115 protein-coding genes and 2 tRNA genes (2 of these 117 only partly in view) are annotated in these 112,151 nt (G+C 61.3%); 59 read left to right on the top strand and 58 right to left on the bottom strand.

What is annotated here, in order from left to right:
* From ABH15_RS03535 to ABH15_RS03490, 10 genes are all read left to right on the top strand, one after another.
* Positions 1-569: the 3' end of a DNA primase small subunit domain-containing protein gene (locus ABH15_RS03535; RefSeq protein ID WP_128692973.1), read on the top strand. It extends 580 nt beyond the left edge of the window; 569 of the gene's 1,149 nt are visible here — the last part of the coding sequence; the start codon falls outside the window, past its left edge; its stop codon occupies positions 567-569.
* Positions 559-1,206: a DNA replication complex GINS family protein gene (locus tag ABH15_RS03530; protein ID WP_128692972.1), complete on the top strand. Its 648-nt coding sequence runs from the start codon at positions 559-561 to the stop codon at positions 1,204-1,206. Before ABH15_RS03535 ends, ABH15_RS03530 begins: the two co-directional genes overlap by 11 nt.
* A 38-nt stretch (positions 1,207-1,244) precedes the next feature.
* The gene (locus ABH15_RS03525; protein ID WP_128692971.1) at positions 1,245-1,523 is read left to right on the top strand and encodes a 50S ribosomal protein L44e; all 279 of its coding nucleotides are present in this window, start codon (positions 1,245-1,247) and stop codon (positions 1,521-1,523) included.
* Positions 1,524-1,530: 7 nt separating this feature from the next.
* Positions 1,531-1,719, top strand: a complete 189-nt coding sequence (locus tag ABH15_RS03520) for a 30S ribosomal protein S27e (RefSeq protein ID WP_128692970.1) — start codon at positions 1,531-1,533, stop codon at positions 1,717-1,719.
* A gap of 8 nt (positions 1,720-1,727) precedes the next feature.
* Positions 1,728-2,507, top strand: coding sequence for a translation initiation factor IF-2 subunit alpha (locus ABH15_RS03515; RefSeq protein ID WP_128692969.1), 780 nt, complete (start codon positions 1,728-1,730; stop codon positions 2,505-2,507).
* Between the two features lie 6 nt (positions 2,508-2,513).
* A complete protein-coding gene (locus tag ABH15_RS03510; protein ID WP_128692968.1) occupies positions 2,514-2,666 on the top strand; it encodes an RNA-protein complex protein Nop10 in 153 nt (50 codons plus the stop codon).
* Positions 2,663-3,409, top strand: a complete 747-nt coding sequence (locus ABH15_RS03505) for a proteasome assembly chaperone family protein (RefSeq protein WP_128692967.1) — start codon at positions 2,663-2,665, stop codon at positions 3,407-3,409. The genes ABH15_RS03510 and ABH15_RS03505 overlap by 4 nt, the downstream gene beginning before the upstream one ends.
* Positions 3,410-3,451: 42 nt before the next feature.
* Positions 3,452-4,570, top strand: coding sequence for an endonuclease Q family protein (locus tag ABH15_RS03500; protein WP_128692966.1), 1,119 nt, complete (start codon positions 3,452-3,454; stop codon positions 4,568-4,570).
* Positions 4,571-4,698: 128 nt separating this feature from the next.
* On the top strand, positions 4,699-5,223 hold the full coding sequence (locus ABH15_RS03495; protein ID WP_128692965.1) for a hypothetical protein: 525 nt from the start codon (positions 4,699-4,701) through the stop codon (positions 5,221-5,223).
* Between the two features lie 149 nt (positions 5,224-5,372).
* Positions 5,373-7,106 (top strand): CHASE4 domain-containing protein, encoded by a 1,734-nt coding sequence (locus tag ABH15_RS03490; RefSeq protein ID WP_128692964.1) that lies wholly within the window; start codon positions 5,373-5,375, stop codon positions 7,104-7,106.
* Positions 7,107-7,116: 10 nt separating this feature from the next.
* Here the strand turns inward: ABH15_RS03490 and ABH15_RS03485 are convergent, their stop codons facing one another.
* Positions 7,117-8,454: a cobyrinate a,c-diamide synthase gene (locus ABH15_RS03485; RefSeq protein WP_128692963.1), complete on the bottom strand. Its 1,338-nt coding sequence runs from the start codon at positions 8,452-8,454 to the stop codon at positions 7,117-7,119.
* Positions 8,455-8,591: 137 nt separating this feature from the next.
* Between ABH15_RS03485 and ABH15_RS03480 the strand changes: the two genes are divergently transcribed.
* The 6 genes from ABH15_RS03480 (at position 8,592) to ABH15_RS03455 (ending at position 14,260) form a co-directional block, all read left to right on the top strand.
* On the top strand, positions 8,592-9,284 hold the full coding sequence (locus tag ABH15_RS03480; RefSeq protein ID WP_128692962.1) for an energy-coupling factor ABC transporter permease: 693 nt from the start codon (positions 8,592-8,594) through the stop codon (positions 9,282-9,284).
* Positions 9,281-9,580, top strand: coding sequence for an energy-coupling factor ABC transporter substrate-binding protein (locus tag ABH15_RS03475; protein ID WP_128692961.1), 300 nt, complete (start codon positions 9,281-9,283; stop codon positions 9,578-9,580). Before ABH15_RS03480 ends, ABH15_RS03475 begins: the two co-directional genes overlap by 4 nt.
* Positions 9,581-9,640: 60 nt before the next feature.
* The gene (cbiQ, locus tag ABH15_RS03470; RefSeq protein ID WP_128692960.1) at positions 9,641-10,423 is read left to right on the top strand and encodes a cobalt ECF transporter T component CbiQ; all 783 of its coding nucleotides are present in this window, start codon (positions 9,641-9,643) and stop codon (positions 10,421-10,423) included.
* Between the two features lie 13 nt (positions 10,424-10,436).
* Complete coding sequence (locus ABH15_RS03465; RefSeq protein WP_128692959.1) at positions 10,437-11,651, top strand: energy-coupling factor ABC transporter ATP-binding protein; 1,215 nt, start codon at positions 10,437-10,439, stop codon at positions 11,649-11,651.
* Between the two features lie 146 nt (positions 11,652-11,797).
* Positions 11,798-13,243, top strand: coding sequence for a pyruvate kinase (gene pyk, locus ABH15_RS03460; RefSeq protein ID WP_128692958.1), 1,446 nt, complete (start codon positions 11,798-11,800; stop codon positions 13,241-13,243).
* 45 nt (positions 13,244-13,288) lie between these two features.
* Positions 13,289-14,260 carry a cation diffusion facilitator family transporter gene (locus ABH15_RS03455; RefSeq protein WP_128692957.1) on the top strand — a complete coding sequence of 324 codons (972 nt, stop codon included), beginning with the start codon at positions 13,289-13,291 and terminating at the stop codon, positions 14,258-14,260.
* A 145-nt stretch (positions 14,261-14,405) separates the two neighbouring features.
* On the opposite strand, the gene ABH15_RS03450 is transcribed toward ABH15_RS03455, so the two are convergent.
* Together ABH15_RS03450 and ABH15_RS03445 are read right to left on the bottom strand one after the other, a co-directional pair.
* Complete coding sequence (locus ABH15_RS03450; RefSeq protein ID WP_128692956.1) at positions 14,406-15,122, bottom strand: hypothetical protein; 717 nt, start codon at positions 15,120-15,122, stop codon at positions 14,406-14,408.
* 103 nt (positions 15,123-15,225) lie between these two features.
* Positions 15,226-15,774: a diacylglycerol/polyprenol kinase family protein gene (locus ABH15_RS03445; RefSeq protein ID WP_128692955.1), complete on the bottom strand. Its 549-nt coding sequence runs from the start codon at positions 15,772-15,774 to the stop codon at positions 15,226-15,228.
* A 197-nt stretch (positions 15,775-15,971) separates the two neighbouring features.
* Between ABH15_RS03445 and ABH15_RS03440 the strand changes: the two genes are divergently transcribed.
* On the top strand, positions 15,972-17,654 hold the full coding sequence (locus tag ABH15_RS03440; protein WP_128692954.1) for a cache domain-containing protein: 1,683 nt from the start codon (positions 15,972-15,974) through the stop codon (positions 17,652-17,654).
* Positions 17,655-17,683: 29 nt separating this feature from the next.
* On the opposite strand, the gene ABH15_RS03435 is transcribed toward ABH15_RS03440, so the two are convergent.
* Positions 17,684-17,953, bottom strand: coding sequence for a hypothetical protein (locus ABH15_RS03435; protein WP_128692953.1), 270 nt, complete (start codon positions 17,951-17,953; stop codon positions 17,684-17,686).
* A 149-nt stretch (positions 17,954-18,102) separates the two neighbouring features.
* Here ABH15_RS03435 and ABH15_RS03430 point away from each other — a divergent pair, with 149 nt between their 5' ends.
* Positions 18,103-18,801, top strand: a complete 699-nt coding sequence (locus tag ABH15_RS03430) for a small multi-drug export protein (protein ID WP_128692952.1) — start codon at positions 18,103-18,105, stop codon at positions 18,799-18,801.
* Positions 18,802-18,808: 7 nt separating this feature from the next.
* Here ABH15_RS03430 and ABH15_RS03425 read toward each other — a convergent pair whose 3' ends face one another.
* On the bottom strand, positions 18,809-20,392 hold the full coding sequence (locus ABH15_RS03425; protein ID WP_128692951.1) for a transporter substrate-binding domain-containing protein: 1,584 nt from the start codon (positions 20,390-20,392) through the stop codon (positions 18,809-18,811).
* A 484-nt stretch (positions 20,393-20,876) separates the two neighbouring features.
* On the opposite strand from ABH15_RS03425, the gene ABH15_RS03420 reads away from it, so the two are divergent.
* Positions 20,877-23,051 carry a CHASE4 domain-containing protein gene (locus tag ABH15_RS03420; protein WP_164913621.1) on the top strand — a complete coding sequence of 725 codons (2,175 nt, stop codon included), beginning with the start codon at positions 20,877-20,879 and terminating at the stop codon, positions 23,049-23,051.
* Between the two features lie 322 nt (positions 23,052-23,373).
* Positions 23,374-23,886, top strand: a complete 513-nt coding sequence (locus ABH15_RS03415; protein ID WP_128692949.1) for a hypothetical protein — start codon at positions 23,374-23,376, stop codon at positions 23,884-23,886.
* Here the strand turns inward: ABH15_RS03415 and ABH15_RS03410 are convergent.
* The 8 genes from ABH15_RS03410 to cbiT are packed head-to-tail and all read right to left on the bottom strand — an operon-like array spanning position 23,883 to position 29,553.
* Positions 23,883-24,455: a cobalt-precorrin-7 (C(5))-methyltransferase gene (locus tag ABH15_RS03410; RefSeq protein WP_128692948.1), complete on the bottom strand. Its 573-nt coding sequence runs from the start codon at positions 24,453-24,455 to the stop codon at positions 23,883-23,885. The two genes, ABH15_RS03415 and ABH15_RS03410, sit on opposite strands and share 4 nt — an antisense overlap.
* Positions 24,452-25,459, bottom strand: coding sequence for a cobalt-precorrin-5B (C(1))-methyltransferase (locus ABH15_RS03405; protein ID WP_128692947.1), 1,008 nt, complete (start codon positions 25,457-25,459; stop codon positions 24,452-24,454). The genes ABH15_RS03410 and ABH15_RS03405 overlap by 4 nt, the downstream gene beginning before the upstream one ends.
* Positions 25,440-26,120, bottom strand: a complete 681-nt coding sequence (locus ABH15_RS03400) for a precorrin-8X methylmutase (RefSeq protein WP_128692946.1) — start codon at positions 26,118-26,120, stop codon at positions 25,440-25,442. The genes ABH15_RS03405 and ABH15_RS03400 overlap by 20 nt, the downstream gene beginning before the upstream one ends.
* Positions 26,068-26,865, bottom strand: coding sequence for a precorrin-3B C(17)-methyltransferase (gene cobJ, locus ABH15_RS03395; RefSeq protein ID WP_128692945.1), 798 nt, complete (start codon positions 26,863-26,865; stop codon positions 26,068-26,070). Before cobJ ends, ABH15_RS03400 begins: the two co-directional genes overlap by 53 nt.
* The gene (gene cbiG / locus ABH15_RS03390) at positions 26,834-27,706 is read right to left on the bottom strand and encodes a cobalt-precorrin 5A hydrolase (protein WP_128692944.1); all 873 of its coding nucleotides are present in this window, start codon (positions 27,704-27,706) and stop codon (positions 26,834-26,836) included. The genes cobJ and cbiG overlap by 32 nt, the downstream gene beginning before the upstream one ends.
* A complete protein-coding gene (gene cobM / locus ABH15_RS03385) occupies positions 27,703-28,419 on the bottom strand; it encodes a precorrin-4 C(11)-methyltransferase (protein ID WP_128692943.1) in 717 nt (238 codons plus the stop codon). Before cobM ends, cbiG begins: the two co-directional genes overlap by 4 nt.
* Positions 28,412-29,029: a cobalt-factor II C(20)-methyltransferase gene (locus ABH15_RS03380; RefSeq protein WP_128692942.1), complete on the bottom strand. Its 618-nt coding sequence runs from the start codon at positions 29,027-29,029 to the stop codon at positions 28,412-28,414. The genes cobM and ABH15_RS03380 overlap by 8 nt, the downstream gene beginning before the upstream one ends.
* Positions 29,020-29,553, bottom strand: a complete 534-nt coding sequence (gene cbiT, locus ABH15_RS03375; RefSeq protein ID WP_128692941.1) for a precorrin-6Y C5,15-methyltransferase (decarboxylating) subunit CbiT — start codon at positions 29,551-29,553, stop codon at positions 29,020-29,022. The genes ABH15_RS03380 and cbiT overlap by 10 nt, the downstream gene beginning before the upstream one ends.
* Before the next feature lie 234 nt (positions 29,554-29,787).
* Here cbiT and ABH15_RS03370 point away from each other — a divergent pair, with 234 nt between their 5' ends.
* A complete protein-coding gene (locus ABH15_RS03370; RefSeq protein WP_128692940.1) occupies positions 29,788-29,964 on the top strand; it encodes a 4Fe-4S binding protein in 177 nt (58 codons plus the stop codon).
* Complete coding sequence (locus ABH15_RS03365) at positions 29,954-31,150, top strand: NAD(P)/FAD-dependent oxidoreductase (protein ID WP_128692939.1); 1,197 nt, start codon at positions 29,954-29,956, stop codon at positions 31,148-31,150. Before ABH15_RS03370 ends, ABH15_RS03365 begins: the two co-directional genes overlap by 11 nt.
* Here ABH15_RS03365 and ABH15_RS03360 read toward each other — a convergent pair.
* Complete coding sequence (locus tag ABH15_RS03360) at positions 31,139-31,807, bottom strand: potassium channel family protein (protein ID WP_128692938.1); 669 nt, start codon at positions 31,805-31,807, stop codon at positions 31,139-31,141. The genes ABH15_RS03365 and ABH15_RS03360 overlap by 12 nt on opposite strands.
* A 70-nt stretch (positions 31,808-31,877) precedes the next feature.
* On the opposite strand from ABH15_RS03360, the gene rnhB reads away from it, so the two are divergent.
* Together rnhB and ABH15_RS03350 are read left to right on the top strand one after the other, a co-directional pair.
* Entirely contained in the window at positions 31,878-32,492 is a 615-nt protein-coding gene (gene rnhB, locus ABH15_RS03355) for a ribonuclease HII (protein ID WP_277749818.1), read from the top strand.
* A 67-nt stretch (positions 32,493-32,559) separates the two neighbouring features.
* Positions 32,560-33,855: a site-2 protease family protein gene (locus tag ABH15_RS03350; protein WP_128692936.1), complete on the top strand. Its 1,296-nt coding sequence runs from the start codon at positions 32,560-32,562 to the stop codon at positions 33,853-33,855.
* Here the strand turns inward: ABH15_RS03350 and ABH15_RS03345 are convergent.
* From ABH15_RS03345 to ABH15_RS03295, 12 genes are all read right to left on the bottom strand, one after another.
* Complete coding sequence (locus tag ABH15_RS03345; RefSeq protein WP_128692935.1) at positions 33,852-34,949, bottom strand: SPFH domain-containing protein; 1,098 nt, start codon at positions 34,947-34,949, stop codon at positions 33,852-33,854. The genes ABH15_RS03350 and ABH15_RS03345 overlap by 4 nt on opposite strands.
* Positions 34,946-35,407 (bottom strand): NfeD family protein, encoded by a 462-nt coding sequence (locus tag ABH15_RS03340; protein ID WP_128692934.1) that lies wholly within the window; start codon positions 35,405-35,407, stop codon positions 34,946-34,948. Before ABH15_RS03340 ends, ABH15_RS03345 begins: the two co-directional genes overlap by 4 nt.
* 45 nt (positions 35,408-35,452) lie before the next feature.
* Positions 35,453-36,070 carry a hypothetical protein gene (locus ABH15_RS03335; protein ID WP_128692933.1) on the bottom strand — a complete coding sequence of 206 codons (618 nt, stop codon included), beginning with the start codon at positions 36,068-36,070 and terminating at the stop codon, positions 35,453-35,455.
* Entirely contained in the window at positions 36,057-37,043 is a 987-nt protein-coding gene (locus ABH15_RS03330) for a phosphatase PAP2 family protein (RefSeq protein WP_128692932.1), read from the bottom strand. Before ABH15_RS03330 ends, ABH15_RS03335 begins: the two co-directional genes overlap by 14 nt.
* Before the next feature lie 21 nt (positions 37,044-37,064).
* On the bottom strand, positions 37,065-37,427 hold the full coding sequence (locus ABH15_RS03325) for a MarC family protein (protein WP_128692931.1): 363 nt from the start codon (positions 37,425-37,427) through the stop codon (positions 37,065-37,067).
* Between the two features lie 125 nt (positions 37,428-37,552).
* A complete protein-coding gene (locus tag ABH15_RS03320; protein WP_128692930.1) occupies positions 37,553-38,713 on the bottom strand; it encodes a hypothetical protein in 1,161 nt (386 codons plus the stop codon).
* Positions 38,714-38,880: 167 nt separating this feature from the next.
* Positions 38,881-39,048: a hypothetical protein gene (locus ABH15_RS13585; RefSeq protein WP_164913620.1), complete on the bottom strand. Its 168-nt coding sequence runs from the start codon at positions 39,046-39,048 to the stop codon at positions 38,881-38,883.
* 67 nt (positions 39,049-39,115) lie between these two features.
* Positions 39,116-40,300, bottom strand: a complete 1,185-nt coding sequence (locus tag ABH15_RS03315) for an ABC transporter permease (protein WP_128692929.1) — start codon at positions 40,298-40,300, stop codon at positions 39,116-39,118.
* A gap of 54 nt (positions 40,301-40,354) precedes the next feature.
* Complete coding sequence (locus ABH15_RS03310; protein ID WP_128692928.1) at positions 40,355-41,566, bottom strand: ABC transporter permease; 1,212 nt, start codon at positions 41,564-41,566, stop codon at positions 40,355-40,357.
* The gene (locus ABH15_RS03305) at positions 41,559-42,761 is read right to left on the bottom strand and encodes an ABC transporter permease (protein ID WP_128692927.1); all 1,203 of its coding nucleotides are present in this window, start codon (positions 42,759-42,761) and stop codon (positions 41,559-41,561) included. The genes ABH15_RS03310 and ABH15_RS03305 overlap by 8 nt, the downstream gene beginning before the upstream one ends.
* Positions 42,758-43,432, bottom strand: a complete 675-nt coding sequence (locus ABH15_RS03300) for an ABC transporter ATP-binding protein (RefSeq protein ID WP_128692926.1) — start codon at positions 43,430-43,432, stop codon at positions 42,758-42,760. Before ABH15_RS03300 ends, ABH15_RS03305 begins: the two co-directional genes overlap by 4 nt.
* Positions 43,429-44,601: a COG1361 S-layer family protein gene (locus tag ABH15_RS03295; RefSeq protein ID WP_241647989.1), complete on the bottom strand. Its 1,173-nt coding sequence runs from the start codon at positions 44,599-44,601 to the stop codon at positions 43,429-43,431. The genes ABH15_RS03300 and ABH15_RS03295 overlap by 4 nt, the downstream gene beginning before the upstream one ends.
* A gap of 172 nt (positions 44,602-44,773) precedes the next feature.
* Here ABH15_RS03295 and ABH15_RS03290 point away from each other — a divergent pair, with 172 nt between their 5' ends.
* Both ABH15_RS03290 and ABH15_RS03285 read left to right on the top strand, forming a co-directional pair.
* Positions 44,774-45,457: a helix-turn-helix domain-containing protein gene (locus ABH15_RS03290; protein ID WP_128692925.1), complete on the top strand. Its 684-nt coding sequence runs from the start codon at positions 44,774-44,776 to the stop codon at positions 45,455-45,457.
* A 100-nt stretch (positions 45,458-45,557) separates the two neighbouring features.
* Complete coding sequence (locus ABH15_RS03285) at positions 45,558-47,177, top strand: putative manganese-dependent inorganic diphosphatase (RefSeq protein WP_394342488.1); 1,620 nt, start codon at positions 45,558-45,560, stop codon at positions 47,175-47,177.
* Positions 47,178-47,187: 10 nt separating this feature from the next.
* Here ABH15_RS03285 and ABH15_RS03280 read toward each other — a convergent pair whose 3' ends face one another.
* The 5 genes from ABH15_RS03280 to ABH15_RS03260 all read right to left on the bottom strand — a co-directional run bounded on the left by ABH15_RS03280 (position 47,188) and on the right by ABH15_RS03260 (position 53,873).
* The gene (locus tag ABH15_RS03280) at positions 47,188-48,528 is read right to left on the bottom strand and encodes an FAD-dependent oxidoreductase (protein ID WP_128692924.1); all 1,341 of its coding nucleotides are present in this window, start codon (positions 48,526-48,528) and stop codon (positions 47,188-47,190) included.
* 4 nt (positions 48,529-48,532) lie between these two features.
* A complete protein-coding gene (locus tag ABH15_RS03275) occupies positions 48,533-49,495 on the bottom strand; it encodes a hypothetical protein (RefSeq protein WP_128692923.1) in 963 nt (320 codons plus the stop codon).
* 69 nt (positions 49,496-49,564) lie between these two features.
* Complete coding sequence (locus tag ABH15_RS03270; protein ID WP_128692922.1) at positions 49,565-52,504, bottom strand: hypothetical protein; 2,940 nt, start codon at positions 52,502-52,504, stop codon at positions 49,565-49,567.
* Positions 52,501-52,881, bottom strand: coding sequence for a hypothetical protein (locus ABH15_RS03265; protein WP_128692921.1), 381 nt, complete (start codon positions 52,879-52,881; stop codon positions 52,501-52,503). Before ABH15_RS03265 ends, ABH15_RS03270 begins: the two co-directional genes overlap by 4 nt.
* Positions 52,882-53,411: 530 nt before the next feature.
* On the bottom strand, positions 53,412-53,873 hold the full coding sequence (locus ABH15_RS03260) for a hypothetical protein (RefSeq protein ID WP_206633411.1): 462 nt from the start codon (positions 53,871-53,873) through the stop codon (positions 53,412-53,414).
* Positions 53,874-54,360: 487 nt separating this feature from the next.
* On the opposite strand from ABH15_RS03260, the gene ABH15_RS03255 reads away from it, so the two are divergent.
* From ABH15_RS03255 to ABH15_RS03240, 4 genes are all read left to right on the top strand, one after another.
* Complete coding sequence (locus ABH15_RS03255; RefSeq protein ID WP_128692919.1) at positions 54,361-55,305, top strand: DNA adenine methylase; 945 nt, start codon at positions 54,361-54,363, stop codon at positions 55,303-55,305.
* A complete protein-coding gene (locus ABH15_RS03250) occupies positions 55,305-56,615 on the top strand; it encodes a type II restriction enzyme (RefSeq protein WP_128692918.1) in 1,311 nt (436 codons plus the stop codon). The genes ABH15_RS03255 and ABH15_RS03250 overlap by 1 nt, the downstream gene beginning before the upstream one ends.
* Positions 56,616-56,792: 177 nt before the next feature.
* Positions 56,793-59,297: a P-loop NTPase fold protein gene (locus tag ABH15_RS03245; RefSeq protein WP_164913619.1), complete on the top strand. Its 2,505-nt coding sequence runs from the start codon at positions 56,793-56,795 to the stop codon at positions 59,295-59,297.
* A 111-nt stretch (positions 59,298-59,408) separates the two neighbouring features.
* Entirely contained in the window at positions 59,409-59,603 is a 195-nt protein-coding gene (locus ABH15_RS03240; RefSeq protein WP_128692916.1) for a hypothetical protein, read from the top strand.
* 40 nt (positions 59,604-59,643) lie between these two features.
* Here ABH15_RS03240 and ABH15_RS03235 read toward each other — a convergent pair whose 3' ends face one another.
* A complete protein-coding gene (locus ABH15_RS03235; RefSeq protein WP_128692915.1) occupies positions 59,644-60,402 on the bottom strand; it encodes a hypothetical protein in 759 nt (252 codons plus the stop codon).
* Positions 60,403-60,511: 109 nt separating this feature from the next.
* On the opposite strand from ABH15_RS03235, the gene ABH15_RS03230 reads away from it, so the two are divergent.
* From ABH15_RS03230 to ABH15_RS03220, 3 genes are all read left to right on the top strand, one after another.
* Positions 60,512-60,871: a transposase gene (locus ABH15_RS03230; RefSeq protein WP_128692914.1), complete on the top strand. Its 360-nt coding sequence runs from the start codon at positions 60,512-60,514 to the stop codon at positions 60,869-60,871.
* Positions 60,799-61,305, top strand: a complete 507-nt coding sequence (locus ABH15_RS03225) for an IS5 family transposase (protein ID WP_128692913.1) — start codon at positions 60,799-60,801, stop codon at positions 61,303-61,305. Before ABH15_RS03230 ends, ABH15_RS03225 begins: the two co-directional genes overlap by 73 nt.
* A gap of 507 nt (positions 61,306-61,812) precedes the next feature.
* Positions 61,813-62,559, top strand: coding sequence for a DUF128 domain-containing protein (locus tag ABH15_RS03220; protein WP_128692912.1), 747 nt, complete (start codon positions 61,813-61,815; stop codon positions 62,557-62,559).
* Here ABH15_RS03220 and ABH15_RS03215 read toward each other — a convergent pair.
* Positions 62,553-63,344 (bottom strand): TrmB family transcriptional regulator, encoded by a 792-nt coding sequence (locus ABH15_RS03215; protein ID WP_128692911.1) that lies wholly within the window; start codon positions 63,342-63,344, stop codon positions 62,553-62,555. The two genes, ABH15_RS03220 and ABH15_RS03215, sit on opposite strands and share 7 nt — an antisense overlap.
* A gap of 64 nt (positions 63,345-63,408) precedes the next feature.
* Here ABH15_RS03215 and ABH15_RS03210 point away from each other — a divergent pair, with 64 nt between their 5' ends.
* The 3 genes from ABH15_RS03210 to ABH15_RS03200 all read left to right on the top strand — a co-directional run bounded on the left by ABH15_RS03210 (position 63,409) and on the right by ABH15_RS03200 (position 66,013).
* Positions 63,409-64,692, top strand: a complete 1,284-nt coding sequence (locus tag ABH15_RS03210) for a COG1361 S-layer family protein (protein ID WP_128692910.1) — start codon at positions 63,409-63,411, stop codon at positions 64,690-64,692.
* Positions 64,689-65,408, top strand: a complete 720-nt coding sequence (locus ABH15_RS03205; RefSeq protein ID WP_128692909.1) for a glucose-6-phosphate isomerase family protein — start codon at positions 64,689-64,691, stop codon at positions 65,406-65,408. Before ABH15_RS03210 ends, ABH15_RS03205 begins: the two co-directional genes overlap by 4 nt.
* Positions 65,409-65,470: 62 nt before the next feature.
* Positions 65,471-66,013 (top strand): hypothetical protein, encoded by a 543-nt coding sequence (locus ABH15_RS03200; protein ID WP_128692908.1) that lies wholly within the window; start codon positions 65,471-65,473, stop codon positions 66,011-66,013.
* An 8-nt stretch (positions 66,014-66,021) separates the two neighbouring features.
* On the opposite strand, the gene ABH15_RS03195 is transcribed toward ABH15_RS03200, so the two are convergent.
* From ABH15_RS03195 to ABH15_RS03185, 3 genes are read right to left on the bottom strand one after another with little or no spacing between them, the layout of a single operon-like run.
* Positions 66,022-66,690 carry a DUF3821 domain-containing protein gene (locus tag ABH15_RS03195; RefSeq protein WP_241648014.1) on the bottom strand — a complete coding sequence of 223 codons (669 nt, stop codon included), beginning with the start codon at positions 66,688-66,690 and terminating at the stop codon, positions 66,022-66,024.
* Positions 66,691-66,748: 58 nt separating this feature from the next.
* Positions 66,749-68,449 carry a potassium channel family protein gene (locus ABH15_RS03190; protein ID WP_128692906.1) on the bottom strand — a complete coding sequence of 567 codons (1,701 nt, stop codon included), beginning with the start codon at positions 68,447-68,449 and terminating at the stop codon, positions 66,749-66,751.
* On the bottom strand, positions 68,436-69,353 hold the full coding sequence (locus tag ABH15_RS03185; RefSeq protein ID WP_338323516.1) for a tRNA(Ile)-lysidine synthase: 918 nt from the start codon (positions 69,351-69,353) through the stop codon (positions 68,436-68,438). Before ABH15_RS03185 ends, ABH15_RS03190 begins: the two co-directional genes overlap by 14 nt.
* A 35-nt stretch (positions 69,354-69,388) precedes the next feature.
* Between ABH15_RS03185 and ABH15_RS03180 the strand changes: the two genes are divergently transcribed.
* From ABH15_RS03180 to thiL, 3 genes are read left to right on the top strand one after another with little or no spacing between them, the layout of a single operon-like run.
* Positions 69,389-70,246: an RIO1 family regulatory kinase/ATPase domain-containing protein gene (locus ABH15_RS03180; protein WP_128692905.1), complete on the top strand. Its 858-nt coding sequence runs from the start codon at positions 69,389-69,391 to the stop codon at positions 70,244-70,246.
* Complete coding sequence (locus ABH15_RS13950; RefSeq protein WP_128692904.1) at positions 70,243-72,198, top strand: DUF460 domain-containing protein; 1,956 nt, start codon at positions 70,243-70,245, stop codon at positions 72,196-72,198. The genes ABH15_RS03180 and ABH15_RS13950 overlap by 4 nt, the downstream gene beginning before the upstream one ends.
* Complete coding sequence (gene thiL / locus ABH15_RS03170) at positions 72,191-73,051, top strand: thiamine-phosphate kinase (RefSeq protein ID WP_241647988.1); 861 nt, start codon at positions 72,191-72,193, stop codon at positions 73,049-73,051. The genes ABH15_RS13950 and thiL overlap by 8 nt, the downstream gene beginning before the upstream one ends.
* Position 73,052: 1 nt before the next feature.
* Here the strand turns inward: thiL and ABH15_RS03165 are convergent, their stop codons facing one another.
* Positions 73,053-73,844 carry a YhfC family intramembrane metalloprotease gene (locus ABH15_RS03165; protein ID WP_128692902.1) on the bottom strand — a complete coding sequence of 264 codons (792 nt, stop codon included), beginning with the start codon at positions 73,842-73,844 and terminating at the stop codon, positions 73,053-73,055.
* Between the two features lie 120 nt (positions 73,845-73,964).
* On the opposite strand from ABH15_RS03165, the gene ABH15_RS03160 reads away from it, so the two are divergent.
* From ABH15_RS03160 to ABH15_RS03150, 3 genes are all read left to right on the top strand, one after another.
* On the top strand, positions 73,965-74,393 hold the full coding sequence (locus ABH15_RS03160; protein ID WP_128692901.1) for a nuclear transport factor 2 family protein: 429 nt from the start codon (positions 73,965-73,967) through the stop codon (positions 74,391-74,393).
* A gap of 82 nt (positions 74,394-74,475) precedes the next feature.
* Positions 74,476-75,555 carry an acyltransferase family protein gene (locus ABH15_RS03155; protein ID WP_241647987.1) on the top strand — a complete coding sequence of 360 codons (1,080 nt, stop codon included), beginning with the start codon at positions 74,476-74,478 and terminating at the stop codon, positions 75,553-75,555.
* 112 nt (positions 75,556-75,667) lie between these two features.
* Positions 75,668-76,849 carry an aminotransferase-like domain-containing protein gene (locus ABH15_RS03150; RefSeq protein WP_128692899.1) on the top strand — a complete coding sequence of 394 codons (1,182 nt, stop codon included), beginning with the start codon at positions 75,668-75,670 and terminating at the stop codon, positions 76,847-76,849.
* 7 nt (positions 76,850-76,856) lie between these two features.
* Here the strand turns inward: ABH15_RS03150 and ABH15_RS03145 are convergent, their stop codons facing one another.
* On the bottom strand, positions 76,857-77,291 hold the full coding sequence (locus ABH15_RS03145; protein WP_128692898.1) for a C-GCAxxG-C-C family protein: 435 nt from the start codon (positions 77,289-77,291) through the stop codon (positions 76,857-76,859).
* Between the two features lie 169 nt (positions 77,292-77,460).
* Between ABH15_RS03145 and ABH15_RS03140 the strand changes: the two genes are divergently transcribed.
* Positions 77,461-78,627: a WD40 repeat domain-containing protein gene (locus ABH15_RS03140; RefSeq protein WP_128692897.1), complete on the top strand. Its 1,167-nt coding sequence runs from the start codon at positions 77,461-77,463 to the stop codon at positions 78,625-78,627.
* 261 nt (positions 78,628-78,888) lie between these two features.
* Here ABH15_RS03140 and ABH15_RS03135 read toward each other — a convergent pair.
* From ABH15_RS03135 to ABH15_RS03115, 4 genes are all read right to left on the bottom strand, one after another.
* Positions 78,889-78,960 (bottom strand) — tRNA-Ala (locus ABH15_RS03135).
* Positions 78,961-78,971: 11 nt separating this feature from the next.
* The gene (locus ABH15_RS03130; RefSeq protein WP_128692896.1) at positions 78,972-79,985 is read right to left on the bottom strand and encodes a transcription initiation factor IIB; all 1,014 of its coding nucleotides are present in this window, start codon (positions 79,983-79,985) and stop codon (positions 78,972-78,974) included.
* A gap of 337 nt (positions 79,986-80,322) precedes the next feature.
* A complete protein-coding gene (locus ABH15_RS03120; protein ID WP_128692894.1) occupies positions 80,323-80,970 on the bottom strand; it encodes a histidinol phosphate phosphatase domain-containing protein in 648 nt (215 codons plus the stop codon).
* Between the two features lie 9 nt (positions 80,971-80,979).
* Complete coding sequence (locus tag ABH15_RS03115) at positions 80,980-81,252, bottom strand: signal recognition particle subunit SRP19/SEC65 family protein (protein WP_128692893.1); 273 nt, start codon at positions 81,250-81,252, stop codon at positions 80,980-80,982.
* A gap of 52 nt (positions 81,253-81,304) precedes the next feature.
* Here ABH15_RS03115 and hypB point away from each other — a divergent pair, with 52 nt between their 5' ends.
* Together hypB and ABH15_RS03105 are read left to right on the top strand one after the other, a co-directional pair.
* Complete coding sequence (gene hypB / locus ABH15_RS03110; protein WP_128692892.1) at positions 81,305-81,952, top strand: hydrogenase nickel incorporation protein HypB; 648 nt, start codon at positions 81,305-81,307, stop codon at positions 81,950-81,952.
* A 105-nt stretch (positions 81,953-82,057) separates the two neighbouring features.
* Positions 82,058-82,435 (top strand): 30S ribosomal protein S8e, encoded by a 378-nt coding sequence (locus tag ABH15_RS03105; RefSeq protein WP_128692891.1) that lies wholly within the window; start codon positions 82,058-82,060, stop codon positions 82,433-82,435.
* Positions 82,436-82,491: 56 nt separating this feature from the next.
* Here the strand turns inward: ABH15_RS03105 and ABH15_RS03100 are convergent, their stop codons facing one another.
* Together ABH15_RS03100 and ABH15_RS03095 are read right to left on the bottom strand one after the other, a co-directional pair.
* The gene (locus ABH15_RS03100) at positions 82,492-82,800 is read right to left on the bottom strand and encodes a DsrE family protein (protein WP_128692890.1); all 309 of its coding nucleotides are present in this window, start codon (positions 82,798-82,800) and stop codon (positions 82,492-82,494) included.
* 36 nt (positions 82,801-82,836) lie between these two features.
* Entirely contained in the window at positions 82,837-84,273 is a 1,437-nt protein-coding gene (locus ABH15_RS03095) for a bifunctional metallophosphatase/5'-nucleotidase (protein ID WP_206633410.1), read from the bottom strand.
* Positions 84,274-84,384: 111 nt separating this feature from the next.
* Between ABH15_RS03095 and ABH15_RS03090 the strand changes: the two genes are divergently transcribed.
* Both ABH15_RS03090 and ABH15_RS03085 read left to right on the top strand, forming a co-directional pair.
* Entirely contained in the window at positions 84,385-84,807 is a 423-nt protein-coding gene (locus tag ABH15_RS03090) for a hypothetical protein (RefSeq protein ID WP_128692889.1), read from the top strand.
* Positions 84,804-85,274, top strand: a complete 471-nt coding sequence (locus ABH15_RS03085) for a DUF2240 family protein (protein ID WP_241647986.1) — start codon at positions 84,804-84,806, stop codon at positions 85,272-85,274. Before ABH15_RS03090 ends, ABH15_RS03085 begins: the two co-directional genes overlap by 4 nt.
* A 1-nt stretch (position 85,275) precedes the next feature.
* Here the strand turns inward: ABH15_RS03085 and ABH15_RS03080 are convergent, their stop codons facing one another.
* Together ABH15_RS03080 and infB are read right to left on the bottom strand one after the other, a co-directional pair.
* Positions 85,276-85,671 carry a 30S ribosomal protein S6e gene (locus ABH15_RS03080; protein WP_128692887.1) on the bottom strand — a complete coding sequence of 132 codons (396 nt, stop codon included), beginning with the start codon at positions 85,669-85,671 and terminating at the stop codon, positions 85,276-85,278.
* A gap of 54 nt (positions 85,672-85,725) precedes the next feature.
* Positions 85,726-87,507 carry a translation initiation factor IF-2 gene (gene infB / locus ABH15_RS03075; RefSeq protein WP_128692886.1) on the bottom strand — a complete coding sequence of 594 codons (1,782 nt, stop codon included), beginning with the start codon at positions 87,505-87,507 and terminating at the stop codon, positions 85,726-85,728.
* A gap of 335 nt (positions 87,508-87,842) precedes the next feature.
* Here infB and ABH15_RS03070 point away from each other — a divergent pair.
* Positions 87,843-87,915, top strand: a tRNA-His gene (locus ABH15_RS03070).
* Between the two features lie 169 nt (positions 87,916-88,084).
* On the opposite strand, the gene ABH15_RS03065 is transcribed toward ABH15_RS03070, so the two are convergent.
* Entirely contained in the window at positions 88,085-89,956 is a 1,872-nt protein-coding gene (locus tag ABH15_RS03065) for a dockerin type I domain-containing protein (protein WP_128692885.1), read from the bottom strand.
* Between the two features lie 308 nt (positions 89,957-90,264).
* Between ABH15_RS03065 and ABH15_RS03060 the strand changes: the two genes are divergently transcribed.
* Entirely contained in the window at positions 90,265-90,786 is a 522-nt protein-coding gene (locus ABH15_RS03060) for an FUSC family protein (protein WP_128692884.1), read from the top strand.
* A gap of 14 nt (positions 90,787-90,800) precedes the next feature.
* Here the strand turns inward: ABH15_RS03060 and ABH15_RS03055 are convergent, their stop codons facing one another.
* The 4 genes from ABH15_RS03055 to ABH15_RS03045 all read right to left on the bottom strand — a co-directional run bounded on the left by ABH15_RS03055 (position 90,801) and on the right by ABH15_RS03045 (position 96,309).
* Positions 90,801-94,622 carry a PAS domain S-box protein gene (locus ABH15_RS03055; protein WP_128692883.1) on the bottom strand — a complete coding sequence of 1,274 codons (3,822 nt, stop codon included), beginning with the start codon at positions 94,620-94,622 and terminating at the stop codon, positions 90,801-90,803.
* A 46-nt stretch (positions 94,623-94,668) separates the two neighbouring features.
* Positions 94,669-94,911 carry a hypothetical protein gene (locus ABH15_RS03050; RefSeq protein WP_128692882.1) on the bottom strand — a complete coding sequence of 81 codons (243 nt, stop codon included), beginning with the start codon at positions 94,909-94,911 and terminating at the stop codon, positions 94,669-94,671.
* A 119-nt stretch (positions 94,912-95,030) separates the two neighbouring features.
* Complete coding sequence (locus ABH15_RS13580; RefSeq protein WP_164913618.1) at positions 95,031-95,207, bottom strand: hypothetical protein; 177 nt, start codon at positions 95,205-95,207, stop codon at positions 95,031-95,033.
* Positions 95,208-95,283: 76 nt separating this feature from the next.
* Positions 95,284-96,309: an Acg family FMN-binding oxidoreductase gene (locus ABH15_RS03045; RefSeq protein WP_128692881.1), complete on the bottom strand. Its 1,026-nt coding sequence runs from the start codon at positions 96,307-96,309 to the stop codon at positions 95,284-95,286.
* A 190-nt stretch (positions 96,310-96,499) separates the two neighbouring features.
* Between ABH15_RS03045 and ABH15_RS03040 the strand changes: the two genes are divergently transcribed.
* Genes ABH15_RS03040 through ABH15_RS03030 form a run of 3 tightly spaced genes read left to right on the top strand, consistent with a single transcriptional unit; the run spans position 96,500 to position 99,275 of the window.
* Entirely contained in the window at positions 96,500-97,420 is a 921-nt protein-coding gene (locus ABH15_RS03040; RefSeq protein ID WP_128692880.1) for a substrate-binding domain-containing protein, read from the top strand.
* 60 nt (positions 97,421-97,480) lie between these two features.
* Positions 97,481-98,182 carry an ABC transporter permease gene (locus ABH15_RS03035; protein ID WP_128692879.1) on the top strand — a complete coding sequence of 234 codons (702 nt, stop codon included), beginning with the start codon at positions 97,481-97,483 and terminating at the stop codon, positions 98,180-98,182.
* Between the two features lie 7 nt (positions 98,183-98,189).
* Positions 98,190-99,275, top strand: coding sequence for an ABC transporter ATP-binding protein (locus ABH15_RS03030; RefSeq protein ID WP_128692878.1), 1,086 nt, complete (start codon positions 98,190-98,192; stop codon positions 99,273-99,275).
* Between the two features lie 188 nt (positions 99,276-99,463).
* Here ABH15_RS03030 and ABH15_RS03025 read toward each other — a convergent pair whose 3' ends face one another.
* Positions 99,464-99,787, bottom strand: coding sequence for a transcriptional regulator (locus tag ABH15_RS03025; protein WP_128692877.1), 324 nt, complete (start codon positions 99,785-99,787; stop codon positions 99,464-99,466).
* A 113-nt stretch (positions 99,788-99,900) separates the two neighbouring features.
* Here ABH15_RS03025 and ABH15_RS03020 point away from each other — a divergent pair, with 113 nt between their 5' ends.
* From ABH15_RS03020 to ABH15_RS03005, 4 genes are read left to right on the top strand one after another with little or no spacing between them, the layout of a single operon-like run.
* Positions 99,901-100,179: a ubiquitin-like small modifier protein 1 gene (locus ABH15_RS03020; RefSeq protein WP_128692876.1), complete on the top strand. Its 279-nt coding sequence runs from the start codon at positions 99,901-99,903 to the stop codon at positions 100,177-100,179.
* A gap of 17 nt (positions 100,180-100,196) precedes the next feature.
* Positions 100,197-100,610: a molybdenum cofactor biosynthesis protein MoaE gene (locus tag ABH15_RS03015; protein ID WP_128692875.1), complete on the top strand. Its 414-nt coding sequence runs from the start codon at positions 100,197-100,199 to the stop codon at positions 100,608-100,610.
* Positions 100,607-101,824 (top strand): YcaO-related McrA-glycine thioamidation protein, encoded by a 1,218-nt coding sequence (locus ABH15_RS03010; RefSeq protein WP_128692874.1) that lies wholly within the window; start codon positions 100,607-100,609, stop codon positions 101,822-101,824. The genes ABH15_RS03015 and ABH15_RS03010 overlap by 4 nt, the downstream gene beginning before the upstream one ends.
* Positions 101,784-102,443 carry a TfuA-related McrA-glycine thioamidation protein gene (locus ABH15_RS03005; RefSeq protein WP_128692873.1) on the top strand — a complete coding sequence of 220 codons (660 nt, stop codon included), beginning with the start codon at positions 101,784-101,786 and terminating at the stop codon, positions 102,441-102,443. Before ABH15_RS03010 ends, ABH15_RS03005 begins: the two co-directional genes overlap by 41 nt.
* Before the next feature lie 9 nt (positions 102,444-102,452).
* On the opposite strand, the gene ablB is transcribed toward ABH15_RS03005, so the two are convergent.
* The gene (gene ablB, locus ABH15_RS03000) at positions 102,453-103,292 is read right to left on the bottom strand and encodes a putative beta-lysine N-acetyltransferase (protein WP_128692872.1); all 840 of its coding nucleotides are present in this window, start codon (positions 103,290-103,292) and stop codon (positions 102,453-102,455) included.
* Entirely contained in the window at positions 103,276-104,592 is a 1,317-nt protein-coding gene (gene kamA, locus ABH15_RS02995; protein WP_128692871.1) for a lysine 2,3-aminomutase, read from the bottom strand. The genes ablB and kamA overlap by 17 nt, the downstream gene beginning before the upstream one ends.
* 169 nt (positions 104,593-104,761) lie before the next feature.
* Between kamA and ABH15_RS02990 the strand changes: the two genes are divergently transcribed.
* Positions 104,762-105,844 (top strand): helix-hairpin-helix domain-containing protein, encoded by a 1,083-nt coding sequence (locus tag ABH15_RS02990; protein WP_128692870.1) that lies wholly within the window; start codon positions 104,762-104,764, stop codon positions 105,842-105,844.
* A gap of 56 nt (positions 105,845-105,900) precedes the next feature.
* The gene (locus ABH15_RS02985) at positions 105,901-106,509 is read left to right on the top strand and encodes a cyclase family protein (RefSeq protein ID WP_128692869.1); all 609 of its coding nucleotides are present in this window, start codon (positions 105,901-105,903) and stop codon (positions 106,507-106,509) included.
* Between the two features lie 5 nt (positions 106,510-106,514).
* On the opposite strand, the gene ABH15_RS02980 is transcribed toward ABH15_RS02985, so the two are convergent.
* From ABH15_RS02980 to ABH15_RS02965, 4 genes are all read right to left on the bottom strand, one after another.
* Positions 106,515-107,825, bottom strand: coding sequence for a methyl-coenzyme M reductase glutamine C-methyltransferase (locus ABH15_RS02980; protein ID WP_128692868.1), 1,311 nt, complete (start codon positions 107,823-107,825; stop codon positions 106,515-106,517).
* 51 nt (positions 107,826-107,876) lie between these two features.
* Positions 107,877-108,578 (bottom strand): DUF2225 domain-containing protein, encoded by a 702-nt coding sequence (locus ABH15_RS02975; RefSeq protein ID WP_241647985.1) that lies wholly within the window; start codon positions 108,576-108,578, stop codon positions 107,877-107,879.
* Positions 108,579-108,761: 183 nt separating this feature from the next.
* Positions 108,762-109,844: an ABC transporter permease gene (locus ABH15_RS02970; protein ID WP_128692867.1), complete on the bottom strand. Its 1,083-nt coding sequence runs from the start codon at positions 109,842-109,844 to the stop codon at positions 108,762-108,764.
* A complete protein-coding gene (locus tag ABH15_RS02965; protein ID WP_128692866.1) occupies positions 109,841-111,646 on the bottom strand; it encodes a PrsW family intramembrane metalloprotease in 1,806 nt (601 codons plus the stop codon). Before ABH15_RS02965 ends, ABH15_RS02970 begins: the two co-directional genes overlap by 4 nt.
* A gap of 80 nt (positions 111,647-111,726) precedes the next feature.
* Here ABH15_RS02965 and ABH15_RS02960 point away from each other — a divergent pair, with 80 nt between their 5' ends.
* On the top strand, positions 111,727-112,151 hold the start of the coding sequence (locus ABH15_RS02960; RefSeq protein WP_128692865.1) for an ABC transporter ATP-binding protein. Its footprint extends 463 nt past the window's final position; only the first 425 of its 888 coding nucleotides appear in the window; it begins with the start codon at positions 111,727-111,729; its stop codon lies off the right edge, out of view.

The following is a 112,151-nucleotide window of genomic DNA, read 5'->3' as shown; positions in this document are numbered from 1 at the left end:
AGAGGCGCTATCTCGACGCCCTCGGCGAGCACCTCCTCTGGCTCAAAGGTCTCCCCGAAGACGAAGCTATCGGCATCCTTTCCGATATCAAGGGAATCAAACAGAAACAGGCGGCCGAATTTCTCACGGAGATCGATGATCTCGTAGGCGACCTGCGGGAGCGCCGGACGGAGAGCCTGCTTGCAAGCCGCACGATACGGGCGCTCATCTCGGGAGAGGGGTCGGCGTTCGAGCAGCGTGTCCGGGCGAAGGGCGCGCACGCGGACGAGCCGGTGACGACCGATATCAAGCGGCTGATCCGGATGCCGGGGTCGCTCCACGGCGGGAGCGGCATGCGGGTCGTGCCGCTCGGCGCCAACGAACTCGCCGGGTTCGACCCTCTTGTGGACGCGGTCGTCTTCGGCGAGCGGGACGTAAAGGTCGAGATGAAGACCGCCATCGCCACGTCGCTGCTCGGAAACACCTATACGCTGCAGAAAGGCATCACGACCATCCCCGAAGCGCTTGCAGTCTTCGTCTGCTGCCGTGGGATGGCCGAGGTCGCCGGGGAGGGAAGCGATGGATCTTGAGAAACTCCGCCAGCTCCTGCTCGATATGCACCACTCCGGGAGACTCGCCGATATTTCGCCCCACCTCTACGACGAGACCAGAGAGTACCTCGAGAAACTGAAGAACGACTACTACGCTCTCGCAAACCCACTCGAGACGAGGGCAGGAAGCCTTATCATCGAGGAGATAGGCAGCATCCGGGATACCACCCAGGAGATATTCTCGATCAGGACGCGCCAGATCCTTGACCTCGCATTTCAGCAGTTCGAAGGCCAGTACACCGACCGGGACGAGTCGAGGAAGATGCTCCCGGCCGAACGGGTGATGTTCCGGCAGATCGTCGGCGCCATCGAGGAGTGCAGGCGCACGCTCATCTTCGGCGACGAGGCGCAGGGTCTCGGGGAGGCCGCAGGAGACGAACCCGTAGCAGGCTCCATGCCGGCCGCACCGAAGGAGAAGAGAAAGCGAGCCGCTTCGGCAGGAGGCGTGGCCGCCGAGTACGCCCTCGTGCATATCACGCAGGATATGGACTCGTTCATGGGTGTGGACGGCAGGGTTTATCACCTCCGGCAGGGAGACATCATAACGATCCCGGAGCGGAATGCAGATGTGCTCTGTGAGCGCAACATAGCCTTAAATATTAGACTTAACAAGTAATATTGGTACTTTGTATCAATTTCATCGAGGATATTTCCATGAAGATGCCAGTCAAATTTAAAACATACTGTCCGTTCTGCAGGAAACATGAGATCCACGAGATCGAGAGGGTGAAGAAGGGCAAGACCCGCCACTTCAACTGGATCGACCGCCAGAAGGCACGCAGAGGCACCGTCGGTAACATGGGTAAGTTCTCCAAGGTGCCCGGTGGCGACAAGCCGACCAAGAAGGTCAACGTCCGGTACCGGTGTGCGGTCTGCGGCAAGGCGCACCTGAGAGCAGGGTTCAGAATTAGCAAATTCGAGCTGACGGAGTGAGCAATACATGGTACAGTTAAACAGAGAGAACCGGAGCAAGTTCTACCGGGTCAAATGCCCCGACTGCGAGAACGAACAGATCGTCTTTGAGAAGGCAAGCACCGTTGTAGACTGTGCAGTCTGCGGACATATCCTTGCAGAGCCCACCGGCGGCAAGGCAAACATAAAAGCTGAAATACTGGCAGCACTTGAGTGAGTAGTTACATGCGTGAGAGAGAATGGCCCGAGGACGGCGAACTCGTCGTCTGCACGGTGCAGAACGTCAGGGATTTCGCGGCATTCGTGACCCTCGACGAGTACGACGGTCGGCAGGGCCTCATCCCCATATCCGAGATAGCGAGAGGCTGGATCAAGTATATACGGGACTTTGTGCGTGAAGGGCAGAAAGTCGTCTGCAAGGTGCTGAACGTCGACGCCGGACGCGGTCATATCGACCTTTCTCTCAAAGACGTCAACGAACACCAGCGGCGTGAGAAGATCCACGAGTGGAAGAGCGAGCAGAAGGCCGGAAAGTGGGTCGGATTCGTGACCGAGGCGACGGGGGTCGAGCGGAAAACCATCGAAGAAGCGTTTTACCGCGAATACGGCCTGCTATATCCGGGTTTCGAGGAGATCGTCGCCACCGGCGGAGAGTCGCTGGAGAAGTTTACCTTCGACCCGAAGGTCAAAGAGTCGCTCAACACCATCGCCCACGAGAACGTCAAGGTCTCGAAGGTGACGATCACCGGGCACCTGATTCTCACGTCGGCAAAGCCCGACGGGGTCAATGTGATCCGAAGAGCTCTTCGAAGTGCGCAGCCGAAGGTCGACGACGTCGAGATCGACTTAAACTACGTAGGTGCTCCCAAATATCGGATCAAAGTGACCGCACCGGACTACAAGACGGCTGAGAAGGCGATCGAGAAGGCCGCAGCCGCTGCAGTCGGTGTTATGGAGCGGGCTGAAGGCACCGGAAAGTTCGTTCGAAAACAGAAGTCCGGTTAAGGCGTTATGAGTGGCCGCATACGACGCTGCGCATACGACCGTACCTATACGCTGAGAGAGACCTGTCCGGCCTGCGGGTGCCGGACACGGGTCGCTCATCCTGCACGTTTTTCGCCACAGGACAGGTACGGACGATATAGAAGGATGGTACGGGAATGAACGAAGTAACCATACATTTTTTGCGGGATGACAATATCAAGGCGCCCATCCTCATCGAAGGGCTCCCGGGAGTCGGACAGGTAGGGAAGCTCACGGCGGAATATATTATGGAGAAGCTCGGGGCGGAGAAGATCGCCGAGATCCACTCGCTCCATTTCCCGCCGCAGGTCATCGTCGACGAAAACGGTGTCACCCACCTCGTCAACAACGAGATCTACCGTTACGAAAACGGCGATACGACGCTCCTCTTCCTCGTAGGCGATTTCCAGAGCACCTCTCCTGCAGGGCACTACGTCCTGACCGAGGCGTACCTCGATATCGCCGAAGAGCTCGGCGTCGAGCGGATCTACACCCTCGGCGGCTACGGGGTCGGTCACCTCGTCGACGAGAACCGGATCTTCGCAGCCGTGAATATGGAGCACCTCCGACCCGAAGTCGAGGAAGCCGGCGGGTCGTTCCAGACCGCCGAGATGGGCGGCATGATCGTCGGTGCCTCCGGCCTCCTCCTCGGCCTCGGTGCAGAGCGGAATATCGAGGGGATCTGCCTGATGGGAGAGACCTCCGGCTATATCGTCGACCCGAGGAGTGCCGAGAGCCTCCTTGCCGTCCTTACCCGCCTGCTCGGGATCGAGATCGATCCGGCCCTTCTGCGGCAGCGTGCAGAGGATATGGAGCAGATCATCGCCAAGATCAGGGAAGCCGAAGAGAGCAAAGCGGCAGAAGAGCTGACCTATATCGGCTGAACCGGCCACGCCACCTCTTCGCTCTTTTTTCCAGCAGCACAAATGCACCTCTACGCCGATCTCCATATCCATTCGCCCTACGCCATGGCGACGTCGCCGTCGATGACACCGGAGGCGCTCCTTCGTGCAGCGGGGCGAAAAGGGCTCGGAGCTCTTGGAACCGGGGATGCACTCCACCCGGGGTGGCGGCGAGCCTGGACAACGTTTCTTGAGAACGACGAAGGGATCGTCGTCGTGCCCACCGCCGAAGTCGAGGACTGCCACCGCATTCATCACCTGATCCTGATGGAGGATCTCGACCGGTGTGCAGATCTTGCTCTGGCACTCTCCGATCATAGCAGAAACATCGACACGGCAGGACGGCCGCATGTCGCGCTCACGGGCGGCGCGATAGCAGAGCGGGTGCATGACCTCGGGGGCATGATCGGCCCTGCGCATGCATTCACGCCGTGGACAGGGATATATGGCCATGCCGGGAGCGTCCACGACTGTTACGGGGCGGAATCGATAGACTTCCTCGAACTCGGCCTCTCCGCCGACACATCGTACGGCAGCGGTATCGCCGAACTCGCCGCGGTTCCCTTCATCTCAAACTCCGACGCCCACAGCCCGGCACCCCACCGGCTCGGCAGGGAGTTTACCGGTCTCGATCTTCGGGCACCGACGGCCCGGGAGGTACTCGGTGCCGTCGGAGAAGGGCGTATCACGATGAACGCCGGTTTCTTCCCGGAGGAGGGGAAGTACAACCGCACCGCCTGCAGTGTGTGTTATCGCCAGTACACCCGGGAAGAGGCCGGAATGCTCGGGTGGCGGTGTCCGGAGGACGGCAGACGGATCAAGAAGGGTGTCGCCGATCGGGCTGCCGAGCTTGGGGGCGGCGTCCCGGGGGAGCGGCCGCCGTACCTGCACACCATCCCCCTCACTGAGATTATCATGCAGGTACTCGGGGTCGCGTCACCCCTTACAAAGCGGTGCAGTTCTCTCTACGACGACTTTCTGGCAGTCTTTGGGAGCGAGATCACCGTCCTTGCAGCAGCATCGGCCGGGGAGATCCGGGAGGTTCACCCTGCCGTCGGAGACGCCGTCGATGCACTCCGGAACGGGCGGGTAACCCTGCACCCCGGAGGCGGAGGGCGTTACGGCAGCTTTTCGTTTCTTTAACTTACCTCCGGAACTCTTTTTTGTCCAGGCCGGTTCGATCCGGATGGTAAATGTGTCGGCACGGGGCTGCACCCTGCACCCACATTCAGGGATAATTATATAAACGACGAAATGTATCGATTGCCTTCATGAGACTATGGTATGGTATCCTCGGGCTCCTTGTACTCGGCATCTGCATTGCCGGATGTACACAGCCCCTGGAAAATGTAACCGGCAACGAGACCCTCCCCGGGCTGCTGCCCGGGAACGAGACGACGACTGAAACACCTATGGAGACTCCGGCCGAGAACATGACGGGGAACGAAACGCCGGCGATGAACGAAACCCCACCCGGAGTGCCGCCGGCTGAACCGCCCGCCACTCTGAACGAGTCCGCGTACTCGGTGAGCATCCAGGATAGCGGCTTTAACCCTGCAAGCCTTGAGGTTCCGACCGGCAGCATGGTTGTCTGGACAAACGAAGGGAGCGAAAATCAGACCGTCACCGGCATAGGGCTCGGGAACGCCTTCGACTCCGGCCTCATCGCTCCCGGAGAGAACTTCACCTGGGGCTTTATGACCCCCGGCATCTACAACTACACATCGCAAACGACCGGGGCCAGCGGCAACGTCGTCGTCGGAACGATGGGTGAGACAAATTCGACGGGGCAGTGAAGGCTTCCCCTCAAACTTTTCCTCTGAAAACAGAGGAGGCCTACCGCGGCAGGCCGTGATGATTGACAACATATTTCTCCCGAAAAAACGTTTTTAATTGTAACGCCGGATGCCGCTCGCTCCTCTCCGGCTTTAAGGGGCAGATCCCCGTGAAGATACGGGCAAAGACCATTCTCATCGTGACCATCACGCTCATCGGGCTGATCGCCGTCCTGTACGTCGCATCCGATGCCTTCGTACTGCAGGGGTTCGAGCAGGTGGAAGAGGAGGAGGCACGGCAGAACGTCGAACGCATGGTCTCCGCCCTCCTTAACGATATCAATACTCTCGACGCACTCACCTGTGAGATGGCGTCGTGGGATGAGACGGCCGGGCTCCTCGAGAGCGGGGCGCTCGACAATACCTGGCCGAAGATCAGCGATCCGACCTTCGAGCGGCTCGGGGTGAACCTCATCGTCATCCTGAACGGTTCGGGGGAGGTCGTCGCCGGCAGGGCGTACGACCAGATCGGAGGGGCGGCAATGCCGGTACCGGCCGATCTCCTCCCCCATCTCGCCGCAGAGATGCCGCTCGTCGATACGGCAAGGCATCCTGCCGGTGTGATGGGGCTTCTGCCGCTCATAGATCAGCCGTTCCTGATCGCGTCCCGCCCGGTGATCGGCCGGGGCGGCACCGGGGATCCGCTCGGGACGATCGTTATGGGGCGCTACCTCGACGAGGCCGAGGTGACCCGCATCGCGATGATCACCTCGCTCCCGGTCACCCTGCACCGGTACGACGACCCGCTCCTCCCCGAAGACGTGACGCGAGCCCGGGAAGCCCTCTCCGCAAGCCTGCCGACGTTCATCGAGCGGGGAACCGGCGACTTTGTCATCGGAAACGTCCTGACATCCATCGAACCGCTGAACGACGACACGCTCTGCGGGTATGCCGTCATCGGGGACATCTACGGCAACCCGGCATTCATGCTCCGCCTCGCGATCCCACGTGAGATCTACGCCCAGGGAACGCTCAGCACAACCTACTTCGTCCTCTCGCTCATTGCAGTCGGCCTCATCTTCGGCCTTATCTCGCTCCTGCTCCTCGACCGGACGGTTCTCTCCCGCCTCTCGTTTCTGAGCACGACCGTAAGCGGGATCGGATCGAGCAGAAATTTCTCGGCCAGAGTCACGGTTCCGGGGAGAGACGAGATAACCTCGCTCGCAACCGATATCAACGGGATGCTCGGCGCCCTTGAGACGGCGCAAAGAAGGCTCGAAGGTCGCCTCGTCGAGAGTGAGGAACGCTACCGCCTCTTCTTCAACAGCGGAAACGACGCCGTATACGTCTTCTCCGTGGACGAGACCGGGATGCCGGAACGGTTCGTCGAGGTGAACGACGAGGCGTGCAGGCGGCTTCAGTGCGAGCGTGAGATCCTCGAGAGCACCCATCCTGCCGCGATCGTCGGGGAGGGTGAGGAGACGACGGTGCGGGAAGTGATGCACCGGCTTCTCGCGGAGCGGCACGTCCTCTACGAGACACGGCATACTGCCACCGACGGGACGGAGATCCCCGTCGAGGTCAACGCCCACCTCGTCATGCACGAAGGCCTGCCCATTGTCATCGCCATCGCCCGTGACGTCACCGAGCGCAAGCAGATGGACGAGCTCAAGAGGCAGGCATTCGGCCAGATTCAGAAGAACTACGAGCAGTTCGCGATCTTAAACGACCAGATCCGGAACCCCCTCCAGGTCATCGTCGGCCTCGCCGGGATGGAAGAAGGTGTGATCGGCGAGAAGATCACAGAGAACGCGAAGATCATCGACGCGATCGTCGACGAACTCGATCGCGGGTGGATCGAGTCGGAGAAGGTGCGGGAGTTTCTGAAAAAGTATTACGGGTAGTCCGGGCCGATCACGTCCGGCGATATTCCACCGCTGCACCGACGAGGGCTTTTGCATACGTATCCGCGAAGTAGGCGTGGGTATACTGGCCGACGGCGTTCTGTTCGCAGAGGCCGTCACGGCCGTCCCCGATCCCTTTCCCCCGGGAGAGCGAAAGCAGAAATCGGGCGTCCGGGTCGCAGTCGAGGCGCGAGTAATGGAACTCGTGCCCCCGGAAGACCGTCCCGGCAGGAAAGAACGGTGTCCCGGCAGGTGCAACCCGCGCCTCCACGTACCCGAGCCCCTGGATCCGGCCGGTCATCTCCGCCCGGGCCGGGAGGACTCCCGCCATCGGGTACCTTCCCTCGCCCTCGATCCTTTCCGTCAGGTAGACAAGGCCGCCGCACTCGGCGTAGACCGGCATCCCGTCGTCCACGGCATGTTTCACATCCTCCCTGCACCGGGACGCCGAGAGAGCAGCGGCGTGGAGTTCGGGATAGCCGCCGCCGAGGTACAGGGCGTCGACCTCGGGGAGGCGATCCATCATCGGCGAGAAGAAGCGGAGAGTCGCTCCTGCGGCGGTAAGCCGTTCGAGGTTGTCCCGGTAATAGAAGCAGAATGCCTCATCACGGGCGACACCGATGGTCGCCTCCGGCTCCACCGCACCACCCGATTGCGTCTGCAGGGCGGGGAGGGGCGGTGCTCTTTTTGCAATCTCCTCAATCCGGTCGAGGTCGCAGGCCGACTCGACAACCTCACCGAACGCCGCCATCGATGCCGTCTCGATCGCCATGGCGAGGCCGAGGTGCCTGCTCGCAACGGCGAGGTCGTCGCGCTTCGGCAGCCACCCGAGACCGGGCAGGGGAAGGCCGTGCTCGATCAGGGTGCGGTGGCGCGGGCTTCCCACCCGGTTGAAGACGGCGCCGGCGAGATGCAGGGCAGGGTCGAATCCGGCGAACCCACCCACCAGTGCGTGGGCGCTCCTGCTCATCCCCTTCACATCCACGGTGAGGATGACCGGTGCGGCGAGAATCTTCGCGACGTCCGCCGTGCTCGCTTCGTCGGTACCGTCGAGCCCGTCGTAGAGCCCCATCACGCCTTCGATCACGGCGATATCTGCGCCCCGGCACGCAGCGGCGAACGTCGCACGGACACCCTCTCTCCCCATCATATAGGGGTCGAGGTTGCGCGAGGGTCTGCCGCAGATGGCGGTGTGGTGTGTCGGATCGATGAAGTCGGGTCCAACCTTGAACGGCTGCACCACGCGGCCTCGGGCCGTCAGCGCCGCCATAAGGCCGCTTGCGAGGGTCGTCTTCCCGCACCCGCTGTGGGTTCCTGCTATCACGATCCGGGGAATCTCGGTTGTCACGTGTCAATACTGTTGAATACCGGATAAAATAAATATGACTTAATACAACCGGCATATAGCAAATAGTATTGTGTTAATACAAGGAAATTTGTGTCTGCGTCGTCAGAGACCGGGCAGATCAGGATTATGGTGATAACATGCATATAATGGAAGGATTCTTGCCGAGCCCGTGGTGGGAGATATGGTTTGCCGTATCCATCCCGTTCATCCTCATCGGGCTCTACCAGATGAACAGACTCGTGAAAGAGAACCGTGAAACCCTGCCGCTTCTCGCGGTTGCCGGAGCATTCGTCTTCGTCCTCTCATCGCTCAAGCTGCCGTCGGTAACCGGGAGCTGCTCTCACCCCACCGGGACGGGCCTTGGCGCCATTCTCTTCGGCCCGTTCATCGCATCGGTTCTCGGGCTAATCGTCCTCATCTACCAGGCGCTCTTCCTCGCGCACGGTGGGCTTACGACCCTCGGGGCGAACGTCTTCTCGATGGGAATCGCGGGCCCGGTCGTCGCCTACCTCATCTATAAAGCCGGGACGAAAGCCGGGATCAACACCTACGTCACGGTATTCCTCGCCGCCGCGCTCGCCGACCTCTTCACCTACGTCGTCACCTCCGTCCAGCTCGCACTCGCCTTCCCCGGAGAGGCAGGATTCTTCACGGCATTCCAGGCGTTCGCCGCGATCTTCGCCGTCACCCAGGTGCCGCTCGCCATCGTCGAAGGCGCCGTCATCGCCCTCGTCTTCAAGTACATCGTCCAGCTCAAACCCGAGATACTCACAAAGCTCAACCTTCTCTCCGAGAAGACCATCCGGACACTGCAGGAGGCGGCAGCGTGAAGTACACGCTTGAGATCGCCGTAGCGGCAATCATCATCATCTTCGCCGCAGTCTTCCTGGTTCAGAATGCAGCCATCCAGGCAAACCTCGGCGAGGGAGAAGAGGCATGGGGAGGAGCAGACGGAGGCGCCGCCGAGCTCATCGAGTCTTCGGGCTACGAACCATGGACGAAACCCCTCTGGGAGCCCCCGAGCGGTGAGATAGAGTCGCTCTTCTTCTCTCTGCAGGCCGCCATCGGCGCGATCATCATCGGCTACTTCTTCGGCTACTGGCGCGGCAGCAGAAAAACCGCGTAATTTTTCCCTTCTTCCAGAGAAAGCTATTACGAATCAGAAGAGGGAGGTGACAAAACGACCATGCACCGACTGCTCGAAGACTTTGCCCAGGAGAACGGGCTGCGGGACGTCAACCCGTCCTTAAAGATACTCCTCGGCCTCGGCAGCATTCTCCTCTGCGTATCGTCCCCGGGGCCTGCGACCCCCCTGCTCATTGCAGCCTCCCTCTCGGCGGTGACGATCGGGCTCGCCCGCATACCGCTCCGATGCTACGCCCGTCTGCTCATGGTTCCGGCCTCGTTCGCGGTGATGAGCATCGCCGTCATCCTCTTTCTCACCGGCGGTGGAGCGGTGCTGGTCGAGATTCCCCTGCCAGGCTTCGCACTCACCGTCACCACCGGCGGAGCGAACTTATCGCTCCTCCTCGCGGCCCGGGTACTCGGCGGCATGTGCTCTCTCTTCTTCATATCGCTCACGACGCCGATGACGGATATCTTTACGGTCATGCAGCGGCTCCGGTTTCCGACCGTTTTCATCGACCTTGCCATGCTCACCTACCGGTTCATCTTCGTGCTGATCGATGAGGCCGGCCAGATCTATCGGTCGCAGCGGATGCGTCTCGGCTACGGAACCTTCGCCGAGTCTATCCGGTCGTTCGGGATGCTCGCGGGAGCGCTCTTCCTGCGGACATGGGAGAGCGGCGAAGACCTGATGCGGGCCATGGACGCCCGGTGCTACGACGGCAGGTTCGGGCTTCCCGATGAGGCGCCCCCCGTCTCCCCTGCCTCGGCTCTCGGGGTCGTTTTGTACCTGGCGTGCGTCGCAGGCGTCTCCTGGACGACCGCGACTATCACACTCTGCTAAAAGGACATTTATCATGGGAACAATTCTGGAGATACAGGACGCACGATACCGGTATCCGCACGGGCCGGAGGCGCTCAAGGGTGTCAGTATCCGCATCAGGCAGGGCTCGAAAGTCGCTCTCGTCGGCCCGAACGGGGCCGGCAAATCGACACTCTTCCAGCTCTTCAACGGGATGATCAGGCCGGACAGCGGGAGCGTCCTCTTTGCCGGGACACCGATCGAATATACGGCGAAAGCGCTCCGGGAACTCCGAAGAAGCGTCGGCCTCGTCTTCCAGAACCCCGACATCCAGATCATCGCCCCTACCGTATACCAGGACGTTGCCTTCGGCCCGGTAAATCTCGGCCTTGCCCGGGACGCCGTAGACCGTGCCGTCCGGAGTGCGCTCTCCGCCGTCGGGCTCGCCGGCTACGAGAGGAGGCCGCCCCACCACCTCTCCGGAGGCGAGAAGAAACGGGTCGCGATCGCAGGCATTCTCGCCATGGAGCCCGACGTGCTGGTCTTTGACGAACCGACGAGTTCCCTCGACCCTGCGAGTTCCGAGGAGATCATGGACCTCCTCGACGAACTTTCCACAGGCGGCAGGACGATCATCATCTCGACCCACGACGTCGAACTCGCCTACCGCTGGGCGGATCACGTCATCCTGATGGAGCAGGGCATGGTTCTTGCGCGGGGCTCGCCCGAAGAGGTCTTCTCCGATCATTCGCTCCTGCGGGCGGCACGCCTCAAACCCCCCTGGATCCTCGACCTCTACCACGAGCTCGTGGCGAGGAGCATCGTCGAGGGGCGTGCCCCGCCGAAGAGTGTCCTCGAGTTCACCGACCGTATCGAGCAGCACGTCCACGGCCATGCCCCTCGCCGGGGTGAGGCGGAGGCGATGGGGACGGTTTACATCTGCAACGCCGACACCGTCAGCGGCGACGAACTCCGCCTCCTCTTCGAGGAGGGACATGTCGACCACATCGGGGCGATGGGCAGCAGGGCGAAAGAGTTTGCAAACCGGGAACTCATCCTCCTTGATTTCACCTACGGCGTCATCGACAAGTGCATCTTAAAGAGTCTCATCGGCGAGAACTCCCTGATCATCACGTCCGGCGGCATGATCGAGCATGTACACCGGCGGATAAGCGAGTACAGTGCCGAGAGCGGAAGAGATCTCGCCGCCGTCACCGTTCCAGAGGCTGGAGCCCTCCGTCCCGCCGGCCGCATCGCAGACTGTGACTGACGGCCGGGATCACCCGGTTCTGCATCCATTCGCCATTCATCCGGAAGACCGATAGGTTCTTTGTCTGTCACCCGCACTCACCATGAACGACGGGAGCGGTTCGCAGGTGACTGCAGAGATACCTCCCGGGAAAGGACGGGATACGTATGCAACTTCCGGATCACAAAACCAAGATCGTATGCACGATAGGGCCGGCATCGGACTCGGTGCCGGTGCTGAAGGAGATGGTGGAAGCGGGGATGAACGTCGCCCGGCTCAACCTCTCCCACGGCACGTTCGATGAGCACCGGAAGACTATCCGGAATGTCCGCAGGGCTGCGGACGAGGCCGGCCGCCTCGTCTCGATCCTGATCGATCTGCCCGGCCCCAAGCTCCGGATCGGCACCCTTCCGGAGGAGCCGATGCAGCTGGCGAAAGGCGAGGTGGTCACCCTTACCACGAAAAAAGGCTCGTATGAATCTCGCGAGATACCCGTCGATTTTTCCCGGTTTGCAGATCTCGTCTCGGAGGGGAGCATCATCTACCTTAACGACGGGTTCATCCAGCTCCGGGTGACCGAGATTGTCGGAGAGGACGTCCGCTGTCAGGTGGTCATCGGCGGACCGCTCCTCTCGCACAAAGGCATGAGCCTGATCGGCGGCGAAGGAGTCGTGGCCGTCAGCGCCGTGACCGACCGGGATCTCGAGTGCATCGACTTCGGCCTCGCCGAAGGGCTCGACACCTTCAGCATCTCCTTCATCCAGAACGCCGCAGATATCGATAAAGCGCGCAATTACGCCGCGGAAAAGGGAAAGGCCATTCATATCATCTCGAAGATCGAGCGGCAGGAGGCGCTCGCAAACCTCGACGAGATCCTCGCGGCGACCGATGGCGTGATGATCGCACGGGGCGACCTCGGCGTACAGATCCCTATCGAGGAGGTCCCCGCCGTGCAGAAGCGGATCATCCTCAAGGCCACCACGCTCGGCAGGCCGGTGATAACCGCCACGCAGATGCTCGAGTCGATGACCGACAACATCCGCCCGACCCGTGCCGAGGTGACCGACGTCGCAAACGCCATCCTCGACGGAACGGACGCAGTGATGCTCTCGGGAGAGACCTCGGTCGGCCACTACCCCGTCGAGGCGGTCGGAATGATGGTGAAGATAGCACGCAACATCGAAGAGAGACGCTCGAGCATCGCCGGAAGATGCGGCCTTGTCGACTACTTCCGGAGAGGCAGGGGCAGAGCGGGGATAACGATCAGCGACGTGGTCTCCTTAAACGTCATCGAGTCGATGGAGGCGCTCGGGATCCGGTACGTCCTGACACCGACGCGGAGCGGAGCAACGCCCCGCCACATCTCCCGGTTCAAACCGGATTCGTGGATACTCTCGTTCACCCGGAATCCGAGCACTCATAAGTTCCTGGCATTCTCCTACGGAGTATACTCGGTCTTCATCCGCAGCGAGGAGGAGTACTGGCACGGGGCGATGCTCGAGTTCATCAGGGAGTCGGGGGTTATCCGGCGCGGGGAGCAGGTCGTGCTCACCGAAGGTATATCACCCAGCTACGAGGGCACTGATTCGCTCATTATCTTCACCGTGGATTAGGGACACAAAACCCTATCCCGGATCACTCCATAACCTCTATGGATAATGGAGACGGCGGAAATTTCCGGCGGGAATGCCGGTTCCCTCGCACCGGCGGATGCAGATACCCTGAAACAGAAGACGGCTCGCCTCTCGATCGCGTCGAATACGTTTCTCGTGTTTGCCAAACTCGGTGTCGGCATCGCTATCGGCTCGGTCGGTATCATATCCGAAGCGATCCACTCGGGGATAGACCTGGTTGCAGCGCTTATCGCCTACTTCGCGGTCAGGCGATCGAGCGAGCCTCCCGACCAATGCCACACCTTCGGCCACGGCAAGTACGAGAGCGTCTCCGGCCTCATCGAGGCACTGCTCATCTTCGTCGCCGCCCTGCTGATCATTAACGAAGCCGTAACGACCCTCATTACGGGCGAAGAGTCGCTCGCGACCGAAGCGCTCGGTATCGGTATCGGCGTCATGGCGCTTTCGGCGGTGATCAACTGGTTCATCTCGGCCCGCCTCATGCGGGTGGCGAAAGAGACCGAATCGATCGCGCTCGAGAGCGACGCGTGGCACCTCCGGACGGACGTATATACGTCGCTCGGCGTCTTTGCGGGGCTCGTGCTGATCCGCGTGACCGGCCTTACGATACTCGATCCCCTGGTTGCCCTCGGCGTTGCGGTCATTATCCTGAAGGCTGCGTTCGATCTGACCCGCCGTTCGCTCGCCGATATCATCGACCGGAGCCTCCCCCCCGACGAGGAGGCGCGGATACGCGGGATCATCTGCGATCACTGCTCCGATTACGTCGGGTTCCACGCTCTGCGCACCCGCCGCTCCGGCCCGAACCGGTTCATCGACCTCCACCTTGTCGTCGCCCGGGGGTCGAGCGTGGAGGAGTCGTTCGACCTCGTCAAACACCTCGAGTCCGACCTGAAAACCGAGTTCCCGCGTGCAAGCGTTACGATCCGCGTAGAGCCCTGCTCCGGGGACGGCTGCGCCTCCTGCGACTCGATCTGTCCAACCAGGAAGCCCTGAACCTCCGGCTCAGCACCGGATTCTTCCGGGGAAGCGGCGGAGCTCACCGGAATGGTTTTCCAGTAAAAAGAGAGAGAGGATGCCTTTCACCCGGGCGGGGAGGAGATCTGCTCCTTTCCGGAATCTCCTCCCACAGCAGGAGGAATCAGTTCCGGAACCAGCCGAAGAGCCCCCTGTCCTGCCGTTCCCTGACGGCAAGCTCGAGGAGGCGCTGCTCTTCCTCTTCGACGATTCTGATCTGCTCCTGCAGCATCGTCCGGGTCTGGTTGTCGCAGGTAGCGTTCTCGCAGAGCCGGGAGAGCTCCTGGGTCTGCTCACGGGTCCGGTTCGCCTGCTGCTCTAGCAGGTCCGCCGCCTCCGCATCTCCCCCGAAGAAGAACCGTGCAAAGCTGTTCCTCGACCGGATCCGCTCTTCAGCCCACTCGGTCTGGTTGGCGGATTCGTTCAGGTTCCGTGCGATGGCCGATACCTGCGGCCCTATCCCGCCGGTCCGGTTCTCCATGGCAAGGAGGCTGTGGACGGCATAGCGAACCGGATTGAAGTGGTTCGCGGTGAGCGACCGGTTCGCCTGCTCCTGCTGGTGCTCCCGCTGCCGCTCCTCTATCTGCAGTTTGTGCTCCTCGTTCTTTCTCTCCCGGCTCTCGTTCGTGAGCGGGCCGGGCTGCTCGTCCGAGGTTTCGTTCCCGGCATCACCGGTCAGTGCCTGCTGCACCGTTGCACCGTTTCCGTTACCCTGGCTGCCGCCCTTTCCATTTCCGGTTTCAGGCTGCACCCCCTGACCATTGCCTCCTTTCTCGGCCAGTGCGATCCCCGGCAGGAGAAGAAGGCAGACAATCAGGACTGCAATCAGTTTCTTTATCATCTCTTCGCCTCACAGTGTCTACCAAAGCCTCTGATGCGGATATTTAAACAATGATCGAACCTCCGGGTTCAACCGGTGAACCGGCGGGTGACCCGCGTAGAGATCAAAGGAACATGCTCAGAACGACGCAGGCGGCGACCGGCACGACGAGATTATCGTCGATCGGTGTCGTCAGTTCGACAAGGCCGGAGACGACGGCAACCGCCAGCGCCGCACCCGGCGGCACCAGGAAGAGCAGCACCGAGAACGTCACGGCGATACCGAAGAGCGTGCCTTCGACTGATTTTTTATTGTAGATGCGGTGTCTCCCGTACCGCACGCCGAATATCGTCGTCACGCTGTCGAGCAGCGCGAGCACCACGAGGGCGGGAAAGACCACTGCCGTCGGGAAGAAGACCAGACAGAAGAGCGCCCCGAGGGCGAAGAAGAGCGCACCCTTGCCGGGGACGGCATCGCGCCGCTCAAGCCGTTCGATGATCTGCGAAATGCCGGGGATAAAGTAGCCCCGCTGGAGCGCGTCCGAGAGGATGAACCCGGCGAAGAGCGCGATCATGAGAACCGAGATGGTAATCGTGCTGTCGAAGAGGAAGACAAAGCCTGCAATGCCGAGGCCGAAGATCAGGTGAACGACCTGACGGCCTGTCTCGTTCATCCTAGAAGTGTGGGCTGCCGTGACGATTAAACTCTGCGGCAATCCGGCATGGCCGATAGCAAGAAGCGGCCTCTCTGCACGGCGTGAGACAAAGGTCAGGACAGCCTGATTTCACCCGGGGCTCTCCTCGAACGCCATAAAAATCCGTATGAGGATGAAAACAGGCGTTTTATTACCTCCCGGACACATTCTTTCGCATGAAGTTATTCACCGCCTTCACGGTCTTTCTCGTGATGCTGCTCTGCCTCACCGCAGCAGGGTGCACAAACGCCACGGAAGAGGCACCACCGGTGAACGGAACCGGGACGGCATCCGCGGAAGAACTCGTCGCCTTCGTCGAACAGGCCTACGCCTTCGCCGGAGAACACGGTAAAGATGCGGCGATAGAGGCATTCAACGACCCGAACGGCGAGTTCGTCCGGGGGGATCTCTACATCTTCGCCTACGACTATGCAGGCACGACGCTCGTGCTCCCCCACGAACCGGAGATCGTCGGCACGAACCGCATCGATCTCCGGGATGCGAACGGCGTCCCGTTCATCCGGGAGATGATCGGCGTTGCCGGGAACGGGAGCGGGTTTTTCCGCTACCACTATCCGAATCCGGAAGCAGGCTTTGCCATCGAACCGAAGCTGAGTTACGTCATGCGCGTGGACGAGACCTGGTGGCTGGGAGCCGGGATCTACGGACAGGAAGCCGAAGCAGCCTCGCCGCAGGTTGATGCCGACCGCCACGCAAAGGCGCAGATCGTCCGGTTTGTTGAGGATGCGGCCGCATACGCACGCACGAACGGCAGAGAGGCTGCACTCGCGGCGTTCATGGACAGAAACGGCCCGTTCGTCATGCAGGAGGTGTACATCTATGCCCTCGACTTCAACGGCACCTGCCTCGCCCTCCCCTACCAGCCCGATCTCGTCGGGACCAGCATGATCGACCTTTCGGACACCTACGGCGTCAACGTCACCCGGGTCGAGATCGACCTTGCGAGAGAGGGCGGCGGGTTCATCTTCTACCACTACCCGAACCCTGCCCGGAACTTCACCGTCGAGCCGAAGATGAGTTACGTCCAGCAGGTGGACGAGACCTGGTGGATCGGAGCGGGGATCTACCTCTCCGACCTCACCGAAAACAGCCTAGCCACGAGGAACGGGATGCGGGCGCTCCTCACCGGGATCGAAGACGGGGTCGATGCGTCGCTCGCGGCCGTGGACGCCAACGTCTCCGAGGCTGCCCGACACTTCGGAGCGGCCGGTATGACAGGAGAGGGGACGGCGGGCGTGCTCGAATACCTCGTCGCCTCCTCGCCCGCCGCGGTCGATGCCGTCACGTTCGGGCCCGACGGCCGGATCCTGGCGGTCGCACCCGAGGAGTACCGGGAGAGTATCGGCGTTGATATCAGTGAACAGGCGCATATCGTCCGCGTCCTGAAAGAAGGAGAACCGGCGCTGAGCGGCGTCTTCACCACCGTCGAAGGATTCGCCGCCGCTACCATCGCCCGCCCCGCCGCCTCACCTTCGGGAGAGATTCTGGGCGGCGTCTCTCTTCCGTTCAGGCCGGATCTGCTCCTTGCAGACGTCATCGTCCCCGCGGTGAACGGCACCGGCACCGTGGTGACAGTCATCCAGACGGACGGGCGGGTACTCTACGACCCCGATCCGGCCGAGATCGGGAAGATGACCTTCGCGGATCCGATCTACGCGGATTATCCAGACCTGCTGACGGTTGCGCGGCGGGTTGCCGCCGAGCCTGAAGGAGCCGGAGGATACGAGTTCCTGGCAACCGGGAGCACAGAGCCGGTGCGAAAAGAGATCGTCTGGGGAACGGCCGCCCTCCACGGGACAGAGTGGCGGATCGTGGTTACGAAGGAAGCGGCCTCGTAACCGACCGGAGCCACTCCTTTTTTCAGGGATTACCCGCCGCCCGGCCTCTCCCTCCTGAGCGCTGCCCTCGCTTCCTCATCGGAGATAGCATACATCGCCTGCGCCTCGAGCGCAACCACCCGGAGGACCACGGCAACGTCGTCGAGCCGGCGCTTATGATCGCCCCGCACATGTTTGCGCACCTCGTGCAGCCGCTCGAGCGCGGTGCCGACGTTGCAGATGGTGCAGAGTGCGCTCTCCCGTGTCCCGATCTCCACGACCGGGCGGTGAGTCTTCGGATCGGATTGTTCAGCCTTCATACCAGGTCAGTCCCGTACCATTCTTCGCGTTCCATTCCGCTTGAAGGTTACCCCATAACGGAAAGACCCAGCAGTATGCCTTATATCCTGTCGGACCGCACCTCTGTGATCACCAGTGATGCTGCAGGAGAAGACGGAAGGTGAGCGACATGATAGAATCGGTTAAAACCGCATCGGATTACCTGCTGGGGCGGGGGCCGGTCGCACTCACCGCCATGAAGTTCGTTCTCCCGCTCGCCATCATCCCGCTGGCGCTCGGCCTCCTGTACCTGAGCCAGCCGTACGAAACGTTCCTTCTCTACACCACCGTCTCTGCGGCCTACTTCGTCCCGCCTGCCGGAAAGGAGTCGCTCATTCCGCTCGCCATCCTCGCCGGGCAGCCGTGGTGGCTTATCACCATACTCTTTGTAGCCCTCGATGCCGCGGTCGCCCTCTTCATCGCCTGGAACTTCGAACTTGCGATGAAAGTGCCCCTCCTCGGCCGCCTGCTCAAACGCGGACTTGCGGTGATGAACGAGTACAGCGAGGCGCACCCCGGTATCAGGAGCGTCTCAACCGTCGGCCTCTTCCTCTTCGTCTTCTTCCCGTTCCAGGGAACCGGCGCGATGAACGGTTCGATCCTCGGGCGCCTCCTCGGGATGGATGCAGAGCGGGTCTTCGCCTGCGTCATGGCAGGATCGATCGGCTCCTGCCTCACCATCGCCCTCGGTACGGATCTGATCGTCACGCTCTACCGGCAGAACCCACTGCTCGGTATCGCCGTGCTGCTTCTTGCCGTGCTCGGGGCGGCAGGCGCGTTCTTCGGGTGGCGGCGGCACCAGCGCCGGCTCCGGGAACGGATGCCCTGACAATCGGTTACTCGTCCTCCGGAGGAGCGTAGTGCCGGACGAGGAACTCGCGGATCTTCATCGACTCGAGCCATCCCATGTCGAGCTTCCTGACGAGATCGTCGATCTCCTCAGACTGCGCGAGAATGATCTCGGCCGTCCTTCCTTCGGTCATGGCCGCAAGGCCGACGATAACCTGCAGGGGATTTCGGATATGATCGTTGAGCGTCGCCAGCTGTTCGAAGTTCCTGTCGATCAGGTAGAGTGCTTCGCGAATCTGCTCCTCCTGCCGCGCCTTCTCCGTGATATCGATGACGACGCCGATAAGCCCTCCGACGTCGCCCTCGCGATCGCGCTCGGGTTCGAGGGTCAGCGAGAAGCGGTGCCTCTGCCCGTCGAGGGTTACCGGTATCTCGGCCTTCAGATCACTGCCGCTCTCGAGCACCTGCCGCTTGAGCCGGGTAAGGAGAGCGGCATCCTCCGGCAGAAAGAGATCGGCATCGGTTCTGCCGAGGAAGGTATCGGGAGCCCGGTTCCCGGGAGCATTGAATACCCAGGTATAGGTGAGCTGCCGGTCCTGGTGGAAGACAAAGACCGGCGAGTGCTTCAGTGCCGCCTTAAAACGCCGTTCACTCTCTGCGAAAGCCGTCTCGGCACGCCTCCGCCCCTCGACCTCCGACCGGAGTTCCTCTGTCCTTCGCGCGACCTCCCGCCGCAGCAGAAGAAAGCCACCGAAGAAGCAGCCGGCGAGCAGGAGCGCCGAACCGACGGCTACACCGATCCATTCCGGAACGACCTGGCGGGGTGCACCGCCAAGCCACGTCCCGAGCGACCGGTAGTAGACCGATTCCGGATCGGCCTTCAGGAAGGAGAGATGGCGGTCGAGATCATCGAGAAGAGCGGAGTTCTTCCCCGAAGGAGCGGCAAAGAGGAGTTCTTTCGGGCTGCAGACGATCGGCGTCTCTTCAATATCGTATCCGATCCCGGAGAGGTAGCCGGTGCTTCTGCCCACGAGGCCGGCATCGGCGATCTCTTCGTCGACAGCCCGGAACACGGCCCGGTAGTCGCCGACGACGACGAAGGTGCAGTGAATACCGGAGAGGTCTGCAAGCTCGCGGAACGAAGCGTAGTAGACATCGTCCTCCAGCACGGCTATCCTTTTTCCGTCGAGGTCTGCGACGGAGAAGAAACCGGCGCCCCGCCGGGAGACAATCTGCCCCCAGTCTACCACCAGGGACTCACGGGAGAAATCGAACAGTCGATCCCGCTCTTCGGTATACGCTATTGCCGCAAGGAGATCGATCTCTTCCCGTTCAAGCCTCGCCATGCACTCCGGCCAGGTGCCGGGAACATACACAATCCGCCATCCCTCCTCCGCTGCGACGTATTCCAGAATATCGATGCCGAAACCCGAGACGGTTCCATCATCCCCGATACCGCAGAAGGGAGGAGCATGGTAGACACCGACCCTGATGCCCGGATCCTCAGGCGGGATCACAGCCGCCCCGGCCGGCAGGGGAACCGCCGCCAGGAAGACCAGAAGGAGAAGGATCGCCGACCGCTCCGGGAGGCGCCGCCTCTTCCATCGGGTTCCAGGAGCTCCTGCTACCATGCCTCTATCCTCGGGAGCGGGGCTTTTCTCCGGTTCGTCCGTGACACGGTACTACCGCCGGAGAGAGGGGAGCCGGAATGGCCTTGAGAGCAAGATCGCGTTTTATAAACTGCATTCTCGGTCAATCCTGTCGAACAGCCCCGGTTTCGATTTTTCACCGAAAATTATCGATGAACGGTTCCGGTGTAACTAAATAGTAAGATTGGTTTTTCACGCATTTATGCCAAATCGACTGGATCCGTCCAATGGTACTGGATCCAGCGGCTCACGGAGCGGTCGAGGACGGGAATAGGACTCATTATCCCATGAAATGTCATTCCGCAACGATTTTGAAATGTTCATATGCTGCGAAAACATTTCTAGTACAGGATTATCAGCCGGTGAAAGGAGAGAGGCTCATCCCGCCGCCGCGGGGCGGGAAAGGGTGGAAAGGCGATCTCCGGCACCGGTATACCGCCGCGACCGGCCGCCGGGGGCTTATCCAATGAAAATTCTTACGCGCACGCTGGTTATCATCGCCCTGACCCTCGCCTGCCTTCTCGGGACACTTGCTCTCGTGTCGGGCGTTCTGCTGCTCGAGAGCTATACGTCGCTCGAAGAGCAGGAGATGCAGGAGCAGATGCAGCGGGCGACGCGTGCGCTCGAGAACGAGATCGCCTCGATAAACAGGATGAACGAGGACTGGGCGCAGTGGGACGATACCTACGCCTTCATCGAAGACCGGAACGAGGAGTATATCGGATCGAATATCGTCGATACGACATTCAGCAACCTCGGCCTGAACCTGATGCTGTTTGTAAACAACTCGGGGCAGATCGTCTTTTCAGAGGCGTTCGACCTCTCCTCAGATACATCCTCCCCCCTCCCGGGCGAGATCGCCGCACGGATCATCGCTGAAGAGCGCCTTACCCACCATCCCCATACCATGAGCAGCGGCAGCGGCATCCTCCTCCTTCCGGAAGGCCCGATGCTCATCTCTTCGCAGCCGATAACCACGAGCGCCGGGGAAGGGCCGGTCAGGGGAGCCCTGCTGATGGGGAGGTACCTCGATCCGGCGATGATCAGGCACCTTGCAGATACGACGCAGCTCTCGATCGCCCTTCTCGACCCGGACGGAGACATGAATGCAGCCCTGCATGAGGCGGGGGGCGTCGCCGTGCTTCCGGTGGACGACAAAACCATCAGCGGGTACACCACGCTCACCGATCTCTCCGGAACGCCTGCTGCGGTTCTGCGTGTGGACGCGCCGAGGACGATCTACCAGCAGGGTCTTGCTGCCATCACCTACCTCTTCTTCGCACTGCTGGCAGCCGGGGTGGTATTCGGGATTGCATCCGTCCTTCTCCTGAAGGAGAGTATCCTCTCCCGGGTGGCATCCCTGCATGCCGACGTCACGGCGATAGGAACCTCGGGGGCGTTCGCCTCCCGTCTCCCGGAGACGGGCGACGACGAGATCGCGGGGCTTGCCGGCGCAATCAACGGCATGCTGCACGCCCTTGAGGAGAGCAACGACCGCTACCGCCTCCTCTTCAACACCGGAAGCGATCTTACGCTGGTCTACACCGTCGGCGACGACGGCAGCCCCGGGAAGATCCTCGAGGCGTGCGACCATGCGTGCAGCAGGCTCGGGTACCTCCGGGAGGAACTGCTCGGTCTGCCGGCATCCGCACTTATCGACCGGGACACAACCGCCGGTTCGGCGAGCCCCGGACTGTATGCTGCCGAGATAAGGGGGAAGGACGGCACGCCGATTCCGGTCGAGGCGATCTCCCGGGATATCACCCTGGACGGGCGGCGGGCGGAACTCGTCGTGGCCCGCGACATCACCGAACGGAGAAGGGCTGAAAAGCAGCTCGAGCAGTACAGGCTTCACCTCGAAGACCTCGTCAGAGACCGGACGAGCGAACTCTCAGCGGTGAACACCCACCTGAAGACCGAGATCGACGAACGGAGACGTGCCGAGGAAGACCTGAGAGAGAGCCGGCAGTACCTCGAGACGATCCTCGCGTCCATCCAGGCGGGAATCGTCGTCATCGATCCGAAGACGCACCTCATTGCCGACGCAAACCCCGCAGCACTCCGGATGATCGGGGCGTCGCGTGCAGAGATGCTCGGAAAAGAGTGCCACCGGTACATCTGTCCGCAGCAGCGGGGGAACTGCCCGATCACCGACGCCGGACAGCGGATCGATAACGCCGAGCGGGCGCTCATAACGGCGCACGGAACGAGGCTCCCTATCCTGAAGACCGTCGTGCCCGTCCACCTGAAGGGAGAGGAGTATCTCCTCGAGAGTTTTATCGACATCACCGAGCGCAAGCAGGCCGAAGAAGAACTCGAAAAAAGGGTTGCCGAGCGAACTGCCGACCTGCAAGCGGCCACCGAACGGCTCAGGGAAGAGATCAAAGAGCGCACCGCGCTCGAAGCCGAGAAGACGAAGGCCTACGAGCAGATAGACAAAAACATGGAGCAGTTCGCTATTTTAAACGACCACATCAGAAACCCGCTCCAGGTTATCGTGGGGATGGCCGATCTTGAGGAGACGCCCTCCTCCGCACGGATCATCGAGCAGGCGATGGCCATCGACGGCATCGTCACCGAGCTCGACCGCGGCTGGATCGAGTCCGAGAAGATACGGGCGTTCCTGCGCAAGCATCTCTGAGCGCCAGGGGGAGAAAAAACGAGGATGCAGGAGGGACACCGGCATTTCCCTCCGCCGGCGATGACGACGACATGATACAGCCCGAGCAGAAGATGCAGCAGACGGCACAGATCACCAGAAGCGGCAGATGCGTATTTCTCATAGTAAAAACACCTCGCACAGTAGCAGGGCGGCACGGCATGAGCCCCGTTACTATCGGAACACGGTATCCGGCCGGATTAATGCGTTCCGATTCCTGCCGGAGTCCGTGCATCCGGGAAGAATACGGATCTCCTCGAGCGTCACCGATACCTACACTACCTCTGCGGGTGATGCCACGGGAATGCCCGCACTTGACGTATACTTCGAGACCGACCGGCTCGGCGCGGCTATCGCACCGTGGCTCGGGGTCATCCCCGCATTCTTCCGGCTGACCGTCAGGCCGGGAAGACCGGAATTCGCCTACTACTGGCCGAACGATCCGAACTGGTCGGACTTTCCGTTCCCGATGCACGAGGGCGTCGCCTATATCTTCAGCGGCGACGGCCTTGCCGCACGGGCGGCCGGCGGGGCGTTCCGTCTCCGTGCGGCGATCAAGGTGATGAGCGGAGAACTCACGCGTCCTGAACTCGTTGCTCTCCGCATCTGGCACGAGCTCCTCCACGCCGTCGGCCAGCCTGCCGACGATATGGTGCCGCTCGCGGACCGCTGGCTCCCGCCGGAGGGGTTTGCGGGGTTTACGAAAGAGCGGGAGGCGAAAAGAAGCGTCGATACGAACTACTGGCAGCAGCAGTTCTATCACTGGCTCACCCTCCGGGCGATCGACGATGAGGTGCGGCAGAAGAAACCCGCTTAGAAGTCTCCGGCAACCACGACATAGAGCTCCGCCGTGCACTCCGGAGGCTCTGCCGCCGTGCCGAGGGCGATCCGTTCGTCGGGGTAGCCGAGGTTCTCGCAGACGGCGATCTTCGTCGCGGGGGGGAGCGCCCGCACCAGTTCCGCAAGGGAGAAGGCCGGGTCGGCGATGAGGAAGACGATCTTCCCGCGGTTCACCTCGCGCCCCGCCGTCTCGACGGCGTGGGCGTGGTCGCGGCCGTGGGCGGCGACGGCCGCCGCCCGGGTGAGGGGAAGGCGAAGACGGGCGAAGGCAACCTGAAGCGAGGAGATGCCGGGCACCACCTCGCCCGGGAGATAGCCGAGCCCCGCGAGCATGGGGTCGCCCGTCGAGAGGACGACGGCATGGGCGGGGAGTTCACGGAGCCTTTTGTAGTCGGTGATCGTCCGCACCTCGCAGTCCTCCGGGATGTGGGAACGGGCAAGGGCGATAGCGCGGTCGGAGCCGTAGATGAGCCGTGCTTCCCCGAGAACCGCGATAGCCGCCTCGGTGAGCATGCCCGGCCCGCAGCCCGTCCCGACGATCTTCATGCGCTCTCCCCGATGATCCTGCCGTCCCGGTCGACGATGACCACCCGGACGTCCGGGTGACGTCGGGAGAAATCGGCAAGTTCGCGCTCTACGACCTCGTGCCACCCGTCCGAGAGCGAGAGTTCTTCGACCGTTGCGTAACCGGTTCCCGCGAGGATACCCGGGTTGACGAACTTCATGATCAGACCGGGAAGGCCGCAGAGGACGACCTCCCCCCGGGCAGAGGCGAGTGCTTCGCGGATCCTGCTTCCTACCAGCACGACCTCGTAGTCCGGGAAGAAGAGCCGCGAGTACCGGAGGCCGAGCCTGCCGGTCGTCAGCACGACCCGTTCCGACCGGGCGACCCGGTCGAGCACCGTCTCCTCGAGGTGGTCGTCCCAGGGCTCGACGAGGCCGGTCGACCCGAGGATGGAGATGCCCCCGAAGATGCCGAGCCGGGGGTTGAGCGTCAGCTGCGCCGTCTCCGCCCCGCGCGGGATGCTCAGGATGATCGTCGCCCCGGCAAGGTCGGTCTCGTCGAGCGCCTCGCGGATCGAGCGCTCGATGCACGCCATCGCCGGCCCGCTGATCGCAGGCTCGCCCACGGCATGCCGGGGCGTCTCCCGGGAGAAACTGCCGATCCCTTCACCGGGAACGAAGTGAATACCCGACGAACCCGGCATCGCGTGGGCGGAGAACTCGAGCCCCGCGGTCACGTCGCCGGGATAGTCGCCGGCATCTTTGAAGCAGGATGCGGTGCCCCGGTAGGCGTCGACAGGAACGGTCACGGTGAGGCTGCAGGGAAGGGTGACCTCGACCTCTGCGACATCGGTCCGCGCAAGAGAGAGAACCGCCGCCTTGCATGCTGCCGCTGCGGTCGTGCCGGTCGTGTAGCCCCGGCGGAGCACCGCCCCTGACGAGGTGAGGATACAGAGCCCCTGCTTAACAAGGGGCAGTTTATCGGGCTCGCTGCAGGCCGCGACCCAGGTATCGGGGTATGAAAAATCAGTCACCGGATCTTTCATCACGGTCACGCTCGGCGTGGATGGTAATAATCTCGTTCATCGCGGCAACCGCCACCGGCGTCCCGCCCCGGGTGCCTTCGTTCGAGACCGAGGGGATAGCGATCTGCCGGAGCTCCTCCTTCGACTCCGCCGCATTGACGAACCCGACCGGGGTGCCGACGATGAGCGCCGGACGGATACCCTCGCGGATCATATCCGCGATAGCAAGGAGCGCCGACGGAGCGTTCCCGATGACGACGATCGCGCCCGGCAGGCGATCCCGCAGGGCGAGGAAACCGGCGGACGTCCGGGTGATCCCGCGTTCCCGTGCAATATCCTCACCGTAGTCGAGCGCGCAGATGACGGGGCTTCTATGCCCCTTCTTCAGGATGCCGACCTGCACCATCCGGATATCCGTAATGATGACGGCGTTCTCCGAGAGCGCACGCACGCCTGCTCCAATGGGGTCATCGACGAACCGCATGAGATCCGCCATCGCAAAGTCTCCGACCGCGACCGAGACCCGCTGCCGGATACGGTCTTCGGGCGTCTCGTTCCCGACCGTGCTCCGGGCGAGCGTGCGGCTCTTGACCGATATCTCGTACGCCTCGCGGGTGGTTGCACCGAGATCAGTATACGTATTTCCGGTGGTAGCCCCGCGGGGTGATAATTCCTCTGACATCCTGACCCATCCTCCACAATCTGCTCTCTTCGCCACCGATAATGACGATCGAGTGCATATCCACAAAATCAAACCGGTCCGGGAACTCTTCCAGCGTGGTCACCAGGGACTCTTCACTCTTCCGGAAAGCGTCCTTCACCACACCGACCGGAGTCGCCGGGGCGAGGTGCCGCCCGGCAATCGAGATGGCCTTCGCGAGGTTGTCGGGCCGGCCGTTGCTCCGGGGGTTGTAAACGGCGACCGGCACGCCCATCCGGAACGCGAGGTCGAGCCTTTTTTCGATGACCTCCCAGGGGGTGAGCAGGTCGGAGAGGCTGATCGTCACGTAGTCACCGGAGAGCGGCGATCCGAGCCGCGAAGCTGCGGAGAGCGCCGCGGTCACGCCGGGGATAACCTCGACGGCGACGGGCGAACCCGACCGCTCGACGACCTCGAGGACGATGCTCGCCATGCCGTAGACCCCGGCATCCCCGCCGCTCACCATGGAAACGACATGGTTCTCCGCAAGCTCGAGCGCCTTCTTCGCCCGCTCGACCTCCCTGCCCATCGAACTTCTGATGACCTCTTTCCCGGAGAGCAGCGGCTCGACGAGATCGAGGTAAAAGGCGTTTCCGATGACGTAATCGGACTCCGCTATCGCCCGAAGAGCACGAGGCGTCATCTGCTGCAGGTTTCCGGGCCCCGTGCTGACGATGGAGAGCCGGCCTTCTTTCTTATCGTGCGACTGCAACGGTAACACTTCCATATATCTGTTTTTCCAGTATCAGTTCTCTTCGCTTCGAGACGGCGAGGGCGCACGGTTCGGCAACCCCGGCAAGCCCGATGAGCGACGCCCGCGAGGGGCCGATACCCGTCTCAGCGTTGATCGTCATATCGTCGACGAATACCAGATTCCCGCCAAGATCATCGACGGCCTTCAGAAGGCCGGCCTCGTTTCGCTTCTTGACCGTCGTCGCGTAGACGAGGACCTCATCGGGGGTTATGCCGATCGAGCGGAGCGCTTCCTGCACCGCCGCGGTAACCGCACCGGCAGAGGCGCCCTTCCGGCACCCGACGCCGACGACGTACTCCCCCGCCCGGACGAGGAAGGAGACACCGGGCGCCGCGACCACGATCCCGGGCCCGGTGACCGCGTAGAGCGGGATATCGGCGTCAAGGAACGCTGCATTAACCATGCGGGTCGAGTTCCGGTTCACGATGTCGCAGGAGGCTCGCTCTGCAATCCCCTCCACCGACTCCCGCCCGAAGACCTCGGTGGCGGTGGTGATCACAGGCTCGATACCGAGCTCTGCGAGCGCACGGGCAAGATCGTTGCCGCCGTGGTGGCCGCCGAGAATCGGGACGGCGTAGCGGAGATCCGGGCTGACGACAACGACCGCAGGATCGCGCCATTTGTCGGCGATGAGCGGCGCGATCTGCCGCACCGCGATCCCGGCGGACATCACGGCGACGATCCGCTTATAGCGGCCAAAAGCCGATTCGAACGCATCGGGGCTGTACAGCATGCAATCAGCCGGGAGAGCTTCTGCAATCCGGCGGGCGGCATCTTCGAAACGGTTGAGCGCAATGACGACCGTATCGGTCATGAGTAGAGGACCGACCTCCCGAATCCCGAGGTGGCGGGATCGACGACCCTGCCGATGACGATGAGGGCTGTCCGCTCGATACCGGCGCTGCGGGCTTTTTCGGCGATATCCCCGACCGTTCCGCGGACGATCTTTTGGTCAGGCCACGAGGCGTGGTAGACGACCGCCGCAGGTGTCTCGGGAGGATACTCCACCTTCGCGAGCACCTCTTCCATCTTCTCGGTCCCGAGGAAGACCACCATCGTCGATCCGTGCCGGGAGAGCTCCCGGATCTGATCCGCTTCAAGGGTGGCGCCTGCCGGCCGGGCGACGATCAGGTTCTCCGAGACGTCGCGGAGGGTGAACTGCGTCTTGAGCGCCGCCGCCGCAGCGAAGAGCGAGGAGACGCCGGGGACGATTTCGGCCTCGACACCCCGGGCGGCGAGCCTCGCCATCTGCTCGACGATCGCGCCGTAGAGCGCCGGATCTCCCGAGTGGAGCCGGACGACCCGTTTTCCGGCAGCCGCATGCTCCACCATGGCGTCGACGAGTTCGTCGAGGGTCATACCCCAGCTGTCGAGCTTGACGGGTGCACCCGACCGCTCCACGAGTTCCGGGTTCACGAGCGAACCCGCGTAGATCAGGACGTCCGCCTCCTCGAGGAGGCGCATCCCCCGCACCGTAATAAGGTCGGGGGCTCCAGGGCCGGCACCGACGATGTATATCTTAGCCATGCAATCGCCTCGCGAACATAATGCTGAAGTAGTCGCTCGTCTCGGGGAGATCGTTCGAGCGGTAGACCCGCTGCCCGTCCATGAACATCCGCTCGACGAGAACGAACTCGGTATACCCGTCCCGGCGGAGCTCTTCGGCCATCGCCGCGGGTTTCCGAACCTTCATGAATATCCGGGAACCGGGTTCCGGCCCGTCGGAGACGATAAAACCGCCCGCCACCGGGACGCCCGCCACCGACGCAAAAGCGGTTATCGAGCTGATTCCGGGATCGGTGGAGAACTCGATATCGGGATGCTTTTCCGCGATCATCCCGCAGAGGCGGGAGAAGGTCGAGTAGAAATTCGGATCGCCGATGATCCCAAAGACGGCAAGCCCCTTCTCCGCCGCAGGGGCGATCCGGTCGGCGTTCCTCTCCATACACTCGAGAATATACGCTTCGTCGCTAGTCATCGGAAACTCCAGGATCTCCGCGTCGTCACGGTACGGCCGGACGAGTTCGTACGCGAGCTTCCCCGGGACGAAGACCGTATCCGCCTCCCGGAGCCGGCGCACCGCACGCAGGGTAAGGAGTTCCGGATCCCCGGGCCCGAGCCCCACGCCTACGAGCACGCCGCATCGCCTCCGACGATGATATAGACGGGATTCTGCGGCTTGAACATCACGCCGCCGGCGATCTCCGCCGACCGGGACACCTGCAGGTGGACGGCTTCACGGAAGATCCCGAGCCGCTTCATGCTGCAGATCGCTTCCGCGAGCGTCTCCACCATAACGGCGTTCACCACGATCGTTCCACTCACCTTCTCGGAGAGGAGATCGAGCACCTCGGGGAGGCGACGGGAGCCCCCGACAAAGGCGCAGTCGAGCCGGTCGATCCCCGCAAGGAACTCGACCGCATCACCCTCAAAAAAGTCGATATTCACGGCACCGGCCTCTGCTGCCGCCTGCCTCGCGTAGGCGATCGCTTCTGCCCTCCGGTCGACCGCATAGACCCGTCCCGCCACCAGAGATGCGGCGATCGAGACTTTTCCTGTCCCGCATCCGATATCGGCGATCCGATCCCCCGCCCGGATTCCGAGTTTCCGGAGGGAAACGGCCATAACCTCATCCTGCGTAGGTCCTCCCTTCAATCCCATAGCATCCCTTGCGTAAGATAAATTAAACTTGAGTTAACGATTAATTCTTTGAATTATGGAACGCCGAAGCTAATATGTCTACTGATCCGCCGGGGATACCGCCATCACACCTTCCGGCGCCGGTTTTTCCTTCACGCAGACGGCGCCGGAGGACGACGTATGGGGATACGGAAACCACGTCCATCCGATAATCAAAGTAAAAGTTTTTGGAAGTGCAACAACAACATGATACCGATGCTCACCATAAACCGAGATATATGTGGATACTGCGGTTGCTGCGTTGCAGTCTGCCCCGAGGGTGCGCTCGAGCTGATCGACGCCTACCTCAACCTCGAAGGAGACTGCATCTCCTGCGGCATCTGTGCACGGGCTTGCCCGCTCGGCGCTCTGGAGGTTGTCCATGAAGAGTAACTACGATATCCTCGTCGTCGGCGGCGGGCCGGCCGGGGCGCTCGCGGCAAAGACAGCCGCCGAGGCCGGGCACTCGGTCTGCCTCATCGAAAAGCGGCCGGCGATCGGCACGCCCGTCCGGTGCGCCGAAGGTATCGGCAAGGAACTCTTAAAAGAGTTCATCGAGCCCGATGAACGCTGGATATCAGCGGATCTCCAGCGCGCCAGGATCATCGCGCCGAACGGCGCCACCATCAGCCTCGACCAGAGCCGTGCCGGCAACGAGGTGGGGTACATCCTCGACCGGAAGGTCTTCGACCGCGAACTCGTCTGGCGTGCCGCCGAAGCAGGCTCGGACGTCTTCGTCAAGACCCGTGCAGTCGCCCCGATCATGGAGAACGGTGCCGTCAAGGGCGCAAAGGTCATCTCCGCCGGTAAAGCGATGGACGTCTCGGCGGATCTCGTCATCGCCGCCGACGGCGTGGAGTCCAAGTTCGCACGCTGGGCAGGGCTCAATACCACTGTGCCGCTCGGCGAGATGATGAGCTGCGTCCAGTACCTCATGACCGATATCCCGATCGACCCCGTATCCACGGACTTCTATCTCGGCAGGGAGATCGCCCCCGAAGGCTACCTCTGGGTCTTCCCAAAGGGCGACCGGACGGCAAACGTCGGTATCGGCATCTCGGGACGGCAGAGCAGGGACGGAACGAGAGCACGCGACTACCTCGATCGGTTCGTCGCCGAGCATTTCCCCGGCGGCAAGATCATCGAGCATATTGTCGGCGGCGTCTCGATCTGCAGACCGCTCCCGTGCACGGTGGCCGACGGCCTCATGGTGGCCGGCGATGCGGCGCGGGTCGTCGACCCGATCACCGGCGGCGGTATCTTCAACGCAATGTTCACCGGCAGAATGGCGGGTCAGGTCGGCTCAGAGTGCGTATCGGCGGGTACCTGCACAAAGGACGCCCTGATGAAGTACGACGAGGCGTGGCGTGCATCCTACATGGGCAAGACGCTTGAGCGGAACTACAAAGTCAAGGACTACTTCATCACGCTCGACGACGCAAAACTCAACGACCTTGCCGGATCGCTCGCCAATATCAATATGGAGGAGTTCAAGGTCTCGACGCTCATCATGGAACTGATAAAGCGCAACCCGAAGATGCTCCTCGAACTCCGGGCACTCAAAAACTCAATCGCCTGAGCGCTTGAGCTGCTTGTTCAGCAGTTTCAGCGTCTCATTCTCGGCATCTTTTTTCGTAAATACCGTAATGTTGTCCCCGGGCCGGATCCTGACCGTGCCGCTCGGGATGATAAGGTCGCCTCCGGCACGCCGGATGGCAATGAAGACGAAATCACGGACGTCGAGCTCGCGGATCTCGTGGTCGACGATCGGCGCTCCCTCCTCCGCGACGATCTCGAAGATCGTACCGCCGGGGATGGACGCGAGCTGCTGCATGTTCGGGTTCTTCGCCCAGTAGTACATCCGGGTGGCCACGAGCTCGTCGGGGTTCTCGCTGATCTTCACGCCGACCTCCTTGAAGAGTTCGGAGTGCGCCTTCTGGTTGACGATGGAGACGACGTTCATGACGTTGTAGCGTTTCGCAAGCCAGCAGGTCATCAGGTTCACCGCATCGTCGCTCGTCGTGGCGACGAGCGCATCCGCCCGCTCGATCCCCGCATCCTCGAGGACCGATTTGTCGGTGGCGTTTCCGGTGATGGCGAGGACATCGTAGTGCTCGAGGGTGTCGCTGGCGCGTGCCTCGTCCTGATCGATGACGACCACGCTGTCACCGGCTTCGACCGCAATCGCCGTGAGGTTCCGCCCGATGCCGCCGAGGCCAACGATGATGGTGTACATTCCATCTCGATTCCATCATGAGCATTAAAATACCTTCCGAAAGAAATGTCTGTATACTGTGATATGCGGGGTGGACGAAGCGGGAAAGGGCTCGGTGCTCGGCCCGATGGTCGTCGCGGCGGTCGGGTGCGGATCGCTCGATGATCTGGACGCGCTTCCCGTCAGGGACTCGAAAGGGCTTACGGCAAAGCAGCGGGAGCGCCTGTACGAGGTTATCGTCAGGGATTTCGCCGTCGCCGTCATCACCATCGACGCCGCAGAGATCGACGAGACCAGAAGCAGGATGAGCATGAACGCATGCGTCGCCGAGCTCCACGCCGAGGCGCTCACCGGCCTTCACCCCGACTGCGCATACCTCGATGCCTGCGACGTGAACGCGGAGCGGTTCGGCCGGACGGTCGGCGGGCACCTCAATTTCCCCTGCCGTATCGTCGCCGAGCATCATGCCGACTCCGTGCACAAGATCGTCGGGGCGGCGAGCATCGTCGCCAAGGTCACTCGCGACCGGGCACTCCGGGATCTCGCGGTCGAGTACGGCGATATCGGCAGCGGGTACCCGTCGGATCCAAAGACGATACGGTTTCTCCGGGAGTATATGAAACTGCACGGCCTGCCTCCCGCTTGTGCCCGGAAGACCTGGAAGACGGTGACGAACCTCTATCAGAGAAGTATCGTCGAGTTCTGAAAGATAGGGCGGTGCAGCGCCGAAACTTCCGGCAAGGCTTAAGGCGCACCCATGCCTAGATTATATGATGAGCTGGTTGCAGATACTCATTTTTCTCCTCGCCGCCTACCTTCTGATAGCCGGATACATACGCCGGAGAGGGCTGTTTGCGGACCGTATCTCCTTTTATGGCCCGATCATGGCCGTCAAGAGTTCAAACGTCGGGTTCTTCGACATCTTCAGGCGGGCAACTCCGCTGCTCCGGGTATACGGGACGTTCGGCGTCGGGATGGTCGTGCTGGTCTCGATCTTCATCTCGCTCATGCTCTTCCTCTCGGTTCAGATCACCCTCATCCTGCAGCCCGAGCCGATCGGGATCTACGAACCGCAGAATATCCTGCTCCTGCCGGGGATCAACGAGTTCGTTCCCTCGACCTTCGCCGTCTGGATCGCCTTCATCCTCACGATCGCCATCCACGAGTTCGGCCACGCGATCCTCTGCCGCGTCGAGAATATCAGGGTAAAAAGCGTTGGAGCGCTCATCGCCGTCATTCCGATCGGGTTCTTCGTCGAACCCGACGAGGAGGATCTCGAGAAGACCCGGGGTCTTCCGAAAGCACGTATGTTCGGCGCCGGAATCACAAACAACATCGTCATCGGGGTCATCTCCCTGCTCCTGATGATCGCCGTCGCAGGGCTTGCCGTGCCTGCGGAGACGCCGGTGATCCAGGGGGTCTACCAGGACTACCCCGCCGCGATCGCCGGTGTTCCACCGGGTTCGATCGTCACCGGGGTCAACGGGATCGACGTCGCGAACCGTGAGGATATCTCCCGCGTCCTCGCCGGCACACAGCCCGGCGATCAGGTTACGCTGACCGCAGCAGAGGACGGAACCGAGCAGCAGTACACGCTCACCCTCGCAGAGTGGCCGGAGGAGTTTGGAGAGAATCCCACAGGGTTCATGGGGATCTACTACTACGACGCCCCCGCCGTGATGCAGACGATAGAGGGGCTCGCAAGCCCCCTCGGCTTTCTCCAGATCCTGACCGTTCCCTTCGATACGAGCTACGGCGGCCAGATGCTCCGGATCCTCGCCTTCGATACGCCCGACCAGGCGTACTACCAGACGCCGTTCCCGGCGTTCTGGGAGGTCGTCCAGCTCCTCTTCTGGGTGGGCTGGATCAACATCAACGTCGGTATCTTCAACGCCATCCCGATGGTTCCGCTCGACGGCGGCTATATCATGCGCGAAGGGGTCGAGCGCGTCCTGTCGTGGCGCGGCCTCTCCCGGTTCACGAACCCGGTGGTGAGCAGCGTCAGCTGGGCGATGTTCCTGATGCTCATCTCGCTGATCGCGCTCCCCTACCTCCTGCACCTCTTTTAGATCTGCCCCTCTTCCCCTGTTTTTCTAACCTGAGCAGGCGCCGGCCGCGATAGCTCCGTGGTGAGATCCGTCTCGATACCCTTCGCCGCCTCCTTCACGCCCTCGATCTCCTCCTCTTTCGGCAGCTCGCCGAGGATGCTCTCGTCGGCTATCGCCGCCCCTTCCGTCACCTCCGGCATCTCTTCCGTGGCGCCGAGATACGACGAAACCTGCTTGACGAGGCTCGAGAGCTCGAACGGGAAGATTATCTTCGTCGCCTGCCCGTCGGCCATCATCTTGAGCGCATCAAGCGAGAGGACGGTGATCGCCCGCCGGTCGAGCGGCTTTGCACCGACCGAGATGATCCGCAGCCCCTGCGCCTCTCCCTGCGCCCGGAGGATCGTGCTCAGGCGGTCGCCCTCGGCACGCAGGATCTTGCTCTGCCGCTCGCCCTCGGCCTCGAGGATGATGCTCTGACGACTTCCCTCAGCCCGCAGAATGGCGGAACGCTTCTCGCCGTCGGCACGGAGGATCGCCGCTCTCCGCTCGCGCTCGGCGGCGGTCTGCTCGGTCATCGCCTGCTTGACGGCACCGACGGGGTCGACCTCTTTTATCTCGACCCGCTCGACCTTCACGCCCCAGGCGTCCGTCTCGCGGTCGAGGATATCCCGCAGGCGTGCGTTGATGACGTCACGGTTATAGAGCACCTCGTCAAGCTCCATATCCCCGATGATGCCGCGCAGGCTCGTCTGGGCGAGGGCAACCGTCGCCGACCGGTAGTTCATCACCTCGAAAAACGCCTTCTCCGGGTCTATCACCCGCACGTAGACGATCGCGTCGACGTTCGTCGGCGAGTTGTCCTTGGTGATCACCTCCTGCGACGGGACATCCATCACCTCGGTGCGGAGGTCGAGCTTCTCGACCACGGTGACGAGCGGGATAACCCACCGGAAACCGGGGTTCATTCTGCCGATGTACTGACCGAGCCGGATCTCGAGACCCTGCTGGTACGGCTGCACGATCACCACACCCTGCGCGAAGATGACGATGATGACGATGATCAGGAAGATGGTGATTATCCCGGTTACCGGGAAGAGTCCTTCAGTCGGAATCATATGCTCTCCTTCTCCTCAACGACGATATGCACTCCCTCGGATCGGACGACGATAACTCTTTTCCCTACCGGGATGGTTCCGCGCACCGACCGGGCGCTCCACTCGCTGCTCCCGATCGTCACCTTGCCGGCGATCGTCTCCTCGTCCACCGTCCGCACGACCATCCCTTCCTTTCCCGCCAGAGAGTCGCGGCTGATCGTCGTCGGCATCCGATCCGGCGTCAGTCTGCCGTAGGCCCAGACCGTGATGAGCGCTGTAGCGATGGCGGCAACGACCCCGATGACGAGACCCAGGACCGAGCTTAGGATATCGACGCCGAGCAGCAGCAGGATCCCGAGGATGATCAGCACCGTTGCGGGGACGGCGATAAAAAAGCCCGGCTGGTAGACCTCAATCAGCAGCAAGACCGCTCCGAGCACGATCAGAACCCAGCCAAGAGCGATACCTTCCGCAAGCATGATCGAGAATAGGTGCCTGCGTATAAAAATGTCGTGGGGCGGAGGTCACCCGAGATCCATTACCTTCGTGATCCCGGGCGGCACGGTGCGCGAGACCGCGAGCGGGACGCTCTCTACGGGAGCGATAGTGACGACGAACCGGTCGTAGGGTGCGAGCGGGCGGGCAGGATATATCAGGAGTTCGAACTGTTCGCCGGGTTCGAGCAGGGCGTCGCCGTCCGCCGTTTTACCGGGGATCCTGTGGAACTTGTTGAGGATCGTCCAGTTCTGCGGGCGAACCGGAACTTCGGTCGTCATCTGCAGGAGTTCTACGTCGTTCTTCGCGGAGAAGGTCACCTTTGCCCGCTCCATATCGACTGCACCCATATCCCCGACGAGAAGGCCGACCGTCACCGAAACCGAACCCATTCTGCCGGGGTCGGGACGAACGCAGGAGAGCACCGCGTCGCCGACGCTCCCGCTCGCGAGCGCGTAGCCGTAGACATCGCCGACGACGACCAGCGTCCCGCCCGTCTCATCGAGCGCGGAGACGACCATGCCGCCGGGAACGGCCGGTGGTGCGGTCAGGTGCTGCACAGCCATCGCGACGACAAGCACCGCGACGGCCAGAAGAATGATCCCTTCGAGGACGGTCAGTCCCCGTTCGTTTTTATCGAGTTTCATCGTGCACGCTCCCGGCCAGGTTCATGCGGGTGAAGAGTTCGGGAGCGCCGAACGACACCCAGGCGGCGGCCGTTGCCGCCCGGAGATATATGAGGACGTACGCTGCCAGGCTCTCGCCTCCCGGGATGGCGAGGCCGAAGACGTACCAGATCACACCGGTCACGCCGATGCCGACGGCGTATCGTGCAAGCAGAGGGCCGGGGCGGCGTTCTACGGCGCACATGCTCCCCGTACGCGCCTGTGCCGCACCGCCCGCCGCAAACCCGAAAAGCAGCCCTGCCGCGACGATACTGTCCCGGGGGAAGAGCGGATCGATCGGCTCTCCCGAGCGCTCGAGCGCTCCGGCCTTCCACGCCTCGGGAACCTGCCAGTCACCGAGGGCGGCGAGAGCGAGACCCGAGAAGGCGAGCAGGACGAGGGATGCTGCAAACGCCAGCAGCACCTGCCGGGGAACCGTCAGTCTTGCGAGCCGCAAGCCGACCGGATCTTCGAGGCGGAGGAAGACAGCGAGGACGGCGAGGCCGACCAGCCACCCGGCCACGGTATCCATCGGGTAGTGCACGCCTTCGTAGATCCGCGAAACCCCGATCAGGATAACGAGGACGGCGGCGAAGAGCGAGAACCACCGCCGCCGGATATTGGCGGCGAGATACCCCCAGAACGTGACGGCTCCCTGGGCATGCGCCGACGGAAGGCCGAAGGAGGGGTAACTGTTCAGTGCCGCGACCTCGGGGCTGACCCAGTACGGGCGGGGCATGTGGAATACCGTCTTGAGTACATCGTTCACGCCCCCGCTGAGCCCGAGGAGGATGCCGAGGCGGAACCCGAGGCGGGGGTCGCGGCACCAGTAGAAGAAAGGGATGAGCAGCAGGTAGAACTCAGGCTGGCCGAGGAAGGAGAAGAGGCGCATAGGTGCGTCGAGCGAGGGGGAGAGGCTCTGGAGCATCTGGATGATAAGTATCTGCAGATCCATGTACGACCTCTTTTCCTCCGATCACAGGTTACTCACTATATGCGGCCCGTACAGCATCCCCACGTAGGAGAGGGCAAGGGCGACGAGGACGGCTCCGACGACCGCCGCAAGCTGGAGCAGGATGCCGCCCGCAATCCGGAACGCCGGGACGGTGAACGAGAAGACGGAGAAGAGAAACCCTCCCGTGAACGCGAAGAAGAGCAGGACGAACAGCGATATCTTCACCGACTGAAAGATCACCATCCGGCGCTCGGGCTCCCGCATATCCTCGAGGAGCGCCGTCGATACCGCCGTCGTCGTCGCCGGGTTCATGATAGCAATAACCGAGGCGAGAGCCACGAGGGCGAACTCGGCCAGTCCTTTCATCCCGGGCAACGCTACCATACCTGATTCACTCCTTTCACCGGGGCGCCGTGGCGGTCCCGCCGACACCCGTACTGCTACGGGGAGTTATAAGTATCATACGGTTTTGCCGGGCAGACGGGCCTATCGAGGAGAAGAGCAGAGGATCAGGGGTTCTTCTGCATGACGGTGAAGGTGTCGAGGAGCGACTTTGTCAGTTCCGCCCCGATCGACGGCCGCGTAGACTCGAGCCAGAGGAAGAAACCGGCCATATGCGGCGTGCGGCGGCTCTCGAACTTGAACCCGCCGGACTTGTCCGGCACCATCTTGAGATACTCCCGCTTGTCTCTCGCCCGCAGATAGATGATCGGCTTATACTCCGGGAGATTGACCGCCAGGATAACTTTCGAGAACTGTTTCGCGATCGCTTCCGGGTCGTATCCCTTTCCCTTGATCTTGATCGGGTGATGCTGATCGAGCATCTTGACGGCGGAGGGATACAGCCCGCCGAGGAGGATCTTCTTGACGATAGGGGGGATCTCGTCGGGTGTCCTGAGCGCCTCGATACCGCCGTTCCCGGTTACGGCCTGGATGATGCTCTGGAGCCGTTCGTCGTGCAGTTCCTTGTAGTCGAACGGCCGGCGCGGTTCGATCTCGCTGATCGAGATCATCTTCGGGTTTTTGACCTGCTGCTTCGACGGAACCTTCCGGAGATCACGCGGTTTGATGAGTGCCTTGAGATCCTCGCAGGTCGGGGTGGTCAGAAGGACGTTGTCGGGCTCCTTCATAAGCCGCCGCACCACGGCGGTGCGGGAGATATCGACGGAGGAGATCAGCAGGAACGGCACGTTGGCCTGGCCGTAGAGGTAGCCGAAGAGGCGCTTTTTATAGTGAATCTCCTCCTCGAGCTCTTTTAAGTCCGCCGGGGAGGTGATGATCTCCCCGAACGCGAACGCCCCGGTATGATCGACGAGCACCAGATCGACCTCGGCAAGGTCCTGCCCGTTCCCCCGGATCTTGATGTCGCCGATATTTGAGTAAAAGATACCGTTCTGGCCGAGCTGAGCACGTTTCGGCCTCCCGGGTGCATCGGCTCCACGCTTCACCACCGACCGGATGAGGTCAGACTGCATCGAGAGGTCGAGGATCATCTCGTAGACGATCGCCTCAAACCACCGCCCCTCGGCGGTCCGCATCTGGGGAATATCTTCGGAGAAGAGTTTCTGCCGATCCGCAGGGCGGAGGTGGCGGAGCGCCCGCATTATCGTCGCACGCGTCGGTTGAACGGTGCCGAAGGCCTTATTGAGCCAGGTAATCATCTGCAACATTTTCGCAACACACAGGTTCTCTTGATTGTATTCTATCCTATTGAGTTTATATATGGTTGGTCCGCACGAAAGGAAATATCATCCCATCTCGGATAAAAAGGTTCGTGCGTATCGGGTGGACGAGAGCGCCCGTACCGGAAAGCCGGGCGCCCTCCACGGCGGATCGATCAGGCGAACCTGACGAAGTAGCAGGCACCGGAGTGCCGCCGCTCACCTGGGGCGAGGGCGCGAAGTATCGGATCTGCGTGCTCTTCGCAGACGTTTGCGCCGCAGCAACCGAGTATCTGGCACCCGATCGCCCGCTTTCCACAGACCGAACAGACTTCGTCGTTCATACGGCCGACCCTGTAGCAGGAGTAGGTGATACAGGAGTAATAAGTATTCTCTCAGCTGCCCACCGGGTCACTCGAACCTGAGCGCCTCGATAGGCCTCAGCCGCGACGCCCTCCAGGCCGGGTAGATGCCTGCGGCGACGCTCGTCGCGATGCCGAAGAGCATGCCGTAGAGGATATAGACGAGGCTTGACGGGGCGAAGAGGAACTCCGGGCGCTGGAGCACAATGGCGTTCACCAGGTACCCCGTCCCGACGCTCATCACGCCGCCGACGATGCTACCGATGATACCGAGGATCAGCGCTTCGTAGAGGAACATCGCGAGGACATCCCGCTGCCGGGTGCCGATGCTCCGCATCACCCCGATCTCCCGCGTCCGTTCCGCTACCGACATCATCATGACGTTTAGGATGGAGACACCGGCGACGACGAGGGAGATGCTCCCGATGGCAAGAGTAAAGACCGAGATCTGCTCGAAGACCGCAAAGAGGCTCTCGAGGATCATACGGGTATCCATAACGTCGACCACCGTCTCCCGCCGGTTGAGCGTCTCCTCGATAGCCGACTTCACCTCGTCGATATCGTTCACGTCCCGGACTTTGACGATCACCTGGTCGTAGCCCTCTTCACCGTAGAGATCGCGGTACCAGACATCAGGGACGATCAGGGCGGAATCGGGGTTGATATCGAAGCCGACACCCCGTTCGGCGATGATCCCGACCACCCGGACGCTGTTCGAGGCGTTGCTGCCGACCTGAACGCGGCTTCCCGGTTCGAGACCGAACTCCTCTGCAAGAGCGCTCCCGGCAAGCGCGCCGGAACTGCTCCGCGGATAGATCCCGTCCGCAAGGTCGAGGAGGGGCGGCATATCCTCGACCGGCATGGCATAAATCACCGCCGCCCCGGTCTCGCTGCCGACGACGATACGGTCGCCTCCCTGCGAGAGCGGGATTACCGTATTCTGCCCGACCGCCCGTTCTATCCGCTCGACCTGCTGGTCGGAGAGGGTATTGCTCGTGATGCCGCCGCCCCCGGGAGGGCCGGGACCGTTCCCGGCGGCGGCACCGGTATGCGGGGTGACGATGACGGTATCGCCGACATCCGAGATCGTCTCCGTGATCGAGAGGACGAGACTGTTGCTGAGGATCCCGAGCGACGCGATCGCGATCACCCCGATGACGATCCCGATGACCGCAAGAACCGAACGGAACCAGTGGAGCCTGATGTTCCGCCGGGCGAAGTCGAAGAAGATCATGGAGCCTCCGGAAGGGTGAGGGGGCGGCCGGAGGGATAACCTTTCCGCCGCCGATCACTCGTAGCGGAGTGCTTCGATAGGGTTCAGCTGCGCCGCCTTCCAGGCGGGATACAGCCCAGCGATGACGCTTGCCGCGATGCCGAAGAGAACGCCGAAGACGATGTACCCGACTGCGGCGGGGCTTAAGGCCGCCGCCCCGTCCGTCGCGACGTACCCGGTCAGGAACTCCGCGACCGATGCACTGACGTAGAACCCGACGACCGCACTGACGAGTCCGCCGACGATACTCCCTGCGACACCGAGTATCAGCGCTTCGTAGAGGAACATGAACATCACCTCGCGTCTCTCCGCGCCGATGCTCCGCATCAGCCCGATCTCCCGCGTCCGCTCGGTGACGGAGATGATCATTACGTTGAGGATGGAGACGCTCGCGACGAAGAGCGATACCATGCCGATGCCGAGGAGGAAGACGTTGATGGCGTCCCACGTATCGTAGTAGATCTCCAGGATCTCCCGCGAATCGAGAACGTCTACGTTCTCCTCCCTGCGGTTGAGCTGCTGCTCGATGGCGGCCTTCACCCCTTCGACCTCGTCGAGGTCGGCGACCTTCACGACGACCTGGCTGTACTCCTGCTCGCCGTGCCGCTCGGTATACCACGCCTCGGTGACGATGACGGCGTAATCGGGATTGATATCGATCCCCATCCCCCGCTCGGCGGCGATGCCGACGACGCGGACGCTCTCACCCCCCACCTCGATGCGGCTCCCCGGATTCAGGTCGAACTCGTCCGCCAGGAGCGAACCCACCATCACGCCCGAGGAGGTTGCCTGCGGGTAGAGCCCGGACTCTTTCTCGAGCAGGAAAGGGATGTCGTCCGCCTGCAGCACGTACAGCTGGGCATACCCACCCTCGTCGTCCACCGTTAGCCGTTCCGATGTCCGGATCATGGGAATGACGCGGTTCTGCCCGACGGCCTTCTCGATCTGCGCCACATCCCGATCGGAGATCCGTGAGGCGAGGGTGTTCCTGGGATCGAACGGGTCGCCGCTGGATGCCGCGAGGTGCGGGGTGACGAGCACGGTATCGCTCACGTCCGAGACCAGCCCGCCGACGAGCGCCGAGAGGCTGGTGCCCATGATCCCGAGGGAGGCGACCGCGATCACGCCGATGATGATCCCGACCGTCGCAAGCCCCGAGCGGACTTTATGCCGCTTCAGGTTCCGCACAGCGAGGTTGAAGAGGATCGTCCGGTACCCGTCAGTCATGCCGCATCGCCTCTATCGGCAGTTGCTGCGCGGCCTTCCAGGCCGGGTAGAACCCTGCAGCGATGCTCGTTGCTATCCCGAACAGCATCCCGAAGATGACGAACCCCACGGCCGTTATATCGAAGACCGTAAAGTTCTCGCCGAAGGTGGTTCCGGCGGTGAAGACCCCGACAGCGGCGACGCTGATGAAGTAGCCGCCGACGGTGCTGAAAACCCCGCCGATGACGCTCCCGATGACCCCGAGGATCGCGGCCTCGTAGAGGAACATTACGAGCACCTCACGCCGCAGGACACCGATGCTCCGCATGATCCCTATCTCGCGGATCCGTTCGGTCACCGAGATGTACATGACATTTAAGATGTTCACGGCGGCGACGACGAGGGAGATCCCGCCGATACCGACAAGAAACGTCGTTATCTGCCCGTAGATCTCTTCGTACTGCTCTAAAAGCTCCCGGGAGTCGAAGATGTCGACCGTCTCCTCGCGCCGGTTGAGCCGGTCGTCCACCGCATTCTTCACGGTATCAATCTCGGCGACATCGCCGACCCGGATAATCACCATGGAGTAGTCGTCCCCGGTGCCGAAGTGGCTCTGGTACCAGTCGGACGGCACGACGATCGCGTAATCGGGGTTAATGTCGGCGGCAAAACCCCTTTCGGCAAGGATGCCTGCCACCCGCAGATCCTCGCCGCCGATCGTGATCCGTGCACCGGGCGCTATGTCGTACTCGTCGGCCAGGTACGTCCCGACGAGCGCTCCCGGTTGGTTCTGCCGCGGGTACTGCCCGTCCTCAAGTTCGAGCAGGACCGGGATATCCTCGGCGTCGAGCCCGATTATCTGGGCATACCCGCTCTCGCCGCCGCCGAAATCCACCTCGTCCGCTCCCTGCAGCACCGGGATCACCCGATGTGGGCTCACCACCCGCCTGATCTCGTCCACCTGCCTGGCCGGAATGGAGGCGTCCACCGCCGTCCGCGGGTCGCCGGCAAAGGTATCGCCGACGGCGGTATGCGGCGTTATCACGACGGTGTCACCGACGTCGGTGATGAGGTTCGCGACAAGGAGATTGATGCTGTTGCCCATGATCCCGAGGGAGGCTATGGCTATCACGCCGATGACGATCCCGATGATCGAGAGTGCCGAGCGTATCCAGTGCCTTTTCAGGTTCCGAACAGCGAAATTGAAGAATATCATACCAGTCTGCCGTCCACGATCTGGATATGGCGGTGAGCGTAACCGGCGACCTTCGGGTCGTGGGTGACCATGACGATCGTCTTGCCCTCGGCGTTCATGCTGCCGAGGAGATCCATGATGGCGGTCCCGGTCTTCGAATCCAGGTTGCCGGTCGGCTCGTCGCAGAGCAGGAGTTCCGGGTCGTTGACGAGCGCTCGTGCTATTGCCACCCGCTGCTGCTGGCCGCCGGAGAGTTCGCTCGGTTTATGGCTGAAGAGCTCCTCCTCGAGGTCCATCGACCGGAGCACCGCGAGCGCCCGTTCCCGGCTTTTGCTCCGGTTCTCGGTCAGCACCATCGGGAACTCGACGTTCTCGAAGGCGGAGAGGAGCGGGATTAAGTTGAACTGCTGGAAGATAAACCCGATGTGGTTTCGCCGGAGCCGCGTGAGCTCGTCGTCGCTCATGCTCCCGATCTCCTCGCCGTTGATGTAGATCCGCCCCAACGTCGGGACATCGAGGCAGCCCATCAGGTTGAGGAGGGTGGATTTCCCCGACCCGGAAGGGCCCATCACCGCGATGAACTCGCCGGGCTCCACGGTGAGGGTGACGTGATCAAGTGCGACGACGTCGCCGCCGGGAAGCCGGTATATCTTCGAGACGTCGTCGAACCTGATGACGGGCTCACCGCTCATCCTCGTCTCCGCCGGAGGAGGTAGTACCCGGCGGCCGCGGCCGCGACCACCACCACAAGGGCGACGATTATCGGCAGGAGCGGGAGACCTCCTTCGTCCTCCGCCGCGGTTCGGTTCTCGAGCGCGATCATGCTCTGCTCGGTGTAGAGGTTCCCGTCCTCGTCACGATACTCGACGACGAGCGGCACCTCCGAGACGTTGCCTTCGGTCTCGAAGGTCACCTCGAAACTCGAAAAATCGTCCGGGTCGAGTGTGCCGACAACGTAGACCCGGAACGGATCGGTCGGCACGGCCGGAGCGGCGCTCGTCACGATCACCGATCGCGCTGTATCGAGACCCGCGTTCGTCACGTCGCCCGTCACCCGGTAGAGATCTCCGTCCAGCATCACCTCGATGTTCGTCAGGACGGGATCAGCCCGTATCTTCCCTTCGCCGAGGCTGACCGGGAGCGGCAGGATCGTCTCATGCACGTTCCGGCCGTTCTGGTAGACGACCCTGAAGGTGAGGTTCGTCGACTCCTGCGGGGTGATGTTGAAAAGCACCTGCGCGGCCCCGTCCGGTGCGAGCGTCCCGATAAATGCGCTCGAGGGTATCGCCGTAAAGCCGGTTCCTTCAGGGACGACCCGGACACCGGTCACCGCACTCGAGCGGGGATTCCCCACCCGCACCGCGACGTCGGCCTCCCGGCCTTCCGAGAAGGTGTCGGGCCGGTCGACCACCGCCGCCTGCAATTCGGTGCTCTCCACCCGCACCGGGATCGGGTAGCGGAGGCTGCCGTCGTCCCGGAACTCAAGGACGAACTTCGGGTAGTAGGTGCCGTCTGGGGCGTCCGCCCGGACGGTGAAACTGAACTGCTTGGTGTTCCCGGCACCGATATCCCCGACCGACGGGTAGGGGTCGCTCAGCACCACGACCCCGTCGCCGTAGAGGCGGGCGCGGCTGATAGCCACGGGCTCGGGCCCGGTGTTCTGCACCGTTACGGTGAGAATTCCTTCGTCCCCCCGCATCAGCACCGGCGGGTCGAGGGTAAAGGAGGTTACCGTCACGTCCGCAGGCGCCGCAGACGCCGGGACAGCCAGCAGAAGAACGGCGCAGACAATACACAGCACCGTTATCCGAATTCCCCTGCCGCTCCGAATAGTCGTTACTCCCATCAGGTCGTTCACCATATCACACTCCACGCTCCTCATCTTCCCCTTGTCATATCGGTTGATAGCCTTTTGCAGACCGGAGGGGGCAGGCGCCGTCATCCCTCTGCAGACGATAGTTCGCCGCAGGGCCACATGAGGATTGTCCCGTACATGTACGGGTAATATATACCCCGGCCGCCCTCATCTGATCATGCGCAAGCTGATCGTCGAGCTCCGCCCGACCCTTTCCATGCCCGACGCCCCGGCTGAACTGCAGGAGAAGCTGCGGGAGTGGAAGCGCGTCTTTGAGCGGATCGAGTCGGTCTCGCTCCTCGAGATCCTGAAGGTGGACTTCGAGCGGGGACTGAAACTCATTCTCTGCGAGGTCATCGTCGCAGACGGCTACTCCATCGGGGATATTACCATCCCGGGAGTCATGGAGATCCTGCACGTCATCAGGGTGCAGGGTCGGGCACATACCTGCCTCATCCGTGGCCAGGCGCATGACGAGTTCTTCCGCCGGAAGATGCAGGCGTTCGACCTTGACCTGATCTGGACGACGCCGATCACCAAGTCGCCGGACCGTATCGTCTACTCGTGCATCGGCGACGAGGCGAACCTGCAGAAGTTCCTCCGCCTCATGGAAGCATACGGGGAGGTTCTGAACGTCAGTTTCCAGCCGGTGACCTACGACGGCCGCGATATCCTCGGGTTGCTGACGGAGCAGCAGCGCCGGGTGCTCCTCGCCGCGAAACGCTCCGGCTACTACGACTATCCCCGGAAGACCAGCGGCGGCGGGCTCGCGGAGGAACTCGGGGTCAGCAAAGCCACGGCTATCGAACATCTGCGGCGTGCGGAATCACGGATCATGGCGATCCTTCTCGCCGGACACTGAGGTGCCGGTGCAATAGCTTTTGGGAGAGCAGAACCTACCAGCTACGTACTGTCCCTTCGGACACGGCGATACGAAGGAGATCCCGCAAGGAGGAATAGAACTGACTACGATCTACATCATCGGACACAAGCAGCCGGATACCGATAGTATCTGCAGTGTCATCGGCTATGCGGAGCTCCTGAACCAGACGGAGTCCGATACCTACGTCGCTGCCCGGTGCGGCGAGGTGAACGCCGAGACCCGTTTCGCCCTCGCGAGGTTCGACGCAAAGCCCCCGCTCTATATCGCGAACATCGAGCCGACGGTATCGGATATTCCGCTCGATACCCGGAGCGTCCAGGCGGACGTGCCGACGATCGACGTCGCCGCCATGATGGATACCTACGATATGCGGAATATGCCGATCACCGACGAAGCAGGCACCCTCCTCGGCCTCGTCAGCGAGTACGGTCTCGCCCGGTCGTACGTCCGGAAGAACCCCCACGAGCAGCTCTCGCTGATCCCGATGAAACTCGAGACCCTCGCCCGGATCCTCGACGCCCGGATCATCACCGCCGAGCGCCCGACGCTCGGCGAAGGCCGGGTCTACACCGTCATCGACGCATTGCACGTCACCCTCTCCCGGATGACGCCGGACGATATCGCGATCGTCGGCGACAACGAACCCGCTCAGCTCGCCCTGATATCGGCCGGGATCGCCGCGATGATCATCGCCGAAGGAGCGCCCGTCGGCGAGCGGGTGATCAAGGCCGCCCAGGCACGCTGCGTCTCGATGATCGCAACCACCCTCGACGCCTTCTCGGTCGGGAAGATGATCAGCCTCTCGCTCCCGGCGGAGATGATCATGGAGAAGACCGACCTTCCCATCGTGCGGATGGAAGACTCGCTCGAGTACGCGAAGCAGGTCGTCTCGAACTCGAAGTTCAGGACGGCCTGCGCCGTCGGCGAAGGGGAGAAGCATATCGGGCTCGTCTCCCGGACGACGCTGATGCAGTCGGTGCAGAAGTCCGTGATCCTCCTCGACCACAACGAGTACTCCCAGGCCGTCGACGGGATCGAGACCGCCGATATCCTCGAGATCGTCGACCACCACCGGCTCGGCGCGATATCGACCCTAAAGCCGGTGAAGTTCCTCAACGACCCCGTCGGGTCGACCTCGACGATCATCACGAATAAGTTCATCGAGGCGGGGATAGAGCCCTCCCCTGCCGCGGCAGGCCTCCTTCTCTCCGGTATCCTCTCCGATACGATGGTGATGAAACTCTCGACGACGACAACGGCGGATACGCGGGCCGCCCGGTACCTCGCCGACCTTACCGGGATCGATCCGGTCGCGTTCGGCACCGAACTCGTCGGGAAAGGGATGGAACTCGGGTCGCTGTCGCCGGAGGAACTCCTCACCCGGGATATGAAGCGCTACAACCTCTTCGGGAAGAGCGTGATGATCGCGCAGGTGATGGTCTCGACCTTCGAGTACTCTGAGCAGAACGCCGATCTGATCCGGCAGAGCCTGGAACGGCTCCGGAGCGCCACCGGCACCGACTGTTTCCTCGCGCTCTTCACGAACGTCTTTGAGAACGCGAGCGATCTCTTCGCCGCCGGCGAAGACGCCTGCCTCACGAAGCTCGCCCTTCGCGACCAGCCGGTGCGCCTCGAAGGCGTCATGTCCCGGAAAAAAGATTTCCTGCCCCAGTTCGGGCAGATGTTCAGGAATCTCTGAGCCGTGGGCATCAGAGATCTTCTTTTCTCTCTTTTCGGAGCAACTCGGCGGCGTAGCGGTTGAGCCAGTAGATCCCATCGGTCGACGGGTGAATCTCGGCGAAGGTGTCGAACTCCTCGACGGTGATACCCCGCCGCATCAGGAAACCGAGGTAGGAGATTAAGAGCGAGGCTCCGGGTGCCGCCGCAGCGGCGCCGACGATCCGGCCGGTCGCGGGGTCGACCCGGATCTCCGCCATCCCGGTCCAGCCCGAAGCGACGTCCCAGAACGATCCCGGCCCGGCGGGAGCAGGCGAGGAGAGGGCGAGCCCGTCGTCTCCCGGCGCCGATACGGAGGCGAACTCGTACCCGAGCTCGAGAGCCTGCGGGACGGTGGCGTAGTCCATGGCGACGTCGCGCCCGAGGATGTTGTCGGCGGCGACGACCCCCTCCCGCCGGGCTACGGGCGTTAAGTAGGGCGGGCCGATGACGTCACCCGCCGCGTAGACACCCGGCACGCTCGTCCGCATGTGGTCGTCCACGATTACGTTGCCGAGTGGGTCTTTCCGGATGCCCTGCAGGAGCTCGGAGCGGGGGGCAAGGCCGGTCGCAAGGAAGACGGCGTCGACCGCAAGCCCGGTATCGCCGTTTGCCGTCTGCATCTCCACCGACCGGACGCGTCCGCCGCCCTCGATCGAGAGCACCCGGGCGTTTTCGTGGATGGCGACCCCGGCGAGGTCGCGGAGGACGGCGGTGCGAAACCGCCCGTCGATCTCTTTTAAGAGTGAGCTCCTGGCGATCAGGTGCACTTCAGAGCCGAACGCCCGGAAGATCCGGGCGAACTCCGCACCGACAGTGCCGCCCCCGATGACCGCGATCCGGGCGGGTAGGTCCGGGAGCTCCCGGAAGGTTTCGTAGGTGTAGACGCCGGGAAGGTCGGTGCCGGGGATGCTCGGGAGCGCCGTCCGTGACCCGGTCGCCGCGACGACGGCCTCCGCAGGTGCGGGTTCGTCGTCGATGTAGGCCGTCCGCCCCTCGAGGCGTCCTTCGGCGCCGTAGAGGATCTCGACGTCGGCTTTCCGGGTCTCCACGTCGAGGACGGTGCCGAGTTTCGTCTGGATCTCACGCATCCGGGTCATCATCGCCGGGAACGAGACCCGCGGCGCGGCATCGAAGATACCGAGGTCGTGCATCCGCCGCGAGCGCTCGACGAGCCTCGCCGCATCGGCAAGGGCGCAGACGACCATGCACCGGTCGTGAAGGCACTGCCCTCCGATCGCCCGCTTTTCGACGAGCCTGACCTCGCGGCCGGCCTCTGCAAGCCGCATCGCCGCGATCCGCCCGGCAGGCCCGCCACCGATAACGACGATCATGGTCTCACAGAAGCTCGACGCCCTCGTCCATCGGCATGGCGAGGATCTCTCCGCTGTAGGCGTTGACCTCGACGATCCGACTCCCGCCTCGGACCTGCCAGACCGGGATGTAGACAAGTTCCATATCGACGGTTACGCTGCCCCGGTCGGGCTTTAAGATCTTCTCCTCGTAGAAGATCGCGTCGCCCTTCTCCTGCCGGAACCGCACCCGCTGGGTCAGGTTCTCGACGATCTCGCGCCGGAGCTGCTCTTCGGCGTCACTCTTCTGGATCCGGGGCTGGAGCACCTCGGAGCCGAACGGCACCGGCGAGACGGCCGCGTCGCGCATGTCCATCTCAGCCCGCAGGCCGTTTATCGCGTTGACGATGCCGGCACCTTCGGAGTCGAACGAAACCAGTTTGTCCTTGATCGCCCGTTCACCGGTGCTCGCGTACCGGTAGTACCAGTGCGGAATGAACTTGCACTTGACCGTTCCCTGCACGCCGGCGATCCCGATAGCCCGCTTTTCGTTGACCTGCACCGGGAGGTGCAGGAGGTCGGGACCCGTGAGGGTGTCGTCGTCCCGATCGGCCTTTGGCGTCTCTGCCCGCTTCGGCACTGCCGGTTCGGGCTCCGCAAGGTCGAGGTCGAGCCTTCTGCCGAGGAGGTGCGCCCGTGCCGCTTCTCCGGCGTACTTCGCAAATTCGTCGGCACCCCAGCGGATACAGTTCCCGGTCCGCACGCTCCCGTCGAGCGTGAAGAGGAGTTTCCTGCAGACGAGGTTCTCCCCATCGACGCCGAGGTTGTAGGTCGTCCGGTCGAACTCGTCTATCTGATCCGGGTCGTCGGAGCAGAGCACGATAAAAACGTCCTCGTCTCCGATGGCCGAGAGGTCCAGCGGATCGCTCACATCCTCCACGTCGTATCCTGCCGCCGTGAGGATCTGTTTCAGAACGCTCCGCGCTTTATCCCGCATCCCGTTTTCCATCTACCGTACATTGTCGTTATATGGTAGAACTATTTTTCCATGCGTCTCCGGGAGGTGGGTTGACGGGGATCACCGCACCCCCGCCTCCCGGTTCCACTCCCGCACAAGCCGTGCATAACATCCCTCACAGACATTCGCCTGCGCCTCCCGGGAGCGGTAGACCGCCTTCTCCGAATCGCAGATCGTGCACCGCCCGAGATCGACGCCCGCCCGTTCGAACGTCCGGTGGTCGAGCAGGCCGGGCAGGGGCAGGACTTTCGCCGGCGTCTTCGCCTTCTTCAGGCAGGCATAGCAGAGGTACTGCTCCTTCCCCCGCAGCACCGACGACGTCGGCCTGCTGCCGCAGACGTGGCAGGGCTCGTTTTTCGGCACCGGGAGCGGGATGTAGTCGGTCGGGTACACCATGTACAGCGGCGAGGTGCCCGGGTGTACCGGTGTACACCGCGTGGTGTCACCGAGCGAAGGCGATTCCTGAGGAACGGCACTGATTCGAGACTCAAAAGCCGTTTTCGCCCCGACATGTACACCATTCTCCAAAGCACAGACACATGCAGTGTGAGGGGAGAGAGCACGCTGCTTGGACTGTGCCCTCCGATCCTGGTGTACATCAGTACTATGAGAAACGCTTTTTGTACTATTATGAAGAGTATCACCAGATCCCTCCCCGTTTTCGCCTTTTTGAGGGTGGCACCACGCGGTGTACATACGATGTACATCTGCTGCCATGGTGTACCCGTCATCGTCGTCACCATCCTCATCGCCGTCCTCATCGATCCAGACCGCAGCCCCGGCGCTCCAGTTTCGATACAACGCGACGTCGAAGAAGTAATGGTGCTCCCGCCGCCGGACCGTGGTGCCGCAGCCGTCCTCCGTCACCGTGGCGTCGACGCAGCTGACCGCCGGGCACTTCTCAAGCAGCCCTGCGTAGGTGGTGCCCCGGTTGACGTAGCCGTTCATGATACGCCGGGTCTGGTAGTAGGTGAGTCCCATCGCCTGCTGGAGCTGCTTGATGGTGAAGACAGGGGCGCCCATCGCCACGACCGTCATGAGGGCGGCCGCCTCGTTCCTGGTGAGTTTCGTCTCCTGCCCACCGGTCACCCCGTTGAGAGAGGCGTAGAGGTCGGCCGCGGCCTTGAAATCTTCCCGGGTCGCGAGAATGCAGAGATCCCCCGAAGCCGACGGCACCTGCTCGCGCTGCAGGCACCGGAGCAGGGCGTGACATTTAATGAGGTCGAAGAGGATACCGGGGTTTCTGCGGTTCGCGGCGTTCGAGAACTGGATACGGGTCGCGAACGGGATGATGACGTGAACGAGCCGCTCCTTGAGGAGCGTCCAGATCGCCCGGCAGACGTGCACCTCCTCCGCCACCGCCACCGCCCCGGGAGCCCGTGCCTCGCTCACCTTGAGGTGTTCGAGCACCGCCCGATCCTGCTCCGCGGAGTCGTCGATCCAGACCGTCAGCATCCGGTTCGCCACCTGGTCGTCGCCGATATTCTCGACCTTCGCAAGCCACCAGACGCACCGTTCCGGGATGGTGCAGATCCGGAGTTGCCGGTCGGTGGTTACGGTCTGGTGCTCGATCCGTTCCCTGAAGTTCGCGGTGGCCGCCTTCAGGAGTTCCTGCAGGTCGTCGGAGAGCGACACGTCGTCGAAGAGGAAGACCGTGCCGGGGCACAATCGGTTGTTGTAGTAGAGCGCCTTGTCGCTGACCGTGCCGGCGAGGCGGTACTGCTCCGGCACCTGCGCGAGCATCGCCGCGCAGGCGTGCGTTTTGCCCTTGCCGGACTTGCCGGAGATGGCGACGTGCAGGCCTCTGGTGTTTGCGATCGACTGCGAGGCGAGCGACATGATGAGGCATTTCGCCACTGCGGCATCGCCGACGTGCTCCCGGTGGAAGGTGTCGAGCAGGAACCCGAGCGGGTCGCCCTCTTTCAGGACGGCGAGCGCCTTTTCCCGGTACTCGTCCTGCTCCGGTGCAGGGACGGGAGGAGAGGAGAGCTCCCCGCCCCGTGGTTTCTTCTGCTTCGGCTTCTCGAACTGTGCCCGGAGCTCCGGCCAGCGCTGCCGCCCGCCGCCGCAGCTCTGGTGGTGGCACCCGGCGAAGATCGCACCGTTCGCAAACTGGATCGCGAACGCACCGTCCTTGTGCGCCGCCGAGAACGGGCAGTCCTCAAGGACGTAGAGCGTCCCGCCCCGGTAGGGTTTTGCAGACCGGACGGCGATCTTGTGGCCTGCGAGCCAGGCGGCGAGGTCGATGCCGGCGCCCTTCTTCGGCGCCGCCGGCTCTTCTTTCGGGAGCAGTCCGGCGAGGTGCCGTAGCCGTTCCACCGGAACCACTGCGATCTCGTCAGGAACCGCGAGGAACTTCGCCCGCCGGTGCGGCCGCTCGGGGGTGGAATCGCCCTTCCGGGAGACCGTGCCGTAGAGCTTCCAGATTCGGGCGGCGTTGTAGTTCGCGGTGTCGACGGTGACCTTCTCGTTCGAGAAGAGCGCGTCGAGGGTCGCGAGGCAGCCCTTCACGAGTCCGGTCGCCGCCTCGTCGTTCGGAAGATCGATACGGTAGAGGAGGTGGGCGCCGTTCCCGGAGTCGGCCGCAACCGGCGCCGGGAAGCCCTGCTCGCTGAGCCAGGCGGCGATCTTCTCCGCCGTCGCGAGGGCGAGGTCGTGCTCCGCAGTGGTGGACGAGACCCCGCTCGGGCGCACCGGGTCGATGTCGACCGGGAGCCACCGGCGTCTCACGATATCGGTATCGGCCGTCGTCGCGTCTTTCTTCGTAAGGCGCAGCTTGATCCGGTTCGCCCGTCGGGCGAGGAGCGCCGGGTTGACGGGGTTTAAGGTGACGTAGATCCCGGCAACCTCCGGGTCGGCATCGAGCACCGCTGCCCGGCCGGCGAGCTCCGTGCGGTCGTCGAAGTAGCCGGAGTGAACGGCACTCTCCGCGAGCGCCCGCACCTCCACAACGCCGCCCGGGGCGAGCACCTCCACCGCACGGCGGATAGCGTCGCTCATTCCGCCACCTCCGGGGTGGGGGAGGACCCTGCCTCCTTTCCGGCCACCGTGGTGATAGCGTAGTAGTGCCCTGCCGTGCAGGTGACGTGGATCTCGCGCAGTCTCCGTTTGTGCCGGACTACCTCGGCCGCGACCGCGTGGGCGATGAGGTAGAGCGGCACCTTCTGCGGTGCATCTCCCGGGGTGGCGATGCTTATATTGTTGCAGTGCCGAGTACCATTGGCGGTCCGGTGCATCCGAGTGCTGGAAACAATTGGTTGTGCCTGGCTGCCGCCGCAGATTACTTCGTCTTCTCTTCTCGATTCTTTCAGGACAGAGGTGCCCCGCTGCTCTCCGGGGGCTCCGGTATCGTCCATGGGTATGGGTTTCGGTTTCATGCGTTGCCTCTCTGTTGTTTTTCGCGATGCACCGGCGTCCTCCGGGGGAGTAAGCCGTTGTCGTGCACCGCTTGTTTCAGCGTGGGGAGATGGGGGTTAAAAAGGTTCGGGGCGTTCGCTGAATGTGAAAAAAGGCATCATATGAACATTACTGAATCATTTATGCCGGGATTGCCCGGTCCGGGAGGGGAACGGGAGAGGGCTCGCCGGAGACGCGCAGGATATGGATTCGGGTTCACCTCCCGGGAGCTCCGGATATACCGCCGGTGAAGAAGTCCGGGAGACTGCTGCGGGAGAGGGCGGGCATGCCAGTACGGTTTTTGCTCACATTCGATACGGCTTCGTTTAGCACTTCTTTTACTATCCCGGCCATAATCCTCCGTCGTGACGGGCCGGCGGATACCCACCACCCAAAAGCTCCGGCTCTGTCCCGGTCGCCGGGGTGCCGGGTGAACCGGAAGTTTGAGAAGTAGTATCAGGAAGTAAAAACGGATTCGTGAAGAGTTAAGAGGTGAGGCAGATCCTCTCCCCTACTCCTGTACAGGGGAGAGGAGATCATCCCGACAAAAAACAAGACGAGCTTCCCGACCTTTTTGGCAGATAAACACATCAACGTCCAGATCTTTTGCGGTGTCCGGGCACTGCAACCCGCCGCACTCCCACCGGGCTCTGATGGTCTGCACAGTCCCATCCACAGCCAGGATACGCATTTCCCGGATTGCTACATCGGTGAATAGGTCAAGCCGGGGCGTACAGCAATACGTGCTGCCAAGAATGATTGCCCCCTGCAGGGAACTCCAGGCAATCGAAGTTTCTCTCCCCTCATCACCGACCGATACCAGCGATACCGGCACTTTCTTCAGGTGCGTCATGCAGAGGTTTTCCGCCCAGACGCGAACCGTCTCTCCCCGGATGGTATCAATCACAAGCCCCCGGACGCCATCCTCGTCCCAGGCATCTTCGATGGTGGCTCCGACGAATACCGAATCCAAAAGCCGGACATGCTCCTCTTCCACGCCATCACTCCAGCAAAAACAGGCATACCCGGCAGTCCCCTGTAAAGTTGACCTGCTGACATAAAGCTGATCTGCTTATAGTATGGTCATCAGATATGCTCATCAATGTTCTTTTTTGAGATGAGCCCGGACGGCAGTCAGGCCGAGCACGGATGCCGGATGAGCAACTCTTTTCCCTTCCCCGCCGCAATCCTCTCTCGTGGCAGACCGGCGGGTACCCGTCACCCGGAGGGTATGGCGCTCCGTCCTGATCGTCGGGTTCGGCCTGCCGGTGGTCGTGGTACTGGTCGTGGGGGTGCCGATCAACGGAGTCTTTTGAGCGTCTTAGCCTGTCTTTTAGGGATAATTTCACCGTGAGATTTTCGCATTCTTTTTTGTTTCAGACCGCCCAACGTACATTCAAATAGCCCGGTCGATAATATTCAGTGCCAATTACTTAGAGTTCTTACAGAGGTTCAACAGGATGAAAACTCAGAATGCCAAGCCTTTTTTGAAGTGGGCTGGTGGAAAAGGCCAATTACTCAAGGAATTTGAGATTAGACTCCCGGAAGAGGTGAGAAAAGGCCTTACCAATACATATGTCGAACCATTTGTGGGCGGGGGAGCCGTATACTTCTATATCAATAATCAATACCAGTTTGACGAATGCCACATTTTTGACGTAAATGAAGAGCTCGTACTCGCGTATACTGTTGTCAAGCATGATGTTGAGGAACTCATTGAGATCCTAAAGGACGTAGAAACCACATACCTGCAGCTGGATACCGAAAAACGGCAGGAGTACTTCTACGAAATCCGCAACAAGTATAATGAGTTCAAAACCTCGATTCAGCCGCAGAAGTACAACAAAGCATGGATCCGGAGAGCAGCAGATCTCATCTTCCTGAACAAGACCTGCTTCAACGGTTTGTTCCGGGTCAACTCAAAGGGCGAGTTCAACGTTCCCTTTGGTCGACATAAAAAGCCCCAGATACTGAATCAGGAAATATTGCGGAACGATTCTGCTCTCCTCGAAAACACAAGCATCCATCTCGGTGATTTTTCAGACTGTGCTCGGTACGTTGATGAAAAGACGTTCGTTTACTTTGACCCGCCATACCGGCCACTGAACCAGACATCAAGTTTTACCTCATACTCCAAAGACAGATTCGGAGACGAAGACCAGAAACGCCTCGCCGGATTCTTCCACGAACTTGACGCAAAAGGGGCAAAGTTGATGCTGAGCAACTCGGATCCGAAAAATGAAGATCCGAATGATCACTTCTTTGAAGACCTCTATCCGGAGTATACCATCGATCGGGTCTCCGCCCGCCGTGCAATAAACTGTAACGGAGAGCGACGGGGCGAAATCAATGAATTAATAATTACAAATTACAAAACCGAAAGAAACGACCTTTCGGTGTTCTAATGGGAAAAAACGATGAGGCTTGGAAGAGCGTCTTTGAAAACCTCAATCTTCTCGAACAAATAAATAGTAAGGGTTTTGTCTACATCACGGCCGATGAGCTCAAAGGGAACAGTGGTGATCGCCGCGAACCTCGTCTGATGGCAAAGCAGGATACCCAGAGTTCGCGGCCGGCTATCTTTAAGCAGCATGACCTTTCAATCTTCCCCGTTGATAATGGCCGATACATTATTTTCAAAGATAACAGCCTGAAAAGTTACTATTCGTATGAATCGTCACTGGATGATGTTCTCATTACCGAATACGTCCCAAAACCCGATATTCATAACTTTAAAACGCTCCAGCTAGGCACGATCTCAAGCGAATCGCAGGCTATCGACTACGCCTATCTCATATCCCTGATTAAGACATTCACAGGTGAATCAGAGTTATTTCTGACGATTCGTGGAAGACTGCGTTCAAACGAGTTTGATTTCCATCTCCCAAACTGCGATCACTGTGTCAGTGTCTCGGGTGTGCAGATCGAGGTGGACGCCGGCTTTGAGAGCCCGGACAAGGTCTATGTCCTGGAAACGAAGATCGGGAAGCGGGATGATTTCCACATCCGGCAGCTCTACTACCCGTATCGGGATTGGTCGATCAGAACGGATAAAGAAGTTATCCCACTGTTTGTTATCTATACAAACGGAATCTTTTATCTAACGGAGTTCAAGTTTGGGGATGCCTTTGGCGAGTTACAGGTTGTAAAGTGCCGGGGTTTCGTCATTAACGAACCCCTCAAGCAGATGCTCAATCTCAACGAGTTGATCAGAACCCTCTCGGTCGCCGACAGCGAGCCTCACGACGTTCCGTATCCACAGGCAAACGACCTTGACAAAGTCATAGACATTGTGACCCGGTTTGATGACAACCTCAATACAAAAGATCTCATCGCCCTTTCTTTCGAGTTTGATGAACGGCAAGGCGATTATTATGCTAACGCTGCAATTTATCTCGGCTTTCTGAAGCGTGACGATGACGAGGAGAAGAGGTTTGATCTCACTCCCCTTGGGGAGGAGTTGCGCCGTTGCAGCAACCGGACCCAGAGAAACTTGCTGTTGCTGAAGCAGATTCTGGCAAAGCCGACCTTCAATGTCCTGATGCGGGATCTGATTCAACGGGATTGTAACCTTGACAGGCTGGACAAAAACCACATTGCAGAAGTCATCCGTGAGAACACCACACTATCCGGCCAGACGGTAGGAAGGAGAGCTTCGACCGTGAAACGCTGGCTCCACTGGATCTGCGACAACATAGAGTTCCAAACCGGGTAAGAGATTCTTTTAGCAATCCTTTTCCCCTCCCCGCCGCAATCCTCCATCGTGACAGACTAGAGCCGGGAGGTAACCGGCATTACCCCGAGGGTCTGACTTTCAACCATAGGCATCAAACTACGTTGGATGTGACGCAAAATGAATCAAAACCGCGACCGTACTGTGTCAAATATCAATATGTATTCAGATAGCCCCACAAAAGGAGCAAAACACTTTAATTTTGAAAGATATATCGAGGGAATTTCGGAAATCATACTGAATAAAGATAATGAAACTCCTTTCTCTATAGCAGTAAATGGACGATGGGGAACTGGGAAAACCTCGCTGATGAAAACCCTCCGTGAAGAGTTGATTAATAGATGTAAAAAAGGCGACGATGATTACAGGAAAATCAGAACAGTATGGTTTAACGCATGGAAATATCCCGAAACCGACGTACTTCTCGCCGCATTATCACTTGAAATTCATGAGCAACTTTCAAATAATTGCGACCGACTTGAGACAGGAGATTTCTTTAAGAAAACGGAAAGATGGATCCACGAACTCATAGACACGGATCGCGTTAGAACCGAAGTGGTAATCCAAGACTTTGTCAGTACTTCACTATCCGCTATCGGAATTTTCAGCGGAATGGGATCCCTTTCAGGACTCAGCCCTAACTATGAAAAATGGGTCAAGAAGCCGATATATAAAGAAAATCCCTCTTTTTACAATGAGTTTAGCAGATATTTACGATGTGTTCTAAGGCGATACATCTGTGGTGAAGAATACGATGACGGTGATTTTGACGACCGCGATGGTGTTCTCGTAATATTTATTGACGACCTTGATCGGTGTCCCCCAGGCGTGGTCACAAACATTTTAGAATCGATAAATTTATTTTTCGACCAAAAAGGGTGTGTTTTTGTTCTAGGAATGGACATCAACCTGATATCAAGGGCGGTAGATTCACGTTATAAACAGCTTGGGCTTGAAGGTGGTCACAGTTTTTCAGGAAGAGAATATATTAAAAAAATGATTCAATTAGAATTCAATCTCCCCGCAATATCAAGGCAAGGCGTTAAGGATTTTATTGAAAAAGAGTTGTTGGTTGGAGAATTAATTCAAGAATATGAAGAATTAATTGTAAATGGACTGGATAGCAACCCAAGAGAAATCAAGCGGTTTTTCAATACTTTAAGCTTAATGTCTGCTCTTGGGAATGGCATCGAAAAAGAAATACTAATAAAGTGGGTTCTTCTGAACTTTTACTCAGAGCCATTCGTACGCGAAATAAAATCAAATTTCGACCTCCTCCTATATTTGCAAGAGTATGCAAGAGAAGCTGAAGGCAAGGATGCAGATGTGTTGTCCAGATTGCCAGAAAATATCCATACACTATTTAATAGTTTCAAGAGCGATGGCAAGACCCAACTGATTTTGCGAACCGGTGATAAGATTTTCACAGACTTCAATCTTGGAAAATGCATTTTTCTAAGTACGGTAGCATCTGAGAACTTTTCTTCACCAAAAAGCGACAAGCAAAGCGGCAATGGCACAGAAGAGAACACGTACATGAGCCTCACCATAACCATTTCCGGAACTGGTGTAGCGTTTACCGGAGAAGAATTATCAATTACAGGCACGTGCACGGCAAGTAACACTCTATATCTGTTTATTATTGGACCAAATCTTCCGCCGGCAGGAACAAGCCTTGAAAACTTAACTGACCCTGTAATTCACGGCAATGAGGATACTTTCACTAGAATTCCTGTGGGTAATGATCAGACTTGGGAATATAAGTGGGAAACATCCACCATCGCCAAACATCTAACGGGAGGAACTTACACAATCTATGCTGTTTCCCAGCCATATGATAAAGAGCAGCTCCATGTCGATTATCAAAAGCGTCCTACTTATTCTACACAATCGTTGGTTATAAGAGTCCCCTATATTACAGGTTCACTTAGTGCATCAGCAGTAGCGCAGGGAAATGCAATAAGGATAACTGGTACCGCTGAAGGCAACCCTTCTCAAATCTACGTATGGACATTTGGACCATATTGTGCAATCAGAGACCCAGTTGGCGTTAGATCTAGTGGCGAATACCAATACACTCTAGGTGGTGCGAAAACACGTGCAATGAATCCGGGTACTTATTTTGTTATAATTCAACATCCAAACACGAACTCAGAACCGGATGTCTTTGAAGAATCCGGGTACATAAAATCTCGATATGATCCAACGGATTCGCATCAGATTTTAAATAATGACCCAAAAGGATCTGCTCTTGCTTTGATTGATTTCCTAACAAGCCCCCAGTGTAGCGATATTTATACAAAACTAACTTTTATTGTGGAAAAACCCTGGCTTTCAATTGATCAATTTGAGGACAAAAGGGTAGATAAGAGTCAAATGAGCATAGTAACATTGAGGGGAGAGACAAATTTAGCCATTGGCACAGAGCTTCTTGTAAAAGTACAAAACATGGATTATTCCCCTCATTTGAAAAAACAGCGTAACAGATTCTCTGGCATGACAGCAACTGTCAAAGTTAAAGAAGGCGGAGAGAACAATCAATGGGAATGCTTATTCGATATTTCGGGGCTTGCTTCAAATCGGTATGATATTGAGGTAGAATGTTTAGAGATGGATATCCGTGTCATAGATTACATCATCATTACCGAGGGACCGGGAAGCTGAGGAATATCACTATTTAGCATATATGCAAATAGATACATTCAATTAATAATTCAATCTTAACTTCCAAACCAATCCACAACCCATTTCCCCTCTCCGCCGCAATCCTCCATCGTGACGGACCGGCAGATAACCATCACCCGAAAGCTCTGGGTCTCCATCCTCGTCCCGGGGCTCGGCATCCCGGCGGTCTCGATGGCCATCGGGCAGTACTGCCTCTCCGGCCCGACATGGTACCCGGCGGTCTGTGCTGCAGTGCTGGGTGTGGGGGGTGCCGGTCTACGCGGTCTGGGTGAAACGGGAGATTAAGCTGCAACTGAAGTGGATGCAGGAATTTGCTTTCCGATTGTTATTTGAGGCATTTTAGGATTACTATTTCAACTTCCCTCTCTGGTATCACATATACTCTTGGATCGGGAGGGGCATGTTCCAGTCTTGGAGTAACGTAATAGTTTCCGCTGTGATAAGAGATTAAGACAAATTCAGAATACTCTTGGAGAGGTCGGAATGATCCATTTTGCGCCTCGAATCCAATGACAATAGTATTTGGCAAATTCCCTTCAACATTCTGAGCCGCATAAAATGTACCAAACGAAGCAACAATTAAAATTGCTAGTACAATAAGAATGTACAACACCCTTAATTTCCCAAAATTACTTTGCTGCCATGTATTTGAAAAAAAAGCCTGACTTATCATTGAAAAGTAAAAGTAAGCTACAAAAGAGGCAATGAAAATTAAAAGCAAGGCAATTGGAAGTGGTTTCCAATGAAATAGGGATATTTGGGTCAAAAAGAAAAGTCCGGCAATGTAGTATAGTAAAAAAGGTATGTTTGACAAAAAGACAATAGTTCTGCTATTTTCTTGAATCTCTAGTACAAAAATATAAGCTGCCACTAAAATAATTGTTAAAACGAGCGGAACGAACCCAAATTGAAAATAATCCTCAGATGAAAAAGAGAGAATACCAGGATCTAGACTCAATCGATGAAAATAACTATCAGTATAAACACGAGCAATACAATAGAGTCCACTCGTGATCACCGCAATTAAAATTGCGGGTTCAACTAGTATCCCTAATGACTTCTCAAGTTTGTCATTGGTTGTCATAGCACTACCGTTTGGGAACGCTAATATCAAGCGCTGCTCTCTTTTTTGATCAGTTTATCAATGAGGATATCCCATAATTATAAGGCCTCTTGAATAAAACCCGAGGTGTATGGCCTTCCGGGAAATCGACGATGATCTCTGGGCAATCATCGAGCCGCATCTCCCCGCTCAGAAACCCCATATTGGACGTCCGCGAACCGACCATCGTGCCATGTTCAACGGTATTCTCTTTGTCCTGACCACCGGCTGTACCTGGAGCGATGTTCCTCGGCAATACGGCACGAAATCGACGGTACACCGCTTTCACCTCTATCTTGCTGAGCACGGCATCTATCAGGACATTTTCCTTGACCTTCTCCGCGCCGGCTATATCCTTCAGAAAATCGATTTAGGGCACTGTTCGACGGATACCAAGGATATTCAAGCAAAAAAGGGGGATCGACCGGTTATGATGGCTATAAGAAAGTAAAAGGGAGTAAACTGAGCGCTTTGGTCGATCAGAATGGTCTTCCCCTCGCCTGCACCGTTTTCCCAGCAAATATCCACGATTCACGACTCTACGAACCAACTCTCGAAGCATTCACGATTCCAGACGTCCAAGATCATCCCACTATCATCTCGGCAGATGCAGCTTACGATTCCCGGGAGATTCGCCAGTACAATCGAGAACGAAGAATCAGGAGCAATATTCCCGTGAATCGAAGATCAAGGAAATATCCCAAGCGGGGAAGGCCATTCTGGTTTGATCCGGAATTGTATAAAAAGCGCAGTGCTGTTGAACGATTTTTCAGCTGGATAGAGGCATTTAAGAAGGTCGTTCCACGATATGAGCGATATGAATACTCATTCTTGGGACTCATCTACCTGGCATGTGCAATGATGCTCTGGAGAGTTATGGGATGACCTCAATCAGATCTCTCGCAATCTCCTTCGAGACGCTATCGACGATATCCTGCTTCATCTTCTCGAGGTCGATCTCCGGCTGCTCTTCTCTCACCATCCCGGCTGTCAGGCAATAGATGATGGCTTCCGGTCTCGTTTAAAATTCGCCTGCTACGACTTTCGCATCAAGCCAACATTCCATTTTGTAGGGCTCCAAAATGTGATGGTTTCTTTTTCAACTACTTCGTGGGAACATCCATTGCCGAAATCGCTTCCTTAAAGTATCATGTTGCAGTGGCAATACAAAAAGCATACCCTCTCCCCGTGACCAAGCCGTTCGCCAAAGAAACGACGAACAGGCGACGAAGACCCCTGCAAGAACGGCCAACCACCACCCCAACCATCCCGCACCCGAACACATCCACCCCCCACCTCCGATCAGCTACCCTTTTTCCCTCGGGGAAGAAAATAAACTACAACCCTTCCCTGCGGAAGATCCCTCTCCCGCGCAATGAAGGAGCCGTGCCGATGAAAGAACCGCTGAAATTCACCAACCACCGCATCGAGGAGTACGCCCTCCAGGTGACCTACAACCCCGAGGAGAACACCGGGAAGATCATCTACAACCTCTCGCTCATCAAAGAGGACGACCTCTCCTTTGCGCTTGCGATGCTCAAAGACGCCCACCGAACCGGGCTCATGGTCAGCGACCGGATCCGGGTCGCGGAGCCCGGCGAAGATATAGGGGACTACACCGTCCCCGACCACGCCCACGCGATCTGCACCATGTGCAGCATCACCCTCGACGCCCTGCTGCTCCAGCGCGGCGTGCCGCTCAACCCCATCGGCGGCGGCGTGGTCGAGATCGACCGGCACGAACCGCGCCGGTTCATCAGCATGCTCCTCTACAAGGACACGACGCTCGATCCCCTTGAGGTGCTCATCTCCCAGGACATCACCTCCATCCGGAGCGTCATGAAGCACGGCAGCGGGAATATCCTCGCGAACATGCGCGAATGCCACATGGAGGCCGAACCGCTCGTCGGAACCGTCCTCGACGAACTCACCGCCAGCGGGTTTTCCGGCATCCTCGACGTCGGCGCCCCGAACGTCCCGCTCCTCGGCGTCCCGGTCAGCCCGCAGTACCTCGGCGTGACGATGGTCGGCGGCACCAACGCCATGGCGGCGATAAAAGAGGCGGGGCGCTGGGTCGTCACCCGTGCGCTCAAAGGGCTGATCGATATCGACGAGATGGGCTACCTCGACGACTACTGATCGCCGAGCGCCATCCAGTCCCGGATATTCGTCCAGTAGCGGTTGAAGAACTGCACGAACCCGGCGGATTCGGAGTAGAGGGCGGAAGGCGCCTCACCGGCCGAGCCCATCCAGACAAGCACTTTTTCACCGTCGACAATAAAGACGCCCGCGTTCTCAAGCGGCATCCTCTTCTCAGCATGCCCGCAGTTCCCGGACTTCATACAGTGGTGGTGGACGTGAACCACCATCCCGTCCGGCACCTCGCCCACACAGGCGTCGGTGACAACCTCGACGGCGACAGGATTCGGGCACGATAGGAGAAGGGGAAGGATCGCGTCCGCCAGGAGATCGTTGTTGACGACCATGGAGATGCTCCGTTTCGCGTTCCGGAAGGCCTCGGCAAGACGGGCGACAATATTCTCCTGCCCGTACAGGCTCCAGATCAGTTCCTGGTCGCCCCGGTCATCCTCGTGCTTCGCCTGGTAGATCGCGACGAGCGCTTCGCGGGCGGCCGCCGCATCCTCCTCGATCCGGTGCATCAGCGTTCCTACCCCCTCGTCGGGCGGCGTCGCGTTGAACCGCCGGGGCGTGGTATGCGAGACGCTGACAAGACCCTTCTGCATCAGCCGATCGAGAACCGGATAGACCGATGCGCGGGGCACGCCCGAGATTTCGTGGATCTCGGTCGCCGTAGCGCCGGCAACCTTGAGGAGCCCGATATAGACAAGGGCCTCGTACTTGGTAAGCCCCAGTGATTTGAGAGATTCGATAATATCTGCAGGAATGTCCCTAGGCTCGCTCATCCCATATGTATATATAATGACGGGAAATAAATGTTGTTCCGCAAGAAACAACACAGGTGATCTGATGAGAATACAGCATATCCTGGTAGCAGCCCTCATGGTAGCTGCCCTGACCGGTCCGGCTCTGGCCGCCGATAAATACCTCTACGGAAGCCCGACCCTCTCGGCCTCGATCGCCGGCACCAACGAGTTCACCCCCGGGCAGGAGATCGCGCTTGCGGTCGCCCTGAAGAACAGCGGGCTGAATACGTTCAAGTTCGTCGACCCGACCGCGGTCGCCCGCGACGACCTGCCGAACACGGCGAAACTCGTCACCGCCGCGCTCGGCGCCGACGCCGCCCCGGTCACCGTCAAGACCGACCCGCAGTTCCTCGGCGACATCGCCGGCGGCAAGAGCGCCACCGCCACCTTCACCGTCAAAGTCGCTGAAGGCGCCGCTCCCGGGACATACAACCTCCCGCTCACCGTGACCTACACCTACCTCAGTTCCGCCGAGCAGTACGGCAGCGACAGCATCCAGTACTTCTACGAGGAGAAGACCGAGGTGCTCCCGCTCGCGGTCACGATCACCCCCGACCTCCGGGTTGAAGTGCTCGCGGTCACGACCGACGACCTCAACGTCGGCACCGAAGGCTACGTCCACCTGACCCTGAAGAACGCCGGGTACGAGACCGCACAGGGTGCCGTCGCCCGGATCGCCCGGAGCGGCACGAGCCCGGTCGTCCCGACCGACGCCGCCGCCTACCTCGGCGACTTCGCCCCCGGCGAGACCGTCGACGTGACCTTCAAGGCCGCCGTCACCACCGACGCCGAGGCGCAGACCTACCCGCTCGACGTCCTCGTCACCTACACCGACTCGGACGGCGACGCCGCGACCTCAAAGACCGTCACCCTCGGCATCCCGGTCGGCGGCAAGACCGACTTCGCGGTCGTCTCCTCGGGCGCCGTCCTCTACCCCGGCGAGAAGAGCGTCCTTGAAGTCGTCTACAAAAACACCGGCGCCGCCACCGTCTACAACGCACAGGCACGGATCAGCGCCATCGACCCCTTCACCAGCAACGACGACACCGCCTACCTCGGCGACCTCGCACCCGGGGCGGAAGGAACCGCACGGTTCGAGATGAACGTCGACGCCGACGCCACCCTCAAGGCCTACGGCCTCGACTCCGAGATCCGCTACCGTGACGCCCTCGGCAGCAGCCGGATCTCCGATACCATGAAGGTGCAGGTCGACCTCGCCCAGAAGACCGGCTCACTCGTCACGAACCCCGTCGTTCTCGCCGTTCTCGCCGCAATTATCCTCGGTGGAGGGTATTATATACTGGTGTACCGTAAGAAACAGAGATGAACGGGTACTGGGACGGTCCGCTCCCGGAGGCACAGGTGCGGACGATAGACGATATGCGGCAGGTGCTTGCAGATCGGACCTGCACCGCCAATCACCCCCTCTATTATATGTACCGTCACCTGGCAAAGTCCGACGACGACCGGCGGTGGCTTGAAGAACAGCGTATCAGCTACGATATCACCGCCATCCCTCCCGGCACCCTCTGCGGGGAGTACGTCAAGACCAAAGGCCACCTCCACCCCGACAACCCGGCAGGACTCGGCTACCCCGAGATCTACGAAGTGCTCCAGGGGAGAGGCCACTACCTCCTCCAGACCCGTGACGCGGGCGACGTTATCATGATCGAAGCCTCCGCGGGCGATAAAGTCCTGATCCCACCCGGATACGGGCACGTGACCATCAACCCCGGATCGAAGGTGCTGGTCATGTCGAACCTGGTCTCGACCGCGTTCGCGAGCGACTACCAGCCCTACGTCGACCGGAACGGAGCGGCTTACTACGAGATGGAGGGCGGGGCGCTCGTCAAAAACCCGAAATACCCCCACGCAGCACCGGTCAGGCACCTGCCGCCCATCGAGGTACGGGAACTCTCCATCGACCGGACGACACCCCTCTACGACCTCGTCGGGCGGGCACGGTCGGTCGCATTCTTAAACCACCCGGAGCAGTTCATGGAGATCTTTGCCGAGCTGACCAACTACCCGGTACCCCGGTAACATTCTTTTTCCGGCGGCGTCGGTTTGCTCCCCTTTATTATAGGGGCGTGCGCACGCTCTCTATGAAGAACAGAGCCGTCACGGCTTCTCTCTTACTCATTCTCCTTGTCTGCACGCTCGGCGCATCGGGCTGCACGGCGACCGCTCCCATGGGCGACCGGTCACTGCCGCAGATCACGGTTCCGGCGGATGTAACGCTTCCGGTCACCCTCGACCCCGCAGCCGTCGAGTCGATCGAAGGGTTCATCGTCACCGCACAGGATATGGCGGCGACGTGGGACACGGATACCATTCTCTACGAGGACAAAACCTGCACGGCCGGGTTCGTCAACGAGGACGGAGATGCGGTCACTATCGTGACGACGCTCTACGGCGGCGAGGAGAGCGCCTGCGCCGGGTATACCGCCGCCCGGGAACGGTCGGGCTACCGGACGTTCGACCTCGCCATCCCGGACGAGGGCTACGGGTGGCAGCACCGGGAGGCGGCACAGGTCGGTTTCCGGAAGGGAACGATCGTCGTCATCGTCGACTATCTCTCGGCCGACGGCCCCGCGACGATCGGGATGGCGCAGGAGATCGCAGCGATGGCAAACCTCAAACTCTAGCATAGCCTCTAGGAGGGAACCACCCCGACAACGACGGTGTTCGAGAGATACGTCGCATTCGGGGACGGTACCCTCGCCCGGGCAGCATAGAACCCGGGCGGCACTCCGGCAAGATCGATGCCGCCGATGACGACCGGGCTCGCCGTGACCGGGATCGCCGTCAGGTTCACCCCGCCGAAGGAGGGGAGGAGGCCACCCTCCGGCCCGACGAGATCGATCCGGGCGGATACTCCCGATAGATTATGCACCAGGACGAGATCGATCGTCCGGTTCTCTGTCAGAACCATCCCGTTCACCGACTCCGACGGCGACCCGTTCGAAACAACGCGGAGGCGGAGCGGTTCGGCCACGGCCACCTGCCGGCCTGGAGCGCCGCCCTGCGGCAGGACGGCGTAGCTCCCGGTGACGCCGCCGACGGCGACCGGGGTGAGATCGAACCTGCCCGGGTCCGGCACGTCGATGATATTCTCGGGATCGCCGGAGTGCACCAGCCGGTTCATACCGGCAGGAGACGGCGGAGACCCCGCAAAGAGGGGTGTGAGATCGAGGTCCTCCTCACCGATATAGATAGTATCCCCGCTTTGAACGACCCTGCCGCCGCCGTCCGCTCCCGCCGCCGGGAGAGCGAGAGCAGCCGCAAGAAAGAGACAGAGGAGTAAACAGACGAACGAACGCATCGTACTCACCGACCGTCCGGGGGCGATCAAAGTATTTAAGCGTGCAGCCGGACTGCCGTTACATCAGGCGGATGAACCGTTTCAGCGTCTCGTTCCTGCCGAAGGCGATCACCGTATCGTCCGGGAGGATAAGATCCTCCGACTGCGGGCGGATCACCGAACGGCCGGCTCCTTCGATCCCGACGATCCGGACGCCGCTATGCACCTCCACCGCCCCAACCGTCGTCGAGGTATCCCGCATCCGGTGCTTCATCACCACCTTCTGCCCGTCCGGGAGATCGAGGAGGATGCCGGCTATCTCCGAGAGGATGATCCCGGCGATCACCTGCCCGCCGATCGCCGGCAGCAGGGTGACGTAATCCGCACCCGCCCGGTAGAGTTTATCGACCGAAGACGGCTCGTTCGCCCGTGCAAGAATCCGTAAGGAAGGGTTTAAGTTCCGCGCCATAAGCGTCGTGAAGATATTGACGTCGTCGTCGTTGACCGCCACCACGCAGAACCGGGCACCCTCGATCCGGGCAGCCCGGAGCACCCCTTCGTCCTCGACGTTCCCGACGACCTCGGTCACATCGTAGGGCTTCTGATCCACCACGATACTCGCTATGCCGGAGGATGCGAGTTCTCTGTACGCCGCTCTGCCGACATCGCCGAACCCCGCGACCACGGCGAGCGAATCGCGGCCTCCGTCGTGAGCGAACTCGCGGTCGATCATCTCGGATATGGCGGCGGCCGGCCCGAGGACGAAGAGCATGGTGGAGGTATCGATGACATCGTCAGCCTTCGGGATGGGGACAAACCGCCCGCCCTTCCAGAAAAAGAGCACCTCCACCCCATAGGTCTCGACGAGCGCCAGCTCGCGGAGGCTTTTCCCTGCAGCGGGCGAACCGCTCATGATCGGAACCTTGACCAACTGGAGCGACCGGTCGGTTCCCGTCCCGTAGATATCCGTCCCTTCCAGGCGGATCGCCTCGTAGATCGTCTCGACGACCGGCCTCAGTACGGCGTGCCGGGCGAGGATCCTCCCGGTCGAATTCTTGGGCGAGAGGACGTACTCGGCGCCGGCATAGCGGAGATAGCGGTCGAAGGCGAGGTCGTCGACGATAGCGATGATCCGGGCGGCGGTCATGTCCCGTATCCCGAGGATCACCGACGCGGTGGTGCGCTCCCGCTCGGTGACGATGACCGTCGAGGCGTTCTCAATGGAGACCTGCCGCCACGTCGACGGCTCTGCGTAGGCCCCCCAGACGACGTAGACCTCGGGGCGGTACCGGGAGTCGAGGTCCCGGGCGACCGCCTCGTCCTCGACGACGACGACGATATCGAGATCCGCTATCATCAGGCTGTCGACGAGCGACCGGACGAGTTCGGAGTAGCCGACGATGACGACGTGCCCGTCGAGCGGGTAGGGCGTCCGCCGGGGAGGCGCGGCCCGGATGATCGTGGTGAGATAGGGTGCGAGCAGCAGCGGGATGAACATGAAGATCATGACCACGCCGGTCAGCATCACGACGATGGCGAAGACGACCGTCGCTTCGTTCCGGAACGGGAGCTGCTCGCCGTACCCGGTCGTCGTGACGGTCTCGAGGACGAAGAGCAGGGCGTCGAACCAGGTGAGGGGCCGGCCTTCCCACTGCGGATAGAAAGTATGGTAGAGGACGGTGTAGATGATGATCTGTGCCGCAAACAGGACGAGGTAGAAGCGTATCCGGAGCCGCGACGGAGCGTTCGCCAGCCGCCAGAGAAGGCTACGCCCCCTCATACCCCCTCGCTTCGTCGAGGATCCGACAGCACCGGCAGGTCTCCCCCGACGGCTCGCCGCACCGCTCGCAGATCCGGGTCGGCCCTGCCCCTGCCGCGAGCGCCCCCGAGAGCTCCTCACCGAGATTCACGAGGGCGTTCTTTGTGGCCGGGTGGCGGGAGGCGTACTCGTCAAGCAAACTCCGGACATCTTCCCGGAAAGCATTCCCGGCGTACGGGCATTCGGCGAGGTCGAACCCGTCGAGGTGCAGGGCGGCGTAGAGGCTCACCTCCTCCCCGGGAATATCCATAAACGGCCGGATCCGCGGCACCGTCCCCGGAACCGGCAGCGCCGGACGGCGGAAACTCTCCGCATCTCCCCGGAAGACGTCCGCGAGCACCGACACCGCTCCGTCGTCCAGGGTGGTTCCGAAAACGAGTTTCGTGACGCCGTGCTCCCGGGCAACCCGGTTCAGCAGGTTTTCCCGGAGCACCCGGCAGGCGGAGCAGGCGGAGGCACGCCCTTTCCGGCGGGCGAACTCGTCGAGGGTGATCCCGTACGCGTCGGCGAACGAGGCGGTCACCAGAGGAGCCCCGATCGTCCGGGCGATCGCCTCCGCCCGGCCGGGGTCGCGATAACCGGCTATCCCCTCGTCGACGGTGATCGCCGTGAGAATGATATCCCGCCGTTTGTGGAGCAGGCGGTGCATGAAGAAGAGAACGGCACTGCTCGCCAGGTCCCCCGAGAGGGCGACTCCCACCGAATCCCCCGAATCGATCCAGCGGTGTTTCCGGATCGCCCGCTTGGCCTTCGCCTCGAGATCGAGGACGAAATGGTGCTCGCAGAGGTGCAGCCCCGAGTATCGTTGATACACAATCGCGTCCCTGCGGCATTTCGTGCACTGCATCTCGGTCGTCCCAATCACACTTTTATCACCCGAACACATAAATGGTGGTGACCATGCCCGTTCCTGCAGAACACGTACGATCGTTACATCCCTATGAACAGTCCATACTGCGTGCACTCGAGCGCCTGATGCGATGGCACGAGTGGGTTCCGCTCGATATCCTGAAATCAGCCACAAAACTCTCGGAGGGCGAACTCGCCTACCGCATCGGGAGGCTGATGGAGATGGGTATGGTGCGGTATGAGAAGGTGCCCTACGAGGGCTACGCCCTGGTCTTCAACGGCTACGATACCCTCGCTCTCTCGAGCCTGACCCGCAAAGGGACGGTTCAGGCGCTCGGCACCCTGATCGGAGTCGGGAAAGAGTCGGAGGTCTACGAAGCGATGGGGCTCGGCGTCCTCGTGCTCAAGTTCCACCGCGTCGGGCAGCGCTCGTTCCAGTCGGCCCGGCTCAAGCGCAGCTACATGCCCGAGTCCGGGCACTGCCCCTGGATATTCGCCTCGAACCTCTCGGCGAAGATGGAGTACGAGGCGCTCACGGCCCTCCACCCCGCCGTCTCGGTGCCGCTCCCGATCGACCGGAACCGGCACGTGGTGGCGATGTCCTTCGTTCCCGGGGTGAACCTCTCCCAGGCGGTTCTCGAAGAGCCGCGTGAGGTGCTCGACGAGATCCTGCATAACGTCAGGGAGGCGTACCGCCTCGGCATCGTCCACGCCGACCTCTCCGAGTACAACGTCATGGTCGCGGAGGAGCAGTGCTGGCTGATCGACTGGCCGCAGTGGATGGAGGCGTCGCACCCGAACGCACACGAGATTCTCATACGGGACGTCGGGAACCTCCTCCAGCACTTCAGGCGGAAGTACCAGATCGACTACTCCCTCAACGACGCGGTGGACAAGGTGATCGGTTGAGGATCTTCGGGATCGACGTCATCAAAGGATCGGTCCGCTCGCGGTCGCAGCGACCGCTTTTCGCCCTTTACCGGATGGAAGACGGTGAGATCACCGACGTTACGGAGGTGACGCTCTTTCGCCTCCGCCGCCTGCTCGACGCGGAGGAGCCCGATATCCTCGCCGTCGACAGCATCCAGGAGATCGCGACCGACCAGCACGAACTCTTCGAGTTTCTCCAGTCGCTCCCGCCGAGAACCCGTCTCGTGCAGGTGACCGGGGGCGAGCGGAAAGAGTCCCTCCCGAAAGTCGCATCCCGATACAATATCAGTTTCAATAAACTCGATCCCTACGCAGAAGCCCGCACCATCGCCCAGGTCGCAGGGCTCGGCGCCGGCGTCGAGGTGATCGCCTTTGAGAACACCACCGATATCGTCGTGAGCCGCCACCGTTCGCCCGGCAGGGGAGGGTGGAGCCAGAACCGCTATGCCCGGAAGATCCACGGCGGGGTCATGCAGAAATCCCGCGAGATCGAGCAGCAGCTCAAAGGAGCCGGGCTCCGCTACGAGAAGAAGGAGACGAAAGCCTTCGGCGGGTTCTCCCGGGTCGCCTTCACCGTCCACGCTCCCCGCGACATGGTGCCGGTGCACACCTACCGCGGCGCCGACGTGCAGGTCAGGGTGGCGGGGCGACGGCTCGACCGGATACGCTACGAACAGCGCAGCGGTCGCCCCCGCTACCTCATCGTCGGTCTCGACCCCGGCACCACGACCGGGATCGCCGCCGTCGACCTCGACGGGAATCTCATCCACCTCTCAAGCTCCCGCCAGATGACGATGTCCGATATCGTCGAGGAACTCTACAGGGCAGGAAAACCCCTGATCGTCGCCTCGGACGTCCAGCAGATGCCCTACTCGGTCGAGAAGATCCGCCGCGCCTTCAACGCCATCCCCTATACGCCGCGGCAGTCGCTCGCCGTCGAGACCAAGTACGACCTGACGGCGCCGTTCTCCTACACGAACGACCACGAACGCGACGCTCTCTCGGCGGCGCTCGACGCCTACCGGAGCAACAAGAACAAGTTCCGGAACATCGCTAAGAGGGTGCCGCCGGGCGTCGATCTCGACGAGGTGCGAGCCCGCGTCCTCCGTGGCCAGGCGCTCGACCAGGTGCTCGCCGATATGCAGGGCGTCCCGGCGCCGGCCGAAGAAGCGGCACCGGCGACGATCGTCGAGCGGAAGGTCGAGGACGAACGGGTGATCACCCTCGACGGAATGGTCAAGAGGCTCCGCGGCTACGTGGCCGATCTCCAGGAAGACCTCAAAAGCCGGGATACGGAGATCGAACGGCTCCGAGCGGGTATTCGCAGGGAGCGGTCGGCCACCGAGAAGAAACTCCGGAAAGACGCCGAACTCGCGACGAAGGACGCGATCATCGAGAGCCTGCGCCAGCAGCTCCGGAACGAAAAGAGGCACGGCAGGAGGCTCAAGAAGAGGCTCGATAGGCTCCGGACGATCGCGGAGGTGGAGCACGCAGAGGACGGGACGCCGGTCAAGGTGCTCGACGCCCTCACCCGGGACGCGGTCAGGGCTCTATCAGAGGAGATCGGTATCGGCGAGGGGGACATCCTCTACGCCCGCCGGACGGCCGGATGGGGGCGGGCGGTCGTCAAGGATCTCGCCACGGCCGGGGTGCAGGCGGTGATCGCCGGGAAGGAGACTCCCGGGGAGCCCGACCCCCAGCTCGTCGCGGCGTTCCGCGAGGCGGATCTGCCGCTCGTCCCTGACCGGAAGGTAGCGGCTGATATCCGGGGGAAGACCGGGGCGGTGAAGACGGATGCGCTCGAAGAAGCGATCCGGGACTGGGAAGAGGAGCAGAAGCAGTTCCGCCGCGAGCAGGAGGCGGAACGGGTCGAATACCTCTTCAAGGAATACCGGAGCGAACGCGAAAAGGAGGTGCGGCGCGGTGGATGACCGCGACCTGCTGACCCGGGTGCAGGCGGTCATTGGACATGCACAGACGCTCGACGACTGCGCCGTCCTTCCCCACGGCGGGGAATACCTCGTCGCGACGACGGATATGCTCCACGAGACCACCGATTTTCCGTGCGGGATGACGGGGTGGCAGATCGGCTGGATGTCGGTCGCGGTCACCCTCTCGGATATCGCCGCCATGGGTGCAAGCCCCACCGCCGTACTCCTCGCCGTCGGGCTCGACGACCCGGAACGGCTCCTTTCGATCATGGAGGGCGCGAACGACTGCTGCACGACCTACGGCGCGGAGCTCGCCGGCGGCGACCTCGACGCTCACCGGGAACTCACGATCGTCAGTACCGGTCTCGGGCACGTCGCGCCGGAGCACCTCGTCCGCCGGAAAGGGGCGCGGCCGGGCGACGTCGTCGCGATAACCGGCACGCTCGGCGAAGCGCAGGCGGCGCTCGAGGGCTACGGTCAGCACCGGCAGGCGCTCCTCGAACCGCAGCCGCGTCTTCGCGAGGGGATAGCGCTCGGCAGGGCGGGGGCGACGGCGATGATGGATATCTCCGACGGCCTCGCCCTCTCGCTCTACGATATGGTGGCGGCAAACGGGTGCGGATTCGCCATCGATACAGATCGCCTCCCGCTCCCGGCCGGGGTGCCGGAAGGGGAGGCACGCGAGCTCGCCCTCCACGGCGGCGGGGACTTCGAACTCCTCTTCACCTGCCCGAAAGAGCTGCTCCCCGTCCCGGATGTGGAGGCTACGATCATCGGCAGGGTTACTGCAGAACCGGTCGTGCTCGCCAGCGGCCGGGTGCTCGAGCGGCGGGGCTACCAGCACCGGTGGTGAATCAGGCCGCCGCCTGATGCCCGCCGAGCCGCTTCCACTCCCACCAGATGTAGGCGATCCCGATTACTGCGAAGACGAAGAGCGACGCCTCTGCAATGAGTATCCCCGACGTCTGCCCGAGGAAGACCACCGCGGCATCGACGGCGGCATGCCAGAGAATGGCCAGCATCAGGAGGGCCGGCCGGGCGAGGACGATCGACGCCAGCACCATCATCGTCCAGGCAATATGGAGCGTGATGGTCATGATACGCTCAAAGAGCCCCGGCAGGATATCGAGGGGCGTCAGGGCGAGGAGGGCGGCGACCTGCTGCTGGACGGCAGGGTCGGCCGGGAGGAACGCCATCTCCCCCGAGGTGAGGGCGATATAGGAGAGCAACGTCGTGAAGACAAGACCGCCGACGATCATGCTCTCGATACCGCCCCACCCGGCACCGAACATCAGCCCGTTCTCCCGCACGAGCGAAATTCCCCGGCGGGGAAAGAGATACCGGAAGACGAGGTAGCGGCCCGTCTCCTCGAAGAGCCCTGCAAGCAGGCCGAGGTAAACGGCGAGAACGGCAAGGACGAGCGTCGGGTCTTGCAGTATCTCGAGCAGATAGAGGGTGAGCGGCCCCTGGGTGACGAGAACAAGGGGCGTGTGGAATACCTGCACGAGGACGAAGAAGAGGGCGCCGTACCCGAATATCTTCCAGGACACCCCGAACCGGCGGGCTATCCACCATCCGAGCCCCAGGGGAACGGCGAACTCGAGGAAGACGACGAACGCAAACGTGGCAACGACAAGCGGGTCCATACGGTTGGTTACTGTCCTCCATGTATTTGAAGTATGCACGACGGGGTCATCCGGATCACCTTACAAATTGGAAACAGTTAAGCGCGGAAAGATCCATCTCTCCGGGAGAGGGATGCCCTTATGCTTGACGAAAAATCGAACGAGACGGTTAAAGAGAGACTGAAAGAGTACGGCGCCGCATACAGCCGCCGCGACCCCGATGCGGTGCTCGCGCTGACCGCTCCGGAGTTCATGGCCTTCGGGTCGGGATCGGACGAGGTCTGCACCGACCCCGAGGAGTACCGGCTCGGGCTCGAGCGGGACTTCATCCAGTGCGACGCGCTCTCGATGGAGTTTGAGGATATCCGGGTCGCGGGAACGGGAGACGTCGCCTGGACCGCCGCACGGTGCACGATCACCCCGACGTTCGAGGGGAAGAGCGAACCGCTCGAAGGGAGGATGACCGCCGTCTTCAGGCGCGAGGGCGAAACCTGGCTCTGCACACTCACCCACTTCTCGCTGCCGTGCGCGGAACAGGAAGAAGGCGAGTCGTTCCCGGCAACCGACTAAAACCGACACTATTTTTCCGGGGTTGCCGCGCCCCGGGTCGGGGAGAGAGATGTATATGCACTGAAGGGAAACCGGTATGCGTATGAACCCGGGCAGGCACGAGAACAACTTCGATGCGCTCCGGTTTGCCGCCGCAGCGGTTGTGATCGTCGCTCACGCATACTCGCTCTCGCTCGGCTACGCCCGGATCCGGCCGGACGACCCGGTTCTCATGGTTGGGTGTGCCGCGCTCGCCGCGCTCTTCGTCACCAGCGGCTACCTGATCACGGCCAGCTGGGAGACAACCTCATCACCGGGCAGGTTTATCTGGAAACGGTTTCTGCGGGTGGTTCCCGCCCTCGTACCGATGGTCTTCATCACGCTCTTCATCATCGGCCCGTTGATGACGACCCTCCCGTTGTCCGGGTACTACGCATCGCTCTTCTCGTGGCAGGGTCTCGTTTCGGCGCCGTTCTTCGAGAACGGTGCGATTATCGGCCTTTTTCAGGGCAACCCCGTGACGAATGTGAACAGCTCGCTCTGGACGATCCCGGTCGAAGTCTTCATGTACGGCATCGTCGCGATCTGCGGCGTGACCGGCCTTTTAAGCCGGCGGGGCGTCGTCCCCGGGCTGATCCTCGTAAACCTCCTCATCTGGCTGCCCTGGTACGCCGACCCGAGCCTCGGGAAAGTGCGGTTCACGCTCTACTTCCTCGTCGGTGCCTACCTCTACCTCCACCGGGAGCGGATCGTCTACGATGTCCGGATAGCAGGAGTGCTCCTCGCCGTGCTTCTCCTCGCCATCGCAACGCCGTATGTCACCGCCGCAGGAGTGCTCTGCATTCCGTACCTGACGCTGTACTTTGCCCACCTTCCGATCCCGTTCCTCAGCGGCTTCGGGCGGGCGGGCGACTTCTCCTACGGGATGTACATCTACCACTATCCCCTTCAGCAGGCGGTGATCCAGGCGACGCAGGACGCAGTCGCGGCACCGGTGCTCGCCGTCCTCTCGTTTGCGATGACCTTCCCGCTCGCATACCTCTCCTGGAACCTCGTCGAGCGGCGGGCGCTCGGGCTGAAGAACACACCGCCTTCGGCACTCGCCAGGGCGTACCGGCTCCGCGTGGAGACGCTCCTCTCGGGCGGCCTCGCGGGCGGCGACCGGATAGCGGGGAAACGGTAACCCCGAAACCCTCCTCTCCTGCATCTATTATCCCGGATAAGAGCAAAAATTCTCTACCACGCACCGCCCGGAGAATAGAATACCCCTGGTGCCCCGGAGGAGAAACCAGACCATGCCATACCACTTTGCTTCCCGGATGCAGACGACCCCGCGATCGTTCATCCGCGATATCCTGAAGACGACCGAACGGCCCGAGGTCATCTCGTTCGCCGGAGGGCTTCCGAGCCCCTCACTCTTCGCCGTCGAGGAACTCAGGGCGGCCGCCGAGTACGTCATGAAGCACGCGGGAGAGTCCGCCCTCCAATACAGCACGACCGAGGGGTACCTGCCGCTCCGCACCTTCATCGCCGACCGTTACAAGGAAAGGCTCAGCCTCTCCGTCGACCCGGACGAGATCCTGATCACGAACGGGTCGCAGCAGTGCCTCGACCTCATCGGAAAGGTGCTCCTTGATGCGGGCGACCCGGTTCTGATCGAGCGGCCGGGCTACCTCGGCGCCATTCAGGCATTCTCCCTCTACGAACCGGAGTTCCATACCGTCGCGCTCGGGAACGACGGGCCCGATACGGAGGAACTCGCAAGCGTGCTCGGGAAGCACCCGTCCCGGTTCTTCTACGGCGTCCCGAACGCCCAGAACCCATCGGGTGTCACGTACTCCGACGCGAAGCGGCGGGCGATCGCCGATATCCTCGCCGGCACGGAGACCCTCTTCGTCGAGGACGATGCCTACGGCGAACTCCGGTTCGACGGAAAGAGCCTCCCGTCGCTTCGGACGTACCTTCCGGAGAAGACGATCATCACCGGATCGTTCTCGAAGATCGTCACGCCGGGGCTGCGGATGGGGTGGATCTCTGCGCCACGGGAGATCATCGAGCAGGTGAACGTCGCAAAGCAGGCATCCGACCTCCACTCGAACGTCCTCGCCCAGCGGATCATCACCCGCTACCTGGAGGAGAACGACCTCGATGCCCATATCGAGCGCATCGTCGGGGAGTACCGGGCACGGCGCGATCTGATGCTCTCCTGCATCGGGGAGTCGTTCCCGGCAGATATCTCGGTCACGAAGCCCGAGGGCGGGATGTTCCTCTGGGTCACGCTCCCGGACGGCTGCTCGACGACAACACTCCTCGAGCTCGCGCTCTGCGAGAACGTCGCGTTCGTGCCTGGCCGGGCGTTCTACGTCGACGGCGGCGGCGATACCGCCATGCGCCTGAACTTCTCAAACGCGAGCGAAGCGATGATCGTCGAGGGGATAGACCGGCTCGGAAAGGCGATCCGCCGCCTCGTCGGGTAAAAAAGAGTTAGAGAAGATCTTCGAGGATCTCCACTGCATCGCGGACGTACTCCGGGCAGACGTCCCTGGTGAGGTTCTGCTCCCGCGCCCGCTTCCGCTCCTCCGGCACGGAGAGATCGCACCCGAGGAGGGCGGGGCAGTCGATCGCGCCGTGCCGCTCCCTGAACCGGTCGATGAACTCCGCCACGACGGCGTAGATTTTTGCCCGCCCCTCTTTATCCCCCGCTACACCGCTCCCGTAGCGAAGCCCGAGGACGATGATCCCCGCGGAGACCACACCGCATACCCCGCCGGTCTGACCCATGCCGCCCCCGAAGCCCGCCGAGACCCGGAGCGCCTGCTCCTCGGTAAGCCCGAGATCGGGAGCGAAGACCGAGGTTACCGCCTGTGCACAACTGGAACCCTCCAAAAACCGGGAGACCGCATCATCCGCTCTGCTCATAGTTCTGACAGTAGGCATACGGGAGCGTTATACCTTTGCACCCTCCAGAGCGAAGATGCCCCCTGTATCGCATGCCATACAATGCTTTTTATAGAGCGGCGGGGAATCAGCAGACTGTTTGTCCCTCCCGTCGCCGGGAGGGTTCGGCAGAGTATATGGGGGAAGAAGAATGAAGGGAAATCACATACTGATGCTTGCAGGTCTCCTGCTCGCCGTCTGCCTGATCCAGGCCGTAGCGGCAGAGGTGGAGACGGCGGCGAACACCAGCGTCACGGCGGTGGCGGTGGCGGGTGACGGCCGGTACATCGTCGCCGGAACCGCCGGGGGTGAGGTCATCGGCCTGAACGAGAGCGGGGAGAGCAGATGGACGCACCCCGGCGGCGAGAACGTGAGTGCGATCGCCGTATCCACTACCGGTGCCTACACCGCTGTCGGGACGGAAAACGGCACCGTGACGCTCCTCGACGAGAACGGGAACCCGATCTGGACGAAGAACACCGAAGCACCGGTCTCTTCGGTTGCCGTCACCGAGAGCGGTCAGTACATTGCGGCAGGGAGCACCCGGGTGCACCTCTACACCTACCTCGGGGATACGCTCTGGAACGTCTCGACGGGCGATACCATTCTGTCCGTCGCTATCTCGGAGGACGGCCAATATATCGCGGCGGGAACCAACAACGGGAGGATAACGCTGATCGGGCGGCGCGGCAATATCTTCTGGGAGAACCTTGCACTCGGCGCCGTCCCGGAGGTCGGCATCTCGGCGGACGGGACGGTAATCGCGGCGGGGAGCTACGACGACAACCTCTACGTCTACAGCCGTCAGGGGGGGCTTCCCTGGCTGAAGGTCACCGGCACACCTATCCTCGCTCTCGCGCTCTCCCGTGACGGCCGCTACGTGGCCGTCGGAAACCGGGGCGGCAATCTCCAGTTCTTCCGTGCCGGGGAGGATCTGATCTTCTCCGAGCGGATGGACGGCGACGTCGGAACAGTTGCGATCTCCCGGACCGGGAGTGCCGTTGCGGCGGGGACGGCCAACGGTACGATCGCCTTCATCGACACCCGGAGCCGTACAAACTGGACCTTCCCGGCAGGCGCACCCGTGAATGAGGTGGCGCTCAGCAGCGCAGGGGATACCCTCGCCGTCGCGGCAGGGAACAGCACGCTGATCTTTGCAACGGCGCAAGAACCGGTGCCAACGACGCCGGCAACGCCAGCGCCTGAAGAGACGACAGCGACGCCCACCCCGACCCCGACGGCGGGAGGAGAGACGGCGCTCATCGGCGCGGCGGCATGCATTGGCGTCTGGGCGGCAGGACGGATGAAGAAGCGATAAACCGAGACTCTTCTTTTTTTGGAAAAACGTCGGGTGGCGGCGAAGTTTTCCGCACCGAAGGGGCTTTGCCCCTTTCGAAACCCCGACGCGACCTGACGGTCGCGAAGTGACAATGCAGAATGGAGATACAAGAAATGGACTTGGCGGGATTTGAACCCGCGGCCTTTACTCTTGCGCACCGAAGGGGCGCCGCCCCTTTCGAAACCCCGGCGCGACCTGACGGTCGCGAAGTGACAATGCAGAATGGAGATACAGGAAAAGTGGACTTGGCGGGATTTGAACCCGCGGCCTTTACGTTGCGAACGTAACGATCTACCCCTGATCTACAAGCCCGAGAAAAGAGATCAGAGTATGATCTCGATATCTAATTTTTCTGCCAGTTCCTTATATCTGTTCCTGATGGTGACCTCGGTTACCCCTGCAACCTCGGCCACCTCGCGCTGGGTCCGGCGCTCTCCGCCGAGGATCGACGAGATATAAATCGCGGCCGCTGCAACCCCGGTTGGCCCTCTGCCGCTCGTTAATTCACGTTCTCCTGCCTGTCGGAGGATCTCGACGGCACGGCTCTGCACCTCACCCTTGAGGTTCAGACCGGAGCAGAAGCGCGGCACATAATCGATCGGCGACGTCGGGAGGAGTTTTAATCCGAGCTCGCGGGAGATGAACCGGTACGTCCTGCCGATCTCTTTTCTCGAGACCCGGGATACCTCGGCGATCTCGTCGAGCGTCCGGGGAACGCTGCACTGCCGGCATGCCGCATACAGGGCCGCCGCAGCGACGCCCTCGATACTCCGCCCGCGGATAAGGTTCTTGTCCACGGCGTCACGGTAGACGACCGCAGCGGTCTCGCGGACGTTCCGGGGAAGACCGAGTGCCGACGCCATCCGGTCGAGTTCGGAAAGCGCGAACGCGAGGTTCCGCTCGGTTGCGTTCGAGACCCGGATACGCCGCTGCCACTTGCGGAGACGGTAGAGCTGGGCACGGTTCTTGCTGGAGATAGCACGGCCGTACGAGTCGCGGTTCCGCCAGTCGATCATCGTCGAGAGACCCTTGTCGTGGATCGTGAAGGTCATCGGCGCACCGACACGGGAACGCTTCATGCGCTGGTCGTGGTCGAAGGCACGCCACTCAGGGCCGCGGTCGATGAACTCTTCATCGAGGACGAGACCGCAGTTCTGGCAGACAAGCTCCGCACGCTCATAGTCGTGGACGAGCTGGCGGCTACCGCATTCGGGACAGGTCGACTGGACGGTCTCTTCGGTGCGCTTCTTCTCCTTCTCCTTTATCTGCTGCTCCCCTCTCTTCTTCAGGGCCTCACGCTGCAACTGCAGCTGTTTCAGCTTTTCAACTTCAGTCATGGATGATTTCTCCTATTTTGCAAATATCTTCTCACCGGCGTGCACGGAACAGTCATTATAGCAGAGAACTACGGCGTAGGGATCTGATATATTCCCAAAGACGTCAACGACTTTTCCTACGGGCTTCAATCGCCTATCGACGACCTCACCATGCAGACGCGGGAGGTGTGCAGCATCACATCGCAAGATTAACATGCGACGACCACAAACACTTGTAGAACGCCCGACGAACCTCAAACTGCAAACCTCTAGGTAACTCTGTTCCTGGTACTATTGAGTAACATATATATATTGACCAGAACAATATAAAAACTTATCTGTAAGGTATAAATAATAGTTAGAACCGATGCAGGAGCCGATCGACGTCCAGGGAGAGCGCCGCAATGCACTCCGCTTCCGTCATCCCTGCTCCGAGCGCAACCGTTTTTCTCGCATCTCTCGTCATCAGATCCGAAGGCGCGTGCGCATCCGAATCCACGCTAACGGCGCATCCTGCCTCCCGTGCGATCCGGAGCACATGCCCGTTCGTCCTGTTATGCCCTGCCCGCGCGGTGATCTCGAGTGCTATCCCGCGCTCTGCTGCCTCTTTCGCATCCTCCAGCGTGATAAGCCCGGGATGCGCGAGGAGATCGACGTATTCACAGGTGCAGGCGGCACGGTTCGTCCCCGGCGCCACCGGCTCCACCGTCGTCTCGCCGTGCACCACGACGATGTCGGCACCATGCTCGCGGGCTCTCCGGGCAAGAACCGGAATCTCCACAGGGGGAACGTGCGTCAGCTCGACACCGATGAGAATAGCGACCCCGTAGCTCTCCGCGGACTCCCGCACCGGCTGGAGTTCCTTGATAAGGCGGGTCACGTTCGTGCTGTCCGCGTGATCGGTGATCGCGAGAGTGCGATAGCCGAGGACCGCAGCGCGGCGTACGAGTTCGATCGGAAGGAGCTCGCCGTCGCTGTAGATCGTGTGCGTGTGAAGGTCGTACATGCCGGGGACTCACTTCCGGTGCGGCAGAATCCGTGCCACCTTCTTGATGAGGAGTTCCTTGCTCTCGCTCCAGTCGACGGCGACTCTGCCCCCGCGCTCCGCCCAGTGAGCCGGGTGGTGCTGCTCGCCCGTCTGATAGGTGATCTTCAGCTGTTTGAGCGCGGTCTCGAGATCTGCGAGCGTGGGATTCTTGACGGCCATCGAACGGGGAACCCTTCGTCCCTCACGACACAGTAGTGCGGCATCAAAGTAGCAGGGATACAGGATACGTTCCGGGCTCATTACCTACCCTTTGGACGTTAATCTATAAACAGATCATGATCAATCTATCTGTATGCATCACATCGACGTCAACGTCGAAAAGGACGTCTACGACGTCAACAACCGCATTGCAGATGCCAACGCCCGGAATCTCCGGGAACACGGCGTGCGGGCATTCGATCTCCTCGGCGCCATAGGCTCCGGGAAGACCGCCCTGATCGAGCGCCTCGTCCCACTCCTCCGCGAGCGAGGCGTTCGTGCCGGGGCTATTGCGGGCGACGTCTACGGCGACGACGACTTTAAGAGGATCGTCGCGCTCGGCGTTCCGGCAGTCAACGCAAACACGGGGAAAGAGTGTCACCTCGACGCACACCTGGTCGAGCACGCCATCAGCCACCTGCCCCTCGACGAGATCGATGCTCTCTTCATCGAGAATGTGGGGAACATGGTCTGCCCGACGGATTTCCAGCTCGGCGCCGAGAAACGGATCGTGATCGTCAGTTCCACCGAAGGCGACGACGTGGTGAACAAACACCCGATGATGTTCCGGGGGGGCACCATCGCGGTGATCAACAAGGTCGACCTCGCTGAACTCGTGGGGGCGAACGTCGAGAGAATGGAGCAGGACATCCGCCGCTACAACCCGGAGATGCCGATCTTCCGGACGAACCTCAAAACAGGCGAAGGCACGGAGGAACTGCTCGACGCAATCCTCGCATGATCAGCACGATTAAATAGCTTTGATTCGAACATTTATAGCACTTTAACGATGTACTTCCCCATCCTCCTGGAGGGGAAGGCTTCAATACAAGTATACGGTGGTCATATGCAGTGGCAAGGTAGATCAGTACGAAAGGCAACCGGCGGTCGCTACCGCCCGGCCCAGAGCAAGAGGCGCTCGGAGATCGGAAGAGCACCCGCAGACACGCACATCGGCGAGGACCGCAGAAAACTCGTCCGCACCTACGGCGGCAACCAGAAGGTCCGGGCACTGCGTGCAACCTACGCAACCGTCGCGAACCCCGCGACCGGTGAGAACAAGAAGGCCCAGATCCAGACGGTCGAGGCAAACAGCGCGAACCCGAACTACGTTCGGCGTAACCTCCTCACCAAGGGCGCAATCATCAAGACCGAGATCGGTCGTGCCCGTATCGTCAGCAGGCCCGGCCAGGACGGCGTTATCAACGCAGTCCTGATCGAGTAATATTTTTTTCGACTCTGGAAACAAACCCGGAAAAAGCCCGGGCACCTTCCAGTCTTTCACCCTGCGGCCTGGAGCCGTACAAGTTCGGCGACACCCGACGAGACGAGCTCGAACCCCGCCCCTCGAAAATCGTCGGGCACAAGCCCGTGCGTCTCGAGACCCCCCCTGCAGAGAGCGAACCGCACGGCCCCCTCATGCCGATCCCCGGTCCGCAGGGCGTACACACCGTCGGCATACACGACAACCTTCACCTCCTCTACGGCATCGACACCGAGATCCTCGAGCAGGTTCCTGACATTGACGAGCGTCGTCGTCGCCCGGTAGCCCTCGTCGAGGTGGAGCACCACACGATACGTTTTGGTCATGCTGCGAAAACTCCCGGTATCCGTTAGATCGTCCAATCAGATCGCCGTAACCGTCCCGCGAAGCTCCGCCCGGACAGTCCCCTTCGCCAGGTAGCGCTCCAGCGCCTCGATTGCAGACATATCGAGATGCCGGCGATGCTCGCCGTACTGCCCGGGCACGCCCTGCGACGTCACGAACGCAGCGCTGTACGTCCGGCCGGGCTCAAGCGATCTGCCCCCCACGAAGAACTCCTGGATACGATTGCCGGGCGGGTTTTCAAGCTTGCAGTAGACAGTTATCCCGAGGCACCGTTTGACGTAACCCCCCATCTGATTGTAAGGGTCGCGGGAGAAGGTATGCTCGAGGTTCTCCTCCATCATCGCCAGGAGTTCGCGCCCCGTAATCTCGACGGTGGAGACGGGCGGGTTCGTGGGGATGATGTTCCAGAGGTCGTCGACGGTGACCGGCCCGGGCGGGATCGGCGCCCCATACCGCCAGCCGTTCGAGAAGGCCATCTCCGCCCCGGTGGCGTCAAGCAGTGCATGGAGGAGGAGGTTGTCCATCGTCGACTCCAGCACCAGAGTCCGGTGGAGTGCGGTCGCCGTCGTCCCCACGACCCGTTCGAGTTCCTCGCGGGAGGGGGCGAGCGTTCGGTTCACCATCTCCTCAATCTCCGGATCCGGCCGGATCTCCTGATCGACGGTGAGGAGCCGGTGAGCGTAGTGCGTGACGCGGCGGTTCTCCACCGTAAGATCCAGCCTCCCGAGGAACGAGCCGTGGCAGCCCGACTGGATGACGATGGTATCGTTCACGACTGCCGGCCGGTAGAGCCGGTTATGGGTGTGGGCGGAGAGCAGCACGTCGATCCCGTCGACCTCCCGCGCAAGCTGCATCTCCTGCGGAAACCCGAGGTGCGAGACGACCACGATGAGATCGACGCCCTCGTCCTCGCGGAGCAGGGTGATGTAGCCCGGGAGCTCCTCGTTCCCGAGGGTGAAGTGGATGCCCTTTGAAAACGATGCCGGCATCGTCTTGTCGACGATCGTCGCGGCGATGCCGATGACGCCGACCTGCATTGAGTTCGTCTCGCAGACGGTATAGGGCGGAAAGACAAGGTCGCCGGTCGCATCGTCGTAGCAGTTGACGGCGAGCATCGGATAACGAAGCCTTCCTGCGAGTTCGCGGAACCGCTCCGGGCCGTAAGCAAACTCCCAGTGAGCGGTCATGCCGTCGAAGGCAAGAGCGTTCAGAATCGGAACGAGCGCCTCCCCCCGGGTCGTGACAGCCCCGTACGTCCCGTGGATGGTATCCCCGCAGTCGAACGCCAGCACCTCCCCGCGCCGCTCCTCCCGAACCTGCGCAAGAAGCGTGCCTATCCGTGCATATCCTCCCGCCATCCGGTACTCCGCCCGGTTCCCCACCCTGAAGAGTTCCGGGTGGAGCTCCAGGTAGCCGTGGGAGTCGTTCATCTGCATGATCGTCAAGTGCTCCATGGTAACCATCCCCCGCGCGAGAGGGATACCTGCCGCAGAGGATGAAAACCTTTCGGCATTCATTCCCGGAGATCATATCCTTTTTACGTTCCCAGATCCTCAACTGTACCAATGCGCAGAGTCTACCACCGGTTCCCCCAGAACGTCGATCTCGACTTCGAAGTGCATCGCCCCTTCCGTGACCTCCTGCGGTGCCTCCAGCGGCTCCACAACACCCACACGACGGAGCGGCAGGAAGGCGGCCTCCTCAAGCGGAGAATACTCTTCCAGATATCGGACGGCAGGACGCAGTTCGTATCCCTGGACACCCTGCCGCCGCTCGAGGAGACCGTATCCGAAACCGCCGACTTCCGGGTCGACCTGCAGGAGACGCTCCTTACCCCGGAACGGCGTCTTCCCGTCTCCGCAAATATCTTTCTGCTCAGAGTCGTGGATAAGGGGCCCTATACCGAATGCTTCGTAGCAAAAGAGGGACAGCACGGCGGCATGGACGCAATGAACCTTCGGACGCTGCTCAAGGGTGCCTGCGAGTGAACCTGACAATCGCCGTCGCCGCGCCGTTCAAGCATATGCGCAAAGACCGGCTGCAGAAGAGCGAGTTCATCTTCTATATCGCCATCGACCGGAAGTGGATGAACAAAGAGCAGGCGAACCAGCTGCTGGAACGCGCACAGGCCGACGGGCTTGTCGAGGTGGACGGCGGCTTTATCAGACCGCTCTTTGACGTCGCCGGAGTGACCGTCCCGCTCGGGTTCAAACCCACTTCAGAGATATTCGAGCAGGAGAACCCGTACGAGGAACTCATCGGCCGTATTGCAGCTGCAACCGGCAGATCGCCGAACCAGATCGTGGCCGAGCTCAACCCTATCATCACCGATCACTTCGACGGCAACCTCAGCGTGGAGGCGGCGGTCGTGCTGATCGCAAAGCGATACGCCGTCCCGTTCGAGGACAAACTCGATGCCCTGATCGCGAGCGTATCGAAGAAAAACAGGAGTTGATTTATTCTGCAGCTTCCTTCGGTCCGAAGTAGTCCTGCAGCGATTTTTCGCCGTAGGTCTTCACGATGGCGTTGACCTGAACAAAGTCCTGGCTGATCTCGCCGCCGCGAACGGATTTCCGGCGGCGTTCGCCGTCGTACGTGGGATGAAACCCGGTGCTCTCCGAGAGAAGCAGTCTCCTGCGTCCCGAGCCGGGAAGGTCCCGCCGCGCAGGAATACCAGTCTTGTCCGTCCCGCCGGTGATCTCAACGGTGTAGCCCGCAAGACCGAGAGCGTTGCCGTCTATCGCTTCACCGATACGCTTCCCGACGAATGCACCCGCCACAGCGCCGGCTGCGTCGATTTTGTATGACCGACCCGATTTCGGGTCGGAGAGAACTACTTTAAAATCCACCATATTTGGCCACTCCTTCAAATGTATCTATTACGTTGGATATTGAGATATTAAATACTACTTCCCCCAGAAGGGATCTTCACGCCGCCTCATGGACGTATACTCCTCGAGGATCTCCTGCATGCTCGTGCTGAGCCGGTCGAGCATCTCCCGCTCGATCACCTTGACGTGCCGCTCCGGAATATCCACGTACATCTCGTCGTCCACGTTGATCTGCCGGCCGACGGTCGGCCCTTCGATCGAGATCGCCACCTCCTTGCCGGCATCGGCCTCGTGGATCGTCTCGCTCCGAAGCTGCATCTGCTTGAGGTGCCCGACTTTCTTGCCGTTCGTGAGCACCAGGTTTACGTCGGTCTGCAGCTTGCCGCCGAGGATCCGGACACCCACCACGGCAGGGTTGCTCTGGCGGAAGACGCAGTTCGGGAGAATGCGCACCTTCGCCGGCATGACGAGTTTCTCGAACTGCTGCCGCTCCATTTCACGTTTCTTCTCTTCCCGCCACTCTACGTAGTCGTCGAGGAGTTTGTAGATGACCCCTCCTTCGAAGATGCTGACGTTGGACGCGGAGGTCTCCATCAAGGCATCGACTGCATCGGGGAGGGTCGGGGTATTGAAAGCGATAATCGCACTGTAGAGCGGGTTTTTGATCGTGCCCGTCTCGATGACGTCGTGCCGGGTGACCGGCCCGACCTCCGCTTTCATCACCCCGATACCCTGGCTATCGAGCTCTTTCGAGAGGGCTTCGAGCGCTCCGATGGTATCGGCCTTGATGACGACACCTTCCTCGGCAAGGGTCACCTGGATATCCTGGATCTCGTTCATCACCTGCTCGACGACCGCATCGCGATTCTCCCCCCGGATAACGCGGAGGGGCGTGCCGGCGATGACGCCTTCGAGCTTCGGGGCGGCGACCTTGATACCGGAGGCGGCGGTGACGGATTTGACCCGTTCGAACTTCTCCTCGATAAGGATCTCGCTCATGGGGCGGGGCTTTAAGAGCGACCGGACCTTCGTCGTGATCGTCTGGGTATGGCCTGCAACCACGATCTCGTCGCCGACGCTGAGTGTTCCGTCATAGAGGATGACGTCGAGCGTCGTCCCGAGACCGCGCTCCTCCTTCACCTCGAGCACCGTCCCGGCACCGGGCCCTTCAACGCTCATCGCGAGGTTCTCGGTCATGTAGCGCTGGGCAAGCCCGATAAGCATCATCAGGACGTCGGGGATGCCTTCGCCGGTGATAGCGCTCGTCGGGACGATCGCGATGTTCCGTGCAAAGTCGCGCACCCGGTCGTACCGCTCGGAGTTGAATCCGAGATCCGAGAGTTTCCCGACGAGCTCATAGAGCTTCGTCTCGACGATCCCCTGCACCCGTTCGTTCTGTTTGGCGAACGTCGTGGCGAAGGGTGCGTTCTCCTGAACACGCCAGCCGTGGATGCGGTCGACCTTGTTCGCCGCGATGACGAACGGTGTTTTGTAGTTGCGCAGGATCTGGAGCGCTTCGATCGTCTGGGGCTTGAACCCCTCGTTGACATCCACCACCACAACCGCGAGATCGGCGAGGGACCCGCCGCGCGCCCGGAGTGTCGTGAAAGCGTGGTGCCCCGGAGTATCGATGAAGAGGAGGCCCGGGATGCTGACCGTCAGCTTGGAGAGAGCCCCGCCCATCTGCGTGATCGCATCGATAGGAACGACCGTCGCACCGATATGCTGCGTGATGGCACCCGCTTCGGTGTCGACCACGGAAGAGCCGCGTATTTTATCGAGCAGCGAGGTCTTTCCGTGATCGACATGCCCGAGTACGCAGACGATCGGGGTTCTGATCTTGGAAGTTTGTGTCATGATATTCACCATCCGGTAGTGATCGGAGAAGAACAGTTTCGGGCAGGGAATTTGAGCGGTTTCGCCGTTTCCCGAGTCAGCGCCGAAGTCTCCACTGGACTATCCCCTCACCGTGTCGCCCGGCACTGTATACGTTTGTACGTAATAGAACACGGGGTCTATTAATAATTCACCCGCTGACCCGGGCACCGGCGATAAGCCCGGAGGAAATGCGGAGCTTCTGCGCCGTCCATCGCTGCGGCACACCCGTCCCGCAACGCCGGGGAGGGCAGGTACGGGAGAGAGCTGAAGAGATAGATTAATCAAATCCCTGTACAAATAAAAGAGGGTATCTTGCCAGGGTGGGGTAGTTGGTTATCCTAAGGGACTGTGGATCCCTCGACCCGGGTTCGAATCTCGGCCCTGGCCTTCCTTCTTCTTTCGGATTTTCGCACAAAGCCGCTCGCTCGCTTTGATCCTGTATCCCCGGGTCCGACAGAGCAACACATACCGACGAGCATCTGCAATTACCGGCCTTCTACCGGGAACGCACTCCCGCCGCAGCAGTGATAAAAAGAGAGAAGGGTATATCCGGTTCCTAGTGGAGCGTTCCGTACCCGGTGACCCCGAGGATGTGCCGGGCGAGGTAGACGGCGTCAAAGAGCGAGGCGGCGCCGTCGCCCGAAACATCCGCGACGTTTGTGTGCATCGTGTAACCCGGCACGCCGAGGACGGACCGTGCGAGATAGTACGCATCGTGGAGGTTGACGCTGGCGTCCTCGTTCACGTCGCCGTTGGTGATCACCGTCAGGACGATGACGGTCGTGTTCGTCCGTCCGCCGGCGTCCGTGGCCGTCACGGTCAGGTTAACCGGCTGGTACGCACCGCCCGAGAACGGCGAAGCCGTCGTGGCGTTCGTCGAGAGCGACCAGACGCTACCCGACGCGGCCATCGCCGCGGACGCCGACCCGCCGATCGACGAGAGGTTGACGGTGACCGAGGTGATGGTGCTCTCGCCGGTGACGTTCACCGAGAGGGCGGCGCTCTCGCCCCATCCGGCAGAGCCGTCGGTGTCGGTCGGGATGGTGTCGGGAGAGGCCGCAGGGCTTGGACAGACCGGCGGGGCGGCAGGAACCGGCGGCCCTGCAGGCGTCTCCGGGGCGAGCTTCACGATCCAGAAGTCGAAGTTGCTGTTATAGGAGAGTGCCGGAACGTCGCCATCCGTCGACGAGGTATAGCCACCACAGACGAACCCGCCGTCGGTCGTCTGGGCGACCACCGGGTAGCAGTCGGGGCCGGTGCCGCCGACGCACTTCTGCCACTCAATGGTGAAACTGCTGTCGAGTTTCACGATCCAGTAATCACCCGCGGGCGGGTAGTCGCCGTGAACACCGCTCACATCACCGTCGACAGAACCTGTCGTCGCCCCGAGGATATAGCCGCCGTCGGATGTGCGGTCGATACTCACGCCGTACTCCGTCCTGCTCCCGCCGAAGGTCTTCTCCCAGACGACCGCGCCCGTCGCGCCGTCCACCTTGACCAGGTAGACATCGTTGTGATCGGATATACCCTCCTCTTCGAGGGTTATCGTCCCGACGACGATGGCGTTTCCGTCGTCGTCCAGAGTGACACCCGAAAGTTCGGCGTCGTCCGGGCCGCCCATAAATCCGTCGTCGGCGGTTCCGCCGAAGTAGGTCTCCCAGACAATGCCGCCGGTGCTGTTCAGCCTGGCGACGAGGCCGTCCCACTGGCTGTCGACGTTCGAGCTTCCTGCAATGATATAGTCCCCGCCGCTCATCTGCACGACACCGTTTGCCATCTCACCTTCTCCGTCCCGCCCGACACACTTCGTCCACCCGATGCCGCCGGTGCTGTTCAGCTTCACGACCCAGGCATCGGCGGTGCCGCCGATCCGGTCGGTCACATCGCCGTCGGTCGAGTACGTGTTGCCGACGACGATGTAGCCGCCGTCGCTCGTCTGCCGGACATCCATGCCATCCTCGGTATGGCTCCCGCCGAGGCACGTCTGCCATTCGATGCTGCCGCTTTCGGTGAATTTGGCCACCCATATATCGTAGTAGGTGCCGTGCAGTCCGCTCACATCGTTGTCGTTCGACTTCGTCGTTCCCGTAAGAATAAAACCGCCGTCGGAAGTCTGGCGCACCCGGCCGGAAGCTTCGTTCCCGGTTCCGCCGATATTCTTCTGCCACTCGACGGCACCGTCCGCGTCCTGCTTCAGCAGGACGATATCGTACAGACCGAGCGGATCGGTGATATTCCCGTCCTGCGAGTTCGACTGCCCTGCGAAGATCGATCCGCCGTCGGCGGTCGCAGCAATATCCGGCCAGTAGTCAGTCCCGCTCCCACCGAACTTGTACGACCACTCGATACCGGGGGCTGCCGCCGCCGCTCCGCCGACGATGCAGGCGGCGAAGGCCAGCATACATGCCACAAAAACCCTGTTCTTCATCTCTAAATCCTCCTTCAGGCACCACAGTCGCCCCCGCCGGGGAACCCGGAGATCCGGTGCGGCGCCGGGTACGACACAAACAACAAAGAGGTACTTTCGCTAAGTGGTATTTAAAAGAATTCTTTATTGCAAAGACCGTATACCAACCCTTCTTGAAAATAGTCTGATTACGTAATATTTGAGGCGAAAGCGCATCGTTAAGAGGTTTCGATACCGTATCGTCGATCATCTCACGGAACGAGCATCAGAGCTGCCTGGCAACGCTTCGAAAAAGATACTATCCGGCCGGGCAATCTGATTGCTATTGCATGAGGTTCCCGGGACGCATCACCGCAGGCACGCTCACCGTCGCAGTCCAGTACGTCATCGTCTCCCTGATCGCATACCTCGGCGCCTACTCCTTCACCAATCTCGTCCACGGCTCGTATGCGTCCATCGGCGGGCTCTGGGCGATGATATCGGGGATGGTAGTGCTGCAGGCGACCATGGACGCGACCGAGTCGACGGCCGGGCGCCGGGTCTTCGGCTCGCTGGTCGGGGCGGTGCTGAGTGCTGCATACCTGCTGGTCTTCCCCTTCAGCCCCGTCGGCATGGCGCTCTCGATAGGGATCACCGTCCTCATCTGCCAGGCATTCCAGGTGCCCGACCACGCCCGTCTCGCCGCGATAACCGTGGGAGCGATCATGATCTTCTCCGACCTTAACCCGGAGATAGGCCCGGTCGTCAACGCAGCCCTCCGGTTCGGCGAAGTCTTCATCGGCAGCACCGTCGCGGTGCTGGTCGTCAGGTTCTGGCCGTTTTCTCCCAAAGACGAAACACGGGCTGAATGAGGGCGGGGCGCCCCTCACCGGGCCATCCGGCAGACGGCGGCCGGAACGGCTATCTCGAACCGTGCCCCCTCTCCGGGCGTCCCGGTCTCCCGGATGGTCATCCCGGTGATATCCAGGATCTCCCGAACCAGAAACAGCCCGTACCCGGTGTTCCTGCCGACCCCGCGCTGGAAGATCCGCTCCTTCATCTCCGCAGGTATCCCTGCCCCGTCGTCCTCAACCCGGAGGCGACCGCCGTTTTCCGTCCTGGAAAACGAAATCCCGATCCGGGTGACAGCTCCGCCGTGCCGGAGAGCGTTGTCGAAAAGGTTGTAGATGACCTTCCGGAAGAGGGGATCTGCATAGATCTCAAGCGGCCCGGTGGAGACCGCAACCTCGATGCGCCCGGTATCGATCTCCGTCAGTACCTGCTCGACCATGCGGTCGACCCGCTGCCACTCGGGGGCGACGACACCCATGTACTGGTAGTCACGGGTGAAGGAGATCTGGTGCTCGATCGTCTCCGCGGCCCGCTCGATCTTAGCGACGTATCCGGCAGGATCGTCCGGGTAGTCAGCGCGGATGAAGGAGAGATAGCCCCGGATAGCCCCGAGCTGGTTTAAGATGTCATGCCGGGTGATATCGGCGAGGATATTCAGCTTCTCGTTCACCCGCTCAAGGCCACGCCGGTACGCCTCGAGCTGCGTGATATCGATCATGGACGCGATGAGACAGAGCGGTTTCCCCCCGTCATCCATGACGACCGCCGCCGAAACGTGTACAGTAATGGGCGACCCGTCCCTGCGGGCGAGTTCCAGCACCCCGACAAACGATCCCGTCTCCTGGAATACCCGCACATACTCAGGGTAGCGGATGGATGCCTGCCGGAGAACGATGCCTTCGGTACCGATCACCTCGTCTCTGCTGCCGTAGCCCCACATGCGGACAAAGGCATCGTTGGCGTAGAATATCGTGCCGCCCGGATCCAGCATGGAGACTGCGGTCGCTGAGACGTCCAGCGCCGTCGTCTTGATCAGCAGGTCTTCCCTGCTCCTGCGCAGCGCCTCGGCAGCCTCCTTCCTCGCGGTAATATCGTGCATCACGCCGGTGATGAGAAGGGGCTTCCCATCCGAATCTCTTTCAGCAATGCTCCCCGCACTGTGGACCCAGATGTACCTGCCGTCCTTGTGGCGGAGCCGGTACTCGGCATCGTAGGACGGGGATACGCCGTTGAGGTGGCTCTGGATCGCCTCTGCAACAGCTTGGATGTCGGCAGGGTGAACGAGCGAGCGCCACTCCCCCTCCAGTCCCAAAAACTCGTCAGCCGCATAGCCGATGATGCCTGCAGCCCGGGCGTTCATCGAGTGCCTGCCGCGGGCAAGGTCGACCGCCCAGACACCCATCTCCGCGCTTTCGAGAGCCAGAATCAGCTGCTGCCTGCTCTCCCGGTACTTTCGTTCGCTCTGTTTCTGCTCCGTCAGATCGCGGACAAGCAGACATACTGCCGCATCTCCCTGGTAGGTGATAGGAACGGTTCCCGCCTCGGCTTCGATCTCCCGTCCGTCGAGGCCGAGCAGCTTCACATACAGAAATCCCGACGGCAGCCTCTCGGTACAGGCCTTCCGGAGCAGGTCGCGGACGCTTTGGCGGTGATCGGGGTGCACGAACTGCAGGATCTCCCGGCCGGTGAAGTTATCGAGTGCATCGGCACCAAAGAGGTCAAGGGCTTTCCGGTTGGCATAGACGATACTCCCCCGGGCAAGGATGCCGATCCCGATGGGAGCATTCTCCATGAGCGTCCGGTAGTTTGTCTCGACCTCCTGCTGCGCTTCCTGGAGTGCAAACTCACGGGTGACATCGGTCAGGAAGTTCAGTGTCGCAGGGCGGCCATCCCAGGTGATCACCGAGACATTCAAGGCCATCATGCGGGTGCTGCCGCCCTTGTCGATCACCCGGATCATGTAGTTCTCCGGCACGTCCTCACCCACCAGCCTCCGCCGGTGCATCCCCACGACATGCTCCAGGTCGTCCGGGTGCAGGTAGCGGTCAAATGACATGGCATCGGAGCCGTCCGGCTCCCGACCCAGGTGGTCGGTTATCACGGGATTAGCGTACCGGATCCTGCCGTCCTGGGCGACCACGACCCCGGAGGTGGTGTTGTCGACGAACGACCGGTACTTCCGCTCGCTCTCCTCGAGGGCCAGCCGGGTCTCCCGGTGCCCGGTGACGTCGATCAGTGTCCCAAGGACGGCTTTCCGGCCGTCGTAGGCGGTGACGCTGCCGAAGACCTCAAACCAGCGTACCTCCCCGGCTTTCGTAACCCCACGGAACGTGTACTTCGCACCGGCTTCACCCGCCAGCCGCTGCGCGATCTTTTCGCAGACAGTCTCCCGGTCTTCGGGATGCACGAGGTCGTACGGAGAGACGGTGAGGAGCTCCTCCTGCGAGTAGCCGAAGATGGCGCTCACGGCAGGATTGACATATGCAAACCGACCGTCCCGTATCACGTAGATCCCGACGATCGATGACTCGGAGAGCGACCGGAACTTCTCCTCGGATTCGAGCAGGGCGGCCTGTGCCTCCTTCAGCCCGGTGATGTCCAGCACGGAGACGACGCGGCGCGGCGTGCCCGGAATCGTGGACGCCGTGAGGAGGCCGTGCCGCCGCTCCCCCTGCCGATTCACGAAGACAATCTCGTAGCTCTGCGACACGCCCCCGGGCTCGAGCCGCCGGATGCGGTCGTACTCCCGCAACCGGCCGAGCTCGTCTTCCGGGACGAGGACCGTCCAGTCCATCTTTCCCTCGATCTCCTCGCGGGAATAGCCGAAGAGGCGCGCCATTTCCCGGTTGGCGTAGGCGATCGTCCGGTCTTCTTCGAGGATCATCATGGCGGTGCCGGTGGTCTCGAAGACCGCCCGGTAGAGTTCCTCCGACGCTTTAAGGTCGGCTTCGGCACGTTTTCGCCGGACAACCGTCTCGTTCGCCTGCAATGCAAACCCGAGATCCGCCCCGAGTTCACCGAAGAGAACCTGCTCCTCCTCGTCTGCCGCAAACTCCCGCGGCAGGGTTGCCGAGAGGACGCCGAGGAGCCTTCCGCCAGCCTCAACCGGCGTCGCCATGGTGCTGATGGCACGGTGATCGTGCGTAAGCGGGCAGTCCCGGCAGGTCGTCGCAGAGTCAGTAACCGTAACAGTACATCTGCGGTCCATCACATCGCGGACGCAGGACGGGAATTCGCCCCTGTCGACCATCGCGGCGAACGGCCGGAACTTATCGCCGATCCCCGCCTCCACGGCGGCCTTCGTCCTCTCCTCGCCGTCAAGGAGCAGGATCCACGCATGCCTATACCCGCGGGTCTCGACCAGCAACCGCGCAACCTTGCGCAGCAGCGACTCTGCATCCCTCTCCGAGGCGATCAGGTGGTGGATGTCCCGTATCGCGTGCAGCACGCTATTTAAGTGCAGATTCCGCTTCTCCGAGATTCTTCTCCGCACCCCCTGCCGGATCTTGTGCAGGAGTTCGGCGAACTGCGCACCGGGAGCGCCGCCTTTCTGGAGGTAAAAGTCGGCGCCATGATTGATGGCGTCGATCACCACTTCTTCCCGCCCCTTTCCGGTGAAGATGATGAACGGAATACCGGGGTCGGCGCTGCGAACCGCCTTCAAGAGATCGATGCCGTTCATCCCGGGCATATCGTAGTCGGAGACTATGCAATCGTAGCAGCACGACGAGAGCATCTCCAGTGCTTCGTCTCCCCCGGCGGCGGTGTCGACTGAGAATTCGCCGCTCCGCTCAATGAATAGCTTTCCGACGTCAAGAAGCGCGGGTTCGTCGTCAACGAGGAGAATCTTCGTCATAATCTACAAACGGTTCTGGTATCGTTTGTTTCAGATCTGAAAAGTATTAATTGTTGTTAAAGTGGATAGCCGCCGGTTCCGTCAGCGGGACGGTTTCGGCGAAGCACCCCGGCATCTCAGCCATCTCCACTCCCTGATCAGGATACAACAGCCGTTCCCCGCGCTCGCCGGCATCCGCTCGAACACGGCGGAGAAATAGTCTGCAGAGACATGCGTTCCGTTCGGGCTGCACGTCATCCCCCCTGCTCTGCATCTCCCGCGGTCCTCCTGCAACCGCAGCGATCTTCATCCTTCCGCCGCTCCCTGAGGAAGCATTGGAGGATAATACGGGAAGATTGCAGAGGCCGGATCAGGGTAGCAATCGGCATACCCTCCCGGAAAAAGAGCAGCCGGCGTTGTGGTCGGATCTTACATCGGTTTTTCCTGGATCGCCGCGACGGCGATCGAGCTCTCTTTGATGCCGCCGTGGCTCGCGAAAACTGCTCTGATCTCGTCGAGAATGCGTTCGGTAAGCACCTCTGCATCACACTGCTGGTCGGTGTCGACCTCGATGAATCCGGTCAGTTCGACATTGAACTTCTTCATGGTATACCGCCTGAGGGAGAGGTTGTACGCCCGCCTGCATGAAACCGACGAAACTGACAGTGCACTCTGCCCTCCCTCACCCGAGAACCTCATCGACCGTCCGCCGCGGGGTCGGGGGCACGTCATCGGCGTAGCCGAGCCGGATCAGCAGCTGCGGATACCCGGAGACGGCGGCGACCTGCCGGAGCCGCTCTCGTGTTTCGGGCACCTCGACCGCCTGGTTCAGGTAGGATGCCCAGACACCGTGCGACCGGGCAATGAGCAGAAGGCGGGCGAGTGCCCGTCCGGCCGAGAGCCACGCCACCGAATCGTCCGCTCCGGTCTCAAGCAGCACGAGAGTCGGGGCGCTGACGGCCGTCTCTCTGTCTCCGGCAGCCTGCCGGTCGCCCATATCGACCAGGCTGACGAGCAGCGGGCTGACGAGCGACGGCAACGTCCCTATCCCGAGTGCATAGCCGGGGGTGCCGTCGCTTCCCGGGTTTACGTTCGACCGCATCCACGCCGCGAGTTCCCGCCGGTAGGCACTGTCGGCCTGCTGGATGCGATCCGCTTCAGCGACCAGCCCGGCAATCCCACCCCGCTCGACATCATCGGACGCGACATGGAGCCGTACGCCGGCACCCGCAACGGCTGCCGCGAGGTCGTCGAGAATCATGGCCGGGAGGCGTTCGTCCCGATACGTCTTCCGGTTCGTCCGCCGTCGGGTGATGGCCGCAAAGCACCGGTGGACGCTCTCCGGGGCTTCTGCGGGTTCGCCCGGATCGATTCGGGCGAGCAGCGTGCGGTTCTCCGGCTCCGGGAAGAGAGCGAACCTGCCGGCATTTCCGAAGTGCCGGACCGCGATCAGGAGGTGCTCGAGCGCCGCTCCGCAGCTGATGGCAAGTTCCCTGCCTTCCGGGTCGACGACCGGAAGGCCGCGGCCCGGGTCGACGAAGAGCAGGATGCTCCCATCTTCGATGCGAAACCTCCACGGCTGGCTGTTGTGACCCGAAGGTGCCAGGATCGCGTAGCCGAGGAGAAACCGGAGTTGTTCATCCGGCGTTTCGGAATACGGATAGTCGCTCTCGCGCAGGTTCCAGACGTCACAGTGCGGATTTGTCATCTACCTCCCTCCGAAGCAGGCTCGCACCGGTGCAGGACGCCGGAGTGTAAAAAGGTACCGACCCCGGGGAAAGTAGATGCATGTGACTACAGATACTATACTTTCTCAATAAATCAATAGAGGTAAATTGAGATGCCTCACTTCAACAACTTTAGAAATACTTATTTAAAGCTACACAAACCTTCCTGTCATGCAAAAGCGTACCATATTCCTTTTGGCGGCAATGATGGTTGCAGCCCTTCTCGTTTGCGGATGTACGCAGACGGCGACAACAACCGAACCGCCGCAGACCCTGCGGATCGCGACCACGACCAGCCTCTACGACACCGGGCTGCTCGACTCCCTCGTCCCGGGATTCGAGGGGGAGCATAACGCCGTCGTGCAGATCGTTTCCGCCGGAACCGGCAAGGCGATCGAGTACGGCCAGCGGGGCGACGTCGATATCCTGATGGTCCACGACCGCGCCCGTGAGGACGCCTTCCTCGCCGACGGCTACGGCCTGAACCGCCGTGTCATCGCCTACAACTACTTCGTGGTCGTAGGTCCTGAGGCAGACCCGGCAGGCATCAAGGGCATGCAGCCTGAAGAAGCGTTCCGGACGATCTACGCGCTCGGCACGAACGACACCAACGGCGTGGCCTTCATCTCCCGCGGCGACAACTCCGGAACCCACTCCAAGGAGAAGGCGATCTGGAAGTCTGCAGGGTTCAACTACACCGAAGACATCCAGCAGTCCGGCGTCTGGTACATCGAGGCAGGCAAGGGCATGGGAGATACTCTGGTGATGACAAACGAGAAGCAGGCCTACACCTTAAGCGACATCGGCACGTTCCTCGCGTATAAGGGCGACCTCGATCTCGTTCCGCTCGTCGATTCGGGAGCGATACTCCTTAACGTCTACAGCGTGATGGAGATCAATCCGGCAAAGCATCCGGGTGTCAACACCAGCATCGCCAAGGACTGGATCAACTACATGGTCTCCGATGACGTCCAGCAGCAGATCGCGGAGTACGGCGTCGCGGAGTACGGCCAGCCGCTCTTCTTCGCCGCATCCGGAAAAGCAGAGACGATCGGTGTCCCGGCAAACGAGTGCGCAACCCCGCTCGCCTGAACGGCGTTAAAACCCCCCATTTTTCCGGTCGGAGACCGAACAGATGACTGCAGAGCACCCATGAACGAGATCATCGAGGCATTCTTCCAGGCCGTCGAGCTGATCGTCACCCTCGATCCGGCCGTGATGGAGATAGCCGCACGAAGCCTCATCATCTCACTCTCGGCGACGTTCATCGCCACCGCGATCGCTATCCCGCTCGGGTTTCTCATTTACGTACACGAGTTTACCGGCAAGAAGATGCTCATCAACCTCATCCAGACGCTGTATGCGCTACCGACGGTGATCGTCGGGCTCTTTGTCTTCGTCTTCATCTCCCGTGCCGGCCCGCTCGGATTCCTCGGGCTCCTCTTCACTCCAACGGCAATGGTCATCGCACAGACGGTGCTGATCCTTCCCATCATGACCGGGCTGACCATATCGGCGCTCTCAGGCATCGATGCAACCATCCGCGATACGATCCGCTCCCTCGGAGCGAACACCCGGCAGTACCTCGCCCTGCTCGTCCGCGAGGCACGGTTCGCCATTCTCGCGGCGGTGGTGGTGGGGTTCTCGCGGGCGATCGCGGAGGTCGGCGCGGCGATCATGATCGGTGGAAACACCAGGACGTCGGCGTTCTGGACGTCGACACGCGTCCTGACGACGGCAATCTCCCTGGAGACCTCAATGGGAAATATCGAGTTTTCTATGGCGCTCGGGCTCATCCTCCTCGCCATAGCCCTCGTCGTGAATCTCGTCCTGATGACGGTGCAACAGCGGTGATGGCGCCATGATCGAGATAACAGACGTTTTCAAACGGTTCGACGAGAACGAGGTGCTCCGCGGTGTGAACCTGACCGTCCGGGACGGCGAAATATTCGCCGTCATCGGCCCTTCGGGCTCGGGCAAGTCGACGCTGCTTCGGATCGTCAACCTCCTCGAGACGCCGACTTCCGGACGCGTCCTCATCGACGGCACGGACATCCATGCCGCAGACAGGCAGCTTTCGATCCGGCGGCGGATGGGGATGGTCTTTCAGAAACCGGTCGTCTTCAGCACTACAGTCTATGAGAACGTCGCCGCCGGGCTCCGGATACGGGGCGTGAATGAAACGGCGATACGGCACCGTGTGGAGGAGGCGCTGGAGCTGATCGGGCTCGCCGACCGGGAGGAGCAGAACGCCCGGACGCTTTCGGGAGGCGAGATGCAGCGGGTGGCGGTCGCCCGGGCTCTCGTCACCGACCCAGTCCTGCTCCTGATGGACGAGCCGACGGCAAACCTCGACCCGATAGCGACGGAGACTATCGAGGATCTGATCCGCCGGATCAACCGCGACTACGGCACTACCCTGATCATCACAACACACGATCTGTTGCAGGGGCAGCGTCTCGCCCACCGGATGGGCGTGATGATCGATGGGGCGTTCGCCCAGATAGGGACGCCGCGAGAGATCTTCTCGGAGCCCAAAACCCGGAGCGTGGCACGGTTTGTCGGCATGGAGAATATTCTCGAAGGCAGGATAGCCGCAGGAGACCGGGGGATCGCCACGGTCGATGTCGGCGGCACACCGGTCACGGCGGCCACTCTGCTCCCGGCAGGCGACGAGGTCTGCCTCTGCATCAGGCCGGAGGACATTACGCTGTATGTGGCGGGCAGCGATGCCGGGAGTTCGCGGAACGTGTATACCGGCACGGTGACGTCGATCCGGTCTCTCGGCCCGTTCAGCCAGATCGGGATTGATTGCGGGTTTACCGTCGCAGCGCTTGTCACCTGGAAGGCGGTCGAGGACCTGAGTCTTTCGACCGGCGGGGAGGTGCAGATCGCGTTCAAGGCGAGCGCCGTCCACGTAGTCAGGCGGGCCGAAGAGAAGCTGTAAAAAGTCCCGGAAAGTGCCCGATGCGGGTTTCCGGGCGATTCACTCCTCCATATCCCGCCCGAGTTTGATCAGGACATTTCAGTGAACGTATTCGAGCACGCTCCGGCAGGGGGACTGACCGCCTCTCGCCCCGGGCGGCCGAGCGTCACGGCGGGAACGAAGCAGGCGACCGAAAAAGACTCGTGCCGTCAGTTCTTCCCGCCACACGATCCGCAGACGCCCTGCACCGCCTGCAGCCGGCGGCATATCGCACAGATACGCCCGGCGAGATCGTCCACCCTCTCCTCGTACAAATCCTGCGCAAGGTCACGGATCAGCGTCATCACCGTCTCGTCAAAGACAATCCGGTACCCCCGCTTCTTCGACCGGTACTGCGAAATTGCCGAAGGCGCCATCTCCAGCCTGCGGGCGGCCTCTGCCTGCGAAGCCCCGCACAAGATCAGTTCTTCGGCGATAGCCGCCCGGATTGCAGGAAGCACGTCCCATACGATCTTCTGGCAGGGCATCTTCATGGCATCACAATCTTAAAATTTGTCCGAACACCACATAAGAAGTGTGTTCACAATTGCGAACAGGGTTCTCCCCCGGGAAGACGTGAACGGCCGGAAGATATGAGGAGAAGAGTATGCAGGTAAAGGTCAGGGCATTCGCAGGGCTGCGGGAAGCGCTCGGAGGAGAACGCCTGGTGGAGATTTCCAACGGTGCGACGATGAAAGGGCTGCTCGACGCCGTCGGCGGTACTTCGGCGACGGCCGCCGCCGCTCTCTTTGAAGAGAGCGGGGAACTGAAGGGACACGTCATCCTTATGCGGAACGGAAAGCGGGTCGGGAGAGCGGATATCGAGACGCTCGCCCTTGCCGAGGGGGACGAGATCGCACTTTTCCCGCCGGTCGCGGGCGGGTAGTGGAGCGGAGGAATCTGATGATCAGCATAACGCGAGACGATTTTGACGCCGGCGAGATGATCGAGAAGGCGAAACGCTCGAGCATGGGCGCGCTCGTCACGTTCGTCGGCACCGTCAGGGACGACGACATCGAACGGATGGAGCTTGAGGCCTACGAGGAGGTCGCCGTGCAGGAACTGACCGCTATCCGGAACGAGGCGATGGAAAAGTATCCGGTTCAGTCGGTGGATATCATCCACCGCATCGGTTCGCTCCGCGTCGGCGAGAATATCCTGCTCATCATCGTCGGTGCAGGACACCGGAAGGAGGCGTTCGACGCATGCGAGTACGTCCTTGAGCGGATCAAGGAGAGCGTGCCGATCTGGAAGAAAGAGATTGGCGAAGGCGGGGAGCGCTGGGTTCCCGGCGAGCACCCGGAGGGTGGCGCGTGATCCGGCTGAAGCCCTGCAGAAAGGAGTACGCAAAAGAGACCCAGCGGGCGGTCCCACCCGAGGAGACACGGGACCGGGTGCGGGTGAGGCTCCCGGCCGCCGGGATAACCCGCATCGCCGATATTACGAACCTTGACCGCATCGGCATCCCGGTCTTCTCTGGCATCCGACCGACCGCCGGGGAAGGGGCTATCTCGGTCTACAACGGCAAAGGGGCAACGCCCGTCGAGGCGGAAGTCTCGGCGATGATGGAAGGGATAGAACGCTACTCCGCCGAGTGCGGCGGCACATCGCTCATCACTGCCAGGTATGCAGACCTTGCCGGGAAGGAGAACGTTCTCGACCCCGCCGACCTCATCCTCCCGGCCAGAGCACCGGCCGATCAGCCGCTTCCCTGGGTTACCGGATACGATATCGCCAGGGAGGAGGAGATTCTGGTTCCGGCACATGCGGTCTTCCACCCGCTCCCGGCCACCGCGGGGAGACTCTTTCGGACGAACACCAACGGCCTTGCCTCCGGCAATACCCTCGAAGAGGCGATCTTCCACGCCCTGATGGAGGTGGTCGAGCGCGACGCCTGGTCGATCGTCGAGACGCTCCGGGCGACCGGCCCCGAGGTGACCGGGATCGCCGACGGACTCGCGGCGGAGCTCCTCGAGAAGTTTGCTGCCGCAAGTGTCGAGGTGCGGATCAAGGACATCACGAGCGATATCGGCATCCCCACCTTCGCCGCCGTCGCCGACGACGTGCTGCTCAAGGATCCGACGCTGCTGACCATCGGCATGGGATCGCACACAAACGCCGAGATTGCGGCGCTCCGGGCACTCACGGAGGTTGCGCAGAGCAGGTTGACGCAGATCCACGGTGCGCGGGAGGACACCGATACGGCGGATATCCGCAAGAAGATCGGCTATGAACGAACCAAGCGCTTAAACCGGCACTGGTTCGCAGAGGCGGAGGGGCGCGAGATCTCGACGATTTCATCCTTTGACAGCGACGATTTCCTGACCGACATAACCTACACGGTCAGCATGCTCGAAAAAGCCGGACTCGACCGGGTGATCGCGGTCGACCTGACCCGCCCGGAGATCGGTATCCCGGTCGTCCGCGTCATCGTGCCGGGGCTTGAGGTCTCTGCCATGGATCAGGAGCGGGTGGGAGCGAGGTGCCGCGATGCACGACGTAATCATATTTCTCGGACCCAGTCTCGATAAGGCGAGCGCGAGGGAGATCCTCGACGCCGCCTACCTCCCGCCTGCGAGGCGAGGGGATATTCCGGCGGCCGTCGATGCCGGTGCCCGGATCATCGGCCTCATCGACGGAGTCTTCTTCCAGGACTGCGCCGTCGCCCACCGGGAGATCCTCGCAGCGCTCCGGGCGGGCGTCAGGGTGATCGGGGCATCCAGCATGGGAGCACTGCGGGCTGCGGAGCTCGACAGCCTCGGGATGGAGGGAATCGGTGAGGTCTACCGGGCGTACCGGGACGGCCGGCTCGTCGCGGACGACGAGGTGGCACTCATCTTCGACCCGGAGTCGTTCATCCCGCTCTCCGAACCGATGGTCAATATCCGGGCGACCCTCCAGCGTGCGGTCGAGTGCGGCGTTATCGACGCCGACGCCGCCTGCGTGCTCCTCGAGAAAGGCCGTGCCCTCTACTTCCCCGAACGGACGTATCCGGCACTCGCCGATGCCGCCGAACCGGAGATCGGCACCGAAGCGGCGGCACGGTTCCTGGCTTTCGCCGAAGAGCACGCGGTCGACCGGAAGCGTGAGGACGCCGTGGCGGCGCTCACGTTCATCCGGGAGATCGCCATGGGCGATCGGCAGCATTGAACCCAGCGTTCAGAAAAGCGGCTTGTACCAGACGTTCATGCTCTCGAACGAGCCGCAGATCTGAGTGTTGTTGACGAGCGTGCCGCCGTAGGCATACCCCGCCCGGGCGAAGGTGATGTTGACGGGATAAGACGCGGCACGGGCGATGGTGAACGCCGTCAGCATCCCCTCCTCCTGCATATCCCGTTCCATCAATCCGAGGAGTGCGCCGGCAAGCCCGCATCCCCGGTAGTCGGGGTGCGTCGCAAAGTCGCTCATCTCGACCGCGAGCGCGTCCCGATCCATCTCCACGGACGAAACCGCGACGATCCGTCCGCAGGCCCGGACGCAATAGTACCGAAACTCCCCCTCCATCGTCCGGGCGATGTAATCCGGATCGTGAATCGGGAACGGATACGTCTCGAAGACCTCCCGGTAGAGCGCGGCAATCGCAGGAGCGTCGGCGGGCGTCGCGGAGGAGCAGGAGAAGGCCGGGGGAAGCGGGCAGGGCGAGGCATCGCCGCCCCGCTCCTCTGCGGCGGACAGCACGTCGTCGTACGCCGTCATGGCTACGCTCCGGGCAGAAGCGAAGTACTTCGCCATGAAGTAGCCGTCTATGCGCCCGCGGAAGAACCCGGGGATGCAGGCCTCGGCGACGTATCCCCGGATGAGGAAGAGATCGCGCGACGATGCCGGCACTTTCGCGAAGATCTTCGAATAATCCTCCATTCTGGCAAGATCGTCGAGGGTATCGAGGAGCCCGGGGAGATCCTCCCGGGCAAGGTGCATCAGGTAGATGCGATCGTTCAGGTGCCCGTGCTGAACGATGCTGCTGCCGATCGTCGTGACCGTATCAGTTCTCGGTTTCATTTCTCCGCTCGAGCCGTTCGTTGTTTTCGGGTACGAGCGAGATTGACTCGTCGCTTGAGAGGAGACGTGCTATCCCGACGGCTTTCGACTCATCCGCATCGGCGAGTTTCAGCTGGAGGCGGCAGGTGTCGCACTGCCGGTCGCAGTAGACCGCCTCGTAGGAGTCGGGCTCTTTATAGGTCGTGATCACGCCCTCGTAGTTCCGCAGGACGACCTTGTTCGTCGACCAGGAGATGAGGTAGTTCGGCATCACCGGGATCTTCCCGCCGCCGCCCGGTGCGTCGATGACGTACGTCGGCACGGCAAACCCGCTCGTGTGGCCGATGAGGTTCTCGATGATCTCGATCCCTTTCGAGACGGGCGTCCTGAAGTGAGCCAGCCCCTCGGAGAGGTCACACTGGTAGAGGTAGTACGGCCGCACGCGGTTCTGGACGAGCTTGTGCATCAGCGTCTTCATGATACGCGGGCAGTCGTTCACCCCGGCGAGGAGAACGGTCTGGTTCCCGAGCGGAATACCGGCGTCGGCAAGCCTGCGGAGCGCCTCGCGGGACGATGCGGTGATCTCGGCCGGGTGGTTGAAGTGCGTGTTCACCCAGAGCGGGTGGTGCTTTTTGAGCATCGCCGTGAACGTCTCGGTGATCCGGTAGGGGAGGACGACCGGCGTGCGGGTGCCGATCCGTATCACCTCGACGTGCGGGATGTCCGCTAGTTCCGTTAAGATCCAGTCGAGGTACTCGTCGGAGAGCATGAAGGGATCGCCGCCCGAGAGGAGCACATCGCGGATGGCAGGGTTCTCCCGGATGTAGGCTATCCCGGCCAGGATCTCGGCTTCGCCCGGGATGGAGTCAACGTCGCCGACCCGGCGTTTCCGGGTGCAGTGCCGGCAGTACATGGCGCAGACATTGCTGACCAGGAAGAGCACCCGGTCGGGGTAGCGGTGCGTGATGGTAGGGACCGGACTGTCCGAGTCCTCCGCCAGCGGGTCTTCCATATCGCAGTCCTCAACCTGCAGCTCGGCAGGCTGCGGGAAACACTGCAGGAAGATCGGATCGTTCCAGTAGTCCTTCGCATCGATCAGGGAGAGGTAGTAGGGCGTGATCCGAAGGGGGAACTTCCGGATAGTCTCTTCGAGGAGTTCGCGTTCTTCCCCGGGGAAGGTGATGTCGAGCAGCCGCTCGAACGTGGAGATATCGGTGATGGCGTGCCGTACCTGCCACCGCCAGTCCTTCCACCGGTCGATCGCGGTATCAGCATCGATCCTATTGGCAATGGCCTGTTGATTCTCGGAAAAAATAACCATAGGTTCCTCCTCGGGACATTATTCTATCGCCAACGATATATAATAGGTTCGGATTCCTTTTATAAAGTCACAGATCGTCAAACGGAGTCTCCAAAAAGGTTTTCGGCAGAGCCATCACTTTCACCCCCCACAGAGTGTGCTTATCATATCCGATGCAGAATCGCCTGTAATGTCGCTCGCAGAAGAGAAACTCCGGACGCTTACCTCAGGGAGCCGGTACGACGTCTGCTCTCCGGGCGAGTGCATGCAGTACCTCACGGCAGCCCCGTGCATCGCCTACAGTCCGCGTGCCGGTGGCTGCGGGAAGATGCTGAAAGTACTGATGCACGGAAGCTGCAGCTACGACTGCGCCTACTGTGCCGTCAGGACGGCCCGGAGCCGGTTTTCATTCACCCCTGCCGAGCTTGCCGAAACCTTCCTCTCCCTCTACCGAGAGGGGATGGCGGGCGGCCTCTTCATCAGCTCCGGGATCCCACGCGATGTCGACCTCGCGATGCACGATATCGTCGAGACCGGCGAGATCCTGCGGCGCCGGGGCTACGAGGGCTACCTCCACCTGAAGGTGCTGCCGGGCGCAGAACGCTCCGATATCCGCGATGCCGCCCGCGTCGCGAACCGGATCAGCATCAACATCGAAGTTCCCTCAGGAGAGCGTCTCACCTCCGTCAGCGGGGTGAAAGACTACAGAAACGACATCCTAAAGAGGCAGGCATGGGTGGCCGACGCCCTGCCGGGAGGGCACACCACCCAGCTCGTGGTCGGGGCGGCGGACGAGACCGATGCCGAGATACTCCGGTGCGTCCGCGAGCAGTACCGCACCGTCCGTCCGGCCCGGATCTACTACTCCGCCTTCCGGTCGCTCGCCGGAACGCTGCTCGAAGACCACCCCGACACCCCGGCCTGGCGGGCACGCCGGTGGTACCAGGCGGATTTTCTCCTGCGGGAATACGGCCTCTCGCCGGGCGAGATCGGATCGGTCATGGACGAAGAAGGGTTCTTCCGGAACGCCGACCCGAAGGTGCTCCTCGCCGCGGGTCGCCCGCCGGTAGACGTCAACACCGCCTCATGGAACGATCTCCTCCGGGTGCCGGGCATCGGGCCGGCCGCTGCTGCGAAGATCCTGAATCGCCGGGCGAAGCGGCGCATCGCCGACTACCGCGATCTGAAGGCGGCAGGGGTTCGGGGCAGGGCGGCAGAACCCTACGTCACCTTCGGGGGCGGCGGGTCGGTGCAGACGCGCCTCTTCGTCTGACCGGAGGAGGAGGGCTTTCGGCAGGGCGATAACCTTTCGGAGCGATAGAAGTCCTCATGCAGATCTTCGACGTGACCCGGCCGATCTCTCCCGATATGCTCGCTATCCCCGGCGTGACGAGGACGGAGTTCCGCCGGGAGGAACGGGAACGCTACCTCATCGCGGACGTACTCGTCTCCACCCACGCGGGGACGCATATCGATGCCCCGATCCACTATCTAAAAACCGGGATGACCGTCGACCGCCTCCCGCTCGACCACCTCATCGGCCCCTGCCGGGTGGTCGACCTCGGCGATATCGAGGGCGAGATACCTGCAGACCGGCTCGCAGGAAAGATCGGCGGCGTCCGGCGCCTCCTCCTGAAGACCTCGTTCTCGGCGGCGGAGCGGTTCGACCCCGTGTTCCCGCACCTCGGGCTTGAGGCCGCACGCCTCCTCGTCCGGGAAGGGATACTCTCTGTCGGTATCGACAGCCCGTCGATCGAGGCGCTCGTCTGTGACGGGTCGGTGCACAGAGCGCTCCTCGGCAACTCGTGCTTCATCATCGAGATGCTCGACCTCTCCGGCGTCCCGGAGGGTGATTACGATCTCATCGCCCTCCCGCTCCCGCTCGAAGGGCTCGACGGGTCGCCGGCGCGGGTGGTGCTCTGCCGAAAAGAGGAGTGACCCCCTTACTCCCGCCCGTAGTAGCGGAAGAGGAGATCGGTGGCCGCCCGGATATCGGCGCCCTGCGTCCGTGCCTCGGTCAGGTAGACCGAAAAGAGTTCGTCCGTCACAAGCCGCATCTGGGGGCGGAACATATCGGCGTGCAGCATCAGGTCGAAGCAGCGTGCCTCGCTCTCGGTCAGGCCGAGCGAGCGGTACTCGCCGGTATGCGGAATGAACGCCGGGTTCTTCTCGCGGGGCGTCTTTAAGACCAGCTCGGCGAGCGGCGTCGACGGGATCGGCTCCGCGCTGCTCACGAAAACGTCGTCGAGGCAGAGCGACGCTATCAGGTCTTTCGTCTTCTCGTAGTCCTTCTCCGTCTCCCCGGGGTAGCCGACGATGAAGCTCCCCGCCACCTTCAGTCCGTGCCGGCGGCAGGCGGCGACCGCGTCCTCCACCTGCCGGACACGCGCCCCTTTTCCCATCAGCTTGAGCACGCGGTCGCTCCCCGACTCGAGCCCGAAAAAGACCCACCCGATGGTGTAGCGGCGGATCGCCTCGAGGACCTCATCCGTGATGCAGTCCACCCGGATGTCGGGCGACGAGATATTCTGCGGCCCCATCACCTCCGCCATCTGGCGGAGGAGCTCGATGAAGGCCTCGGAGTTCATACCGCCGTCCCGGGAGCCGTAGAGGGAGCCCGTCCCGCCGCTGATCGAGAGACGCTTTGCCCCCTGCTCCTTGAACGCCTTTACCTCCTCGATGATCGCGTCGATACTCCGGCTCCGGATCGCCCGCCCGAAGAAGCGGGGGACCTGGCAGAAGGTGCAGCCCCCGATACAGCCCCGGTGCGTCTCGATATAGGCGGTCGCCCCCCTGATGCTCTGGTCGCCGATATCGGCCGGAATGAGGGGGAGGGGGCGGTCGAGCGAGGCAGGCGCCGCTGGAGCGGTCACCGTTACCCCGTCACCGTCCCGGTACGCGATCCCGGGAAGGTCAGGAGAAGTGCCGGCATCGATCAGCCGGAGCACTGTCTCTTCCCCCTCGCCGACCACGACCGCGTCGGGTTCGAGCTCCCCGAGCACCATCTCCGGGTACGCCGAAACCGGGCCGCCGACGTATACGGTGCCGCCACGGGACTGCTGCTCCTGCACGAGGGTGCGGATCGCGGGCTTCAGGAGGTGCTGCGTCGAGTAGAGGCTGAGCAGCAGGACGTCGGCGGGCGGAAGCGCCGTATCCCTGCTGATGGAGACGTCGTGCCCGGCATCCCGCAGAACGCCGCCGATCAGCATGGCGCCGTAGGTGTAGAGGTCGGGTGAGACGATCGCGATATGCATGATAGATATCAGCGGGTCATGGTATACAAAAGGTGAGCATCCGGCGTCCCCTTACCGGGGGGCGAGCCCCCGCAGCCGCCGCACCTCGTCGATGGTATGTCGGGTGCGGTCGGAACGCTGGATCAGTCGTTTCTGGTACTGCAGGACGTCGGTGATGAGGGGTTCGCACCCGTTCTTCAGTGCGCCCTCAAGAACGGTGCGGGCCTCGCGGAACCGGCCGGCACGCCGGAGAATATCGACCAGTATCGCATCGTCGCCGCCCTCCTGCGCTGCAAGCCGTCCGCCCGCATCGCGTGCCCGCTTCATCAGGGTGGCGGCACGTTTCCTGCAGAGGCGTGCCGCAACGTCGTTCCCCTGATCGTCGCAGACCCAGGCGGCGTGGATGCACGCCCAGGCGGCCTTTGCAGGCAGGCCCGTATCCTCCTCTATCAGCGACCAGCAGAGGAAGGTGTTCGCGAGCTTCGGATACGTCCGGTCGTCGAGCTGCTCCCGGTACCGCGGAAGTTTGACGGACTCCTTCGCACCCGGAACCTGCCGCCCGATATCGGGAGCGGCATAGCCGCAGGAGGGGCAGCGCTGCACCCATGCATAGATCGTGGAGCGGAGGGGCTCCGCCGGCCGGGTGTCGAGATCGCGGGAGCCGACCGCGCCGGCCTCATCGGGGCTTGAGGAGCGGTACGGTTCGCCGCAGACCGCACAGAACGTGTTGAAGTAGCGTCGCGGGGGCATGAGGTCTGCGCAGCATAGCGCCATCCAATAGATATACTTTTCCCAGAAACTCCCGGCGGCCGACCGACCTGATTTCAGAAGTAACAAATCTATTTTGAAAAATACCGGATGGAACAAGGCATACCTGAAATTCTGCCACAGAAGATGCTTTCACAAAAAATGCCGGGAATGGCGAGGAGGAGTCTAATAAAGATTGTGAAATGCGCTTCAGGCGCCGGCAGCCCGCTCGTCCCCGACCCGCCGGGCGTACGCGGTCGTTACCCAGGCGAGGAACGCCGCCGCCAGGAGCGTGACGCCGAGCACCACCCACTGCTCGTAGCCGATGGTGTTCACCGAGAGCCGGACGATGAGGTTTAAGGGGTTGTAGGGGATCGCCATCGCTAAGAGCACCACGACCACAACCGCCGTCGAGAAGATGAACTGTGCACTGGTCCGCTCCCGGTAGTGGAGGGCGACGAGCGCTCCGAGGAGAATGAGCAGAAGGCCGCCCACAGAGACGTGGAGCAGGATCGGGAGGGCGTTCTCTATCGCAATCCCGTTCACCGAGAGGAGGAGGAGCCATATGCCCGCCTGCACCGGGATCAGGAGTTCGCAGGCGACGATCTTCCCCCAGACCATCTCGGTGAAGGTGACGGGCGTCGAGAGCAGCGTCTCGAGCGTCTGGCGCTGGTACTCCTCCGTGATGAGATCGATGATCAGGGCTGCGGAGATGATCGCCGGCATGAAGACGAGCAGCGGGATTAAGAGGCCGTAGACGAACTCAAAAAAGTCCGTGCCCGTTATCCCCTCGGGAAAGTTCAGCCGAAGCGGGAAGGACTCGAGCCGATCCGAGCGGATCTCGCGGAGTTCCGCCTCGTAGCCGAGGAGGAGGTCTTTCATCTTGACGTTGATGATACTCGACTGCAGGTCGTTCTGCAGGAGGTAGAGCGTGACCTTTATCGGGTCGTCCGCGTCCGGCGGGGTATCCGGGGCGTAGACGACGGCCGAGAGCTGCCGCTCTTTGAGGGCGGCGACGCCCTCGGCGAGATCGATCCGGTAGAGGAGGAGATCGTCGTGCTTCTCGAACTCCGCGACGAGCGGCGAGTCGTTCCCCGCATACCCGACCGCATACCGGGTCGTGGAGTAGCCCGCCATCGCCTCGGGGTCGTACATGGCGGTGAGCCCGACGAGCAGGAACGACGAGAACATGGCGATGAAGAGCTGGAGGAGGATGGCGAAGATGATCGTCTTCTCCGTATACAGCCCTGAAAATTCCTTTTTAGCAATAATGCCGATATGCCGTCGGTTCATAGGAGACCTCCCGAGATGAAGTGGAGATTATAAAGAGCGTGGACGACCGTCGCGGTCAGGAGCCCGGGAATCCACCACCGGCTCCCGCCGACCTTCAAGAAGACCGCAACGATCAGCACGCCGACGAAGTGGAGGATGAGCGGCATCCAGAGCACCTGGAGCGAGAGGAAGAGCACCTCGCCGAAGACCGACTCTGCGATCTGGGAGAGCGTCGCGAGCAGCAGCACCTTCTCCCCGATGAGGAACCCGAGCGCGATGAGGAACGAACCCGCGAGCATGTTCCGGACGGTGAGGAAATCCGGCCTGCTTCCGAGAAGCGCGTAGATGCCGACCGACTTTGCAAACTCCTCTATCAGCGCCGATGCTCCGATGAGGAGAACGAGCGAGAGCGGCATCGGGACGTTGAAGAAGAGCACGAGACACATCATCTGCACCATGAAGACGAACGGCACCGAAAACGCGGCAAGGCCGAAGAGCGAGAGCAGCGGGCGGTGGTGCGAGATCCCGCTCCCGATGAACTCCATCAGCCGTGGCAGGAGCGGTTTTTCCGAAAAAAGCCGCTCTTCGGTGAAGTTCGCCATCCCCGCGTAGAAGAGGACGCCGCTCGTCGCGAAGAAGAGCGCCGTCGAGTAGACGTACTCCATCAGCGTAAACCCGTCCCCCTGGAGCTCGAGGACGACCAGGGTGAGCGGCGAGATGATGCTCACGACGTGGACGTTCGCGAAGACCGTCGGGAAGAAGAGGTACGAGGTGACCAGGGTCGAGAAGAAGATCGAGAGGAAGGAGAGCTCCTTAAAGCTCCGGGCCGTCATGCCGATGATCAGGGCGTTCGCCATAAAAAAAAGGATGACCGGGACGAGCGGGAGCAGGATCAGGAGCGACGCGCCGTTCATCAGCGTGATGAGCCCCGCTATCAGCAGCATGATCCCGAAGTACGGCAGGCCTTTTCCGAGCAGGATCGCCGCAGGCCTGACGGGGGCGGAGAGGAGCGCTTCTCCCACGCGGCCGATTCGCTCGTTCATGATGCTCATCATGAAGAACTGGGAGGTGAAGTAGAGCGGGAAGATGAAGACGAAGATGAGGATGATCGAATCGAAGGGGAGCGGCGGCGAGAGCTGCGAGGGGGTTTTGAACGCCTCCATACCGGTATCCGCCGCCAGGACGTCGGTATACCGGGAGATGGGGCTATCCCCGGCATCCGTCACGAGATGCGCCCGGAGATCCTCGGTAGAGACCGCAATCCCGGCGGGAGGAGGCGTCATCGCGGCGACGGGGCCGCTCGGGCGGGGAGGCGAGGAGATATCGGTCGGGGCTCCCACCTGCTGCCCACTCTCCGTCGCGACGAAGTCCATCTCGCTTTTGACGTACTCGAGTTCTATCCAGAGGGGGTAGGCGGCGAAGAGGTCGGGCTCCGCACTCGCCACCCGAGAGACGTAGGTGCCGTAGTCCCGCTCGAGCGCCTTGAGCGCGGACCGGCCTTTTCCGGTATCGGCGGCATACACCTCGCCCCCCACCACCAGGACGTCGTAGGAGAACCGGTTCTGCCAGAGCGCTAGTGAGGTGCTCTCGTAGACGGAGAAACGCTCGTCACCGGCGAAGATGCGGGCAATGCCGGAATCGTCGACGCCGAGCCGGTACATCCCATCCTGGAGATGAATCCCGCTCTCTGCGGCAAACCCGGTCACCAGGACAAGCAGAATGAGGAGGGCGAGCGCCAGGGGCAGGACGTTCCTGCCCATGGATGTCATCGACTTGCGCATCTCCCATCGCGTGATCGTCCAGACAGAGGTAAGCATACCCATAATAATCCCGCACCGCCCCGGAGGAATGATGTCTGTATACAATAACGTATATTAGGCATTTGGTAAAAAGGGGTGATACGATGATCAGAGCCCGGACACTCGTCAAGTACTACAACGACTTCCCCGCCCTCGACGGCGTCGGTTTCGACCTTGCAGAGTCGAATATCTTCGGCGTCATCGGCCACAACGGCGCAGGAAAGACCACACTCCTCAAGATTCTGGCTGGATTGATCACCCCGACCTCCGGAACGCTCGACGTCGACGGGATCGATGTCATCCGCCGCCCCATCGACCTGAAACAGCGCCTCGGCTACCTCCCCGAAGAGTCGCGCCTCTACGAGACGATGACCGTCGATGCCTACCTCTCGTTCTTCGGCGAGATCTACGGGCTCGATGCGAAAACCATCCGCACCCGGCGGGACGAACTCCTGAGTTCGCTCGCTCTCGACGCGGAGGGGAAGAAACTCGGGGAGCTCTCGAAGGGGATGAAACGGAAGGTCGCTAT

The sequence above is a fragment of the Methanoculleus taiwanensis genome (assembly GCF_004102725.1).
In the GTDB taxonomy this organism is placed as follows: domain Archaea; phylum Halobacteriota; class Methanomicrobia; order Methanomicrobiales; family Methanoculleaceae; genus Methanoculleus_A; species Methanoculleus_A taiwanensis.
Note: the sequence above shows the minus strand (reverse complement) of the source record. Positions and strands in the feature narration are given on the sequence as shown.

Excerpts from the sequence above, each read along its gene's own strand:
- ABH15_RS03160 (WP_128692901.1), top strand. The coding sequence starts at position 73,965 with ATGCTTGACGAAAAATCGAACGAGACGGTTAAAGAGAGACTGAAAGAG.
- ABH15_RS03275 (WP_128692923.1), bottom strand. The coding sequence starts at position 49,495 with ATGGAAAACGGGATGCGGGATAAAGCGCGGAGCGTTCTGAAACAGATC.
- ABH15_RS03140 (WP_128692897.1), top strand. The coding sequence starts at position 77,461 with ATGAAGGGAAATCACATACTGATGCTTGCAGGTCTCCTGCTCGCCGTC.
- ABH15_RS03045 (WP_128692881.1), bottom strand. The coding sequence starts at position 96,309 with ATGACAAATCCGCACTGTGACGTCTGGAACCTGCGCGAGAGCGACTAT.
- ABH15_RS03025 (WP_128692877.1), bottom strand. The coding sequence starts at position 99,787 with ATGAAGATGCCCTGCCAGAAGATCGTATGGGACGTGCTTCCTGCAATC.
- ABH15_RS03310 (WP_128692928.1), bottom strand. The coding sequence starts at position 41,566 with ATGACTGACGGGTACCGGACGATCCTCTTCAACCTCGCTGTGCGGAAC.
- ABH15_RS03040 (WP_128692880.1), top strand. The coding sequence starts at position 96,500 with ATGCAAAAGCGTACCATATTCCTTTTGGCGGCAATGATGGTTGCAGCC.
- ABH15_RS03300 (WP_128692926.1), bottom strand. The coding sequence starts at position 43,432 with ATGAGCGGTGAGCCCGTCATCAGGTTCGACGACGTCTCGAAGATATAC.
- ABH15_RS03465 (WP_128692959.1), top strand. The coding sequence starts at position 10,437 with ATGGGAACAATTCTGGAGATACAGGACGCACGATACCGGTATCCGCAC.
- ABH15_RS03480 (WP_128692962.1), top strand. The coding sequence starts at position 8,592 with ATGCATATAATGGAAGGATTCTTGCCGAGCCCGTGGTGGGAGATATGG.
- ABH15_RS03105 (WP_128692891.1), top strand. The coding sequence starts at position 82,058 with ATGCAGTGGCAAGGTAGATCAGTACGAAAGGCAACCGGCGGTCGCTAC.
- infB (WP_128692886.1), bottom strand. The coding sequence starts at position 87,507 with ATGACACAAACTTCCAAGATCAGAACCCCGATCGTCTGCGTACTCGGG.
- ABH15_RS03210 (WP_128692910.1), top strand. The coding sequence starts at position 63,409 with ATGAGAATACAGCATATCCTGGTAGCAGCCCTCATGGTAGCTGCCCTG.
- ABH15_RS03445 (WP_128692955.1), bottom strand. The coding sequence starts at position 15,774 with ATGAACGAGACAGGCCGTCAGGTCGTTCACCTGATCTTCGGCCTCGGC.
- ABH15_RS03265 (WP_128692921.1), bottom strand. The coding sequence starts at position 52,881 with ATGAAACCGAAACCCATACCCATGGACGATACCGGAGCCCCCGGAGAG.
- ABH15_RS03410 (WP_128692948.1), bottom strand. The coding sequence starts at position 24,455 with ATGAAGATCGTCGGGACGGGCTGCGGGCCGGGCATGCTCACCGAGGCG.
- ABH15_RS02965 (WP_128692866.1), bottom strand. The coding sequence starts at position 111,646 with ATGGGTATGCTTACCTCTGTCTGGACGATCACGCGATGGGAGATGCGC.
- ABH15_RS03415 (WP_128692949.1), top strand. The coding sequence starts at position 23,374 with ATGCCCGCACTTGACGTATACTTCGAGACCGACCGGCTCGGCGCGGCT.
- ABH15_RS03530 (WP_128692972.1), top strand. The coding sequence starts at position 559 with ATGGATCTTGAGAAACTCCGCCAGCTCCTGCTCGATATGCACCACTCC.
- ABH15_RS03120 (WP_128692894.1), bottom strand. The coding sequence starts at position 80,970 with ATGTACGACCTTCACACGCACACGATCTACAGCGACGGCGAGCTCCTT.
- ABH15_RS03335 (WP_128692933.1), bottom strand. The coding sequence starts at position 36,070 with ATGAAACTCGATAAAAACGAACGGGGACTGACCGTCCTCGAAGGGATC.
- cbiQ (WP_128692960.1), top strand. The coding sequence starts at position 9,641 with ATGCACCGACTGCTCGAAGACTTTGCCCAGGAGAACGGGCTGCGGGAC.
- ABH15_RS02975 (WP_241647985.1), bottom strand. The coding sequence starts at position 108,578 with ATGGCGCTATGCTGCGCAGACCTCATGCCCCCGCGACGCTACTTCAAC.
- ABH15_RS13585 (WP_164913620.1), bottom strand. The coding sequence starts at position 39,048 with ATGAACGACGAAGTCTGTTCGGTCTGTGGAAAGCGGGCGATCGGGTGC.
- ABH15_RS03150 (WP_128692899.1), top strand. The coding sequence starts at position 75,668 with ATGCCATACCACTTTGCTTCCCGGATGCAGACGACCCCGCGATCGTTC.
- ABH15_RS03495 (WP_128692965.1), top strand. The coding sequence starts at position 4,699 with ATGAGACTATGGTATGGTATCCTCGGGCTCCTTGTACTCGGCATCTGC.
- pyk (WP_128692958.1), top strand. The coding sequence starts at position 11,798 with ATGCAACTTCCGGATCACAAAACCAAGATCGTATGCACGATAGGGCCG.
- ABH15_RS03350 (WP_128692936.1), top strand. The coding sequence starts at position 32,560 with ATGAGCTGGTTGCAGATACTCATTTTTCTCCTCGCCGCCTACCTTCTG.
- ABH15_RS03230 (WP_128692914.1), top strand. The coding sequence starts at position 60,512 with ATGGCCTTCCGGGAAATCGACGATGATCTCTGGGCAATCATCGAGCCG.
- ABH15_RS03455 (WP_128692957.1), top strand. The coding sequence starts at position 13,289 with ATGGAGACGGCGGAAATTTCCGGCGGGAATGCCGGTTCCCTCGCACCG.
- ABH15_RS03235 (WP_128692915.1), bottom strand. The coding sequence starts at position 60,402 with ATGACAACCAATGACAAACTTGAGAAGTCATTAGGGATACTAGTTGAA.
- ABH15_RS03255 (WP_128692919.1), top strand. The coding sequence starts at position 54,361 with ATGAAAACTCAGAATGCCAAGCCTTTTTTGAAGTGGGCTGGTGGAAAA.
- cobJ (WP_128692945.1), bottom strand. The coding sequence starts at position 26,865 with ATGGAAGTGTTACCGTTGCAGTCGCACGATAAGAAAGAAGGCCGGCTC.
- ABH15_RS03365 (WP_128692939.1), top strand. The coding sequence starts at position 29,954 with ATGAAGAGTAACTACGATATCCTCGTCGTCGGCGGCGGGCCGGCCGGG.
- ABH15_RS03500 (WP_128692966.1), top strand. The coding sequence starts at position 3,452 with ATGCACCTCTACGCCGATCTCCATATCCATTCGCCCTACGCCATGGCG.
- ABH15_RS03115 (WP_128692893.1), bottom strand. The coding sequence starts at position 81,252 with ATGAGCCCGGAACGTATCCTGTATCCCTGCTACTTTGATGCCGCACTA.
- ABH15_RS03450 (WP_128692956.1), bottom strand. The coding sequence starts at position 15,122 with ATGATAAAGAAACTGATTGCAGTCCTGATTGTCTGCCTTCTTCTCCTG.
- ABH15_RS03290 (WP_128692925.1), top strand. The coding sequence starts at position 44,774 with ATGCGCAAGCTGATCGTCGAGCTCCGCCCGACCCTTTCCATGCCCGAC.
- ABH15_RS03315 (WP_128692929.1), bottom strand. The coding sequence starts at position 40,300 with ATGATCTTCTTCGACTTCGCCCGGCGGAACATCAGGCTCCACTGGTTC.
- ABH15_RS03100 (WP_128692890.1), bottom strand. The coding sequence starts at position 82,800 with ATGACCAAAACGTATCGTGTGGTGCTCCACCTCGACGAGGGCTACCGG.
- ABH15_RS03320 (WP_128692930.1), bottom strand. The coding sequence starts at position 38,713 with ATGTTGCAGATGATTACCTGGCTCAATAAGGCCTTCGGCACCGTTCAA.
- ABH15_RS03130 (WP_128692896.1), bottom strand. The coding sequence starts at position 79,985 with ATGACTGAAGTTGAAAAGCTGAAACAGCTGCAGTTGCAGCGTGAGGCC.
- ABH15_RS03165 (WP_128692902.1), bottom strand. The coding sequence starts at position 73,844 with ATGGACCCGCTTGTCGTTGCCACGTTTGCGTTCGTCGTCTTCCTCGAG.
- ABH15_RS03035 (WP_128692879.1), top strand. The coding sequence starts at position 97,481 with ATGAACGAGATCATCGAGGCATTCTTCCAGGCCGTCGAGCTGATCGTC.
- ABH15_RS03250 (WP_128692918.1), top strand. The coding sequence starts at position 55,305 with ATGGGAAAAAACGATGAGGCTTGGAAGAGCGTCTTTGAAAACCTCAAT.
- cbiG (WP_128692944.1), bottom strand. The coding sequence starts at position 27,706 with ATGACCGATACGGTCGTCATTGCGCTCAACCGTTTCGAAGATGCCGCC.
- cobM (WP_128692943.1), bottom strand. The coding sequence starts at position 28,419 with ATGGCTAAGATATACATCGTCGGTGCCGGCCCTGGAGCCCCCGACCTT.
- ABH15_RS03050 (WP_128692882.1), bottom strand. The coding sequence starts at position 94,911 with ATGAAGATCGCTGCGGTTGCAGGAGGACCGCGGGAGATGCAGAGCAGG.
- ABH15_RS03340 (WP_128692934.1), bottom strand. The coding sequence starts at position 35,407 with ATGCTTGCGGAAGGTATCGCTCTTGGCTGGGTTCTGATCGTGCTCGGA.
- ABH15_RS03055 (WP_128692883.1), bottom strand. The coding sequence starts at position 94,622 with ATGACGAAGATTCTCCTCGTTGACGACGAACCCGCGCTTCTTGACGTC.
- ABH15_RS03015 (WP_128692875.1), top strand. The coding sequence starts at position 100,197 with ATGATCAGCATAACGCGAGACGATTTTGACGCCGGCGAGATGATCGAG.
- ABH15_RS03245 (WP_164913619.1), top strand. The coding sequence starts at position 56,793 with ATGTATTCAGATAGCCCCACAAAAGGAGCAAAACACTTTAATTTTGAA.
- ABH15_RS03080 (WP_128692887.1), bottom strand. The coding sequence starts at position 85,671 with ATGGTGGATTTTAAAGTAGTTCTCTCCGACCCGAAATCGGGTCGGTCA.
- ABH15_RS03510 (WP_128692968.1), top strand. The coding sequence starts at position 2,514 with ATGAGTGGCCGCATACGACGCTGCGCATACGACCGTACCTATACGCTG.
- ABH15_RS03095 (WP_206633410.1), bottom strand. The coding sequence starts at position 84,273 with ATGGAGCACTTGACGATCATGCAGATGAACGACTCCCACGGCTACCTG.
- ABH15_RS02970 (WP_128692867.1), bottom strand. The coding sequence starts at position 109,844 with ATGAACCGACGGCATATCGGCATTATTGCTAAAAAGGAATTTTCAGGG.
- ABH15_RS03370 (WP_128692940.1), top strand. The coding sequence starts at position 29,788 with ATGCTCACCATAAACCGAGATATATGTGGATACTGCGGTTGCTGCGTT.
- ABH15_RS03065 (WP_128692885.1), bottom strand. The coding sequence starts at position 89,956 with ATGAAGAACAGGGTTTTTGTGGCATGTATGCTGGCCTTCGCCGCCTGC.
- ABH15_RS03005 (WP_128692873.1), top strand. The coding sequence starts at position 101,784 with ATGCACGACGTAATCATATTTCTCGGACCCAGTCTCGATAAGGCGAGC.
- ABH15_RS03020 (WP_128692876.1), top strand. The coding sequence starts at position 99,901 with ATGCAGGTAAAGGTCAGGGCATTCGCAGGGCTGCGGGAAGCGCTCGGA.
- ABH15_RS03215 (WP_128692911.1), bottom strand. The coding sequence starts at position 63,344 with ATGAGCGAGCCTAGGGACATTCCTGCAGATATTATCGAATCTCTCAAA.
- ABH15_RS03145 (WP_128692898.1), bottom strand. The coding sequence starts at position 77,291 with ATGAGCAGAGCGGATGATGCGGTCTCCCGGTTTTTGGAGGGTTCCAGT.
- ABH15_RS03405 (WP_128692947.1), bottom strand. The coding sequence starts at position 25,459 with ATGAAAGATCCGGTGACTGATTTTTCATACCCCGATACCTGGGTCGCG.
- ABH15_RS03515 (WP_128692969.1), top strand. The coding sequence starts at position 1,728 with ATGCGTGAGAGAGAATGGCCCGAGGACGGCGAACTCGTCGTCTGCACG.
- hypB (WP_128692892.1), top strand. The coding sequence starts at position 81,305 with ATGCATCACATCGACGTCAACGTCGAAAAGGACGTCTACGACGTCAAC.
- ABH15_RS03430 (WP_128692952.1), top strand. The coding sequence starts at position 18,103 with ATGATAGAATCGGTTAAAACCGCATCGGATTACCTGCTGGGGCGGGGG.
- ABH15_RS03420 (WP_164913621.1), top strand. The coding sequence starts at position 20,877 with ATGAAAATTCTTACGCGCACGCTGGTTATCATCGCCCTGACCCTCGCC.
- ABH15_RS03155 (WP_241647987.1), top strand. The coding sequence starts at position 74,476 with ATGAACCCGGGCAGGCACGAGAACAACTTCGATGCGCTCCGGTTTGCC.
- ABH15_RS02985 (WP_128692869.1), top strand. The coding sequence starts at position 105,901 with ATGCAGATCTTCGACGTGACCCGGCCGATCTCTCCCGATATGCTCGCT.
- ABH15_RS03520 (WP_128692970.1), top strand. The coding sequence starts at position 1,531 with ATGGTACAGTTAAACAGAGAGAACCGGAGCAAGTTCTACCGGGTCAAA.
- ABH15_RS03325 (WP_128692931.1), bottom strand. The coding sequence starts at position 37,427 with ATGGTAGCGTTGCCCGGGATGAAAGGACTGGCCGAGTTCGCCCTCGTG.
- ABH15_RS03400 (WP_128692946.1), bottom strand. The coding sequence starts at position 26,120 with ATGTCAGAGGAATTATCACCCCGCGGGGCTACCACCGGAAATACGTAT.
- ablB (WP_128692872.1), bottom strand. The coding sequence starts at position 103,292 with ATGAAACCGAGAACTGATACGGTCACGACGATCGGCAGCAGCATCGTT.
- ABH15_RS03060 (WP_128692884.1), top strand. The coding sequence starts at position 90,265 with ATGAGGTTCCCGGGACGCATCACCGCAGGCACGCTCACCGTCGCAGTC.
- ABH15_RS03180 (WP_128692905.1), top strand. The coding sequence starts at position 69,389 with ATGCCCGTTCCTGCAGAACACGTACGATCGTTACATCCCTATGAACAG.
- kamA (WP_128692871.1), bottom strand. The coding sequence starts at position 104,592 with ATGGTTATTTTTTCCGAGAATCAACAGGCCATTGCCAATAGGATCGAT.
- ABH15_RS03435 (WP_128692953.1), bottom strand. The coding sequence starts at position 17,953 with ATGAAGGCTGAACAATCCGATCCGAAGACTCACCGCCCGGTCGTGGAG.
- ABH15_RS03270 (WP_128692922.1), bottom strand. The coding sequence starts at position 52,504 with ATGAGCGACGCTATCCGCCGTGCGGTGGAGGTGCTCGCCCCGGGCGGC.
- ABH15_RS03330 (WP_128692932.1), bottom strand. The coding sequence starts at position 37,043 with ATGGATCTGCAGATACTTATCATCCAGATGCTCCAGAGCCTCTCCCCC.
- ABH15_RS03440 (WP_128692954.1), top strand. The coding sequence starts at position 15,972 with ATGAAGTTATTCACCGCCTTCACGGTCTTTCTCGTGATGCTGCTCTGC.
- ABH15_RS03425 (WP_128692951.1), bottom strand. The coding sequence starts at position 20,392 with ATGGTAGCAGGAGCTCCTGGAACCCGATGGAAGAGGCGGCGCCTCCCG.
- ABH15_RS02990 (WP_128692870.1), top strand. The coding sequence starts at position 104,762 with ATGTCGCTCGCAGAAGAGAAACTCCGGACGCTTACCTCAGGGAGCCGG.
- ABH15_RS03345 (WP_128692935.1), bottom strand. The coding sequence starts at position 34,949 with ATGATTCCGACTGAAGGACTCTTCCCGGTAACCGGGATAATCACCATC.
- ABH15_RS02980 (WP_128692868.1), bottom strand. The coding sequence starts at position 107,825 with ATGCATATCGCGATCGTCTCACCCGACCTCTACACCTACGGCGCCATG.
- ABH15_RS03505 (WP_128692967.1), top strand. The coding sequence starts at position 2,663 with ATGAACGAAGTAACCATACATTTTTTGCGGGATGACAATATCAAGGCG.
- ABH15_RS03205 (WP_128692909.1), top strand. The coding sequence starts at position 64,689 with ATGAACGGGTACTGGGACGGTCCGCTCCCGGAGGCACAGGTGCGGACG.
- ABH15_RS03190 (WP_128692906.1), bottom strand. The coding sequence starts at position 68,449 with ATGAGGGGGCGTAGCCTTCTCTGGCGGCTGGCGAACGCTCCGTCGCGG.
- ABH15_RS03280 (WP_128692924.1), bottom strand. The coding sequence starts at position 48,528 with ATGATCGTCGTTATCGGTGGCGGGCCTGCCGGGCGGATCGCGGCGATG.
- ABH15_RS03195 (WP_241648014.1), bottom strand. The coding sequence starts at position 66,690 with ATGCGTTCGTTCGTCTGTTTACTCCTCTGTCTCTTTCTTGCGGCTGCT.
- ABH15_RS03220 (WP_128692912.1), top strand. The coding sequence starts at position 61,813 with ATGAAAGAACCGCTGAAATTCACCAACCACCGCATCGAGGAGTACGCC.
- ABH15_RS13580 (WP_164913618.1), bottom strand. The coding sequence starts at position 95,207 with ATGAAGAAGTTCAATGTCGAACTGACCGGATTCATCGAGGTCGACACC.
- cbiT (WP_128692941.1), bottom strand. The coding sequence starts at position 29,553 with ATGGGATTGAAGGGAGGACCTACGCAGGATGAGGTTATGGCCGTTTCC.
- ABH15_RS03360 (WP_128692938.1), bottom strand. The coding sequence starts at position 31,807 with ATGTACACCATCATCGTTGGCCTCGGCGGCATCGGGCGGAACCTCACG.
- ABH15_RS03305 (WP_128692927.1), bottom strand. The coding sequence starts at position 42,761 with ATGATATTCTTCAATTTCGCTGTTCGGAACCTGAAAAGGCACTGGATA.
- ABH15_RS03295 (WP_241647989.1), bottom strand. The coding sequence starts at position 44,601 with ATGGTGAACGACCTGATGGGAGTAACGACTATTCGGAGCGGCAGGGGA.
- ABH15_RS03525 (WP_128692971.1), top strand. The coding sequence starts at position 1,245 with ATGAAGATGCCAGTCAAATTTAAAACATACTGTCCGTTCTGCAGGAAA.
- ABH15_RS03090 (WP_128692889.1), top strand. The coding sequence starts at position 84,385 with ATGCGCAGAGTCTACCACCGGTTCCCCCAGAACGTCGATCTCGACTTC.
- ABH15_RS03030 (WP_128692878.1), top strand. The coding sequence starts at position 98,190 with ATGATCGAGATAACAGACGTTTTCAAACGGTTCGACGAGAACGAGGTG.
- ABH15_RS03200 (WP_128692908.1), top strand. The coding sequence starts at position 65,471 with ATGAAGAACAGAGCCGTCACGGCTTCTCTCTTACTCATTCTCCTTGTC.